General features: G+C 44.1%; 90 protein-coding genes and 2 pseudogenes (1 of these 92 cut by a window edge). 59 read left to right on the top strand and 33 right to left on the bottom strand.

Translation table 11 applies throughout. From position 1 onward, the window contains the following. Positions 1–270 precede the first annotated feature (270 nt). The 8 genes from QUB51_RS10130 (at position 271) to QUB51_RS10095 (ending at position 6,383) form a co-directional block, all read left to right on the top strand. A complete protein-coding gene (locus tag QUB51_RS10130) occupies positions 271–864 on the top strand; it encodes a hypothetical protein (protein WP_333261139.1) in 594 nt (197 codons plus the stop codon). Positions 865–1,100: 236 nt separating this feature from the next. Beyond that, complete coding sequence (locus QUB51_RS10125) at positions 1,101–1,304, top strand: hypothetical protein (RefSeq protein ID WP_333261136.1); 204 nt, start codon at positions 1,101–1,103, stop codon at positions 1,302–1,304. A gap of 55 nt (positions 1,305–1,359) precedes the next feature. Continuing rightward, positions 1,360–1,905: a tyrosine-type recombinase/integrase gene (locus tag QUB51_RS10120; RefSeq protein WP_015211723.1), complete on the top strand. Its 546-nt coding sequence runs from the start codon at positions 1,360–1,362 to the stop codon at positions 1,903–1,905. Between the two features lie 474 nt (positions 1,906–2,379). Further along, complete coding sequence (locus tag QUB51_RS10115; protein ID WP_333261131.1) at positions 2,380–2,997, top strand: hypothetical protein; 618 nt, start codon at positions 2,380–2,382, stop codon at positions 2,995–2,997. A 399-nt stretch (positions 2,998–3,396) separates the two neighbouring features. Then, positions 3,397–3,744 (top strand): hypothetical protein, encoded by a 348-nt coding sequence (locus tag QUB51_RS10110; RefSeq protein WP_333261128.1) that lies wholly within the window; start codon positions 3,397–3,399, stop codon positions 3,742–3,744. Further along, the gene (locus tag QUB51_RS10105) at positions 3,716–4,030 is read left to right on the top strand and encodes a helix-turn-helix domain-containing protein (protein ID WP_333261125.1); all 315 of its coding nucleotides are present in this window, start codon (positions 3,716–3,718) and stop codon (positions 4,028–4,030) included. Before QUB51_RS10110 ends, QUB51_RS10105 begins: the two co-directional genes overlap by 29 nt. 393 nt (positions 4,031–4,423) lie before the next feature. Continuing rightward, positions 4,424–4,618, top strand: coding sequence for a hypothetical protein (locus tag QUB51_RS10100; protein WP_333261122.1), 195 nt, complete (start codon positions 4,424–4,426; stop codon positions 4,616–4,618). Between the two features lie 367 nt (positions 4,619–4,985). After that, positions 4,986–6,383, top strand: coding sequence for an AAA family ATPase (locus tag QUB51_RS10095; protein ID WP_333261119.1), 1,398 nt, complete (start codon positions 4,986–4,988; stop codon positions 6,381–6,383). A gap of 210 nt (positions 6,384–6,593) precedes the next feature. On the opposite strand, the gene QUB51_RS10090 is transcribed toward QUB51_RS10095, so the two are convergent. Further along, complete coding sequence (locus QUB51_RS10090; RefSeq protein WP_333075337.1) at positions 6,594–7,196, bottom strand: Uma2 family endonuclease; 603 nt, start codon at positions 7,194–7,196, stop codon at positions 6,594–6,596. A 268-nt stretch (positions 7,197–7,464) separates the two neighbouring features. Here QUB51_RS10090 and dnaN point away from each other — a divergent pair, with 268 nt between their 5' ends. The 5 genes from dnaN to QUB51_RS10065 all read left to right on the top strand — a co-directional run bounded on the left by dnaN (position 7,465) and on the right by QUB51_RS10065 (position 14,436). Further along, positions 7,465–8,901 carry a DNA polymerase III subunit beta gene (gene dnaN / locus QUB51_RS10085; protein ID WP_333261115.1) on the top strand — a complete coding sequence of 479 codons (1,437 nt, stop codon included), beginning with the start codon at positions 7,465–7,467 and terminating at the stop codon, positions 8,899–8,901. Then, the gene (gene dnaX, locus QUB51_RS10080) at positions 8,898–10,442 is read left to right on the top strand and encodes a DNA polymerase III subunit gamma/tau (protein WP_333261110.1); all 1,545 of its coding nucleotides are present in this window, start codon (positions 8,898–8,900) and stop codon (positions 10,440–10,442) included. The genes dnaN and dnaX overlap by 4 nt, the downstream gene beginning before the upstream one ends. Further along, positions 10,439–11,425: a DNA polymerase III subunit delta gene (holA, locus tag QUB51_RS10075; RefSeq protein ID WP_333261106.1), complete on the top strand. Its 987-nt coding sequence runs from the start codon at positions 10,439–10,441 to the stop codon at positions 11,423–11,425. The genes dnaX and holA overlap by 4 nt, the downstream gene beginning before the upstream one ends. A 599-nt stretch (positions 11,426–12,024) precedes the next feature. Next, positions 12,025–13,323: a ParB N-terminal domain-containing protein gene (locus QUB51_RS10070; RefSeq protein ID WP_333261102.1), complete on the top strand. Its 1,299-nt coding sequence runs from the start codon at positions 12,025–12,027 to the stop codon at positions 13,321–13,323. A gap of 486 nt (positions 13,324–13,809) precedes the next feature. After that, entirely contained in the window at positions 13,810–14,436 is a 627-nt protein-coding gene (locus QUB51_RS10065; protein ID WP_333261099.1) for a hypothetical protein, read from the top strand. A gap of 109 nt (positions 14,437–14,545) precedes the next feature. On the opposite strand, the gene QUB51_RS10060 is transcribed toward QUB51_RS10065, so the two are convergent. Continuing rightward, on the bottom strand, positions 14,546–16,471 hold the full coding sequence (locus QUB51_RS10060; protein WP_333261095.1) for a type IV secretion system DNA-binding domain-containing protein: 1,926 nt from the start codon (positions 16,469–16,471) through the stop codon (positions 14,546–14,548). Between the two features lie 246 nt (positions 16,472–16,717). Between QUB51_RS10060 and QUB51_RS10055 the strand changes: the two genes are divergently transcribed. Together QUB51_RS10055 and QUB51_RS10050 are read left to right on the top strand one after the other, a co-directional pair. Next, on the top strand, positions 16,718–17,491 hold the full coding sequence (locus tag QUB51_RS10055) for a hypothetical protein (protein ID WP_333261092.1): 774 nt from the start codon (positions 16,718–16,720) through the stop codon (positions 17,489–17,491). 241 nt (positions 17,492–17,732) lie between these two features. Next, positions 17,733–18,773, top strand: coding sequence for a DUF5895 domain-containing protein (locus QUB51_RS10050; RefSeq protein ID WP_333261089.1), 1,041 nt, complete (start codon positions 17,733–17,735; stop codon positions 18,771–18,773). A 122-nt stretch (positions 18,774–18,895) separates the two neighbouring features. Here the strand turns inward: QUB51_RS10050 and QUB51_RS10045 are convergent, their stop codons facing one another. From QUB51_RS10045 to QUB51_RS10030, 4 genes are all read right to left on the bottom strand, one after another. Continuing rightward, a complete protein-coding gene (locus tag QUB51_RS10045; protein WP_333298198.1) occupies positions 18,896–19,399 on the bottom strand; it encodes a hypothetical protein in 504 nt (167 codons plus the stop codon). 483 nt (positions 19,400–19,882) lie between these two features. After that, positions 19,883–20,401, bottom strand: a complete 519-nt coding sequence (locus tag QUB51_RS10040) for a hypothetical protein (RefSeq protein WP_333176424.1) — start codon at positions 20,399–20,401, stop codon at positions 19,883–19,885. A gap of 50 nt (positions 20,402–20,451) precedes the next feature. After that, on the bottom strand, positions 20,452–22,731 hold the full coding sequence (locus QUB51_RS10035) for a M23 family metallopeptidase (protein WP_333393018.1): 2,280 nt from the start codon (positions 22,729–22,731) through the stop codon (positions 20,452–20,454). 366 nt (positions 22,732–23,097) lie between these two features. Next, a complete protein-coding gene (locus tag QUB51_RS10030) occupies positions 23,098–23,436 on the bottom strand; it encodes a hypothetical protein (protein ID WP_333261077.1) in 339 nt (112 codons plus the stop codon). A gap of 368 nt (positions 23,437–23,804) precedes the next feature. Between QUB51_RS10030 and QUB51_RS10025 the strand changes: the two genes are divergently transcribed. The 3 genes from QUB51_RS10025 (at position 23,805) to QUB51_RS10015 (ending at position 27,113) form a co-directional block, all read left to right on the top strand. Continuing rightward, positions 23,805–24,485 carry a hypothetical protein gene (locus tag QUB51_RS10025; protein WP_333261074.1) on the top strand — a complete coding sequence of 227 codons (681 nt, stop codon included), beginning with the start codon at positions 23,805–23,807 and terminating at the stop codon, positions 24,483–24,485. A 55-nt stretch (positions 24,486–24,540) separates the two neighbouring features. Then, positions 24,541–25,125, top strand: a complete 585-nt coding sequence (locus QUB51_RS10020; RefSeq protein WP_333261071.1) for a class I SAM-dependent methyltransferase — start codon at positions 24,541–24,543, stop codon at positions 25,123–25,125. 194 nt (positions 25,126–25,319) lie between these two features. Beyond that, a complete protein-coding gene (locus QUB51_RS10015) occupies positions 25,320–27,113 on the top strand; it encodes a bifunctional 3'-5' exonuclease/DNA polymerase (RefSeq protein ID WP_333261068.1) in 1,794 nt (597 codons plus the stop codon). Between the two features lie 83 nt (positions 27,114–27,196). Here QUB51_RS10015 and QUB51_RS10010 read toward each other — a convergent pair whose 3' ends face one another. The 3 genes from QUB51_RS10010 to QUB51_RS10000 all read right to left on the bottom strand — a co-directional run bounded on the left by QUB51_RS10010 (position 27,197) and on the right by QUB51_RS10000 (position 34,109). Further along, the gene (locus QUB51_RS10010) at positions 27,197–30,019 is read right to left on the bottom strand and encodes a hypothetical protein (RefSeq protein WP_333261065.1); all 2,823 of its coding nucleotides are present in this window, start codon (positions 30,017–30,019) and stop codon (positions 27,197–27,199) included. After that, on the bottom strand, positions 30,019–32,394 hold the full coding sequence (locus QUB51_RS10005; protein ID WP_333261061.1) for an ATP-binding protein: 2,376 nt from the start codon (positions 32,392–32,394) through the stop codon (positions 30,019–30,021). The genes QUB51_RS10010 and QUB51_RS10005 overlap by 1 nt, the downstream gene beginning before the upstream one ends. A 128-nt stretch (positions 32,395–32,522) precedes the next feature. Beyond that, on the bottom strand, positions 32,523–34,109 hold the full coding sequence (locus QUB51_RS10000) for an AAA family ATPase (protein WP_333261059.1): 1,587 nt from the start codon (positions 34,107–34,109) through the stop codon (positions 32,523–32,525). Between the two features lie 323 nt (positions 34,110–34,432). Here QUB51_RS10000 and QUB51_RS09995 point away from each other — a divergent pair, with 323 nt between their 5' ends. From QUB51_RS09995 to QUB51_RS09975, 5 genes are all read left to right on the top strand, one after another. Continuing rightward, complete coding sequence (locus tag QUB51_RS09995; protein ID WP_333261056.1) at positions 34,433–35,134, top strand: hypothetical protein; 702 nt, start codon at positions 34,433–34,435, stop codon at positions 35,132–35,134. A gap of 295 nt (positions 35,135–35,429) precedes the next feature. Beyond that, positions 35,430–35,864, top strand: coding sequence for an aminoacyl-histidine dipeptidase (locus QUB51_RS09990; protein ID WP_333261053.1), 435 nt, complete (start codon positions 35,430–35,432; stop codon positions 35,862–35,864). Between the two features lie 398 nt (positions 35,865–36,262). After that, complete coding sequence (locus QUB51_RS09985; protein WP_333298200.1) at positions 36,263–37,243, top strand: radical SAM protein; 981 nt, start codon at positions 36,263–36,265, stop codon at positions 37,241–37,243. Beyond that, positions 37,240–37,635: a DUF6375 family protein gene (locus QUB51_RS09980; protein WP_333176401.1), complete on the top strand. Its 396-nt coding sequence runs from the start codon at positions 37,240–37,242 to the stop codon at positions 37,633–37,635. Before QUB51_RS09985 ends, QUB51_RS09980 begins: the two co-directional genes overlap by 4 nt. A gap of 17 nt (positions 37,636–37,652) precedes the next feature. Next, positions 37,653–41,915, top strand: a complete 4,263-nt coding sequence (locus QUB51_RS09975) for a hypothetical protein (protein WP_333261046.1) — start codon at positions 37,653–37,655, stop codon at positions 41,913–41,915. Between the two features lie 309 nt (positions 41,916–42,224). Here QUB51_RS09975 and QUB51_RS09970 read toward each other — a convergent pair whose 3' ends face one another. After that, complete coding sequence (locus QUB51_RS09970; protein ID WP_333261043.1) at positions 42,225–43,805, bottom strand: hypothetical protein; 1,581 nt, start codon at positions 43,803–43,805, stop codon at positions 42,225–42,227. A gap of 390 nt (positions 43,806–44,195) precedes the next feature. Here QUB51_RS09970 and QUB51_RS09965 point away from each other — a divergent pair, with 390 nt between their 5' ends. From QUB51_RS09965 to QUB51_RS09930, 8 genes are all read left to right on the top strand, one after another. Continuing rightward, the gene (locus QUB51_RS09965; protein WP_333261040.1) at positions 44,196–44,825 is read left to right on the top strand and encodes a hypothetical protein; all 630 of its coding nucleotides are present in this window, start codon (positions 44,196–44,198) and stop codon (positions 44,823–44,825) included. Between the two features lie 326 nt (positions 44,826–45,151). Continuing rightward, complete coding sequence (locus tag QUB51_RS09960) at positions 45,152–45,913, top strand: ParA family protein (RefSeq protein WP_333261037.1); 762 nt, start codon at positions 45,152–45,154, stop codon at positions 45,911–45,913. Next, on the top strand, positions 45,903–46,829 hold the full coding sequence (locus QUB51_RS09955) for a ParB/RepB/Spo0J family partition protein (protein ID WP_333261034.1): 927 nt from the start codon (positions 45,903–45,905) through the stop codon (positions 46,827–46,829). The genes QUB51_RS09960 and QUB51_RS09955 overlap by 11 nt, the downstream gene beginning before the upstream one ends. Positions 46,830–47,458: 629 nt before the next feature. Continuing rightward, positions 47,459–48,019, top strand: coding sequence for a hypothetical protein (locus QUB51_RS09950; RefSeq protein ID WP_333261030.1), 561 nt, complete (start codon positions 47,459–47,461; stop codon positions 48,017–48,019). Beyond that, on the top strand, positions 48,019–49,098 hold the full coding sequence (locus QUB51_RS09945; RefSeq protein WP_333261026.1) for a hybrid sensor histidine kinase/response regulator: 1,080 nt from the start codon (positions 48,019–48,021) through the stop codon (positions 49,096–49,098). Before QUB51_RS09950 ends, QUB51_RS09945 begins: the two co-directional genes overlap by 1 nt. 93 nt (positions 49,099–49,191) lie before the next feature. Continuing rightward, positions 49,192–49,926 (top strand): response regulator transcription factor, encoded by a 735-nt coding sequence (locus QUB51_RS09940; RefSeq protein ID WP_333261023.1) that lies wholly within the window; start codon positions 49,192–49,194, stop codon positions 49,924–49,926. A 95-nt stretch (positions 49,927–50,021) separates the two neighbouring features. Next, entirely contained in the window at positions 50,022–50,216 is a 195-nt protein-coding gene (locus tag QUB51_RS09935; protein WP_333261020.1) for a hypothetical protein, read from the top strand. A 27-nt stretch (positions 50,217–50,243) separates the two neighbouring features. Further along, positions 50,244–50,378 carry a XamI family restriction endonuclease gene (locus QUB51_RS09930; RefSeq protein WP_333261142.1) on the top strand — a complete coding sequence of 45 codons (135 nt, stop codon included), beginning with the start codon at positions 50,244–50,246 and terminating at the stop codon, positions 50,376–50,378. 100 nt (positions 50,379–50,478) lie between these two features. Here QUB51_RS09930 and QUB51_RS09925 read toward each other — a convergent pair. Next, positions 50,479–51,207 (bottom strand): annotated as a pseudogene (locus tag QUB51_RS09925) (IS4 family transposase); the annotation flags it as partial. Positions 51,208–51,991: 784 nt separating this feature from the next. On the opposite strand from QUB51_RS09925, the gene QUB51_RS09920 reads away from it, so the two are divergent. The 10 genes from QUB51_RS09920 to QUB51_RS09875 all read left to right on the top strand — a co-directional run bounded on the left by QUB51_RS09920 (position 51,992) and on the right by QUB51_RS09875 (position 57,824). After that, complete coding sequence (locus tag QUB51_RS09920; RefSeq protein WP_333261017.1) at positions 51,992–52,267, top strand: thioredoxin family protein; 276 nt, start codon at positions 51,992–51,994, stop codon at positions 52,265–52,267. Positions 52,268–52,325: 58 nt separating this feature from the next. Beyond that, complete coding sequence (locus QUB51_RS09915; protein ID WP_333261013.1) at positions 52,326–52,814, top strand: MerR family transcriptional regulator; 489 nt, start codon at positions 52,326–52,328, stop codon at positions 52,812–52,814. Then, on the top strand, positions 52,789–53,022 hold the full coding sequence (locus QUB51_RS09910; protein ID WP_333261145.1) for a hypothetical protein: 234 nt from the start codon (positions 52,789–52,791) through the stop codon (positions 53,020–53,022). The genes QUB51_RS09915 and QUB51_RS09910 overlap by 26 nt, the downstream gene beginning before the upstream one ends. Before the next feature lie 424 nt (positions 53,023–53,446). Further along, positions 53,447–53,806 (top strand): metalloregulator ArsR/SmtB family transcription factor, encoded by a 360-nt coding sequence (locus tag QUB51_RS09905; RefSeq protein WP_333261010.1) that lies wholly within the window; start codon positions 53,447–53,449, stop codon positions 53,804–53,806. A 116-nt stretch (positions 53,807–53,922) separates the two neighbouring features. Next, the gene (locus tag QUB51_RS09900) at positions 53,923–54,951 is read left to right on the top strand and encodes a PstS family phosphate ABC transporter substrate-binding protein (RefSeq protein ID WP_333261007.1); all 1,029 of its coding nucleotides are present in this window, start codon (positions 53,923–53,925) and stop codon (positions 54,949–54,951) included. 101 nt (positions 54,952–55,052) lie between these two features. Continuing rightward, positions 55,053–55,775 (top strand): MIP/aquaporin family protein, encoded by a 723-nt coding sequence (locus QUB51_RS09895; protein ID WP_333261004.1) that lies wholly within the window; start codon positions 55,053–55,055, stop codon positions 55,773–55,775. Positions 55,776–55,836: 61 nt separating this feature from the next. Beyond that, complete coding sequence (locus QUB51_RS09890) at positions 55,837–56,310, top strand: phosphatase domain-containing putative toxin (protein ID WP_333261001.1); 474 nt, start codon at positions 55,837–55,839, stop codon at positions 56,308–56,310. Positions 56,311–56,340: 30 nt separating this feature from the next. Continuing rightward, the gene (gene arsH / locus QUB51_RS09885) at positions 56,341–57,000 is read left to right on the top strand and encodes an arsenical resistance protein ArsH (protein ID WP_333260997.1); all 660 of its coding nucleotides are present in this window, start codon (positions 56,341–56,343) and stop codon (positions 56,998–57,000) included. Positions 57,001–57,064: 64 nt separating this feature from the next. Then, a complete protein-coding gene (arsC, locus tag QUB51_RS09880; protein WP_333260994.1) occupies positions 57,065–57,460 on the top strand; it encodes an arsenate reductase, glutathione/glutaredoxin type in 396 nt (131 codons plus the stop codon). 148 nt (positions 57,461–57,608) lie between these two features. Next, positions 57,609–57,824, top strand: coding sequence for a hypothetical protein (locus QUB51_RS09875; protein ID WP_333260991.1), 216 nt, complete (start codon positions 57,609–57,611; stop codon positions 57,822–57,824). 537 nt (positions 57,825–58,361) lie between these two features. Here QUB51_RS09875 and rppB read toward each other — a convergent pair. The 7 genes from rppB to QUB51_RS09840 all read right to left on the bottom strand — a co-directional run bounded on the left by rppB (position 58,362) and on the right by QUB51_RS09840 (position 64,766). Then, positions 58,362–59,729, bottom strand: a complete 1,368-nt coding sequence (gene rppB, locus QUB51_RS09870; protein WP_333260988.1) for a two-component system sensor histidine kinase RppB — start codon at positions 59,727–59,729, stop codon at positions 58,362–58,364. 204 nt (positions 59,730–59,933) lie between these two features. Then, on the bottom strand, positions 59,934–60,623 hold the full coding sequence (gene rppA / locus QUB51_RS09865) for a two-component system response regulator RppA (protein ID WP_333176594.1): 690 nt from the start codon (positions 60,621–60,623) through the stop codon (positions 59,934–59,936). A 171-nt stretch (positions 60,624–60,794) separates the two neighbouring features. Further along, positions 60,795–61,265, bottom strand: coding sequence for a DUF2808 domain-containing protein (locus tag QUB51_RS09860; protein ID WP_333224270.1), 471 nt, complete (start codon positions 61,263–61,265; stop codon positions 60,795–60,797). 113 nt (positions 61,266–61,378) lie between these two features. Continuing rightward, positions 61,379–61,852 (bottom strand): hypothetical protein, encoded by a 474-nt coding sequence (locus QUB51_RS09855; protein WP_333224269.1) that lies wholly within the window; start codon positions 61,850–61,852, stop codon positions 61,379–61,381. A 92-nt stretch (positions 61,853–61,944) separates the two neighbouring features. Then, positions 61,945–62,421 carry a DUF2808 domain-containing protein gene (locus QUB51_RS09850; RefSeq protein ID WP_333224268.1) on the bottom strand — a complete coding sequence of 159 codons (477 nt, stop codon included), beginning with the start codon at positions 62,419–62,421 and terminating at the stop codon, positions 61,945–61,947. A 165-nt stretch (positions 62,422–62,586) separates the two neighbouring features. After that, complete coding sequence (locus QUB51_RS09845) at positions 62,587–63,621, bottom strand: C39 family peptidase (RefSeq protein ID WP_333176583.1); 1,035 nt, start codon at positions 63,619–63,621, stop codon at positions 62,587–62,589. Between the two features lie 89 nt (positions 63,622–63,710). After that, a complete protein-coding gene (locus QUB51_RS09840) occupies positions 63,711–64,766 on the bottom strand; it encodes an acyltransferase (RefSeq protein ID WP_333176580.1) in 1,056 nt (351 codons plus the stop codon). A gap of 310 nt (positions 64,767–65,076) precedes the next feature. Between QUB51_RS09840 and QUB51_RS09835 the strand changes: the two genes are divergently transcribed. Beyond that, on the top strand, positions 65,077–65,298 hold the full coding sequence (locus QUB51_RS09835; protein ID WP_333176577.1) for a hypothetical protein: 222 nt from the start codon (positions 65,077–65,079) through the stop codon (positions 65,296–65,298). Here QUB51_RS09835 and QUB51_RS09830 read toward each other — a convergent pair. Together QUB51_RS09830 and QUB51_RS09825 are read right to left on the bottom strand one after the other, a co-directional pair. Continuing rightward, entirely contained in the window at positions 65,288–65,755 is a 468-nt protein-coding gene (locus QUB51_RS09830) for a hypothetical protein (RefSeq protein WP_333176575.1), read from the bottom strand. The two genes, QUB51_RS09835 and QUB51_RS09830, sit on opposite strands and share 11 nt — an antisense overlap. 223 nt (positions 65,756–65,978) lie before the next feature. Then, positions 65,979–66,482, bottom strand: a complete 504-nt coding sequence (locus QUB51_RS09825; RefSeq protein WP_333176574.1) for a hypothetical protein — start codon at positions 66,480–66,482, stop codon at positions 65,979–65,981. Between the two features lie 225 nt (positions 66,483–66,707). Here QUB51_RS09825 and QUB51_RS09820 point away from each other — a divergent pair, with 225 nt between their 5' ends. After that, a complete protein-coding gene (locus QUB51_RS09820; protein WP_015211800.1) occupies positions 66,708–66,854 on the top strand; it encodes a hypothetical protein in 147 nt (48 codons plus the stop codon). A gap of 599 nt (positions 66,855–67,453) precedes the next feature. Here the strand turns inward: QUB51_RS09820 and QUB51_RS09815 are convergent. Both QUB51_RS09815 and QUB51_RS09810 read right to left on the bottom strand, forming a co-directional pair. Continuing rightward, the gene (locus tag QUB51_RS09815; RefSeq protein ID WP_333176572.1) at positions 67,454–68,761 is read right to left on the bottom strand and encodes a hypothetical protein; all 1,308 of its coding nucleotides are present in this window, start codon (positions 68,759–68,761) and stop codon (positions 67,454–67,456) included. 3 nt (positions 68,762–68,764) lie between these two features. Next, on the bottom strand, positions 68,765–69,841 hold the full coding sequence (locus QUB51_RS09810) for a cysteine synthase family protein (RefSeq protein WP_333260984.1): 1,077 nt from the start codon (positions 69,839–69,841) through the stop codon (positions 68,765–68,767). Positions 69,842–70,259: 418 nt separating this feature from the next. Here QUB51_RS09810 and QUB51_RS09805 point away from each other — a divergent pair, with 418 nt between their 5' ends. Further along, complete coding sequence (locus QUB51_RS09805) at positions 70,260–70,706, top strand: heavy metal-responsive transcriptional regulator (protein ID WP_333260981.1); 447 nt, start codon at positions 70,260–70,262, stop codon at positions 70,704–70,706. On the opposite strand, the pseudogene QUB51_RS09800 reads toward QUB51_RS09805, so the two are convergent. From QUB51_RS09800 to QUB51_RS09765, 8 genes and pseudogenes are all read right to left on the bottom strand, one after another. Then, positions 70,707–70,892, bottom strand: a pseudogene (locus QUB51_RS09800) (efflux RND transporter permease subunit); the annotation flags it as partial. Continuing rightward, positions 70,893–71,357, bottom strand: a complete 465-nt coding sequence (locus tag QUB51_RS09795; RefSeq protein ID WP_333176565.1) for a hypothetical protein — start codon at positions 71,355–71,357, stop codon at positions 70,893–70,895. Positions 71,358–71,603: 246 nt separating this feature from the next. Further along, complete coding sequence (locus tag QUB51_RS09790) at positions 71,604–72,485, bottom strand: cation diffusion facilitator family transporter (RefSeq protein ID WP_333260978.1); 882 nt, start codon at positions 72,483–72,485, stop codon at positions 71,604–71,606. A 96-nt stretch (positions 72,486–72,581) separates the two neighbouring features. Next, positions 72,582–73,076, bottom strand: a complete 495-nt coding sequence (locus QUB51_RS09785; RefSeq protein WP_333176559.1) for a hypothetical protein — start codon at positions 73,074–73,076, stop codon at positions 72,582–72,584. Positions 73,077–73,177: 101 nt separating this feature from the next. Then, a complete protein-coding gene (locus tag QUB51_RS09780) occupies positions 73,178–73,654 on the bottom strand; it encodes a DUF2808 domain-containing protein (RefSeq protein WP_333176556.1) in 477 nt (158 codons plus the stop codon). Positions 73,655–73,709: 55 nt separating this feature from the next. Beyond that, positions 73,710–76,835 carry an efflux RND transporter permease subunit gene (locus tag QUB51_RS09775; RefSeq protein WP_333176553.1) on the bottom strand — a complete coding sequence of 1,042 codons (3,126 nt, stop codon included), beginning with the start codon at positions 76,833–76,835 and terminating at the stop codon, positions 73,710–73,712. Between the two features lie 65 nt (positions 76,836–76,900). Continuing rightward, the gene (locus QUB51_RS09770; RefSeq protein ID WP_333260975.1) at positions 76,901–78,850 is read right to left on the bottom strand and encodes an efflux RND transporter periplasmic adaptor subunit; all 1,950 of its coding nucleotides are present in this window, start codon (positions 78,848–78,850) and stop codon (positions 76,901–76,903) included. 73 nt (positions 78,851–78,923) lie between these two features. After that, the gene (locus QUB51_RS09765) at positions 78,924–79,640 is read right to left on the bottom strand and encodes a DUF305 domain-containing protein (protein WP_333176548.1); all 717 of its coding nucleotides are present in this window, start codon (positions 79,638–79,640) and stop codon (positions 78,924–78,926) included. A gap of 344 nt (positions 79,641–79,984) precedes the next feature. Between QUB51_RS09765 and QUB51_RS09760 the strand changes: the two genes are divergently transcribed. The 12 genes from QUB51_RS09760 (at position 79,985) to QUB51_RS09710 (ending at position 91,966) form a co-directional block, all read left to right on the top strand. Then, positions 79,985–80,107 carry a hypothetical protein gene (locus QUB51_RS09760; RefSeq protein ID WP_333176545.1) on the top strand — a complete coding sequence of 41 codons (123 nt, stop codon included), beginning with the start codon at positions 79,985–79,987 and terminating at the stop codon, positions 80,105–80,107. Positions 80,108–80,371: 264 nt separating this feature from the next. Then, positions 80,372–80,716, top strand: coding sequence for a metalloregulator ArsR/SmtB family transcription factor (locus tag QUB51_RS09755; RefSeq protein WP_333260972.1), 345 nt, complete (start codon positions 80,372–80,374; stop codon positions 80,714–80,716). Between the two features lie 46 nt (positions 80,717–80,762). After that, positions 80,763–81,353: a cation transporter gene (locus tag QUB51_RS09750; RefSeq protein WP_333260969.1), complete on the top strand. Its 591-nt coding sequence runs from the start codon at positions 80,763–80,765 to the stop codon at positions 81,351–81,353. Between the two features lie 213 nt (positions 81,354–81,566). Continuing rightward, positions 81,567–81,668, top strand: a complete 102-nt coding sequence (locus QUB51_RS30390; protein ID WP_445242792.1) for a transposase — start codon at positions 81,567–81,569, stop codon at positions 81,666–81,668. A gap of 360 nt (positions 81,669–82,028) precedes the next feature. After that, entirely contained in the window at positions 82,029–84,011 is a 1,983-nt protein-coding gene (locus tag QUB51_RS09745; RefSeq protein ID WP_333176535.1) for a heavy metal translocating P-type ATPase, read from the top strand. A gap of 70 nt (positions 84,012–84,081) precedes the next feature. After that, positions 84,082–85,002 (top strand): vitamin K epoxide reductase family protein, encoded by a 921-nt coding sequence (locus QUB51_RS09740; RefSeq protein WP_333176533.1) that lies wholly within the window; start codon positions 84,082–84,084, stop codon positions 85,000–85,002. A gap of 649 nt (positions 85,003–85,651) precedes the next feature. Further along, positions 85,652–85,852, top strand: a complete 201-nt coding sequence (locus QUB51_RS09735) for a heavy-metal-associated domain-containing protein (RefSeq protein WP_333260966.1) — start codon at positions 85,652–85,654, stop codon at positions 85,850–85,852. Between the two features lie 45 nt (positions 85,853–85,897). After that, a complete protein-coding gene (locus QUB51_RS09730) occupies positions 85,898–88,156 on the top strand; it encodes a heavy metal translocating P-type ATPase (protein ID WP_333260963.1) in 2,259 nt (752 codons plus the stop codon). A gap of 259 nt (positions 88,157–88,415) precedes the next feature. Continuing rightward, positions 88,416–88,733 (top strand): hypothetical protein, encoded by a 318-nt coding sequence (locus QUB51_RS09725; protein WP_333260960.1) that lies wholly within the window; start codon positions 88,416–88,418, stop codon positions 88,731–88,733. Between the two features lie 178 nt (positions 88,734–88,911). Continuing rightward, complete coding sequence (locus QUB51_RS09720) at positions 88,912–89,325, top strand: heavy metal-responsive transcriptional regulator (protein ID WP_333260957.1); 414 nt, start codon at positions 88,912–88,914, stop codon at positions 89,323–89,325. Positions 89,326–90,271: 946 nt separating this feature from the next. Then, a complete protein-coding gene (locus tag QUB51_RS09715) occupies positions 90,272–91,246 on the top strand; it encodes a hypothetical protein (protein WP_333260954.1) in 975 nt (324 codons plus the stop codon). 135 nt (positions 91,247–91,381) lie between these two features. After that, a complete protein-coding gene (locus QUB51_RS09710; RefSeq protein WP_333260951.1) occupies positions 91,382–91,966 on the top strand; it encodes a hypothetical protein in 585 nt (194 codons plus the stop codon). Between the two features lie 37 nt (positions 91,967–92,003). Here QUB51_RS09710 and QUB51_RS09705 read toward each other — a convergent pair whose 3' ends face one another. Both QUB51_RS09705 and QUB51_RS30385 read right to left on the bottom strand, forming a co-directional pair. Then, complete coding sequence (locus QUB51_RS09705) at positions 92,004–92,348, bottom strand: hypothetical protein (RefSeq protein WP_333260948.1); 345 nt, start codon at positions 92,346–92,348, stop codon at positions 92,004–92,006. 69 nt (positions 92,349–92,417) lie between these two features. Further along, the gene (locus QUB51_RS30385; RefSeq protein WP_445299441.1) at positions 92,418–92,657 is read right to left on the bottom strand and encodes a transposase; all 240 of its coding nucleotides are present in this window, start codon (positions 92,655–92,657) and stop codon (positions 92,418–92,420) included. 1,317 nt (positions 92,658–93,974) lie between these two features. On the opposite strand from QUB51_RS30385, the gene QUB51_RS09700 reads away from it, so the two are divergent. The 3 genes from QUB51_RS09700 (at position 93,975) to QUB51_RS09690 (ending at position 100,029) form a co-directional block, all read left to right on the top strand. Then, complete coding sequence (locus tag QUB51_RS09700) at positions 93,975–95,249, top strand: GNAT family N-acetyltransferase (RefSeq protein WP_333260945.1); 1,275 nt, start codon at positions 93,975–93,977, stop codon at positions 95,247–95,249. After that, positions 95,246–96,079, top strand: a complete 834-nt coding sequence (locus tag QUB51_RS09695; protein WP_333260940.1) for a hypothetical protein — start codon at positions 95,246–95,248, stop codon at positions 96,077–96,079. The genes QUB51_RS09700 and QUB51_RS09695 overlap by 4 nt, the downstream gene beginning before the upstream one ends. Before the next feature lie 203 nt (positions 96,080–96,282). Then, a complete protein-coding gene (locus QUB51_RS09690; protein WP_333260937.1) occupies positions 96,283–100,029 on the top strand; it encodes a hypothetical protein in 3,747 nt (1,248 codons plus the stop codon). A 64-nt stretch (positions 100,030–100,093) separates the two neighbouring features. Here QUB51_RS09690 and QUB51_RS09685 read toward each other — a convergent pair whose 3' ends face one another. Continuing rightward, a protein-coding gene (locus tag QUB51_RS09685) for a DUF6575 domain-containing protein (RefSeq protein ID WP_015211775.1) crosses the window boundary here: on the bottom strand, positions 100,094–101,160 show its 3' portion. 148 nt of this gene lie beyond the right edge of the window; the window shows 1,067 of its 1,215 coding nt (coding positions 149–1,215); its start codon lies off the right edge, out of view; it ends in the stop codon at positions 100,094–100,096.

Raw genomic sequence — 101,160 nt, 5'->3', positions numbered from 1 at the left:
CGCCCGTCACGCGCGAGGCGATCGCAAAGAAAGAAAACACAACTTTTCGCTTTCCTGAAACCGCTTAGATCCTCGTATAGCAGGCCGGGACCGTTGAATAAATTATCAGATTAGGTGGATTTCTCCTCAGTTAATCATCCAAAAGGATGAAGTTAATTCTCCGTTTTTTCAGCCCGTGTAGCCATGCTGCACCATGTTGTCAACTGTTGCAATCTAAAAAAGGTTAGCAATGCTTACCGCGAAAATTTTGATTTGGAGTTTTTTGTTCAGATGACTATCGAAACTATTAACGATGTACTATTTCCGCCTTTCCTTTTTACCACCCTTTTTTGCTTAGCCTCAACATTCCTGCACGAGCCTGAAGCAGTCCAATCGGAAGAACTCACAAACAATCGAACTGAAGTAAATGTGGCAACAGCCGCAGCGCAATCTGACAGTGCCAACAGCGAGGTAAATGGAGCAACAATTGAAATTGAGAAACCAGCCAGCTCCCATCACACTCGCCATCAGACCACAGGCAAAAAAACACCAAACAAACCAGCAAAACCAATTGATTTTGCCGCACATTCAGGCGCAAGCACGACCTCACTTCCTGCCGTTAATACTTCGCTGATTTCACTTAGGCAAGCTCGCAAAATTGCTAGCGCCATCAAAGCTGCTGCGCCAGAACTGGGGTTCAAGCAAAAAGTTAACGGCTCTGATTCCTCTATTGAATGGTTGCAGGCTCAAATCAAAAATCGGCTGGAAAATTATCCCCTAATTGTGATGCCTATCATCCTCAAGCTTGCTCCCAAAGCGGTGATTGCAAATACCCTAGCATCTGCTACTTCCGAACTAGGTGAAAGTGCGCGTTCAGTGTCCTAGCAGCGAACGAAAAGTTTCTCAACCAACCAGCGTACTCGTTTACCCTCCGAAACTTATAACAATGCCCAAGCCTTCGTAAGGCTTGGGCAGTTCTTTTGACCAGAATAAGCGATTTTCCAATAAACTCCTAATTTTTTATTAAAGGGGAACAAAACTAGCAAAAAAACTTGCAAAGTGAATCAAAAAATAGTATAATCAAATTCTTACAAGCGCCACTTCTATTTGAGCGTACTGTTATGGCGGCAATTAAACCTGTTACCTTCCGAGACCTCATAGATGCGATCGCCACCTTGCCAATTATCAATTTGCCTGACAATTTAAGTCAGTTGAGTAGCAATAAAAGCCAATCTAACTGCAATAAGGGGCGCGGGCTCCGGCATCCTCGGCGCAGCGCCCCGCAAGTGGCCCATCAAGCGATAAAAGCTTTTCGGCAGACTTGACGAAAGTACACTTTCGTCCAATAATAAGGGAGCTTCCATTTTGGAGGGCTGCGCCGTGAAGGTTCAAGGCAACGGGCGTGCTAAGATTTTGACGCCCGCCGAAATATCTAGGCTGTTCGACCGGGGTTTTGTTACAGCAAGGGATAGGCTTTTGTTTGCTGTGACTTTTTATTGTGCCTGTCGTATTTCAGAGGCGTTAGCTTTAACAACTCAGGACATTGTTGGCGGTGTGGTAACGCTGCGGAAAGCGACAACTAAGGGCAAGTCAGCAACGCGAACGCTGCCGCTACATCCCATGTTGGCTAAGTTTTTATTGGCTTACAATCCAGATGCGGGTTTTTTGTTTCCTGGGCGAGAGGGTACGAAGCCTTTGACACGCTCTCAGGCCGACTTGATTTTTAAAGAAGCTTGCAAACGGGTAAGAATTAAGGGAGCTTCCACACATTCGATGAGGCGGACAGCACTGACGAACTTGAGCAATGCTGGGGTGCCACTGCGGGTAATTATGGAGATATCAGGTCACAAAAATTTGTCGAGCCTCCAGCGGTATTTAGAAGTGCAACCGGAACAGCTTGTCAAGGCGCTCGGGATTCTGAAATAAGGCGATCGCGACTTTGGTTCGCCAGATTGTTTCAACAGCAGCCCTGTCACGCGCGCGTGAAGAAGGGTCTCAAACACCTTCCATTTGGTTGTTGACGACGTTAGCGCAGCCGGAGAAGAGGAGCGCTCGCTCTGATTTTTTTTCAACCGCTCACAACAATAAATCTTGTTTCTAATCGATCGCGAACACCTAGGATGACGTAAATACGTCGTTAGCGCAGCTCTCGAAGAGGATCGCACGCTCCTATTGAGCTGGTCAAAGAGCGGCTATCGCCGCTATTGGGAGTGACCTGTTCATTTAAGTTTCATCCATTTTTAACAATAGCGAACGCATTCACCTAGGAAAGCCTTCATCACGGGCGATCGCCCTCAAAAAAGCCAGTTAGCTGTTAAGAATTAGGATTGACTTCTATTTCAGTTAACTGGCTCCCTTTCAATTAACCACACAAAATTCAAAGAGGGAGGCTATCTCGCCTTGAACGGAAACAACTTGAATTTACTGCCAGTACCACTACCGCCCATGCTGCCAGAAATGGTGGGTATCGTTGGTGATTCCCGATACTTCGCCATGTTTTATATGGGCAGCAAAGCTACTTGGACTGATGGTAGAGGGTTAGGGACCTTCAGTTATTATGCCGTGTACGAGCCACTTACTGAACATCCCGCTCTCGCCCTCGATCTGGAACCATACCACCTCGGTTCCGATGATGAATTTCCCACCCATGCAATTGTGTGCGATCGCTTGGAAGGAAAGATGTACGTCGGAAATTACCCAGAAGTAGAGAAATTTCTCAACATCCAGCACCCGCCGCTGCCCACTCTGTCACCAGAAGAAGTTGAACAGCAACGGCAAAGGATTGAGGAAGAACTGGCAAACTTTGACATTTCCACTTTCCAGAAGTTGGGGATGTTTGAGTTGTTGGCAGGGCACAATCAACAACAAAAGCAGGAGCTAGTGGAATTGGGGCATTGGCTTGACCAACAAGTAACTGAAGATTTGCTCCGGCGATATCTCGAAGCTGCTAATAAAGGTAATTGGACAGCGATTTCTGTACTGCCAAGATTTTTGCAACGCATCCATAAAAATTTTTGACAACAGAATCATTACCATTAAGCGAACGCAATCTTTCCTTGTAACTATGAGAGAGATTGGTATTAGTGCCAATTCCTAGCAACACTAATTAATGACAAAAAACTCTGCCTATTTCCGTAACAAAAATAAAACACAGAATCAAGTAGTAGCCATTGGAGAAAGAGCGCTTGTACAATGCGTTAAAAGCTGGTGTCCTCCCAGTTTTGAATCAAGATTTCTAGGGGGAATCATCCCTTTCTGGATTCCTAACAGGGCAATTATGCCGGAGAAAGGAATTTACACAGCTTGATTTCAGTTGATTGATTTAGGGGAATATCGCGCTGCAATTTCTTTATCAAGAAATTTGCCTGAAAACCTGTCAAAAAAAGTCAGGTGCAATCGATTCACAGCTATGAACTTATGTCAATCTTAAAAGGAAGTCGAGATTTGATTTCGGCGCTGTTGCTAAGAGATTTGAAGGGGATGCCACCTTCAATCGAATTGCCTGCTAATTTTGCAAAAATTCACACGCCGCGCTTTGAGTGCGGCGAGATGGTGCGCTGGAAGGGTGTTGGCGAAGAAGCTGATTGGGGGATAGTTATTGGCAAATTTTACAACTGCGAACCGCGCCGGTACTGTTGGATGTGGTGCTACATAATTTGGCTGGCTCCTAATTCCAAGAGCGCAGCTTGGTGTCAGTTTGATACGGCGCGGGAGGAAGATTTGGAGGGGTTTGAGGATGAAAAAGCCGCAGACTTTGACAGATAGAGAGCGCAATTTAATTGCAGCTTACAGCCAATGCCAATTGGGAATAACGCCGAAGCAGTTTTATGGCAAGTGGGCGGTGAGTTACGAGGAAATCGCTTTTATTTGTTCCCGTTCTAATTCTACAGTGCGGGGTTGGTTTAAAAAGGGAAAAAATCGAAGATTTCCTACTCCTGTCGATTTGCGTCATCTGGCAGTAATGGACTTTCTGCTGGAACATTTTGAGGAAATTCCAGAGACACTGGCAACCTTGCTATGTCGGCTTTCTGAAGATAATAGCGTGCATTAGTAGTGGCGCGTCTGCTTGAAATTAGTGCATTGAACAATTGCCCGCGTTTTCTCAAATTGATAAACTTCAAAGCGCTTCACGGAGGCCCAGCACCCGTTATGGATCAAAGAAACTCTTTCTCCCCCTCTCCCGTTCTCCCGTTCTCCCGTTCTCCCCTGCGAGTTTCTGAGGAGATTTCTAATGCCTCATTTCCAAATAGACGCGCCACTATTGTTTTTGATTTTATATACATCAAGCCTTTTCAGCATCAAAAAATAATTTTAGCTTGTTCTAGCACAAATATAGTCAATTGTCAATATCACCGTGACCTGTCTTTGACAATATTGTTTCAATTAAGGTAATGGCAGGTAATCAAACACAAACACAATTTGTTACTGTTATCAGGAGGTTAAAATGACCTATTTTGAGAAGTTGCACCCGTGGTGCTTAATTCGCTTACTTCCTAATTGCCAGCGTATTGTTGTGGCGCGATTTCGCAAGAGAAACGATGCAGATGAGCATCTGCGGGTTTTGCACCGGTTGGTTAAACATCGCACATTTGTGATTATTTTTGATAGTCAAGAACAGCCAGCTTTGCCTCAAGATTGATGGGCAAAACTTATTTTGAAGTCGAATTAGTCAAAGTACCTGCATTAGATTAATAACTCCGCTTCTCCACAATTTCTCCTAGTTATCAATCCAACTGATAACTGGGAGAGTTTTTGATTGGTGCATAAGTCCTAACTAGGTAAAATTTGGGTAGCAGTCAAATCAACAGAACAAACTATACAAGACTTACGCCCCAAGTGTTTAAATACACTATTGGTAGCGGTAAGGTGCTTATGGCTCACCCTACATATAGAGGTTATGCGTAATTCCTGTTAGAGTTATTATTATCGTCTCCATCAATTAATGATTGTGTAAATTTCAGCTAGCGCTGATTAGTGTTTGAAAGATAGCGGAAGAAACCAACCCTATGATTCAAACACTGGTAAAACCGAATTTTCAATTAACTTCTCAACAAAACAACGCCCTCCAACTCCTCGAACAATTTGTAGCAAGTTCTAAACGGGTATTCGGGCTATTTGGATATGCAGGTACGGGAAAATCAACCCTTGTCAACCTGGTAGCAGAACAATTAGTCAGCGCCGGAAAGAGAGTCGCTTTCACCGCTCCCACCAATAAAGCTGTAGGCGTATTGCGACGGATGGCTGCTGAAAAAGGACTGAGAGGAGTAGACTTTATGACCATCCACCAGCTATTGGGATTAGCTCCAGTCAAACAGGGGCAAAATAAAATCCTCAAACAAGTTTCTCCTTCTTTCCTTCACCTGTACGACACCATTTTTCTCGATGAGTGCAGTATGGTTACAGCAGAACTGTGGAATATTATTCAAGAAAGAATTGCTAGCGCTTTACTCATCGGCAGCAATCGGCAGCTTATTGTTATGGGCGACCCCGCACAATTGCCTCCTGTTAATAATGGCTTCATAGAAGAGAAAAAATCTCAATCCTTCAGCGTGCCTGAAAAAGCCGTTTTAACAGAGGTCGTCAGGCAAGGTGCGGGCAGCCCCCTGCTAGAATTCGTAACAGCTTGCCGCACGGCTGTCAAGAGCAAAGAGGCGTTCAAACCCTTCTCCAAATTCAGCCTTGATAAAAAAAACGGAGCCTTCTTAGTCAGAGAAAAAACGCTGCTGAAATACGCCTTAAAAAAGTTCTCTTCTACTTTCCCTCAAGACCCTGATTGCTTTCGCATCCTCTGCTACACTAACGAGCGCGTCGCCTACTGGAATAGCAAAATCAGAGCCAAAATCTACGGAAAAAATGCTCCCAGATTTATTATTGGAGAGAGGTTGATTGCTAAAGCTCCCGTTATTGCTCCCGACGGCAAAACCGTCATCCTGCCCACATCAGCAGAAGTGGAAATTGCCGAATTTCAAGAGGATAGGTACTCTGGCTATAAAGCCTGGAATCTCCAGGTTAAAACCGATGCAGGCGACCAACGCCAAGTTTACATCCTCCACGAAAGTGACGCTTGCCGATTCCAACAGGACAATGCTAGGTTGCTGCAAAATGCTAAAAGCAATCCGAGCTTATGGAAGGCATGGTACGACCATTGTGAAATCTTTGCAGATCTGAGAAATTGTTGGGCAATTACTGTACACAATTCTCAAGGCTCTACTTTCACGGAGGTGGGAATTGATAGCAGTGATATCGGCAGGAAAATCGCTAGTAAATTGCTGTATCTCGCTCAACTTTTCCCTAGTCAGAAAGCTCAATTTATCAAAGAATACCGCGACAGTATTCGAGCGCACAATCAGCTTATGTACGTGAGTTGTAGTCGTGCGAAACACCGGGTTTTTGTTACTAAGTGAACCCATTTTATATTTGGTGAATGGCACTTTTAGAGTTTAAGGGCGATGCCTGTGGCTGGCTACGCCTACTCGCTTGCGATCTGACAAGACGATCGCCCACCCCCGGCTGGGGGGTAGACTTGTACGGCGTTTTGGCGTAGAATTAAAACAGGTATTTAGGTATTGACCTGTAAATTTATCGCTTTTAATTGCTTTTAATTGCCATATTATTTACCAAATAGTTGATAATTGTAGCACAAATTCGGGTAAAATAGATTCGCCGCTGAGAGTAGCGGGGTTATCTAAACATTCTACTTCTGAGTTAGGACGATAAATGTAAACTTTACGGTTTTTCCGGTCAATTAACCAACCGAGAGAAACACCGTTATCGATATATTCTTGCAGTTTGTCTTTCAAGGGTTGCAGGTTGTCGCTGGGAGAACGCAACTCGATGATAAAATCAGGACAAATAGGAGCGAATTTTTGCTGCTGTTCGGGAGTGAGACTGTGCCATTTTTCCAGTTTTATCCAAGCAGCATCAGAGGATTTCATCGCGCCGTTGGGGAGGGTGAAACCCGCAGAAGAATCAAAACCGATTCCTGTTCCGTTTTGTCTTGTCCAGATTCCCAGTTGTACAATTAAATCAAAGTTGCGATTTCCTGTTTCGGAACCTGTGGGTGGCATAATGGTAATTTCTCCGGTGGCGTTGCGTTCAATTCGATAATCCCGGTTTTGCTGGCAGAAGGCAAAAAATTGCTCGTCTGTCATGTCTATGGCAGGTGACATTTGCAGCTTCAGGGGGATGTTTTCTGTGAGTGAGATGGTTTGAGTCATTTTTTTAGCGAGATTTTAGTCTAACTTGTAGGGTGCGTCAGATTGAACGGTAAGGGGTTGAAATTTCTGGTTGATTATCTGACTCACCCTATTTTTTTTACTATGGCGGGAGACATTTGCAATATTTAGAGATTGCATTTGAATTCAGATTTTATCTAAAAATCGTACTCAAATCTTATATCTAAAGTTGAGTGACAAGCTGCTAATGCAAGCTATTCTCCGGGCAGCTAGCGCTGCCCCCGCTTAGCAGCTATTTTAACGCACAAAGATGCAAACCAAATCCCACACCGCGACAGCTAAAAGCCGAAAAAAAGAAAGCGGATTTTCCAAAATCAAACCCAAGGCAAGTGTTCCCTTAGAACAAACCGAACCTTTGGTCGAAGATGAACCAAAACTTGAAGAAAAATCCGATCGCAATTCCTCCAATAGCGCAGGCGATTCTCCCCAGCTTTTGCCAGCAGCAATTAAGCTTGTCTGCACGCAAGACAATTTAGCCAACCATCTCGAACTTGTCAGCAAAGCTGTCCCAGCAAAACCCACCCACCCCGTGTTAGGAAATGTCCTCTTGGTCGCTTGCAAAAAAACGCAGCGAGTCCAACTCAGCGTTTTCGACATGAGCTTGGCCATTCAAACATCCTTTGATGCCAAAGTGATATCTCCCGGCGACATGACCATTCCTGTCGGGCTACTTAGCGATATTGTCGGGAAATTCTCGCCTGGAGATATCACTTTGGTCAGTCGCGAAGCCTTGAATCGCGAAGGTGAAGATAGCGAAGATAGCGGGAATAACATCACCTTGCCAGAGGCTGTTAGCAACAGTCCAGTTGCTACCCTAATTGCTGCTTGCGGTCGCTATCAAGTTCGAGGGATTTCGAGTGAAGAATTCCCTGCTATTCCTGAAGTAAAAACAGCGCAAACAATTTGCATCCCCGCTGAAACTTTGAAAGAAGGGCTGAAAGGGTCACTGTTTGCCACCGCTACCGATGAAGGCAAGCACATCCTGACAGGTGTTTACTTCAAAATCAGCCAAGATAGCCTCGAATTTGCTGCCACAGACGGCCACCGTTTGGTTGTCCTCAATACTTCAATTCAAGGTTTTTCTAAGAAGAAACAAGCGGAAATTGCACAGCCTCTAGAGCTTACAGTCCCAGCTAAATCGCTCGCCGAACTGGAGCGAATTTTATCGAGCAGGACATCCGCTGACCCAGTAGAGCTTTCTTACAGCACTGAGAGCGCTTTGATAGAATTCCGGTGGGGAGCGCAGCGCTTAGTAACGCGCTGTTTAGAAGGCGCATACCCAGCTTATCCCGATTTATTGCAGCAGGATTTCCAACATCAGGTAACGCTGGAAAAAGCACCTTTCATCAAAGCTATAGAGAGAATTGCTGTGCTGGCAGACAAGAAAGAAAAAACGCTCAGCATCCGTATTAATAGCGAAGCACAGCAAGTGTCACTGTCGCTTTTCAGAGAATTTGGAAACGGCTTGGAACAGATGGCGGCGCACGTTAACTCAGACGGCAATTTGTCCATTTCATTCAACATAAAATATTTGTTGGAAGGTGCAAAAGCGATCGCTAGTTCCCAACTCCAAATGCACCTCACTCAGCGCGACGGCCCCGCCATTTTAGTTCCTGCTGGCAACCGCTCCAAGCCCAACATCCTAATGGATGCCAAATACTTGTTAATGCCGATTTTCAAAGAATGATGTCTTTTGCAAAAAAGGCTCGCTTGACAGAAGTAAAAATATTGAGTTTTTTACTTCTCTCTTCTTCTGAGTGCAAACTCCGCAAATATGACTCTAATTCTCAGCAAACAATTACACCTAACCATTCAATCATGTACGCAGCATTGCCTCAAAAATACCGCCCTCGTAGCTTGTCTGAACTGGCCGGACAAGAGTACATCCAAAGGACACTTTCCAATGCGGTCAAAACTAATAAAATTGCTCCGGCTTACTTGTTCGCCGGCGAACGGGGAACGGGCAAAACTTCAACGGCTCGCATTTTAGCTAAATCTCTCAACTGCACCAGTGCAGACAAACCCACAGTAAAGCCGTGCGGCAAGTGCCAGTCCTGCCGCTCGATTGAAAAAGGCAGCAGCTTAGACGTTGCTGAAATTGATGCGGCTTCCCACAACGGTGTGGATGACGCTCGCGCCCTGATCGAGCGATCGCACTTCGCACCAGTTATCAGCCGCTACCGAGTGTTTATTTTAGATGAAGTTCACTGCCTGAGTTCCCAAGCTTTTAACGCTCTTCTAAAATGTTTGGAAGAACCTCCGCATCATGTAGTGTTCATCTTGTGTACAACAGAGCAACACAAAGTGCTGCCAACAATTAACAGCCGCTGCCAAACGTTTCTGTTTCGATCGCTGCCAATCCCAGCCATTGTCAAACAGCTAACAATAGTAGCCCAGAAAGAGTCAATTGCAATTGCCGAAGCAGCTAAAATTGCGATCGCCCGCGCCGCGAATGGCGGGATGAGGGACGCCTTGCAGTTGCTCGACCAGTTGAGCTTATTAGGAGAGGAAATTACCAGTTCTCACGTATTGGAGCTGTCGGGGCGGATACCGGAGTCGGATTTAATTGCAATTTTGAAATCGGCCCGCACCGGCAACGCGCTGAAGCTGCTGCAACTGTCCCGCGAACTCATTGACAGCGGGAAAAGCCCTAAAATGCTGCTGGCGTCGCTGCTAGCCTGCTACCGGGACTTGTTGCTTGCAACAAGCGTGCCGGACTGTTCGCTGATGCTAGTTAGCGGCATTTCGCACTCGGCCCTGATGGAAATTGCCTCTGCTTGGGACTGCAATGCGATCGCTGCTGGCCTCGAACAGTTGCAGGCTTCGGAATGGCAGCTCAGCAAGAGCGCTCACCCAACGCTGTGGCTGGAACTCTGCTTGCTGGGATTGGCAAAGGTGCCACAATTAAAACCCCACGTCGCTCTTGGCGCTCTTGCTAACCCCAGGCAGCCCGACCGCACCCAGAAGCTGCCCACCTCCTCCAAGTTGCGAGATCCTCGTTCCTTCGAGCGAGCCATTTGGGAAAAAGTGCTCTCAGCAACTTCTGAGAAGAACCGCGCTTTACTCTGTGCCGCTTCCCTGGTAGCACTGACGGAAAAGAAAGCGGTGCTGGCTGTGCCCGCCCAATACCTGGACAAGTTCAACCGAAATGCGGCTAAGGTGCAGAAAATATTTCTGGCTGCAACAGGTGTCCGCTATCAAGTGTCGTTCGAGGAGAAGAACGGATGATTAGTTTGCTGATAGGGGATGACTTCCACGCGATTCACAAAAAGCTTTCTGCCTTTAAAAAGAACCTCGATCCTGCTTGGATTGGCTTCAATTATCACCGCTTTGATGCTTCGGCATTGAATGAGGCGGTTGACTGCGCCTTAACTCCCGCCTTGGGAACGGAAAAAGCAAAGTTAGTGGTGGTAGAAGGGTGTAATTTCAAACAGTTTACTGAAGAGGCGCTGGAGGTTCTCCAGTTGCTCCCGCAGGTGCCGGAAAAGACGCACCTGGTTTTTGTAGCGCCTTCCATTGACAAACGCCTGAAGGTGGCAAAATTCTTGCTTTCTCAAGCTAAGCTGTTCGAGTTTGACCTTATTCCCCCCTGGCGAACGGATCTCATTGCCCGATCGATCCGAACTCAAGCTTTGGCAATAGGGCTGTCGCTGAACTCAAATGCTATTGATTACTTGGCGATTGCGATCGGCAACAATTCTGCTCGCGCCGAATCAGAACTGCACAAACTGGCGACCCTGAGCAGCGGCGCTTCCCTCACTTTAAACCAAGTGCGATCGCTGGTTCCTTCAACCACTCAAAATAGCCTTCATCTTGCCGAAGCGCTGAGGGAAAATAACTCTAAGAGAGCAGTCTATTTGCTGCTTGACCTTTTGGCAATAGAAACTTTCCCGCTGGCGATTTGTGCGACGCTGATTGCTCAATTTAGAACTTGGTTGTGGGTAAAAGCGGCGATAGTTGGAGGAGTTAAGCAAGACGCTGAAATTGCCCGGATTTGTCAAATTGCCAACCCGAAGCGAGTGTACTTTCTGAGAAAAGAAGTAGCTGCTGCTTCTCTAACATCCCTTTCGTCTGCGGTGTCCCTGCTGCTTGACTTAGAGGGTTCGCTGAAGCTTGGGCGTAAAGGGGATTCCATGTTGCCTGCAATTCTGGCGATCGCCCAACTGTTTCCTCCTAAGAAACCAAGCAAGCACGAAGTAGAAGCGATGTAGAAGTGATGTAGAAGTGATGTAGGGGCGATATAGGGGCGAGCGCGAGTGTTCATTTCCCTCGTTTAACTAATGCAAGAAGTTAAACGGGGATTTTTTTTTACCAAAACACATTATAAAACTTATTAATTAAACTAAAGTCACTGCAATGTTAATGTTTGCTACTCAAAAAATAAAACCCTCACAGAGATGCCCGAAATGTGGAAAATACGTAAGGAATGGGCTAAAGTCTCCCACATACATTATGTTTGTAGTAATTGTTAATTTGAAATACAACGTGATAAAAGCTCTGTTATAATTAATTTTAATTGTTTCTCCAGTTTTTATCAGAAACGCTCTCATAATAATCAATAATTATTTAAAAAAATTTTAAGCATAATAGTCTTTTCTTATACCATAATGTAGCGCATTGCTAGTTTAAGAAATATGCTATTCTAAGAATGTAAAAGCAGGGAACCTTTTGACAGTGAAGGCGACCTGCCGATACAGCCCGCGCCGCCCCGACAGAGAATAACCCCAACTTTCTGTTAGGAAACCTTATTGGGTTTAGCAGGCAAAGGTACAAAGCCCCAATCCCCAAATAAACAACCAGGGCTATCCAAATGAATAAAAATGAAACTGTGTCGCTCTCAGTCAGCGACGCGATTCAGCATATTGGTCTTGACCAACTCAAGCCTCACCCTCGCAATGAGGAAATTTACGGGTGCACTGAAAGTATTGCTGACCTGGTAGAGTTGATCCAACTCAAAGGCTACGTCCAACCGCTGACCATCAAAACAGATGGCACGATCGTTAGCGGTCATCGGCGGTGGAGGGCGCTATCCGCGCTGGGCTGGGAGTCGGTCCCAGTTATTGTCCGCCACTTCCAGACTGAAGATTACGAGCTCTTCGTCTTGGTGGCAGAAAACCGCCACCGCCACCAAAGTCCAGTACAGAGAATTCGGGAAGGAATTGTTGTGGAGCCTATAGCTAGAGAGCTGAGGAACAGACATGCTGCCAAGAAAGCTCGCCACGAAGCTGCTGACTCAGCAGAGCCGCCGTCGGACAACCAGCAACCGCTGATGGAAAATTTTCCATTGAACCCGATCGACTTAGGTCTGACTCCAAAGGAAATGGAACTGACGGAAAATATTGTGGCAGCTATAGTCGGCTTGGGGTGCGGCAGGAACTACAGGAAAGGGCGCATTGCCGTCAAAGCTGCCGACGAGCTCAAGAGAGACCGCCCCGAATTGGCTGCAAAGTGGTTGGACATTATTAATGACCACAGCATAGATGTGGGGTATCAACTTGCGAAGATGCAGGAGGACAAGCGAGTAGTGGCGTTGGCAGCGATCTCGTCGGGAGCAGCGAAAACCCCGAAACAAGCTAAAGCTCTGATTAAGGCTGCTTTGAGAAAATCTTCCGCCTCGAAGGAAACCGAGGGCAGCATTAGTAGCGAGCCGGTTCAAGAAAGCGATTGCGGTGGAGAATGTAAAACTTGCACTCCTTGCGAACCAATTACGGGTGAGGGAGTCAAAACGCGCTTTAGTCCAGACAGCGCGGGAGCATGGGTCATGGTCAAAATTCCTTTTATTCCTACTGAAAAAATAGCGGAAAGGAAGTGGAATGGATTTTGGGGCCGGATTGTGGAGGTTGGAGCGACTTTGAAAGTTGATATGGGTTCAGAGGTGGTGTCGCTCCTTCAATCGGATGTGGTGGCGATATTGAACCCAACGCCGAGTTTTTGCTCAATAGCTGAGCGAATTCTTAGGCTGCAAAGCTTCGGCACGGTGTACGAGTTTGGGAAGATAGTCTTGAACAGGATGCAGAGAAAAGTGGTTTGGGATGCAGCAGCGCTAGCTTATCTGGATGCTGTGGAACAGGTGGAATTGGCGCGGCGGGCGATCGAGCAGGCTTTGTAGTAAGGTTCCTTTTTACTGAAACTAACCGATGATCTGTTTGCCAATGAGTTTGAATGTGCGATCGCACAGCATTGAGTGCTGCTGCGTCGCAGTTTAACTCGTCGCTACCATAGCCAGTGCAACCTCTAACTGTTTGGCTCGTTTTTTCGCTTCCGGGTCTGACGCGGGTGACAACGCCTCTGAAACCTTGATAGGTCAATCGTTGAGGCTCCTTAACCTCGACAAGCATGATGACTGCTTGAGAGGGTTATTAACAATGTTCCTGGGCAGCAATGACGTAGTCGCAGGCATTGAGACATCACCCTTAAACTGAAGTTCCCTGTACTCGAAACCCTCTCAAGTGACGATCGCCCATGAGCATTTTTCTTGAAGTCGCTCAACTCTTATTTATAAATATTTGATAACCAAAATGTTCATTATCAATAAATAGCATCCAGGCGACTAGCGTCGCGCCCTCTGGGTAGGCTGTAACTGTCTTACCCACCTATGCAATTAATCACCCTCACTGATTTAAATTTTTTAGCCAATCCGACACAACTAACAGTTCCCATTGAATTGAAACAAGAGGAATTTCAACTAATAATGAAACAAACTTTCTTGAAACTCCCCACTGAACCCCTGCTACTTGCGAATCCCAAAGTGGATAAGTGGATTATGGAAGTTAGTTTGCTATTTCCAGAGGTATTTGAATGGGAACCTCCTACATTCTTAGTCGATACTCAGTTTAGCGCTAAGCTTAATAAAGATGTATGCGTGCAAATCAACGCCAATGCAGCTTTTCTTGAACGTCAATCCGTCCATTTAATTGAATGGGCAATCCGCCATCCTGCATTAAATTGGTCTGACCGAGTAAAATTGTGGACAGCAGCCGAATCTCTCTCGCTGTCGCCAGAAAATATCAAGCTGACCGTGTTAGCACTGCACCCCGCCCATCCGGGGACGAGGCATGAAATCAGTTGGGACAGCCGGCAACACGCGCAGGCGAAAGACTGGCTCGCGTCCGCGCTGGCAAGACAGGCGAGATGGCCTGTTGCTGCTCGAAGAACATCACCGCCTGCTTGCGCGCCCCTCACTCATTTCGACATTGAGGGAATTCCAGAGGTAGAGATTTAGACTATTATCGCAGCCGCTCAGAATCCGATCGCGGCTGTTGCTATCCGAATTGATCCCAACTTCCAGGTCAATGCCAATGGAAAATTTTCCATTGGCTGCCACACTCCCGCTAGCGCTTGCCAATGCTGCCAGTGGCAAAAACCCGCCTAGAACGCCCAGTTTTACTGACAACTGAGTCTAGCGGGTCAGAGCCAAATTTATTGCCTGAAGCTGGCGGCATCGGCGATTGGGATGGAACGTTACCTCCGGCGTCTGGCAGAGGCAGCATCCGTTCTGCTTCCTCAATGCGATCGTACAAAGCGGCTGTAAGCTGGTCAAGACTTGCAAGTTGCACCCGACTCTCCAGCCGGAACCTGACCTCTGTATCCCAGAGAGCCTCGCTCTCGCTTTGCCGCTGCAAGTCTGCTTTGGGAATGGGTATAGTCAGCGCGTAAGGAATTGACCCCTCGCCGCCGGAACTGTAGCCGGGGTTCGTAATTACACACCGTCCCTGGGGGAACCGCAAAATTTCGTCCACCGAAAACAACGGCATTTTTTGAAGCGACTCGTTCCAACTAATAGATTGATTGCTTTGAGATTGACCGCCCATTGAACGGCTGGTGGACTTGCTTTTCAGCAAAACTTCTTTTTCTCCGTAGCGATCGGAGTATTTTTTTGCAGTATCAGTGTTACCCGGATTGAATAAAATATGAGTGCTGCAAGCAGAGGCGATCGCCGCCCCCATTTTCTCTCCGTACCCTTCGTACAGTTGCTCCAAACTCTGAATTCCTAGAATGAAACAAGCTCCATTCGAGCGATATTCGTTAATCCACTGCGGCATCCGATCCAATCGAATGGAGGGAAATTCATCGAGTGAAATAACCAGTGGATCTTTCCGAGGGCGACTTAAGTTGGACACAACGAGGAGGTGAATCGCGGCTGCTAGCAGAGGCCCCACGACGGAGCGCCGCTCGTCATCTAATTTGAAAATAATCATCTGTCGGCCTTCTATTTTCGTTGGGATGTCCGACTTTCCCAAAAATGCTCGCAACAGGTCAGCTTGGATAAAACTGCTGAACGTTCCGGCCGCTGTCGTCAGAATTCCTGAAATAGTTTTTTCTGCTTCCTTAGCGCTCAAAAATTGGTTGAAGCTGGTAGCGACCCACTCATCGATTCGACGGGATTGAACCGCATAGTCAATCCGCTTTACCAAATTTGGCAACCTCAAAATTGCATAGAGCATTGCCATGTCTGGATACGTAGAACCTTTGACTAATTGAAGGAGTGCTTTAGCCAATAAGTCTCCAGCTTTAGAGAAAAACTCATCACTTTTTCCATTGCCTGCACTCGCATTTCTATTAATAACCTGACCGATTTCCCCAGCCATGACCGAATCTTGAGGGGACTTCATAAAGTCGAGGGGATTAATGATGCCTGAATAAGGTTCTCCCGGTGCAAATACCGACACTTGGTAGCCATACCGCGCTGCTAGAGGTGCGTGGAGTTTGAGCTGATCGCCTTTCTTATCGTAGAGAATAATCGGAAATCCTTGCACCATTGCACTTTCTAGCGCCCTATCAATTGTAGAAAAAGTTTTACCCGACCCAGGCGCTCCAATTACTAAAGTTGACCGTTCTGCATGAGGGAGCCAAACAGTGGGAGGAGAACCAAAAGCTGTCTGAATAGTGGTAACAAAACCTCTAAGTTTTTTCCCCTTCCACCAATAGCGAGGACTGCCACACCAGAGCGTGACTTTATTATGCTTGCGTTCCTTAATTTGTTTCAACGCAAGCTGAGTGGCTGCCATTTTTTCGGAAGTTCCGCACACCTTGCCAGTGGTAATTTTGCCCTTTCCATTTCCCAGAAACCGAGACAGTAAGAGGAGGAATATCAGCGCTCCTATTGTTAGATATCCATCCGGGTTATTGTATTGTTGGAAGAGACCGCCTAAGTCAATTGACGATAGGGGTGTGGGTTGCTGGGTTCTCCTCTGGGCTTGAGCGAGAACTGGAGTAGAGTTAGCCTGTGCTATCAAAAATTTAATCTCAAAATTCATAAGTATCTATCTGAATTCAATATTTTGTCTATCGCTCAATTAACTATGACCTCAGTTGTAGCTACAACTTAGTGTTGGCAGATAAGTAACCTTAAATCAAAATTACTCAGTGTTAGTTCAGTCTTGGGAACGAGCAATTACAGCCAACAGTTCTAACTTTCGGTAGAAAACAACCAGCACTTGATATTATCCCTGCTAACGCAGTCAACAGGATAGGAAGCAAAATTATTGAAAGATTTTTTTACCGTGAACAAGAAACAAAAAGAGTGGCTGTCAGAGCTTTTGAAGAGACACCCGGACTATGAAATTTTAAAACGCAGCACCATCAAACTAGGAAGAGGCGACATTTCGCTAACTTTAGAACGTACAGAATGGATTTACATGGGAGCCGTTGAACTAAAATATTCAGGAGCCTATCTACCTGGATTAAAGTGGCATTATCTTAACGCCAGACTATCCAGAACGGGCAAATTGCTTTCCGACTTAACCTACAACTCTAAAGTCGTGTCTTACCCTCACTGTCCGCTGGCACCTGACTGGTTGACAAAATCTAACTTAGAAGAGGTGAAAATTCAGGAAGGAGAACAGATGAATTTCCCCTTTCACGAAGCTGTACTGATGGTAAGCCAGCCCCCGTTACTGAAAGGGAGTTTTTACCGAGCGAAGCGGTGGCGTAGGCGCAAATCAGAACGATCGCCTGTAGCAAACAGTCGCCGCACTCCAAAAACTTTCCAGCGCGAACTGCCATTTTTGAAGCCAAAAGCCCTAGCTCCCGATACTAAATTTGTCCCCCTTGCTTGTATTGATGGCGGTTTCGTACAGGTTCCTGAATATCTAATAAAGTTGTTAGAAGAAGCCAATGCTAGTCTATCCGAACAAGCAGATGCAGCTTCTTTGTACGCGATCGCGGGTTTGAAAGGAGCCATCAACTTTGTTGAAGGGCTACCTCTACTGCGGACAATAGGAATAAACGCTTTACCGAGCGTCGATAGTGCACAATATTGGCAGCGAGAAAATTAAAAGCATTGTGAGTGCTTGATTCTGATAATAGCGCAACTTCAGAAATTGCTGAAGCTGCGCGATCGCTTTCACAATCGTTCTTTTTTTTGCACACTTAATTAGTCTTCCTCACGATTCGGTAGTTCTGTACTACCAGTTAATTTTTTTATGATTTTTAAATTGTTTTGACAAAATTACTAGGCTTAACTGTGCTACCTCTTACCCTTTTTAAAGGTAAGGCTACCGCCTTGCAGGAACTGCAATGTCACAAACTTTTAGAATGGTTAAAACCAATAGTAAAGCTAAAGCAAAAAGCTCAAATAACGCAGGGATGATTGAAGGCACAATCCCACATCAGTCAGAAGACCTTGATTTTGAAATTGACCCCGAACTCCTAGAACCCGGTCACAATCAAGTAAGGCGACCAATTCTGCCCTATGGCATCGTCATCAACGAACAAGTGGCAGGAATATTAATTCCAGAGGATCAGCTAGAAAAAGCCAATTGGTTTGTCATGCCAACAGAAGAGGAAATGACTACAATTGGACTAACAGAAGATGTTACAGGCCTGCTGTTCTCTAAATGCCGCTTATGCGTGCTGGGATTCGTCCCTGAATACATTCGTTACAAGAATGACGTTCCCGATCTAGGCGGTAGTGTTGTCGGGCTGTACGAAGAGTATAAAGCTCAACTCGATAAAAAGATAATGGATGTTGTTAGCGAACACGCCATTGTCTTCTTGGATGAAAACAATCGTCCCAGACACAGCACGCCTATTGTCGTCAGATTTAAAAATGTTGCGCTTTGGAGCTTTAAAGCAGCCAGAGACGAATTCTACCGTCTGTTGGAAAAAGCATTCGCCGATTATTTCCAAATTCCTTTCAGCGGGAAAACCGATAAATGGCGAAGCCTCGGTATCCTAGAGGTGGAATTCAAAGGAGTTAAAGAAGGTGAAGGCTCTAATAAGAGCTACTGTTGCAAAACTGTCAGCTATACTAAGCCAACTGCTGATAATTTCCCCTTTCTATATCTGGGACGCCCGCAGCATAAAAATGCGATTTGGGGGCTGCACGATATCATTGCCGGATTCACTGAAACTCCTGCATTACCAGGTACAGCCGAACCGCAAATTCAAGTGTTGCCACCCGCTGCTCGTAAAATAGAAAATGGAAAAAAGCAGACCGCCAATCATAAATCCCCTCGTAAAATTGCCGCTGAAGTAATAGAAGAAGAGGATGATTTCGACGATTTTGATGAAGAAGAGGAGTTCGACGATGATTTTGATGCGGAAGCAGATGACTAACAGCCTCGGTTAGTTACTTTTGAAGAAGTGCCTCATATCCAGTTAGGGAGCGAGGCATTTTTTTATTGGTGCGGAACAGGCGATCGCTAACGAAGAGCCAAGCTCAAATACTTTAAAGTCGCTTATTTCATTTTATTGGGAAGCTCAATCAAGGAACTGTTAGCTAACTGGTACTGGCGGCCGTTGAAGCAATAAAACAACTGCCGAATACCATTTTGTGACGGCTGCTGTACTTGCAAGCAAGGCAAATCAGAGGTTTCTGAGGGGTCACTTACTACTTGAAGTAGCGGTTTATTAGGTGGCAAGTTTTCGTTTAAATAAGTAGCAAATACACGACGATGAGGAGGAACATTCTTTCTGAATAAATACCCAGCATATAAGCAACCTCCCGCCCCACAAACTCCAGGGCTGTTAAAATTAAAAATAACTAACCTGCCTGTTTGTCCGTTTACAGCCCAAGCCAACACATTTGATGCTGAATTCTGGGGGTTCAGGTCAGAATTTTCGGCAACTATGCCTTGAACAGTTTCAACAGGGATGAGTCTAGTAGCAGGTGTCCAAGAAATCGTTGTAGCACTCGGGGTGCAACCAGCAGTTCCTAACAACACCGATAACAGCAAGAACAAGACCACTCCAAAGCGGAACCACCGCCCAATAAATAAAAACGATGATACTCTGGACCGAAAATTATTTAGGGAATTAGAAGCGGGGTTTGGGAGTTCCTTATGAGAAGGTTGAGAAAACAGTAATAATTTTTTATTTGCAGCTATGATTGGTGGCTCCCCTATGTGTTCTGAACCTGAAGTTAGTTGTTGATTTTTGCTAAACATTGCTTTAACCTCCGTAAATTATTTCTATGTAGATGTCATACCAAATCCGGTTAGGAAAGACACCCGGCAGATTTACTAAATCCAGTTAGGAAAGACACCCGGCAGATTTACTAAATCCGGTTATGGAAGACACCCGGCAGATTTACTAAATCCGGTTAGGAAAGACACCCGGCAGATTTACTAAATCCGGTTAGGAAAGACACCCGGCAGATTTACTAAATCCGCTTTAAGCAAAAGTTTAATTTTTGCTTGTATGAATCTTATCAAAGCGAACATATCTCACTTATTTTTGCTAGTTTTACTAAGTGAAGGAACAGTAATCCCAACCTGCTTAAATGCCCAAAGCTCTTCTTCCGAAAATTGCCAAGTGGGTTCTCCCAAATTCGGCTGCAAAGTAGAGCGGAACTTATCAATACTCCCTGCCTTGTTGATGGAGTAACGCAATTCTCCCAGAGCGATTTGCCTTGCTATCGGCAGCTTGACAGTGTGGCTGTAAGGATAAAAATCGTTCGTCGGGTTGGAATAAAGCAAGCTACACTGCTTCCCTTGGAGAGAAACCAATACAGAAAAAGGCACGGCATCTCCCTGCAAATAGGCATCGAACAAGCGATATTGAGTGCTGCCATCTGTTACTTCAGTTACAAACTCTGTCCTGAGAGTCCCCAGACCAACTGGAAGGCAAGCTGAAGGGACATCAGCGTTCCGAGTCGGCTGGCTAAAAGCTGGGGGATGGGTGAATAAACTGCTCAACAAATAAACCAAAAAAGCTGTTAGCAAGCCCCAGGTAAATTTCAACATAATTGTCCGTTTTTTCAAGGAAATCATGGTGCAGAACATCTCCGTTTAATTCAAATTCCTTCTTGAGATGGGTTAACAGCCGTTCCATTAATGCGGGTTTCAAAGTGCAAGCGAGGGTCTGCCGTTGTCCCAGTGCTGCCTAATCCGCCTATGACCTGACCTTGAGAAACACGATCGCCAACTTTGAGTTTCACTGAACCCTCGCGCAGATGAGCATACCGAGTTGTGCGACCGTTGCCGTGCTCAATTTCGATCCAGTTGCCGTAGCCACCGCCGCAGTTCTGTAACCCTTCCTGGCAGTTAGACACCGCTGTCTTGACAACGCCGTCGCCAACAGCTTTTACCGGGCTTCCCATTGAGCCGGCAATTCCAATGCCGTTATAGATTTTCCGCACGCCGGAAACCGGACGAGTCCGCATCCCAAAGCGGCTGGTTATTGGCCCATTCGCAGGCTTGATATACTGACTCGTGGATTGACCGCCGCCGGGGGCAGCACTCGCAGAATTAGAGGATTGCGCCGCACTGGAAGTCGGAACGCAAGCAGCAGCATTCGACTCCGCGATCGCCCTACCTCCCTCTCGATAGCGCCTCAAAACATCCTGTCCGTAACTTGAGAGAGTTAAACGACCGAATATATCGGTTGAAGAGCCGTCAACTTTGGAATAGTCGCCCCCGAAATGCTTTTGAGCTACTCGCTCAATCAGGCGATCGCCACTAAAAAAACTTCCAGTAGTAGGGTCTTTTTCTTGAGAAGTGGCATTCAGCTTAGAAGCGAGACTTTGAGCAAAAACAGCTTCTCGATCGGCAGGCGGAAAAAATTGAAAAAGTTCTGCTTGAGTGGGTTGGTAACCGTGTCGCAGTTTGGCTAAAAATTGCGTACCCCCTGGTTTAGATGAAATTGAACTAGCAGCGTACTCGTCGTAGTTTATAAACTGGTACTTGCCCAACGGAACCCCGCAATTATTTCCGCCATCAACGCAAGCATTAACGCCGGCATTCTCGTAAGAACCGCTGCTTTCAATACTGGCGATCGCTTCCGACAAAGTGGGAACATTGACTCCTTGAACATTGCCAACTGACACTGGCGCTGGTGCAGTGCTACCCGGAGGGCAAGGAACATTAATATTAGCTGCTGTAGCTACGCCTTTTGTAACAGGAGAAGATACTCCGCCGCGAACTGCCCCAGTTGGTACAGAGGAAGAGCCGCCAGAGGACGATTCCAGCGCCCCAACGAAAATGGGAGAATTAACCCGATAGGTGAAGAAAGGTACTGGGCCAATGAAATAAGGAGAGCAGCCGCAAGGCGAACAAAATCGGAAGAATAGAGCCGTATCAACGGTATCGGTTTGCTCGTCCGGTTCCATGACCACTACCTTAAAAGCACTGCCAAAAGGCAATCTTCCCGTAGGTTCCTTGCCGCCGTTGACACCTTTAAGACAGCCCGATCCGCCCTCCACTTCCTGGTACTTACCGCTAATCCATTGCTTGCCTTCGAGCGAACCGCGAGCGTTCCGACCCGAATTCTCCAGATCGTCTAGTTCGATGTAAGCGCAATCATTTTCTTGGCAGTTAACTGAGAATCCCTGAACGTCTGAGCCTGATATCGTCTTAGTTCGCCGTCGCTCGGCGGGACCATAAACCGCATCAATTCTCATTACTAAATTGCCGAATTCTGCTATTGGATTGGGAAAGCTAGACAGAGGTAAAGCATTCAACCCAGGTACGTCTTTAATTAAGGTCGTTTGCCAATCTGAAAACGCGCCAAGTTGAGCGCTGCTTAAGTTTGGAATAGAAGACATTGAATACTGAGACAGGTCAATTTCTCCCAGTTTCAACTGACCTAATTGTGGATGGGAACTGAGAACCCGATCTAGAGTGCGATCGGCTACATCAATGCCAGCAGCTTTTGTTGCTAGCAGTCCCGCCACCGGCGCAATCTCTGCGACTTTAAATTGACCGAGAATAGGGATAGCCTGAACTAAGTGATTTAACGACTGCTTGGCAACTAAAGTAAATGCGCTTAAAGCTACGCTATCTAAATTCAGACCAGCTTGCTGTGTGACAAAACCAAAGGATAACAATTCTGGTTGCAAAGCTTGGCTGATATCGCCCAACATGATGTACTGGTCAGGAGTTTGCCCTGCTGTCCAACTTCGGCTAAAATCATAGCCAACTGCCTGCTTGTACTCTCCCGCTGAAAGGCTTCCCGATTGACTGATGGGTGGCATTTGAGAAAAAGAAATTTGTGTCCAATCTGGCAAGAGGGCGTTAACTGAAGTAGGATTTCCTTGCCTGTCCATCCCTGGTATTTCTAAAATTTTGGTTGGCATTTCAGTTGTATCAGCAGGAATTCGTGCCGTAGCAAATATTGGTTGCTCAAACAAAATGGAAACTATTAAGGCGAGAGAGAATAACCATACTGATGATCGCCCGAATCTTGTTGATAATATTCTTCTCATGTTTGTGTAAAAAACTTTGGTTATTGGTTGAGGATACTGTAGAAAAGTTAAGCAATTAAGTGGCAAAAAGGAACCCACCGAACTTGATGAGGCTGCAATTGCGCTTCTTAAAATAAATAAAGCAGTCAACCGAGGCTTTACATGGAGCAGCCTCGGCGTAAAGCACTGCAGCTCTAAGTCATCGTCGCCGAAATGAGAAGTTTCATACAGGCGATTTATAGCCTGCAATCTGAAGCACTACAGCTCTAAGTCACCGCCGTAGAAATGAGAAGTAGCTGTTTGATTTTGATAGGGATTCGCGTCATTTACGCCTCCCTTAAAATAGGGGTTAGGGTTAGCAGCCGTCTCCGTCCACGGAGTATCTGCTAAATTTAAATCGCCTTCAAAAAGGTTTTCTCGATAGCCATCAGCAAAGTAGTCTGGAACCCCGTATCCCTCTGTTTGCTGACTGCTATAACTGTTGCTTCGATATCCGTTAAGGGAGGATTCGCACGGGTTACTTTCACGACCACTAACAGCATAACCATCAGCGCTATAACCTGGTTCATTGGCACAGATATTGTTTGGATCGTTCATAAATTATGTAGCTACAAAGTCGTAAGAATCAACAATTAAGCGTAGCTAGGGATAACGAGTAGGGGTTTCATCCGATAGTCGTAATTAAACTACCGCCTATCGGCGGATAGGCTACGGCGGCGATTGACGTAGCCTATCTGCAAACAACCAAGACCTACTGCTATTGCACGAAACAAAATATAGCGCTGGCATTGCTCTTAATTTCGCCCGCCTTCCATCCAGCAAGGTGGGTAAAAATTACTCAGAAATATAGAGGTGCGTATCTCTGCCGAATTGTTTGCCCAACAGACGGCGCAAATCCCTGTAACTGAATTCGCTACGCGATTTTTCTGATCTTCATTCGTCACACAATTATCCTTCAAAAAGATATGACTCAGCTAAATCTGTTAACGCCCGAATTACTTGAACAAATTACCACTCACCCTGTAAAACCTCAGTCCGGCATTTTGGAAAAGCTGAAGCTATTAGCCCAGATGGGTATGCACCGCGACTTAATAGCCGTGCTACTGGAATTTACCGGAATTCCCCTTCCCCTTTTACGTTACTATGCAGGCCCATTAGTTTTACACAAAACCCCCTGGTCAGAAAGCATACCTGACTGGTTGAAAACGGCTTGCTTATCCGATAGGCTCGATTTGATTCTAGAGGAGTACAGCAACAGAATTGTAGGGAATTACTGCACTTCCACAGAAGTCGTGGCTTATATGATGGGAGCCACATTTGAAGCTCCTCTGCACCACAGTTATTACAACGTCTATATGTGGGCAGCACAAGACACCTTGACAAGACATAATCGGCTACCAAATGGTTACAACTTGTCCGAATTAGCTGAATTTTCAGCGGTGAACTTTGACAGCATCCAAAATGATTATCACCATCTAGCTAGAGCAATTAGGAAAAGCGTTGTCCGTCATGCAGCATCCCAAGGCTGGGGCAAACGTAAATTGTCCCAAGATAAAAGCGCTGATGCAGATTTACCGACAGAAATGGTAACAGCTAAGTCACCAAAAGATAACTCAAAAGTTGAAGGGCAATTGACTTTATTTTAACACGTAAAAAAAGGCAATCTTCGCCAATTCTAGCCCGAATAGCAGCAAAAATAAAATGAAAGATACTTCATCGCTTGCAGAAATGCTATATGAGCGAATCCGAGAAGCTCCACCTTATTCCTGGTTTCCGTCTCCCCCAGAGCTAATTGAGCTTATGATTGAAGAAGCTCAAATTATTTCAGGAATCTACGCCTTAGAACCAACAGCAGGAGACGGCTTATTGGCGCAGGCTATGGTTAGAGCGGGTGCAATCGTTGATGTAATTGAAATAAACCCGCTGCTACAACAACTTCTGTTTCAAAAAGGGTTCAATCTAGTTGGAAGTGACTTTTTAACAACTGAACCGCAGAGGCGATATAGCAGAATTTTGGCAAATCCCCCATTTTCTACGCCCCACATCAAAGGAGTTGATTTAGATATCATACAACGTGCCTATAACCTTTTTTTAGGCAATTATGGACGCCTGGTAAGTGTTGTTAGCAATTCCATGAATGTCCGAGGCGATCCGCGATCGCAAGCATTTCGAGCCTTTCTTAAGCGCACGTCTGCCAAGTTAATCGAACTTCCCTTAGAAATCTTTTGGGGGAGCGATCGCCCGGTTACTGTTGAGAGCTACCTAGTCGTAATAGACAAAAAATAGACGATTGCTTCCCCACTATACCGTTTTATTAGTGGGGACTGCACAACTTACCTTTCAACAAATCACTATTGCTTCCTCTTGAAATAAATTTAAGAATGTAACTTAGCCTTCTCTACCGAATATCTGCCCCAATATCTCCGCTATTTCTATCATTTTTACGACTAAAACTATTACCTTAAAACCCCTCTATTCCCATGAATAATTCCCCACACTACGCCCAAAAATCTATTGTGGAATACGAGCTGATTACAAACTTTTCCCGACTAAATGATGTCCTCTCGCCTTTAATAAAAGCTCGTGTTATAGCCATAGACACAGAAACCACCGGGCTAGATCCACTTACGGAACGCATCCGACTTATCCAAATAGCTGTCCCCCACCGCCCAGTGATAATTGTCGATCTAGCTGCTTTTGCCGATCGCGAATTATCGCCTTTAAAAGCGCTTCTAAACAGCCGTGCGCTCAAAATATTTCAAAATGGTAAGTTCGACTGGCAGGTACTAGAAATAGCTGGACTTAGACCGTCTGGCCCATTTTTTGATGTCATGCTAGCGAGTCAGGTGTTGCGATCTGGACTCAAGAAAGACCACGATCTACAATCCCTCGCTCTTGAATTTTTAGGAATCAAACTTGACAAAAGCCTACAGTCGAGCAATTTCGGAGGTAAGTTATCAGCTTCTCAGTTAGAATACGCCGCTTTAGATGCTGCTGTCCTTCTGAAACTTAGAGCGCGACTCATCTCAAAACTTCAGAATGCTGGGTTACTAGAAACCGCCCAAATTGAATTTGAAGCGATGCCTGCTGTAGCCCAAATGGAACTAAATGGAATGTTACTGGATGCAAAACACTGGCATTTGGTGGCCGAGGAACTGAAAGCTCAAAAGCAGACTACGCTGGTGGAATTAGTGAAAGCCGGTCTCAAACCAGCCCCTAGCGCACAACTTTCCCTGTTTCCCGAGATGGTAGAAAGCATAAATCCCCGCTCGTCTGTACAAGTTTTAAGCGCTCTCCATGCCCTAAACATTCCAATTAAGTCAACAAGTAAGAGCGAACTTATTCCTCTAGCTCGTCAATACCCGATTATTCAGTTGCTACTGAATTATCGGAAATTAGCATCTTTGTGTTCCAACTTTGCTGAGGCATTGCCCAAACACATTCACCCGATAACGGGGAGAATTCACCCCAGCTATCGGCAATGCGGCGCTCGTTCTGGACGCTTTAGTTGCAAGAAGCCAAACTTGCAAAACGTTCCCAGGAATTGTACGGCAAAGGGGATGCGTGCGTGCTTCATTGCTGCTCCCGGATATCAAATTATTAAAGCAGATTACAGCCAAATCGAGCTAAGGATTGTCGCTGAAATATCTGGCGATGCAAAAATGTTAGATGCCTACGCTAAAGGTGAAGATTTGCATACTTTAACGGCTTCTTTGATTACAGGTAAGGCATTAGAGGAGGTAACGGCAGAGGATAGACGGATAGCTAAATCAGTTAATTTCGGATTAATTTACGGCATGGGTGCTGCCAAACTCCAAGCTTATGCTGAGGAAAAATATGATGTTCTTTTAACCTTGGACGAAGCTAAAGAGTTCAGAAGACGATTTTTCCAAGCTTATTCTGGAGTCAGAAGATGGCACGACAGCATCAGGAAAACGGTGTACGTCAAAGACATCAAGCAAATCCGTACAATTGGCGGACGCAGAAGACGGTGGGCAAAGAAACCCCGACTTTCTGAGTTGCTAAATCACCCTGTTCAAGGAACTTCGGCTGATATGTTGAAAGTGGCGATCGCTCGTTTGTTCAAACTCCTACCCAAGACTGGAGCGAAGTTGATTGGTGTAGTGCATGATGAGATTCTGTTAGAGTGTCCGCAAACAACTTTAAAAAGAACCACTTGCATTCTAAAAAAAGTGATGGTGGAAGCTGGAGAGCTATATTTGCAGCAAGTTCCGGTTGAACTTGAAGTAAAAATTGCTTCTTCTTGGGCTTGAATCCGAAGAAAATTTAGAAATTACCTAATGTAGCGATCATTAGGGGGCAAATTATGGCTTAGCTTTTCACACATATTGGAGGTTCAAGACACGTGTTCCCGCCCCTCTAGCTTGTGTTGAAGCACACTCGCAAGGGGAATACCAGCTTCCACCAATCGATACACCAGATTAGAATATCGTTGTAGGATTGCCTTATCACTACGAATCTGCTGCTCAAAGCTGTTCCAAATACGGTTTAATAATTCGGCTGTCTGTTTTCCATTCCCACGCTGTTCATTCCAAAGGTCATGGACAGCATTACTTGCACATCGATTCAACCATTCGAGTGTTGGTTCTGGTGCAAACTGCCAGCCAATACCATTGAGCATGGTGAGAAAATGGCTATAGGCGTAAGAATTATGCCCAGCTACGCTAACCCACTTGTCAAAAATCTCCATAAAAAGGTGGGCGTGCTGCCAATCATCCTTAATGCGAGAACTACCATGCTGGGTAAAGACGATTAGTTGTAAAACTTCTCCAGTGTCAATATCGAGGTAGTCATAACTGACTTTTGTGGCAATTTCTGAACTATCCAGTACCCACTTGCAAATTTCTTTCCAAATTTCTAAAGCTTGTGTAGTTGGTCCTTCGACGTAATCAATTTGATGACTGATATATCCATTCAGAAGATCGGCTGTCAGTTTTGGAACCTGAGACCAATTGTCTCGTAACGGTGTCAAAATGTGCTGGCGAGTTTCCTCAACACTTAGCGATTTTGCCAAATATGCTGCCCAAGTAAAGATAAATTTATTCCACATATAGGGCTTATGAGACTGGGAATATAGTTCATCTTCTATTGGCAAGTTATCTGCGAGTGTTCGAGCTACTAAATCATCACAAAGCTGGAGCAATTTGTTTTTGGTGGCTGATTCTCTACACAGTTCTGTAAGTGGCAAAGTATAAAGCCCATACTCAACTTTCCCTCGAATAAAAACAATCTTTCTTACTGTGGGGATTCTAGGAAGCTCTGGAATTTCGTCTTTTGCTAGATAGTCAAAGTGATTCTGAATAACATTGTCTTTCCAAGTTTCTAGCTTCTTAAAACTGGGTCTAAATCGTCCAACATGAGTTCCATAGTAGTAAATTTTCCCAGGAATTTTAGTTCCATAGTAAAGTTTTCCAGGAACTATAGATAGCGAGAGACAAAGACTCAAAACATTCCAGCATAATCCTGGATCGAGATTCCATCCATTTTGCAGACCAATAAATACTGCTTTTACCACTTCTCCATTATCGGAAAACTGTCTCACTGACTCACTTATTAACTGGAGAATCTGCTGGCGTATTTCAATATCTGCTACACCATGAGTAGCTAGTAAGGCTAAACCTCGCCCAGCATAAACTTTCACCCTAGACGATGACATAGCATACATGGATGTTTCAGCCATACAAGCAGCCGCAAGTAGAATAGCGCGGCACCATTCTAAATGGTTCTGTGTTCTTGCCCACTCAAAATCTGCAATGAGAATTGCTACAGCAACACCCGCTATTGCTTTAAGACGAGTAACATCAAGAATATTTTCGTTATCCGTTTCAGAAAAATCTTCGGATGCCTCTAATTCTTTGGCTGCTGCAACAGCTTCTTCTAAAGTCATCCGCTCTTGCGGTACACGATTTTGAATGGTTTCTTCTGCCCATAGATATACACTAAGCCAAGGTTGGTATTTAACGTTAGGTGCGAGAAGTTTTTGATTCCGTTCTCTCAGTTCTTTAGGAAATTCTACCCATATTTGTAATTGTTCACCCACTTGCTGTTGTCGATAATTTTCTCTCCTTCCAAATACTTGATAGTTTTCCATTTTTTCTTGGAGAGCAGCTACAAAGTTTGGATCTGATTTTTCTTCTTCATAACGAAAGGGAAGGTTTTCTGTAAATTTATCAACTGCCTGCTCGAATGGAACTCTTAAAGAGTCATCACTCGACAAAACGTAATAAATTGCTAAATTCTTTCTAATTTCTCGTGAACGCTGCGGTCTTTTATTTCGCCTTTCAAGGACTTCGTAAAGCCAGTCATTATGCCGATCAAATTCCAAAAGCTTAAGAAATGTTAATGAATTGGTTTGATCGTGAAAGAGACGCTCTCTGTCCATTTCCCAAATATCAGGACAGATTGCAATTGGTAGTGCTGCTTTTAAACACTTTTCAGGATAAGCAAGTGCTATATTTAAGCAAATACCTAGTACGGCGACTGAATTGCTCTCACTCAATACTTTTTCAAAAAGAGCTTCAACATTTCTACCTTCTTCAATCTGTCTCTCAATCCACTCTTCTAGTGCCATCAAGGCAGAAATCACAGCATATGAACCATTAGTTATTCCTCTAAACCAGCAATAAACTTGAGTATCACCCCAAAAATCACGAGAACCGGAGGGTAAATTAATAGTGACTGGTAGAGGAGTTAATTTAGGTCTGTCAAATTCTTCTCGCTGTTCATACTCACGCCATTTTTCAGATGCAGTATTGGCGAGATTGTGGACTAAACGCAGTCCTTCATCCTCATTCTTAAGCAAGAGATATAAAAACGGTCCTTGAACAGGTGCAGGGGGGGAAAAATTCAAGATATCGTTTATACCAAAATTTCTATCTTCTGACGAGCTAGTTATTCTTCTAGGAATACTAGGATAATTTTTTGGATTGATTGGCTTTTGGATAAGTACGCTGATTACAAAATCAACAAATTCTCTTGAGATTGAATCGACAAGAGGCGTAAAGTCTTGAATTTTAGAAATTACATCCTTTTTGGCGTCATAATTCCCAGAGTTAGCGAGTTCGCCGAGATAAGAGCCAACTTTCTCTGGCAAAACATCTGCTGAGTGCAGCACAATTCTGTGTAAGCGGTTTTCGTATTCATCATCATATCTCGACATTAGCAACCTCTCCTTGCTTCTTCTTCCTTAAGTAATGCGATCGCTATTTCACCGATTTCTTTTCGATAAATAAATCCTATTGGCGAGTTGACTTGCCACATCTCCATGAGCTTAACAACTTCTGGGCGAACGGTTGTGGGTAAATCATTGAGGCGTTTTAGCAACCAACCCATGAAAGGTTGCCACACTGACCATCTTGGAATTGGATCGCTCATTAAAAGCGACTTTACGCGATCGCTTGACCGTAACTCTTCTTCTGTAAAGAAAGACATTAGTGAAAAGTTCGGCATCACTTCCAAAGTTCGGATTGCAACCATTAACTCGATAAGTCGCCGTGCATTATCAGCTATGAGTAGCGGTTCAGCTTTATCAAGCAATTCGCTGGAACGTGGAGATACTAGAAGTGCAGTCAGTAATGCTTGCCGCCATCTAGGAGAAAGTTCCGAAGCTTGCTCAACTTGCTCTATTAACTGTATCCAAGAATCTGCCGTCTTAGAGTTTTCTAGCAAAGCTAACCCCAGCAATTGAACAGATCTATATAAACCGAACGGTTCATCTAGTTCTTGAAGATAAGCAGATAAGTCCTCACGACGCTGATTCAACACGCAATACATCACCCAGTCTTCAAACAAATCATGGCTAAAGCGATACACTTCCCGATCGGGGTCTTGTACAATGATTCGATCTGCAGCGAGAGAAATAATTGACTCTGGAGAAACAGTGTCTTCAACAGTAAAGTGCTTACCAGGAGATTTTACAACTTGTTTACCCAATTTCAAAAGAGAATTTTTTCTATCACGACCGGAGACGGAACCTTCATTACCAACCAGTCTGTCCCACCACACTTTACTGATTTCAATTTCTGTAGCAACAGGTGGTAAGTCTTCTAGATTTGGAAGCATACGTGGGTCTTCCAGAAGCCTCAACATCAATGGATTCTTAAGAATCGGCGAAAGCTGACTCAGAGATAACAGTGGTTTAAGTCGAGGACTGTGTTCGACAATACTTTGGAGTTCCTCTACGGTTAATTCCGGTACTTGCAACCTTATTGGTTTTCCTAGTGATTGCCAGTCCAACCATCTATAGACATTTTGAAGATTTTCTTCCCGTGCTGAGAATACAACTGTCCAATGCCGAGAACCATCTTCGCTAAGTGGAACCTCTGCTAACGTGCGAAGTAAATCATTCACAACAGCACGTTTACCTATGTCAACAATCCGATCGATCCCATCAATAAAAATAGTTGGTCTAGAACTTCCACTTAATGCTACGAGAAGTTTATTCAGTGGCTGTTTGAGTTGTAGAGTGCTTGCATAAATACTCCAACCTGTCCCGATGATACGCTCTCCTGAAATAACTAGAACTTGACCTTCCCCTCGTTGATACTCAACAAGAGTCTTCACTACGGCTGACTTACCAACTCCAGATGAGCCAACTATCTCAATTAGTGATGCTTCTGAAAGCTTTTCTAGAGCATCAACGATTAGAGCGGTTCGACTAAGAGTTAAACCTCCAATATCAACTCGGATATCCTTTAGTACAAAATCTGATTCTTGTCGTATCTTTTCAAGGTCAGAGCGACAATGAATGAGCGAGAGTAGAGAAAACTTAGCTTGCAATCTCTGCATTAAAATCTCTGCATTAAAGCTGCCAGCAGTTCCATTTGCCTGAGTAGCCACATCAACAAGTTCAGTGAAAAGTTGCGGTGCTTCAGTTTTTTTATCAGTATTTAGCAGATGACTCACCATCTCAACAGTATAGCTATAGTCACGCGAACCATCTCGCTGAAAATCAAAATGCAAAATAACCATTGAGCGCAGGAAGTCCCACAACTCATCATCGGTTACACTACTCCCTAAGTAAGTATCTAACTTGCCACGAATTAATTGGAGAAAGCTACGCTGAGTTTTATTTGCCAAACGTTGTTGATTAATTCTCTTGAGGAAATCGTTTGAATCTGTACTGGTACGCGCCCAAGTTAGAACACTTTGATAATGTTCATCAATATTTTTTGAATACAGCCCGATTCCAATCCCAAAGCGATCAATACCAATATGAAATTCCGAAGACTTGAAAGTTTCCCAACAAGCTTGGATTACTTCATCAAAGGTTTTATCTTTTTCACCGAAAGTTAAATCTCGTTTAATTTGGAGAGCAAGCTTAGCCTCACCAACTGGAAGCTCCGAAACAATAATGAGGTCATCTAGTGGCTGTCCCTCATAGAGACGCTGAAAACGTACTTCTCGCGTTACTCCTGCCTCTTGACCGCGAGGAACTGCTTGCAATAGCAATGCTGCTAGGTAGTAAGCACCAACTCGGTTTTCGTAATCAGGCCCAGCACCTCCGGTTGAAATAGGGCTTGCAACTTTTTTCATGCTGATATTCAAGAGCGCTAATCTAGTATTGCCTATTGCCAATTTGCCTTAAAGTCACCATCCTCCCTATCTTAAGATAATTATAGACTAAAACTGATGTTAATAAAGAATTGCATTCCCTATCTATGCTAACCAAACAATTCCTGTAACGGAATTGAAAATCGCGATCGATCCTCTCCACTAGCCGATCTAGCATAAGTGGCTTGATTGCGAATCGCTAGAATCTGCTCCTCATCCCGCAGCATCGACGGCGTAAACTGGTAACGCTGTTGCCGAAGGTCGTTCAAAGTCACCTTCAATTCATCCGGCTGTTTCCCTTGTACCCGAGCGCGATAATAAATTTCCTCAGCACATTTTCTCACAGCATTGCCGACTTCTGCGGGTGTACAAAGCCTGTAATCTCTCAACAGAATCCGCCACTCATCATCTGTCCAAGGCGACTCAGAAGCATTACGAAACTCAGGAAAATATTTTTTGAGATGAAGATTGAAAATTTCATACATCGCCCCTTCGTGAGGCAAATCCACAAAGAAAATATCATCAAAACGACGAATTAATTCCGGTGGTAACATCCCCAAACGGTTCACTGTCGCCACGATATAAATTGGGTATTGATGCTCTTGCATCCACGTTAAAAGCTTCCCCGATAAGCGCCTAGAAACGCCGCCATCTGCATTGGAATCCCACCCTGCAAAACCTTTATCAAAATCATCCCAATAGAGAATTGTAGGACTTAAAGCCTGAGTCAGTTCCAGCAATTCGCGCAAAGCTAAATCTGGTCTGGAAGAACCAACAATCGAACCCCAATCAGCCGCCAACAGCGGTACTCCCATCTTCTTAGCCGCAAGTTTAGCACTCAGACTTTTGCCCGTACCCGGCGGCCCCCAGAGAATCATTCCTTTGGGAAATTTGAGTCCGTATTTCTCTGCTTCTGGACTCAACAACGAAGCCACCTTTGAAAGGGACTCGTCTAGCAAGTCTAAACCACCTGCATCCGGCACATCAGCCTCGGCAATAAACTCTAAGCCTCGCCCCCGCAGCTTGTTAACCTTGTGGTCGAGCACCAACCGCGCTATTTCCTCCACACTCGAAGCAAAAGCTAGCGATCGCTCCAAAATCAACTCGATCTCACCTTGGGGCAACCCCTGGCAAGCTCGAACCAAAGCAGTTTGCAACACCTCGTCACCTTTATCGCCAAGCCAAGGATTGCGATCGCAAAACAACTCCACCATCTTTTGCGCTGCAACTCGGGACGGTAATGGAGTCGTCAGTACGGGAATCAAAGGCTGCAAGTTCATCGGCAGTTGTATGTAGTTTTCCAGCATCACCCAAAACTGAGGAACCGCAGACCAAGATGAGTGATAGTAAGCATTTGCCAGTTGAAACCCCAGACGCGAACTCACCTGACCGGATTCGTCAAAATCTAGCACTCCCTCAAGAATGTAAATTCCCTCTCTCTTACTCTCTAATAGAAACTCAAGCACGTCAGAATCTGGGTGCAAGTCAGTATTTTGCAAGATGCACTGACCGTCCCGACTCACAATTTCCTGCAAGCAACTGTACCCAGAGTTCCAAAAGAAAACAGGCAAATGCAGTTCCTGCCCCCAATTGTGAAACTGTGCTAACACTCTGATTCTGTCAGGCGTGTAATACTCCAGCCCGACAATCTTAATGCCTCTTTGGGCCAGAGCGAGCCAATCATTAATGGTACGCATAAATTCAACGGTAAGAAATATTCAAAGGTACTCTTCTCATTGATAAGCTGCGGTCGAGCGTTGCCATCAGCCAATAGTTCTACAGCAGCCAAACCTCCTTTTAATTCTTAGGAATTATTTACCCAATTTCCTCAATATACATAATTGGGTATTTTGCCTGCTCGAAGAAAAAACACCGAATTATTAGATTAATTTATTTCAAGGTAACAATTTTATAAATAATTATTAATAACAATAAAAAAAAACTAATTATAAATTTGATGAAATTTGAGAGCGCCTAACGGCGCTGTTAGCCGTGAAGTAGTTTAATTAAATCAAACTTTATGGCTACAACAACAGCTAAAAACCATAACTCTCGCCCATCCAATGGAGCGGTGACTTTGAATGGCAAAAGCAATGGTGCTGCTAAGTCAAAGAGCCCAGCGACAGCTACCCAATCGCAGGTCAGTCGCCGTTCGACACTCACTGTAGAAGAGCAAGCAGACGTACTTCTAGACCGCGTGCGAACTACCATCCTGAAAAAGTTTGGAGTCAAAATTCAACTGCGCGAAAAACGCCTCCAAACTAAGGTAGGTCACGCTACCAAGGAAAAACTAGGTTTGGATATTGCTGCACAGTTGAAAAAACGCGGCAAAACGATGAACTGGCAGCGTTGGAATAACGAAGTGTTTCCAGCTCTATTTGGTCAACCCGATGCACTGCGCCACGATATGGAAGTCATTGCGCTTGTGATGGCAAAACTATACGACGTTTTCGAGCTTGACCCGCAAGAAGCAATTAAAGGTCTTGTCAAATTCAATCAAGAATCGCTTGCTAAACGCAATAGCTATAACAAGCAGGATGAATCCGAAGATGAAGATGAAGATGATGATGTGGATGACTTAGAAGATGAACTTGATCCTGATGAAGATGAGGAAACAGATGAATCCGAAGAAGACTTGGATGAGGACAGCGAAGAAGACTTCGATACCGAGGACGAAGAAGATGAGGACGAAGATGAGGACGAAGATGAAGATTTAGAATAGTCTTTCACCCTCGCTCAAATTTTTCAGCTTCCTTCAGCGTCGCTCTTGTTGAATATGTAAAACTCTGCTCTACCTAAAAACGGTAGAGTAGAGTTTTTTATTTTATTCATCTTATTAGTATTTTAATAATTTTCAACTTTCATGGAAATATTTAAAGTATTAATTGCTTTAAATTTAATTAGTTTTAAACACAGTTATTAATAGTTTATGTGAAAGTTAAGCCCAATATTAAACTTAAAGAGGCAGCGATTGCTGCTGTGTATATGAACAAACTTGAATTCAGGAAAATTGAGAAATGAGAGTCACTGAAAAAGTTCAAAAGACTAATGCAACCCATACCGCTAAAGCTCATAAGACTCAGATAAAAGCCCTAGACAAGTGCATTAGTTACAACGATAAACTTCGCCTAATGGTACTAGAAGTTTTGAGAGAAGAATCAGGTCGAGAACTGGCAAGCGTTGCTCGCTTTAACGGCGGCCAATTTGATTGGGAGACACATAATGCCCAATTTCGCGCTGACTACAGCGAGACACCTTTAAAGGAATTGATGCGTGCTGGTCGCATCCTATACGGATTGACCGATATGGATGCAATCCGCGATCGCCGCGCCAAGCATCGGGGCATTCGCAATCAACGGCTCGCCCGTCAGAGCAGCCCAGTTGCTTCCAGCTCGCAAAGTGTGTACGAAGAAGTGGATGTTGCTGACGACGACATCGATGATTTGGATTAAGTCGCTTGAGCAACTAAGAATCTCAAAAATTGCCTGTTAAGGGCGGCTTCCCCACTCCTCATTTATTCTAGGAGTGGGGAAGCTTATTGCCACCCACCCACCCTTTTATTCAGAGCTATTTTACTTTGTAAAAACCGTATTTGACCTGGATGCGGATTTTAGAGAGCTAAAAAAGGAGGAAAAAAGAGGAGAAAACAGCACAGTTTTTACTCATTACACCTACAATTTCCTACTTTTACCGTTGCAATCAGTATAAATACCTATCACTTTTTGTAAAGAATTGTTGCTTTTGGCGTAATTTTTTGTATTTTAGACCCTCGTAAATCCTCCTCAATCCTCGTAATATGTAGGGTAGTCGCATAGCAAGCCATGTCAAATAGACGTTATAGAGGGTAAAAATGAGTAACGTGAGTTCAATGGAGTCTAATCGTTACCATCTGGTTGCAACTACGTCTAATGTCTCCTCCACCTTGAAGGTTCGTGTTGGAGCCGCAGGTTTACATCTGTTCAATCGAAACACTGGTATGAATCTGTTAGTAGATGAAGTTAGTCTACCTCCAAGCATATGGTCAACTGCCCCACGTCAAGTATCTATCGCGCTGACGAATGCTTGCGATCTTACTTGCCCCCATTGTTACGCACCAAAAAATCCTGCTGTGTTGGATTTTGAGCAGTTAACGGTCTGGCTTACTCATTTGGATGTCAATGGCTGCATTGGTGTGGGCTTGGGAGGCGGGGAACCGACTCTATATCCTCGGCTCGCAGAACTCTGCTCTTTCGTAGCTGAAAAAACGGGTTTGGCTGTTACCATGACCACTCATGCCCATCATCTCAGCGATCGCCTTCTTGAGGATCTATCAGGAAATGTACATTTCATCAGAGTGAGCATGGATGGGGTTGAAGCTACCTACGAATCTCTCAGAGGAAGACCTTTTGCTACCTTGATTCAACGTATCAAGGCACTTAGTAAACGTTTTCCCTTTGGCATCAACTTTGTGGTTAACTCGAAAACTATTGATGACCTTGATAAAGCTATTGATCTCGCGGAAGAATTCGGTTGCTCTGAATTCTTACTTTTGCCTCAAGAAGCCACCCTAAGAACTGGCGGGATTGATAGCGATACTTGTAGAATATTGCAAGAATGGGTGGCTAACTACCGTGGATGTATTCCCCTTGCAGTCAGCGAGAGTGGTGCTGATGGACTTCCGACCTGTAATCCCCTTATTGCGGAAACAGGGTTAGAGGCTTTTGCCCATATAGATGCTTCAGGAATTTTAAAACCAACCTCATACAGTACTGACGGTGTTCAGATTCTTGAGGATGGAGTGATGTTAGCACTTCATAAGCTAGCTAGAAGTAATCAGGAGATAAATTTATGAAAGTTTGGCGTGGCTACGGGTCTGAACACTCGATGAACTTAGTGATGATTGGGCAGTTTAAGAGCGTTGATGACGCGAGAAAAACCAAACAAACAATTGACCAGCTTACTGAAAAGCTTGCTGACAAAATAGAAGTTGGTAGAACTAGAAACCGATTCGGAGATGAAGTTTCTGCTCTTTTAAAGGATGCAAATATCTATACTCTTGGTCCTCTGGAACTTGAGCAGTTTTTGTATGACGTAAGCACTCGAATAGAAGAAGACAAATTGATTCTAACTACTGATGAATCAGAAGTTTCCGCTTTTATGAAGCTTATGATTGATAGAGGAGCAAAAATTGAAATTTTTTCGGCTCATGATTACCCAGACGCTGAGTATGGGCGAGGTAAATAGACTTTTAAGATACTGCAATGCCTTCTCTAGACTGGACAAAATTTGATTCACTTTCAGGTGAGAATACCCGCAACTTTGAAAATCTATGTCGCGGTCTTATGAGGCTGCAATATGGACGGTTTGGCGAATTCAAAGCACTAGCAAATCAGCCTGGTGTTGAATTTCATATAAAGCTGACTGAACAATGTCAGCTTGGTGATTCATCCCGTTGGTTCGGATGGCAATGTAAGCTTTTTCAGCGTAATCAAAATGGAACATTAAATGCAGCAAGCCGTAAGAATATTGAACACTCATTGGAAACTACTGAAAAGGTATTACCAAACCTCACAGATTGGGTTCTTTGGACTCCCTATACACTCAGTAAGGAAGATCAGGAATGGTATTACAGTCTTCCGACACAATACAAGTTGCACTTATGGGCTGAGGAAGAAGCTGATACTTATCTAAGTAGTGATGGCTTAATACTCAGAAGTACCTACTTTGGCGAACAGATTTTAACTCCGAATACTCTAGCAGAACGACACAGGATAGCAGTTCAGCCAATTCGAGAGCGCTGGCTAGAACCAGTCCACCAAGACGTTGATGCCGAGCGGATAATTCGGCGAATGCTGGGAGAGGTTGACTCATGGGGACAATTGATTGAAGTCGGGGAGCGTTTGAAGAATATATCTGATTTACTATCGTGTGAGTCAGACGGCGCTGTGCCCAGATTAAAACCCTACATAACCTCTTTTATTGATGCTTGCTCAGCGTTTGCTGATACTCTTATCAATTTTCATCAAATCCTTGCAGATGGAGACCTTGATGTTATCCAACAAAAACTAAAGGAACGAAAAACATTAATCAATATAGACGTTCGCGCGACCCCTAGACACTTACGGTCTGCAAATCATCCTGCTGCACTGTATGCTACTAATGCGCTAGACGATATGTACATAGCGCAAGAACTTCTCGACGAAGCTGAAGAATTTCTCGGAGTTGGTCTGGTTGGAGTTTTAGCCGATGCAGGTGGTGGTAAGACGCAGATGGCTGCCCAACTAACTGCTCCCCAGGAGAAGAGACCTGCTGGCATTTTTCTCCAGGGTCGTAATCTTCACAGGGGGCAGTCTCTCGATGATCTTGCAAAAACCCTCTCAATCAATGGCATTCCTATGCCGAGTATAGAGATGTTACTGGCAGCAGTGGATGCGGCTGGTAAACGCGCCTGCTGTCGATTACCAATCCTAATTGATGGACTTAACGAAGCTGAGAATCCAAAAGATTGGAAGCCTGAATTAGCTTCGCTCAGCGAGATTGTAAAGAAATACCCTAACGTTCTAGTAGTTTGCACATTGAGAACTGGAGAACGCAAAAAGGAAGATTGGCATCCGTATCGAGAGTCACAAACTGAGACTAGAGAATCATTCGCAGTTATGGCTCTTCCTGATGGCATAAAGGCAATAGAAAGTGAGGGGTTTGGAGGTGATGTTGATGAGGCAATCGAAAAGTATTTTAGCCACTTTAAAATAGACCCTGGCGATTCAGAGATTCCTACGGAGTTTTTACAGCACCCACTAACGCTGAGAATATTCTGCGAGGTCACCAACCCGAAAAAAGAATCTGAAGTCAAGATTGATTATTTTCCTACCTCGCTTGCACCACTATTTGACAAATATGTTGCTAATGCTGCTGAGCGAATTTCACAGATGATTAACCTCAACCATAGTTATACTGCAAATGAAGTGAAGAAGGCGATTTACACACTTGGAATCGAATTATGGAAGTGCGGAAAGCGGGAAATTAGCGAGTCAGGCTTTCGTGATGCAGTGTCTGATGCTTCTCGTGCGTGGGATAGCAGTATCGTTAATCTTCTGGCACAGGAAGGGATTCTCTTCAAGAACCCAGGACCAGGGTTTGAATTTGTAGTCACGCCAACTTATGACGCGCTCGGAGGGTATATTGTCGCTAATGCTCTTCTCATTAAGTACGCGCAGGATGTATCCTTTGCTTGGCTGAATACCCCTGAGACTATCGCACTATTCACTGGTGATACTAGCCACGAATTGGCGCTCGATATACTTCGATCTCTAGTTACACTGGCTCCGCGCCGAATGCAAGGGAGGCAAATTTGGCAGCATGTCTCGGAGCCGTTAAAGAAAAACGCTATTGCGTTGGCGGCTGAAATAGATACAGAGTATTTAGACCAAGAGACAGTAAGCGCCTTATTGAGCCTTTCACATGAATCCTCAAGATTTAGAAGCCGCTTGTTCTTTCGATTTCAAGTAGCCCGTGCAGTGGCACTTCACCCACTTAATGCTGCTTTTCTTGATGAGACACTTCGAGCAATGTCAGTTTCTGAACGAGATATTGTTTGGACTGAGTGGATTCGAGAAACACGCTCCGAGAGATTTAACGATCTACTGGCAATAGAGGGCAGGTGGAAACAACAACTGGACTTTTGGACTACTTCTGAACGACTGCGCGCGAAATGGGTTATGTGGCTTTTAACCTCTACAGATCGAGAACTTCGTGATGTGGCAACCCGTGCGTTGTACTGGTTTGGACGAGGAAACCCCGCAGCACTTTTTGAGGAGAGCTTAATAGCACTTGCGATCAACGATCTTTATGTCCCGGAGCGAATGCTTGCTGCAAGCTATGGAGTTGCAATGGCGCAGCATGCGGATTTAGGCGACCAAACCTTTGTGACCGAAACGTTACCGACCTATGCGCGGAGTATCTATGACTCAATGTTTGCAGAAAGCGCATCATTTAGCACTACACATTCCCTTATGAGAGAGTACGGAAGTCGGATTATAGAAATGGCTTCTCTACATCATTCTGAGCTTTTCACCTCTGAAGAAATTCAAAGAAGTAAACCTCCATTTAAAGAAGGGGGACTACGGGATTGGGGCGAAAGTGAAGCATCTAAAGAAAGGCGTTATGGTACAGATTCACCATTCCGGATGGATTTTGAAAACTACACTCTCGGACGTTTGGTGCCAAGACGCAGCAACTATGATTTCAATAATGAAGAGTATCAAAAGGTCAGAGCGCAAATTCTTTGGCGGATTGAGCAACTTGGATGGTCAAGTGAAAAATTCAAGGATATCGAAAGCTCAATAGAGAACCGAAATGACTGGAATACGACAGGAAGTGATACTCAGAAAATAGAGCGTTATGGTAAGAAATATTCATGGATTGCCTTCTATGAGATGACTGGTCTATTACATGATTTAGGAAAAATTGAGAGACGCAATGAGCGTGATTGGAACTGGGATCTTGATATTGACCCAAGTTTTCCAGAGCAATCACCAGAGGCTTGCCTTATACAGGCAGACTTACTTGGCGATCCTGGCATGGAGATGAAGGAATGGATCGTCAATGGATCACCACCTGATGTAAACCCTTATCTTCAAATGGCGGAGATTCAAAACGAAGTTGGTCCCTGGGTTATGTTAGATGGCTATATAGTCCAGGAAAACGAAACTCTTGGTCGAAACATTTTTTGCTTCATCCGAAGTTTTCTCGTCTTGTCCAGTGAGGCTGATTCTTTTTTCGAGCATCTATCCAATCAAAACTTAGGTGGAAGATGGTTGCCTGAAAAGCCATCAGTTGGCTATACGTTTGCAGGCGAGATTCCGTGGTGTGGAACGTTTCCTGAAAATAGCACTTGTGAATTCTCGTTCGTTGTGAAAGAGGAGACTGTTCAAGTTGAGCGGATGGAACCAAGATTCTTTTTAGATGGCAAGCAGCTAGATTTGAGTCATGTCGATATAGTTAAACTTCGCTTATTAGGTGTTAATGCATACAATGAGGGTGCTGAAAAACTTAGCGAAGAAGAACTTGGGCGTATTGAAATTCGTGAAATTCCAGTGGAAGTTGAGGAAGTACAGCAAGATATAATCACATATCATGCACTCATTCCGGTCTGTGACTTTCATTGGGAAAGTAGTCGTAGCCCTGCCAATCATGCTAGTCATGCCACTACGTTAGCAAAAGAGATTGCCTCTGATTTGGAGTTAATTGGTCAACCACAGACATTCGATCTGCTTACAAGGAAGGGAGTTAAAGCAACATATAACGTTTCTGATTGTAGCGATGATTTCAACAACAGTCAGTCACTGTTTTATATGCAAGAAGAATTATTGAGAGACTTTCTTAAGGAAAACGATCTCGCCCTTATTTGGGCTATTTGGGGCGAACGTCAATATTCATCGAATCAACTCAATAGATTATTTCATAGACCCAATCACCCAGACCCAGCTCATGCGGTGTACAGCCTTGTAAAACGTTACAAGTAAGTAGGTGGTTATAAATCAAGCAAGTAGGTGGTTATAAATCAAGTCAAAAACCCAAAAGCCAAGAGCCTCATACCAAAAGACTTCCAGCATCGAGTAGTGTTACTTTAATTTTGACCGCCTACTTACTTGTAGCCACGTTCATAAAGTTTTTCAAATAACTCTTGTTAGACATACTAGCCCGTACCTTGGAGTAAAGACTATCAGCATCGACTAAGATGTCACCTTCAGCCGTGCGACCATCAAAGAAAAGACCCGACTGCGCCAAAGCTACTATGATTTCTGTTACGGAAAAATTATATTTCCAACGTTTCAGCGCTGAAAACCACTTACACTGTCTTCTTCCGATCGCTCACAATCCCTACTCCTCGCCTCTATCCGATCTAGCTCATCTGCCACAACTCTCCAAAAGTCAATATCTTCAGGGGAAATACCCTGAGCTAAAACCAAATTTTCTCCGCGAACCTTGATTAACTCCCCTCGGACAGAAACAGTCAGAGAAGATACCGAAACCCCCTCCGACTCTCCCACGATCAGATCGTACAAATCTCCTACCCGAACGCGAGTGTACTCATCAGTCTCTTCCACGCGATCGGGAGCATGATTGAGTAAATACTCAAAAGCTCTTTGAGCTGTTGGCAGGATAGACTCAGCCAATTTTACCTGCTGAATATCCATTGTGGCTGCTGGCGGTACTGAATCAGCATTCAAATTATCTGCTGACACGTTTTCAATTATCGGCTCTAACCAGTTAGAGAATATAACCAAATCCTCTGAGTTTTCTTTAACAGTTGCATTCAATACCTCTGCATCGCCATAAGATAGAGCGCTTTGCACTTCACCCTCTAAAGTGATCCGCAGAACGATGTGGCTGTCTCGATCGGAAATCACCCTGATTGCTTCATCCTCCTCTAAAAATGCTGTCCAATCTTCTATAACTTTACGTTTTCCTAGCTTTAATAGTTGACAACCATCTAATAAAGTGCTGACTAGCAAATTCTCTAGCTCTAAGCGCTCCTCTTCTGGCAGCTTTACTATCTCTTCTTTAAACTGTTCTTGTACTTCCTCTTCACTTTCAGTCTGGTATTTCAAAAGAACCGGATTGCTTAAAGTAAGAGGTACGATTAGTTCGCTAGAATTAGAGCGATCGCTCTTCAAATCTTGCTCCTGTATTTCAGCTTCTAAAGTTCCTGTTTCTGTCGATCGCGAATCAGCTTCATCACCCTCTCCTTCACTGCCCAGCGTCCCAACTTGATTGTCGCCATCTATTTTGGACAGCTCGACAAGCAAATTTTGTTTTGGTTGCCAATCTTGCCTTTTTGAGGAAGATAAGCCTTTAAGCTCAAGAACTCGGCGTTCGCAATCTTTGTTTAATTCGATGAAATTGGCGGCATTAGTTTTTACCAGACTGATTTGAGCATAGGCATATTTCTCACCTGCTAAGGACAGAGCAAAATCAATAGCAGCAAGGCAGCCGTGATAGAAATCTTGAGTCTCGCCGATGCAGACACAATCTTCTATATCTGGTCCGCAATCGGTTTCTCTTCCAATTTGTCTAAGTTGAGAAATAGATCTAACAGGCAACCTAGAAATGGATAGCTTACAGTCACCTTCTACTGAACTTGAACTTAAACTTTGTTGGGATGAGTTATCTCCTTCATCATTGATAAAAGTTGCTATTTTAGCTTCTAAAAGGTTAAGCGTTTGTACTCCGCTTTCTTCGTCTATTAATTTAACTGCCCCATCCAATCCCGCCAGCAATCCCTGGTAAAAATCTTGAGTTTCTCCAGCTATTGCTCGGTCAGTTGCTATTTTCTCAAAAAAAGCCAGCCCTATTTGTTTTAGCCTCCAAATATAGTCAGGGGGAAATCTCTGTATGGTGTCTAAAAACATAAGTGTTCCGCCATCTAAAAGCGCGTCGATCTTTTAGCAACCAACCTATCATGCGCTCTTGTCGATCTCGGTACGCCTTCAGTTGTAACTAACTTTAGTTCTCAAGGCAGAGAACATTGAACCAGTAATTGTTTAATCAAAAAGTATTGTCTAGAAAAAACCCATTGAATAAATGCCTTTTGCCTATTGCTATAACTAACTGGAATTACAAGAAACAACAGCCACTCGGACGATAGTTTTGCCTCTCAATCGCGTTTTAATAGTCCGCAAGATTAATTTTGCCGATGACTTTTGAGGTGGGAAATTAGGAGGGACGGCGGATTGAGTTTACAGCCTTTAGCTTTTAGCTTTAAGCAATAACTTTACTGTTAATAGGAGAACGGCGTTCCCATGCATTTTGACTATCAATACAGCTCTCGACAGCCTGCACCCGTCGCCGATCCGCTGCGGCACAGCAGGAGGCACATACTAGCATCCGTCCTATTGCTACTGGACAGCGATCGCGCTTTTGCCGACTGGTCTCTCCCCCAAATGCCCCACGTATCAGGGTTTACCTACAAAGGAAATCGCTTTTTGGTAGCAACTCACAAAGAGGCTGAGCAGATAGTTTGGGGGTGGCTCAAGGATAATTTATGGGCAGTAACCAATACTGCTGAAGATATTGACTTGCTGCTCCAGCACTTGCAAATTTCACCATCTCTAATTGAAGCACTCAATGGACAAGCTACTCTGAATTACCTTCGGACAGTTCATCCCAGAAAATTCTGCAAGCTTCTGTCCCCTGCCATAGCCAATCCCACCCAGTTCGTGCAAGCTCTGTTTAAGAACCGCAGCAGACCGGGACTGGTTAAACGCGCCATTTGTGAATCAGCCCAGTTCTCGCCTCTGGCAACGACCGAAGTGGAACGGGCCGGATATCTCATTTACTGCATTATTAATCAACCAGAGGTACTTCCTGGCTCGCTCAAACTAACAATCAACTATCCTTATTCCTACAAGTCAATGAAAGAGCGAGCTTAGAAGTATTTAGCGTCACCTGCTAGCATTCATGAACGCGACCGCATTGCCGTTGTCTTTCACAGCAACGGCATGGTCACTGTTGCCAATTGCCTTTGGGAGTGGGAAAAAATAAAAAAATTCCTAATGCGCCTTCAGAGACATCACCTTGATATGAGAGTATAACTATAGTTTTTCTACAAAACGGTCTGGGAATAGTGAGGGTTCATGCCTAAAGTGCAGACATTCCCAAACTTCAACAAAAGTGCAAATATGCTTACAGTTTTAACCGCCACCTCCCTTTGCACTCCGTTTTGGAACTATGGTGGCACGCTACCGGAGGGCAATTCATGACAAAGATAATCTCGCTGTTCAACCAAGCGGGCGGTGTGGGGAAAACCACGATCGCGCTCAATCTCGGCTACCACCTCTCCTTACGAGGCCACAAGGTTCTTCTCATCGATATCGATCCTCAAGGTTCTCTAACGCTCTTCATGGGGGTTGACTCTCAGAATTTGGATAAAACTGTGTTTGATGCCATTGTCAATGAGGAACCTCTTTCCATCCACACGGGCATTCACGGTATGGATTTGGCTCCTACCAACATCAACCTCAGCGCGGCGGAAATTCAACTGGTTAACATGGATTTTCGGGAAGTTCGCCTCAAAGATACGATCGCCCCCATTCAAGACAATTACGATTTCATCCTCATAGATTGCCCTCCCAGTTTAGGGTTGCTCAGCTACATCAGCCTGGTAGCTGCTACTCACGTCTTAGTCCCCGTTGAGACTCACTACAAAGCCTTTGAGGGCACCAACCTGCTGTTGCAAACAGTAGCAAGAATCAGAAAGAAAGGAAACCGCTCTTTGCAGATAGCTGGTTTTGTTCCCTCCCGCTATGCTGCTACCAACTCTCAGGACAAGCGGACTCTCAAAGCCATAAACGAGCAGTTTACGACCTTTGGCCCCGTTTACACTCCCATCCCGCGCATAACTGCTTTCGCGGATGCTTCCGAGAAACAAGTCCCGCTTGCTGTTTACGAACCTAAAAATCCCGTCGTCAAAATATTAGACCAGCTATCCGCCTTGATGGAGAAACTCAATGTCAAGTAAGAATGACCAGCCCTATAAAGGTAAGGCAAATTTGAGCGTTTTGTTTGGAGATGAAGAAGTGGCAGAACCAACAGCAGAAAAACTGCTCTCGATTGAGTCGATAAAGCTTCCATCCTCTCAACCTCGCCGATACTTCGACTCCCAAGCTATGCAGGCTTTGGTTGAGTCAGTAAAAACTGATGGAATTCTCCAACCTCTATTAGTCCGTCCTTTGGGAAATGAAAAATACGAGCTAGTAGCTGGCGAAAGGCGGTATAGAGCTGCTAGAGAAGTGGGATTGACAGAAGTTCCTGTTATCGTTCGGGACTTGACCCAACAGCAAGCTCTGCGCGTCGCATTAGTTGAGAACCTCCAGCGGGAAGACCTCAACCCAGTCGAAGAAACCGAGGGGATATTGCAACTGCTCTCTCATCACCTTGAATACGATCTAGAAGAGGTGGTACGGCTGCTCTACCGGATGCAAAATGACGTACAGAGGATGAATGATAACGTTATCATTCATCATGAAACGCAAATAGTCGTCAAGGTTTTTAGCGAATTGGGGCGGATGTCATGGGAGTCTTTCGTCAGCAATAGACTGGGACTGCTGAAGCTGCCGTCAGACATCCAAGAAGCCCTCCGCCGAGGTCAGATCGAGTATACTAAGGCGCGAGCGATCGCCAAAGTAAAAGACGAGCAGGCAAGAAAGTCGCTTCTAGAAGCCGCGATCGCTGAATGTCTATCTCTAACTCAGATTAAAGAACGCATCGCGGATTTAAAGGCAGGTAATTCGGAAGAAGAACCGGAAGAAAATCTGAAAACAAAAATAAAGGGAGTTTTAGCAAAAGCGAACAAGTCCAAAGCTTGGAGCGATGCAAAGAAGCAGAAGCGCCTCCAAAAAATTCTAATAGAGCTAGAATCCCTCTTAGTAGATTAGAAAAAACAAGGGCAATGCCGCATTCTGCCTAATTCATGCAACCGGATTCTAGAGAAGAAGTTCCGGCATTGAAGGGATGGTCGTACCCATTCAAATACAGAAGCGCTCGGATACTTCTGAGGAATTAAATATGCGACTTCTAGCGGACGCCTTCATAAAGCAAACGGCAAGGCGGTTAGGAGTTTCCAAGTTCCTGAAACCATTGATTCTAGTTCGTTTTTTCCCTAGTCCCTAGTAAGATCTCCCCTAGTCCCTAGCTATACTTCGGGCGAGCGGCGCGATCGCGCGGAGTACAGGGCTTGATATTATTTCTGCCCTGGCTGTTGGGAGGCAAAGGTTAAGTTTTTGTCAAGGATGCTGTGTTAACCAAGAGAACATTATTTTTTGGTGCTCGGTCTGATACAGGCGATCGCGCACGGGACGGCACAACTATTTCTGTAAAAAGAAAAGTCGAGCTAACAATTCTAACCAAGAGTGACAGTGAAGGAGAAATTATTAGCTTTGCGACAGTGAATGAGAAATCAGCTTTTAGGTAGAATTCGATCGAGCTTGGCAGTTGATAGGTTAGAGACATAGAGATGAAACCGAAAAAAGCAAACTCAAACCCTGTTTGGCTTATGTTGACAGTTATGCCACAAAGTCACACTCTTTCAAACCACAGCCGACTTTCACCGCCGGCAAAGTATCAAACCCTGTTAGACTGTTTTTTGGCAGATTTTCAAAAGTCGCTAAATGCTTTAGCCCGCGCTTGGAACAAGTATCAGCCCAACGATTCGCTCTCAAACGACAGAAAACAAGACTTAGATTGGCTTGAAACGACGCTGCAAGAGTACAAAATTTCCATCCACACTTCAACTAGGAGGCAAGAGTTTTGGAAAGGTTGCAGGGATGGAAAAAAAAGCAGGAGAACAATTTCTGACGAAGGCTCGCCAAATGTCGCACAAACCTTACTCAACGCGACCGCGAATCCGAAAATCCCTCAAATCTACGATCTGGGGTTCCATGTTGGATGGCGGTACGCTCGTCTCAAAGACTACTTGTTGCGAATCAGAAAGCAGCGAAAGTTGGAAGAATCCAAGCAGCTTCAAGATTATCAACAGTTTTTAAGTTTTATCCGCCAAAAGGCTGACTCAGAAGATATGGACTCGTTCGTAAGCTTTGGATGGAGGCGGGAGGGAAATCCAGGGTAATGAGAGATAAACGCAGTAAAATCTTGGCGGTTGATGATACGACTGACAACTTATTTATTATGCAGGCTATCCTCTCCGAAGAAGGCTACTGCGTCAGTACAAGTTCTAGCGGACTTGATGCTTTAGCTTTAGTTGAGGAGTCGCCCCCAGATTTACTCCTGTTGGATGTAATGATGCCAGAAGTAGACGGTTACGAAGTGACTTACAGAATTCGCTCAAATCCTCAACTTCCCTTTATCCCCATCCTGTTAATTGCGGCTGACAACTCAACAACCATAGCAGATGGACTCGACTTGGGCGCTGACGATTTCGTTTGCAAGCCCATCCAAGTAAATGAGTTGCTGGCTCGCGTCCGTGGCCTCCTCCGGCTCAAACACAGCATAGATGCGATGCAGGAAGTAACAAAGGCGCGAGAGGATTTTGTGGCTCGTCTTACCCACGACTTGCGGATTCCCCTAGTCGGCGCTGATAGAATGCTGACCCTACTCCAACGAGGGAAATTTGGTGAACTGCCCGTTCAAGCGGTAGAGGCGATCGCAACCATCGGCAGCAGTAACCAAAATTTGCTTTCGTTAGTCAATACTTTACTGGAAGTTCACCGATTTGAATCTGGTTGCAAAACTCTGGCGCGCACCCCCTTTGACCTCAAAAAACTGGTCAAAGAAGTCGTTAAGGAACAGGAGGCTGTGGCTATTGATAAAGGACTTGTCCTAACTTTCGACGACTCTGACCCGCAACCACTACGAATTGAAGGCGATCGCCTCGAACTCCGCCGAGTCATCACCAACTTAGTGGGAAATGCGATTAAATTCACCGATTTTGGTTGTGTGAAAATCGTTGTTCGTCCAGATGCCAAGTGGGTAAATATTACCGTAGAAGACACCGGCCCCGGTATCAGAGCCTCAGAACAAGCTTCGCTGTTTGAACGATTCCGCCCCGGAAACCATGCTAGAGCAGGTTGCGGCCTGGGGCTGCACTTGTCTTGCCGGATTGTAGAAGCCCACTCTGGCAGCATTGACGTGATATCAACGGTGGGTCAAGGCAGCACATTTACTGTACGGCTTCCCATCTCGCTCTAAAAGTTTTGTTTGGATCCAAAAGAGCGCATACGTTCTACCTTGGACACACCCCTGTCCCTGAAGTACAATTGTCCCTTTTTAAACAAACCAACCATGAATAAAATTAGCGTTGCCTTAATTGAAGACCACCACCTGACAAGGGCTGGAATCAAAGCAGCTTTAGAAGACTGCGAAGAACTCGAATTTATCGGAGAAGCAGCTAACGGTCTGCAAGGGATAACTTTACTGGAGAAAACCCTGCCTGATGTAGCGATCGTTGATATCGGACTACCGGGGTTGGTAGATGGGATTGAATTGACAAAAAGATTCAAAGAATACGTGCAAACTTCCAAAGCCCCAAGCATAGATAACCAACCGAAAGTGTTGATTTTGACGATGCAGGATAACGAGGAATCAGTGCTGGCAGCTTTTGCAGCGGGAGCAGACTCTTACTGCATGAAAGATGTCAGTTTTGAAAAGTTAGTGGAAGCTGTTGTTGAGACAAATGCTGGCGAAAACTGGATCGATTCTTCAATTGCTAGAATCGTTTTGGCTCGCATGAATAACCCTTTCAAGGAAGCTGTTAACAAAGCCCCCATTTCCACTGTGTCAATCAATGGAGTTGAGCCAGAATACAGTCAGTTGTTAATGGCAAACCCTTTAACAGAACGAGAAAAAGAGGTTATAGAGTTGATTGTCGAAGGGTGCAGCAATGAGGAAATTTGCAAGCAGCTATACATTTCCCTCGGTACTGTGAAAACTCATGTGCGTAATATCCTTAATAAGCTGTCTTGCGACGATCGCACTCAAGCTGCTGTCAGAGCCCTTCGCGCGGGTTTAGTTGACTAAATCCGTTTCAAGAGCAACCGCTTGGTGGATAATACAACAGAGACGTTCCAGCAATCTAAGCTATTTAGGCGAGGGTCGCGATTAAAGGAGGTGCAGTGCCAGTTAATGCCGACAAACCACACTTGTGGAAACCCGATATTGCCCTGTCGGTAGACTTCTATAACAATTGGTTCATGCAGTTTGCTCCAAAAGCCTATCGCGACACTCGCATTGCTACAACTCAACAAGTTGAATCTGCTTCTTCTGAGACAGCCAATCTTACCAACATCACGTCCGCATTACTGCGATAGCATCCAGAGGTTTTGCCCATTTTACGCATGGCGGCAGCGCCGCCAATTGCGCGCGATAGCCGGATCGGTTTAGCAGGAGTGTCGCCAAACCTGGTCAAAAATATGGAAGAGAACAACGAATTCCGCCCCGGGCAGACATTGCAACTCTGGATGCTGAACTAACAAAAATCGGCGTTGCTGAAATGAGGTATGATCGAGGGGGCGAGTGAAAGAGCGAGAAAATAATGAACATTAAATCAGACTATCGGCTCAATAAGTAGGGCTACCGTGTACACAGAAGTTGATTCTGAGCTAGTTTCCATCCCAAAAAGATGGATTCAAACTGTCGGAGTCCATGAACAAGGGTAGGCATTCCGGGAGGTCTCTGAGAACTATAACCAGAGCAACCCCCAAGTCGAGCAATCAGCCAAGTAGCCCACGGTAAGGAGGCGGGAGGATAGGGATTTTGCAATTTTTTCGTGCGCCCTTGAAAAGATGGTTCAATCACAGACAAGCATTGCTGTTGAGAATCAGAGAAAGTCAGGGAAACTGGTAAGTCGGCACGATCGCGCCCTTCAACCATTTGTAGGGTTCGCACGGCAACGCCTAAAGCCAAGACAGTGAGTCGTTGAATGGCAGCTACGAACTCTAACTGTGTAGCTTCAAGATTTAATCCTGCTTGTTTCCATGTGGCAAAAAGTTGTTCAATGCGCCATCGCCATCGATACCATTCGATAACTTGTAGTGCTTGTTCTAAACAAACCACCCTGTGAGTTGTGAGTAATCGCCAATGAATCGCTTCTTGCCCTGCCGGAGGATTAACTTCTATTGCTTCGACTGCGTAAAGAGTGATACTGGGTGGATAATCTTGTGCCTTCAATTGATCTGGACGCCGAATCTTAACACTAACACAGCGAATAATAAGCAATGCTTCTCTCGCCGTCCGACCAATGCGTGGGTCTGCTGGTACATCAATTGTATAAGCCCCTTCACAGGGCTGTTCTGTTAAATACAGAATATTCCATGTATATCTGGTACACACAATCTTGTAGTAACTAAGGTGCGTCGCCATCATCAACAATCTGCAAGTTTCATTGAACCGGAGGCGGCAACGACGCGCCCTACATAAGACGTACCACACAATATAGCTGCTACTGTACTTCATGAACCTGGAATATGCTGTAAGAACTTTGAGGGCGAAATTCAAAACTTGGGTTATCCGAAGGCTGCTTTATTTTCTTTTTGTTTAGCTCTGGTTTCTTACAATATTTTAGCTGTAGTCCGAAGGGCTCTCGGCAGTGTACGCGGTGTGGGAAAAATTGAGTCAAGTCTTTGAGAATTCTACGAAAGTTGATGAAATTTAAGGAACTTATCGGGGGACGACTATAGCCTGTGAAGCTGATAATTGGAGGCATATTCAGGCTTGGTCATTGTCTCAACTGGCTGATTTTCTGTTAGATTTAGCTGCACGAGTGAATTTGAAGTCTTTTCTGAAGCAGCCACGTTCCCCCAGAAAGAAGAAACCACCGGGGAATTGTTGACTCACGTCACCGTCATCTTTCTACAGCAAGGCTGCTGGAGCAAGCTCAGCAGCCACCTTGACAGGGCTGGGTTTGGTCAGCCTACGATCTCCCTCCCTTCAAGCATATATTTTTATGCGGGTATGGGCATATAGAGCGTTTATAAACAATTCACTTTTTGCTAGCGCTGTAAAAAAAGTTTCCCATCCCCCTTGACATTGAAGTCAGGTTCAAGGTTTAAGCTACTCTTATAACTCTTCAAAAAAGGTTAAGAGAATGGCTAAACGTATAGTCGAAGTCTTCACTGCTGGGTGTCCCTTGTGTGATGAAACCGTTAAGTTAGTGAGGGAGTTAGCCTGCTCAAACTGTGAGGTGCAGGTTTACGATCTGCGTGAGGGTTGCGCCACCAATAAGTGCCGTGAGAAAGCAAACCAGTACGGCATTAACCGCGTCCCTGCTATTGTCGTCGATGGTAAACTTGCTGAGTGTTGCTCTCACCAACAGCCAGTGTCCCGCGAAGCGCTTATAGCTGCTGGTATTGGGCAAGGATAAATTACTGATGGGGAGGGGTAATCGCCCTCCCATTCTCAATTAAAGAGGTGGCAAAAAAGTGAAACAGGGATTGTTTATCAGCCAGTTAAGCCGTCAACTGGGTATACCCGTTCCGACAATTCGCTATTACGAACGCTTGGGACTACTCAAGCCACCTGAGCGAACACAGTCACAATATCGTATCTATTCAGAAGAAGCGCTAGAACGTCTGCGGTTTATTCAAAAAGCTAAGCACTTCGGACTTTCCCTAGATGAGATCAAAAAGCTCATTGACATCAGCGCCCAAGGTATTCCTCCCTGTGCAAGCCTTAAGGCAATGGTAAAGGAGCATCTAGATGAGTTGGAGTGCCGTATTGAGGAAATGGTTGAATTTCGCCAGGATTTGGCTAATCGGTATTCAAAGATTGAGGCTTTGGTTGAAGAAGAGTCAACCACACCGAACAATGTCATCTGTGGTAGCACAATCTGTCGGCTGATTGAGCAAGAAAACGATACCCCCCGAAACATTACCAGCGAAACAGTTGTTAAAGAGCGTTTTAAGCGTTGATATGCGATCGCACTCATGGATTTTGGGCATGGCAGAGGTGTTCAGGTTTTGGTTTGGGTTTAGTTTCCCAAAAATTGAGGTGTTGGTGGCGATCGCGAACGCTGTTTTGCTTAAGATACCGCAGCGTTGTCTTTGTCAAGGATACGCTGCGAAAACTGGACTAATTCAGCAAAGCAACCGGGGTTATTTTCAAGCAACCATTCCGTGAGCATTACTGAGTGTTTAGTTTTCCTAAACTCGACCCGCGCGTTAATATTTTCGTCAACGTATTGGGGATTTGATAACTCCTCTGAAGTAATCCTTTTAACTCAAATCCATCCAATCCGCTAGACCCCTTGGAGCAAGAAGTTGACGAGCAAGGCCAAGAATTGCCGAGACAGTACCACCCAGCTACTAAAAAAACTTTGCAAAAAGTCTTTATCATCCTGGTAGTTGTTGGGGCAATTCTTGGGGAATTTTATCTATAGGGGTGATTTCGCTGATGCAAAAGGTCGGACTCACTGATGTGCCGGCGCGGGTACAGAATCCGAAGTAATCAAGTCCGAAGAATCTGTCGATGCTGAATGCACTGATTTTCTGGGATGAAGCTTGAGAAACTATAATGTTTTGTATGGATGTTTTCTAAATAATTGATGCTTAAAAATTCTACGGCTGCGCCCGATCGCATTTCACAGCGACAGATTTCAGAAAAACTTGTCTCCTCCGGCTTTCACGCTCTTTCTGACCCCCTGCGAATTCAGATTTTGGAGTTGCTGCGAGAACAGGAGTTGTGCGTTTGCGAATTGTGCGATCGACTTTCTGTCCCTCAGCCTAAACTGTCTTTCCACCTCAAAACCTTGAAGGATGCAGCTTTAGTCCGCAGCCGCCAAGAAAGCCGCTGGATTTACTACAGCCTCAATTTAGCTCAGTTTGTCGCCCTCGAACAGTACCTCGCCGAATACCGCCGCTTCAGCCAGATCCTGCCGGCCCGCCCTTGTTCCGACGCAGATTAACCCATCAACATTTCTTAATATGTTTATTGCCTGTTTGTCTTCCCTCATACTTGACATATCAAATTTTATTGATATGATTCCAGTGTACCCCTTAGTTATGACATTGGGTGAGGTCAATGAACCCAGCAGAAAAGCCCAAGGTTTCCGTACTAAGTATAATTGCTTTGACCATAGGTGCGATCGGGCTGCTCAGCTCCTGCGGACAAGTCCAGTCGCCAGAATCGCAAAGCATTAAAATTGACGGTTCCAGCACCGTGTATCCAATTACGGATGCGATGGCAAAAGAATATCAAAATACGAATCCCCAGAAAGCATCAATTACTGTTGAATTCTCCGGTACAGGTGGAGGATTTAGAAAGTTTTGTGCTGGCGAAACTGACATCAGCAACGCCTCGCGACCCATCAGCCCAGGGGAAATGGAAGCCTGCAACAAAGCTGGCATCCGCTACTACGAATTACCTGTCGCTTTTGACGCGCTCACAGTAGTAGTCAATCCAAAAAACGACTGGATAAAAGACATTACTGTAGAGGAATTGAAAAAGATTTGGGAACCCGCCGCCCAAGGAAAAATTACCCGTTGGAATCAGATCCGACCCAATTGGCCGAATCGACCTCTAACCCTCTACGGGGCAGGCAAAGATTCCGGTACATTTGACTACTTCACAGAGGCAACAGTAGGTACTGCGAAAGCCAGCCGTACCGACTATACAGCTAGTGAAGACGATACAGTTTTAGTGCAAGGGGTTATTAAAGACGAAAATGCTTTGGGTTACTTTGGATTTTCCTATTACGAAGACAACCAAAGTCAATTGAAAGCTGTAGGTATTGACAGAGGCAAAGGAGCAGTGTTGCCCTCCCGCGAAACTGTAGAAAAAGCTCAATATAACCCCCTTGCACGACCTCTATTTATCTATGTCAACTACAACTCTGCTCAAAATAAAATAGAAGTACGCAATTTTGTAGAATTCTACATGAAGAAAGCTCCGACCTTAGTTAGTTCTGTGGGTTATATTCCTTTACCAAAAGAAGGCTATCAACTAATTTATAACCACTTCTACAATGGCAAGGTGGGGACAGTTTTTGGTGGCAAAGCTCAGCTTGACTTGACTATTGGCGAGTTATTGCGACAGCAGGCAAATTTTTAGGTATCAGTGCTCATCTGTCAACTGTTGTAGCTTCTTAGCTGTCAATCTAGATTGGTAACTAAACTATAACAACCGAGGTAAATTTCTCACGGATCTACTCAATGTTCAAGTCAGTTTCTAAAACAGTGAGAAGCTTGTTTTCACCGGAGTGTCGCAGAGAAGCGCTCGCCGAATTTCTGGGTACATTTATTCTAGTTTTTGCAGGCACGGGCGCGGTGATGGTTAACAAAATTAGCCAGGGTGCTATTACTCATTTAGGCATCAGTTTTGTCTTTGGAGCCGTTGTAGCCGCGATGATTTATGCTACTGGTCATCTTAGCAGCGCCCACCTAAATCCTGCTGTAACATTCGCTTTCTGGGCTAGCGGCTTTTTTGTAAGCAAACGTGTTTTGCCTTATATTCTAGCGCAGTGTGCGGGCGCGATAGCAGCTTCCACACTGCTGCTAATTACTTTAGGAAAAGTGGCAAATCTCGGTGCAACTGTTCCTCTGAATGGTAACTGGTTACAGTCTTTAATTCTAGAAACAGTATTGACTTTTATCCTGATGTTTGTTATTTTAGGTTCAGGATTAGATAGGCGCGCTCCGATCGGTTTTGCCGGGATAGCAATTGGGTTAACTGTAGGGTTAGAAGCTGCATTTATGGGGCCAATTACCGGAGCGAGTATGAATCCGGCGCGGTCATTTGGCCCAGCAATTGTAGGAGGAATTTGGCAGCACCAGTGGGTTTATTGGGTTGCACCAATTTTAGGAGCACAACTAGCTGTTTTGGTTTATCGGATAATATCCAACGGATTTCGCGATATAAGTAAGCGAGGAAAATAAATGGAAAGTGTGATATTTATTTGCCAGAAAAATTCTACCCCTGTCGGATGAGGCGGCTGCAATGGACGAACAACAAGCGCAACCAATTTCAGAGAATTTGTGGTGGGTGATTCCAGGCCAACTGGCAGGGGTGCGGAAGCCAACAGCAGAGGAACTCTCTACGCTTCAGTCAGTAGGTATTGGGGGGATCGTCTCTGTAATGGACGATGCTTCCAATCTGGATTTGTATGAGCAGGCAAACATTCCTCACCTTTGGTTGCCAACGAAAGGCGGTACTGCACCCAGCCAGGAACAGATTCAGCAATTGCAAACCTTTGTGGATAGCCAGAATCATTGTGGGCACGGGGTTGCAATTCACTGCACAAGTGGCAGACGACGCACCGGAACGATGCTGGCTTCCTACTTGATTCAGGCAGGTTCATCCTATGACGATGCGATACTCACTATTCTGGATGCCAATCCCAACGTTGAATTGAGAGAGGCGCAAACCGCTTTCCTGCAAGAGTTAGCAGGAAAACAAACTTATTCTCAATAGCCCCATTCTTATAACTAATTAACGCTACTCATGACTCGTTTTGACCATCCTCCTCGCATCCTGTTTTTGTATGGCTCTTTAAGAGAGCGTTCTTACAGTCGCTTGTTGGCAGAAGAATCTGCAAGAATTATTCAGGATTTCGGTGCTGAAGTTCGGTTTTTCAATCCTCTAGAATTGCCCATTTACGGTAGCGTTCCCGATACCCATCCCAAGGTTCAAGAATTGCGGGAATTGAGTTTGTGGTCGGAGGGTCAAGTGTGGTCTAGTCCAGAAATGCACGGCAATATTACGGGCATTATCAAAAATCAAATTGACTGGATTCCTTTAAGTATTGGGGCTGTCAGACCGACTCAAGGCCGAACTTTGGCGGTGATGCAAGTCAGTGGCGGTTCGCAGTCTTTTAATGCTGTCAATACTTTGAGAATTTTGGGCCGCTGGATGCGGATGTTTACGATTCCGAATCAGTCTTCTGTGGCGAAAGCTTATCAGGAGTTTAATGAAGATGGGACGATGAAGGATTCGCCTTATCGCGATCGCGCGATCGACGTGATGGAGGAACTGTACAAGTTTACCTTACTGTTGCGGGAGCAAACCGACTATTTGACCGATCGCTACAGCGAACGCAAAGAACAAGCGGCCAAAGAGGCGATCGCACTAGCAAATCGAGCCCTTGAATTACCGGGCGCTTAGAAACCGCCGGAACCCCGACAGCAACCCATAACCAACAACTAACAACTAACAACCAACAAAAACCATGAAAAAAGTAATGTTTGTTTGCAAAAGAAACTCCTGCCGATCGCAAATGGCAGAAGGATTCGCTAAAACCATCGGAGTCGGCAAGATTGGAGTCACCAGTTCCGGGTTAGAATCAAGCAGAGTACATCCGACAGCAATTCAAGTCATGTCAGAAATCGGCATTGACATCACCGATCAAACATCCAACCCATTAAACGAATTCAATGCAGAAGACTACGACGCCGTAATTTCTCTGTGTGGCTGCGGCGTGAATTTACCCGAAGCGTGGGTATTGCGAGAAGTGTTTGAAGATTGGCAACTCGACGACCCCGACGGACAACCCATCGAAACTTTTCACCGCGTTCGAGATGAAATTAAAGCACGAGTTGAAACATTAGTTGACACTCTCAAGTAAGAGTGATATAGCAATCCTAAATCATTTGTGAATTTCTTACTCCCGAGCGAGCGGGTTCGGAGAGGGTTGGGGTGGGGTAAAAAATTTACGACTCCTGCAAGGATTGCTATAGATTGCGAACTAAGCGTTTAAAACAGATAGGTGTAGTATGTGGCAGGTTACTAAAGGTTGGCTAAAAGTATCAGGCGCAGAGTTTTGGTTGCCATTGCCGTTTGTGGCGATCGCGTTTTGGTTTGGCTCCAGTTTTCTGACCGCTCAAGAATTGAGCCAATCCCGAACAACAGAGAACAAACTTCAGGCAGATACTCAACTTAAAGCAACCCGGTCTATCAACATATTGCTGATCAATGCGGTCATCAACTAGCAGCAAGGAACGACCATGATTGAGGGGAAAACAGCAGAACCAATTTTGAAGCGATTGAAATTAGAATTGTTGATTACTGATACAAATCCGATCGAGAAAGTGATCGCTAATGTTAAGCAAGCAGTTCAGAAAATAATAACGATATAATCAATGCAATTCTTCTAATTCAGGTAAGGGAATTGTAACGCTATTAGACTATTTCTCTGTCTGAAAATTTGCCCATCTACGACGCATAAAAAGTAATAATTGGGAAACTAAGACCATAATAGGGAGTTCGATAAGTGGTTCAATAGCCAAAACAAGGGTAATCAAAGGATGATTAGGAAAAACAGATGTAGCGATCGCAGATGGTAATGCACGGATTTTGATCTATTTCACCTGTTTTTATTGCACCATTACTACCTTTCTTCGTCCGAAAATCCATACAGTGTTTACTTGAACCACTTATTCAGCAAGCCCTAGTTAGTTAAGTATATTTGTTCATCATACCATAAATGTGCAACGCCCAACGCCCAAGTTCTAGGATGTGCCGATTCCTCAATGATTCATGGCATCATTCACCAACGTCGCATTTCTTTCTCGAAATCGCAGTGTGAAAATGCTACCCGTACCCAATTTGCTCTGCACAGTCAGGCTACCGCGATGTGCTAAGGCTATAGCTTGCGCTATCGCCAACCCCAATCCCGATCCGCCAGTAACGCGATCGCGTGAACTGTTAACTCGATAGAAACGGTCAAAAATTTGCCTTTGATCTTCTGCTGCAATCCCACACCCTGTATCTTGAACATGAATCACAACTAAATGGTCACTTTTCTCTAAAATAACATTTACTTTGCCACCAGGTGAAGTGTATTGAATGGCATTGACAATTAAATTAGAAACTAAGCGGTAAAGCTGGTTAGAATCACCGATAATAGTCAATGGCTGATGCACCCGCAATTCCGATGTTAGCGCTACCTCTCTTGCGAGCGCCATTGCTGCCAATTCCTCGACTAAATCGCTAACCAGGTCATTCAAACAACACAATTGAGGGCGATAGGGTATCGGTTGATTATCCATGCGAGCCAGCAGCAGCAAATCAGCCACTAACTGAGTTAGTCGTCGGTTTTGGCGATCGATCGTCCGCAAAGTTTCCCGCGCCTCTTTTTCATCCAATTGAGACGTCAACAGCGCTGATTCTACTGTCGCCTGCGAAGCAGCTAAAGGCGTTCGTAATTCGTGAGCGGCATCCGCTGTAAACTGTTGAATTTGTCGGTAGGAAGCATAAATCGGTTTCATTGCCAATCCTGCCAATAACCAACTAGAAAAGCCGACCAAAATCAATGCTGTAGGCAATCCTAATTTCAAAACCAATTTCACTGTATTGAGATAATCATTGAAGTCTTGCAGGCTCCGCCCCACTTGAATATATCCCCATTTTTGCTGTGTTTTGGTGTGTAACACTACAGAAATTTGGTGATAAACATTGCCTTTGGTGTCAGTTATTGTTTGCCAGTATTTGGAGTTAAATTGTGGTGATAATTCTTCTGGAGAAGCGCCTGCTGTAGCAATCAATTTCCCGGAATAATCAAATAAACGAATATAGTAATAGCCTTGGTTGATAGCGCTTAAAATATGGCGGCTTGGCAACTGTTCTTTAATGCCTTTAACTCCAGTTAGGCGGAGGTTGGGCAAAAATTCGTTTACTATAGGCTCCAAGCGTCCGGGCTGCTGCAATTTGAGTTCTAGGCTGTCGTGTAGCGTCCCAGCTACCAATTCTAATTCCCGGTCTATGGCTACCCAGTGAGCGTGGGCGATCGCCCTATATACGCCAAATCCCAACAAGCTTAAAATCAAACCCATTACTGCTGCATAGGAAATGGCTAATTTCCAGCGAGTCCGGTTAAATAGTTTATTTTGATTCATTTTTCATAACTTGGTAATTGGTAATTCTTAATAGGTAATTGGTCAGGACTTACGCATTTCAACGTAATTCTGTCATTCTGAGTGTACCGAAGAATCTCACAGAGGCTTCACTACACTGCGTTGCGTTTGACTCATGACAGACACAATAGCTGCGTCCAGGACTGTTGGTAAATAAAAGGGGTTCTGAACAATGCCCACCCTACTTTAATTTCTCATCCGGTATCCTACGCCGTGTACAGTTTCAATTAAATTCGCGCCGCCAACCGACTCAAGTTTGCGCCGCAGCAAGCGCACTTGAGCTGCTACGACATTGCTAAAGGTATCTGCACTAACCTCCCATAGCTGATTCCGAATTTGGTCGGTGGTGACAATTTGGTTCGGATGTTTCATAAAATATTCTAACAGTTGAAATTCTTTGTTGGTCAGCGAAATTATCTGGTTTTTACCGTTGCGTTCGAGATGACAAGCAGTGCGATTTCCGCAGTCGAGAACGAGATTTCCTACCTGTAGCTGTTGCGGTTGAATTTGGGGCGATCGCCTTTGCAAAGCCCGCAATCTTGCTAACAGTTCCGCCATCCCGAACGGCTTCACTAAATAATCATCAGCCCCCGCATCGAGTCCAGCCACTTTATCTTCCATTCGGTCTTTTGCTGTCAGCATCAAGACTGGCAATACGCTATTTTTTGCGCGCAATCTTCGCAGCAGTTCCAACCCTGAAAATCCTGGAAGCAACCAGTCAAAAATAGCCAAGTTATATTGAGTCCAATGACTTTCTAAGTATTCCCAAGCTTCACAGCCATCCTGGGCCCAGTCAACGATATATTTTTCTTGCTTCAAAGTGCGATCGATCGCTTTTCCTAAATCTGGCTCATCTTCAACTAGCAAAACTCTCATAACTATAATTTATAGCAGTAAATCCCTTTAAAACTTGATTAGCAAACAGATAGCAGCGCCTAAAGTTCCCCAATTTTCGCCTTTGAATGACAAATAGCAGATTTTAAATTGCAACTTTCTCTAATTTATTCAAGTTACTTGCAATTTAAAATCCTTAAAGACCAGCTACATTTAGTAGGTTTGAATTAAAACTGTACCGAGTGGTATGTCTGCGTTTATTCCCACCATTTTGCCAGCGATTGCGTACCTCCAATTGTGACTGTAACCTGGAGTGTGAATGCCCCGCATATCAATTGATATGGTGGTGTCAGAAGAAACAGGTTGGGAGAAAACCACTGTCGCTTTTCGGTTATTAACAGAAACTTGAGACTCGATTTTTTGACCAGATTGATTTGTTACGTCAATGCCGCTACGCATTTTCACATCTTCCGGCAAATCAATTGTGAGTGCTGAAAGAGCTCTTCCCTGAACGTGAACTTCAAAATGATGGGTAGCAGCCTGAAAGCGAGCGTTATTGGGATGGGCGCCGCTGTGTACGAGGTGAGAAACATTAGCATTTCGCATGGCTCCTCCTGCAAGAGTAGTCGGGGCATTAAATGCTAGCACAAAGGTGAATGCAGCAGCGTAAAGTAACTTTTTCATGGCGATGTTCCTCAAATAATTAACTCAATGGACTTGGCATTAATTGGTTTAAAAGCCCTGAAATAAATCCAGGTAAGATGTCAGTCGTTTAAAGACTCAACCTTCACAAGCATTTACCAACGCGGGAGAGTTTGAATATTAGCCGTACCAACTTTTATGTCTGAACTCTGACCCACTTTCTTGGCATAAACGCGGTAGATATAATTACTCGGGTAGATTGAAGCCTCAACCTCAAGCACAGAAATTGTCAGCACAGTTCCGGCAACTACAGGTTTGGAGAAAACTACGGTTGCTTTTCCACCTTTAACAGAAGTTGTTGCATCAATCTTTTCACCGGATTGACTGCTTACTTCAATACCCTTGATTCGCAGTGATGGCAACTGAATTGACAGTTCTGAAATGGCTTCTCCCTCAACGTGAACGTCAAAATCGTGGAAGGCTCTCCAAGTTGGGTAGTCAGGATAGGAACGGCCTCCGACAATGTGAGGAGATTGGGAATCTCCCGGTATTCCTGTTGCTTTTGCTGCGGAGATAGAAGAGGCAAGAATTAAGGCAAATACTGCACCAATGCTAATTATTTTTTTCATGACTGCACTCCTTGAAAACTAACTGCTTATTTCTTAGTTTGATAGGTATGAATGAAACCAGGATGAAATATCGGCCGTAACACCTGATTTTTTTATTGATAGCTGCGAACCCGCGCCATACCGAGGGGTATGTCTGCATCGTCGCCAACGGATTTAGCAGCAACCTGGTACATCCAAGCGCTAGAAACTCCTGAAGTTATTACTTTATTCAGGGCAATTTTGATTGTGGTTTCGGCAGATACAGGTTGGGAGAAGGTTAGTATAACTTGATTGCTGTTGACAGAAACCTTAGTGTCAATTTTTTGACCTGAATCGTCAGATATACTGATATCATCCCTGACAGTTAACCCGGCAGGAACGCTAATTTTTAATTGAGAAATAGCCCTACTTCCTTGAGGAATGTGCAGCCGGAAAGTATGCCTGACAATTCTTGCCTTAGTTTCTGGAAATTGTACTGAACTATCAATGTGAGGAAAATTCTCGGCACCTGTTCTGGTACTCGCATGGACAGCAGGAACTAAAACTGCGGCTGACAGAGCAAATACGCCACCGTAAATGAGTGTTCTCATAGTCTTGACTCTCCAGGGATTTAAGTACAGTATGCCAACCTACTTCAACATTCATATTTGAAGAGTCAGCTTCTTATTAACTAGATTGACAGCTAATAATGAAATCAAGATGAAATATGAACCAGTGAGAGGTGAATTTTAATCGCAAACAAGCGCTTTACTCTCTTACTTGGAAATGAAATGAACCCAGAAATTTCCATCTGCCATACAAACGCGACGAATTAAGTCATAGGAATAATGAAGATAGGCTCCAGTGGCGTTGTTGTCATACCCGCTAGCAAACCATTCTCCATAAGGATCGTGAACAATCAAGCCAGTTTCGTCATATCCAACTACGGGCAGAATATGACCGAAAGGAGTAAAATAGCCATGTATGACCGTTGGGTTTCCATCTACTAACCAATCTTTAACTTCCTCAAATGTCGCATTCTCTTTAAAGGTATCTTGAGCACCATACTCTCTGACAATTTTTGCTAAGTCGTAGGGGTTCCAGCGACTGTAACCTTTGTTGAGTGCATATTGGTAGAGTTCGTCCTCAAATTGACCGATCTTGTCCCGGCGCGGTTTGTTGAGGAACTGCAAGCACATTGCCATTGATGTGACATTGCAAGCACCAGTCGGATTATAGTAATTATCCAGTTGGTACTTGTAAGGAAAATTAGCAAGTTGAAAGCTCTTAGGCTTAGTTTTTGGATAAATTACCTTTCCTTCTTGTAAAATTTGGACGTGCGACCTATAGACATACCAGATTTGAGAATTTTTAAAGGAATCTTTTCGCAAAGCTACTCGGATGTGATCGCGAACCATTTCATAAGAGACAAGCTCCAATACTTTCCCCGTTTCAATTTTTTGTTTCTCTGCATCTGATAAATTTAACGCATAGATAGGTCTAGCCTTGAGAACTGTCTCATTAACTATCTTGAGGACAGGAGGTGGAAATTTGAGATCCGATGGCTTGGCTTCAATAAGTTTCTCGGCTGTTTTTGCTCCGATAAATCCTGGTTCATCAGTGCACTGAATCAGCTTGTGAAATCGATTGAGAGCCGCAGTAGAGACTGGACTAAAGATGCCGTTGGCTGGAGGGTCTAGCAAACCTAAGTCGATGAGACGAATTTGGATTTGGCGAGTTAGCTCTTTATCGGCAGCGATCGCCTTTACATCCACTTTCTTATTGGTTCCTACAATGTTTTGGAGTTTCATAATTAATTTATTGAATATTGGAACTAAATGTTAAACCCATTTCCCCATTTTCGATCGCCTCGCCCCCACGGATGTTGCGTAAATCCAGATTAAATTCCCAGAATGTACTGACTGTAATTCTTGGGTAAAAGTTTTTGCAACAGGTAAATAATCCCAAAACAAACTAGCAAATCTACCGTCACTAAAACTCCGAGCTTGAGCAGGGGATCGGGAGAATACATAAATTTATAAGACGCTAAATTAACATAGTTTACTACCATCACATCTAGCAGGTATATAGGAAAGGAGTAAGCCGCCAATATTTTGACTAATTTCGATAGGTTACTGGGAAGTCTGATGCTTTTAGAAAATGCCAATATCGACAGTACGAACAAAATTGCGTATCCTTGAGTAGATAGTTTAAAAAACGATCGGGCAAACCAGGCATCCGAATTCACTTCACTGAGTAGGTAAAATTCCCAAATACTTGCTAGATAGAACAAGATAGTTGCTGCTAAAATAAGCATTTTTTGGCGCTGAAGGTATCTTTGAATGTTGTCATAACAACTGCCAAGAACTAAACCAGTGGAAAACGGCAAAATCCAACTAAAAATCCAGCGCTCTATCAGCGGTATAGGTAGGGAAGGTAAGTATTTGAAAGCAGCTAAGTAAAAGACTATGGTAAAAACTATTTGAATGGTGAAACCCAAAGCCAAAACTTTTCGAGGCTCTAAGAATCTTAATTTAACTAGAATCCACCACCACAAATAGCATTGAACAATCACAACTATAAAGTAATAGGGGGGCATCACAGAACCTGTCAGCACATCTCTAACTAATCCAAGTAAATCAAATCGTTTGAGGTTGCCCAAATTATTTAAAATGTAGAAGGCTACCGACCAAAAAAGATAGGGCGGTATAATTCTTGACAGCCTTTTCTTTAATATCAGCGTCGGATTATTTTGATTGTCAAGCTTGTTGGTAAGAAAAAAACCGCTGATCAGTAAAAATGCAGGTACGCAGAAAAGCTGGAGTGTATCGATCGAAATAAATAGAATTCTGCGATCGGGTAATGACAAAAAACCAGCATGAATAATCACAACACTGACGATCGCCAAAGCTCTGATTAAATCGAATTCAGCAAACCTAGTAGATGCTTTTTGCATTGTAAAAACAGGGTAGTGATGGTAGCCACACTCGGCTGCAAACGATATCTGTCAAGGGTTTCAGTCTTAAGTTGACACCTGCGGGCAGTGACGTATCCCTACTGCTTGGCGGGTGCAACACCAGAAACGTTACATTCTGATTAGACAGCGTTTAACCGCGATCAACTTAAGGTTTACATTCCTAAATGAAATCAGGATGAAATTTTTAATATTGATGCGACTTATAGTCCAGGTAAATAGCTCATTCTCTAACAGCAATCCGGTATGCTATCATAAAATGGCAGAATTACCCTACTGTGAAAATGACAGAATGAAACTTATAAAAATGAGCCAGCAAAAATTAAAAAACCCAATTCTCCTATGGATGGGTATGGGGATAGCAATGCTGGCGTGTTGCCTTGTGCCTATGGCTGCTTTCTTCTTTTTAAACGGAAGTTGGCGGGCATTAGTTGGTCACGACAACAAACAGCCCGCCAGTAACCCGTCAACCAGTCAGCAGCAGCTTCAACCTACTAAAAAGTCTACCGAGTGAAGGTGAATCGACCGTCTACCTTTTGACCGTTAATATCAGCACTAATCTTCATCTGATACTGACCGACAACTTTTCCAGGCAGCAAAGCTGTATAGTGCTGGTCTTTCTGGTCATAAGTGAAGGTAACAGTCTTTTGAGTGCGATCGGGCATCTGAATTTGACCGGTTATCTTCGCATTAGGTATTGCCTGGTGGTTGTCGCCTTTTTGCAAATAGAAATCCAGGTGAGTTTGAGTGGCTTCTTTCCCGACAACTAACTCTAGATGATAGGGCCCTGATTCAACGACTTGACCGCCTTTGTTTTGAGCGGCGGCTATCTCTGTTCTTGCAATGGGTTTTGAAGACGAGACGGCAGAACTGTTGGCTGAAGTAGCAGCTTGGCTGTTGTTACTTCCAACTCCCCAAAATATTAGCCCCACAGTACCCAGAACAATTAAACCTGACTTTACTGTTTTCATGGTCTTTCTTCCTTAGATTAGGGATTTTGTACTCTTATAAATTTCCGAGCATTGACTTTCATTAATGCTAGGACATCCAACCAAATGATTATTCCTTCTATTCGTCGCTCAACCGGATAATCTTGGTAATTTAGACTATTCATTTTGCGAGAAAGCTATGGTGCTTCTCCTCTGTTTAAATCATTTTAGGGGATTTCCGATCAATTGTAATAAAACTTGCATTCTATTGACTGAAGGTAAAACGACCGTCAACTTTTTCTCCGTTAATATCCGCAGTCACCTTCACTGGATAATTTCCTGCATCTTTGCCTGGAAATACAACGGCGTAATGTTTGCCATCAGCATCGTATTTGAAGTCCAGCGTTTGCTGCTCTCCATTGGGAGACTGCACTTGTGCCGTCACTTTTGCATTAGGAATCGGTTCGTGGGTATCACCTTTTTGCAAATAAAGATCTAAGTGAGTTCCGGTATCCTCTTTCAGAGTTAAAAGTTCTAGGTGGTAAGGTCCAGACTCGACAACTTGACCTCCTTTAGATGGTTTGAGAGGTCCTGTTTTAGCGGATGCTGCAGGAGAAGCGGCCGGACTGGAAGTATTAGGTTGAGAGGCAACAGGAGCGGATGTTGGGCTGCTGTTTGGGCCGGTTCCTTGGTCGCTTTTGCTGCAAGCTCCCAAAAACAGCAATCCGACACTGCCTAGAATAACTAAGCTTGACTTGAGCGCTTTCATTCGATTTACTTTTTGGGTACAATGATTAGAATATGACACCCAAAAATGAAATCAGGATGAAATCTTCAGACTTTCATACAGGTATTCGGATTGTGACATCGGAAATTCAATATTTTTATCATTTTTAATCTTCCCCCCCCTTGACTCTATAGCCTACTTGAGGGTTTATGCTATATATAGTTTCCCAAAGAAACTTTTCGATCCTAGATTCCCAGGTAAAAATTCATGATTAAAGCAACTCAGACTAAACGCTTCACTCTTGCAGCTTTGACGGCAGTTCTCCTGACAGCAGGTACAGCCGCGGTTGTCTTTGCCGCCGGCCCCTGTACTACTCCTACTCCTGACTGCCCTCAAGCTAATTGCGATAAATAATCCTTATTTTTCCACTGCGTGTAGATTCCATCGCCAATTTTTCGCCGGATAAGCAAGAAAATATCCGACAGCAGCACGATCTCAATTTTGAGTGACTGCTGCTTTTTTCTCCAATATTATTCTTGACAATATAGAGTATATTATCGAAAAATTGGATGACTATAACCACTACACAAAACTGAAAGTGGCTATCACTATAATGATTGGGTTCAAACTTGCCTAAAACTGCTATGAAAAAATTTGGAACAGAATCCTTAGAACAGCAGCTACTAAAAAGTCGTTCAACAATTATACTTACTCACATCAAATCTGGTAGCTAGTTTTCTAATTGCTCTTTTACCCTGCTTCTCGAATAGTGCGATCTTGCTTGTGTGCACACTACATATAGTGTGCACACAAGTAAGTGCTGAGATAGTATAACACCCTGGCGGGGTGACAACCCCGCCAACTGTAATCGACAACTAAAGCGATGGCGATGGGGAAAATAATGATGATGCCAAGAAGTAAATACTGATTAGCGATCTCTCAAAATTTTGATGGTTTACTCCATGCGATCGAGGATGTCTTACGCCTTGCGTCCGGCACAGCCTTGGCGGTTGCTATAATTGTTTGCGTAAATTGAACGCGAGACAGGATACTTCTATTGTTAAAGAAATAATCATCGCGCTCGCAGCCGCAATTGCACCCGATGCCCCAAGCTGAACTGCACCGAACGCAACTAAAAGCAATATAGTCGTGCCAATCCAAGTTGCATAATTCAGACCTTTGGTTTGACCTGCCCCGACCAAAAAACCTTGAGTAGCATTTTGCACCGCCACCAGAAGGGGTACAAACGCGCACAACAGCAATACGGGACGGATACTCTCAACCAGGGCTTCATCGTTGCCGATAAAACTTTGCACAACCTGCAACCCAAATGGCGTTGTACTACCTAAAAACAACAGTAGCGAACAAAATCCACCCACACTGAGGGCAAATGCAATTAATTGGCGATCGCTCACTTGATCTCGATTTTTGATAATCACCTGCTGCACCATGCGAGTCGCATTGGCAATCACCAAAACCAATCCCCAAGCCGCAGGCCAAGCCGCCAATGCAATATTAGCGTCTTGGGCGCGGGCAATAATTCCCACCAGGACAGCACGTCCGCCCCAGACTACTAGCATTGAAGAGCCTAAAGGCCAGTAGAAATTCCACACACTTTTGAGATTGGTGGGTAGCTTTAACTCAGAATCAATTGGTCGAGGCAGACGAGTGGCTCCTAGCCGGTGCGCCGCAATGGTTACAACCAGCGCCTCTGAGAGAACCCCCGCGATTAAAGCAGTCCCCGCCAGCAGTGCGCCTGACATTTTCAACATAAATCCGCCCCATAACGTTAGGGCTACAATTAACAAACGAACCATGCTAGCTTTGGCAACCGCCTGAGAATGACCTGTGTGGATGAGCAATCCTTGAAAATAACGCCGCCACGCGATCGCCAAAGGCCACAGAAACATTAACGTCAACACACTCTGCACTGTCTGCCGCAATTGGGGTGGAATTCCTAACAGCGTCCCTCCCAGCGTGGCGAAAATAAACGGCAGCGTCAGCAGCAACAGTAACGCACTCAGTCCGCCGCCTGCTAAAAGCGTAAATCGCCACAAGGCGCGACGCGATCGCCCATTCGGTGCAAGCGCATTCGAGGCGTGCAGAATCATAATAATCGGACTTTCAAAAAAGACCGCAAGGGCTTTGGCAATGCCTACGGCTGCCAAATTCACCCGTGCATCGGGTAAATGAGCTAGGGCAGCCGTCATCATCGGATCGCCAAAAGCCATTGCCACATCGCTGAGGGAGAGGGGAATAAATTGCCGCCATAAATCTAGCAGACCGATTTTAGACGGACTTTGAGAAGCCTTTAAGGTCATTGTTTATGAAGGTTGTTGCTGTTGCACGAGGGTAAGAGGGACGCTTTGAAGGGCGTTAATTGTAGCGGTGAGGGCTTTTTGTTCTAAGATTTCAATCCCTTGCTCGGACAGCCATTCTGGATTGTAGACTGTTTCGAGATAGCGATCGCCCCGATCCGGGTTCAACAGTACCATGCGTTGAGGATGGGGATGCTGCTGGCTGTAAGCCAGGGCAGCGGCAACGATAGCGCCTGTGGATGCTCCTAACAACAAGCCTTCTCGACGTGCCAGGGCATGACAAACAGAAAAGGCAATGCGATCGTTCACAGAATACGCTGCATCCAGTACCATTGGATCAAAATTGGGCGGTACAAAAGATAACCCTAATCCTGTCATTTTATAGGGGTGAGACGGCGTGCCAAAAATAGCCGAACCTGCCACATCTACGCCGACAATTCGAGTTTGGGGATGGCGCTGTTTAAAATATCGGCTAATTCCTGCCAATTGTCCCGCCGTACTAATCCCAATAACAATAACATCTGGTGCGACGGGAAAAGCCTGTTCGATTTCGCGAGCAGTAAATTGCTCGTGGGCAGTTGGGTTTTCGGGATTGCGGTGCTGGCAAGGATACCAGGCACCAGGAATGGTTTCGGCGAGTTCTTTGGCTTTTTTCATCCTCGCAACTTGCATCGATCCATTGGCATCGGCCGCACTCAGGGGGACATCTACCAATTCTGCTCCATAGGCAGCCAGCATTCGCCGAATCGGGGGCGGTGTTTTAGCATCGATGACAATCATCACGCGATAGCCTCGCGCTGCACCAATCATTGCTAAACCAATGCCGAAATTACCCGAACTAGATTCAACAATTGTGCCGCCGGGGGCGAGTAATCTGGTACGTTCTGCGTGTTGAATCAGACATACAGCATTTTTCTCTTTAATGCTGCCACCGGGATTACAGGATTCTAATTTGAGATAAAATTCGTGATGCTGACAGAGTTCGCTCAAGCGATTGAGACGAACAATGGGAACCTGTCCAATTGCCTGGGTGATATCGCCAGCTAGGGATGATTTCAGCGCTGTTTGTAGAAGTTCAATCATTGATTTAGATCCTTCAAAATACACGGTAGTTAGTCATGGTCATCTATCTTCCTTGCCTGCGAGAAATTTCAGCATTTGAGCGCGAGATTATGCTCATCAATTAGCCAGAGGGCATCTTTGCCTAATTACAAGCTTGCAACGCCAGAATGAAATTGGGGTGAAATAAGTCAGGTTCATTAATTTAAAAATTTATAGGAAAGAGCGCAGGTATAAGTGGTTTTTATATTTGCAGGGATAAGCAAGAGAATATCCGACAGCAGCAGTAACTCAAAACAGAGTTACTGCTGCTTTTTGAGTCACTAAAATTTTTGACAAAATAAAATATTTTATCAGCCAAAATTGGGTGAGTATAACCAGCACAAAAAAGCGAAACTGGCTCCCGCTATAATGATAGGGTTCCAATTTACCTAGAACTACTATGACCAAATTTGAAACAGAATCCCTAGAACAGCAGCTACTAAAAATAGGAGAACTAGCCAAGCAAACTGGTGTTACTGTAGGCACCCTGCGATACTATGAAAGCCTAGGGTTACTGGAACCTGCCTTACGCAACAGTAGCGGTTATCGTTATTACACAGCCGATGCTGCCAGAAAAGTGCAATTTATCAAGAAAGCCCAAAGACTCAACTTTTCTCTTCAAGAAATTCAGCAAATTTTGGCCTCTCGCCGTCAAGGAATAACAGCTTGTCCGCTAGTGCAAGACTTATTAAGTCGCAAAATAGATTTCTTTGAGCAGGAAATTCAGCGCATGAGTGCGTTCAAAGCTGAGTTGGAAGCTTATAAAAAACTTTGGACAAATCGAACTTCAGACAATCCCGATAGCGAGGAACTTTGCACTTTGATTGAGGGAGTGAAGGAGGGTTGATCAGTTCGCTATTTCAGCTTTAACTACCTTGCCGTCTTGAATAAGTGGCTGAGGTTGTTGAGGTCGTAAAATTTTCCCAATTTTAGCATACAAAGCTGGCAAAACTAACAGAGTCAAGGCAGTAGAAGTAAACAATCCTCCTAAAACTACTACTGACAAAGGTTGCAAAATTTCCTTTCCCGCGCCTCAATAGACACGAAATTGAGCTACACCAATAGGAATTTCTCTATTAACGCCAACAAATTTAGTAGAAATTCGGTATAGCCAAACGTTAGAAACACCTCTTATTCTTACATCGTTTAAAACAAGTTTAAGCTTCGCTTCTGACGCAACTGGTTGAGAGATTTTCACTACAATTTGGTTGTCTAAAATAGAAAAATCAGCATTAATTTTTCCTTTCACATCGTCTGTTAAAGTGATATTGTTGCTGACTATTAACCCCTTTGGAACATCAATAATCAGATGAGAAAGAGGGCTACGGCCTTGAGGAATGTGCAACCTAATCGTATGCCGAACAATCCTCGACCGAGTTTGAGGAAATTGTACAGCTCCATCAATATGAGGACTAGATCCTATGCTGGCACCGGCATAGTCAGCAGCAATCGGAACTGTGAGAGCTAAAGCTACAGCCGAACAGATTAGCCTTTTCATTATTTTACTCCTGTATGACAACCGATTTCGTTAATCAAGCCTCAGAATCCTTAGTAAACGACTCTGTTATTATCTAAATTGACATATTGAGATGAAATCAGGATGAAATTTTTGACCGTTCAAGCACATTTATCCAGAAATCAGATTTTCAAAAGAAACTATTCATTCATGTTGTGGTAAGTTGCTACTGCCGAGGGTGCGATGCGACAGTATCGAGAATAGTGTATATCAAGATATTTTTTATACTCACAACACAACATTTTCTTGAGCAAGAGGACAAGGATAACTCGGATCGCCAGTTTCTACTTGGAGCGTAGTGTGTTCAATACCAAAAAGGTCGTGCAGCTCTCGATTTACCTGCACTAAAAAAGCATCGCCGGGATAAGCTGTAGGCATTACCAAGTGAGCTGTGAGGGCTGTCTCAGTTGTACTCATTGCCCAAATATGAAGGTCGTGAACACCAGCTACGCCAGGGAGTTCAGCTAAATAAGTGCGGACTGCAAGGGGTTCAATGCTTGCTGGTACGGCATCTGTTATTAAGTTGAGGGATTCTTGGAACAATTGCCAAGTCCCTAAAACAATAACAACAACAATAATCAAGCTCACAACAGGGTCAAACCAAAGCCAGCCCGTTGCCACAATAGCGATGCCAGCCAGCACCGCACCCAAAGATACCGCTGCATCAGCAATCAGGTGGAGGAATGCGCCTTTGATGTTCAAGTCATTATGACGATCGGCCATAAACATTAAGGCACTTCCCGTATTAATAGCGCTGCCTACGGCTGCAACGCCAATAATTGTACCGCCTGATACTGAGCTGGGTTCTGAAAAGCGTTGAATAGCTTCCCAAGCGATCGCCCCTGAAGCTACCAGCAGAAAAATAGCGTTCAACAGAGCCGCCAAAATGGAAGAACGACGCAGCCCATAGGTGCGGCGTGCTGTCGGTCGCCGACGGGCCAGGATCGTTGCTCCCCAAGCCAGTAGCAGACCTAAAACATCACTCAAATTGTGACCTGCATCGGCAAGTAGGGCAATGGGAATTGGCAAGAATGCCATAAACTGGCTCAATGATGACAAACCCCGTGTTGAGTGCGATGCTGATGGCAAAGGCACGGTTGTAATTACCACCTCCGTGGTCGTGTCCGTGTCCTCCGTGACTGTGATTGTGAGACACGATCGCTACCCTTGAAGCTTGTTTCTCTTGCCCTACCCAACAGGGAAAATTTACTGATTAAAACTAAAGCGACCGTCTACTTTTTTCCCGCCAATATCCGAAGTAATTTTCACCTGATACTGACCCGCTGCCTTTCCAGGAAGCAAAGCCGTGTAGCTTTTTTCTTGAGCTCCATAGGTCATGGGAAGTGTCTTTTGACTACCATCAGGTAGCTGAATTTGAGCCGTTACTTTAGCATTAGAGATTTCTTCGTTATTGTCTTCTTTTAGAAGATGGAAATCTAAACGAGTTCCATTATCTTCTTTCTCAGAGACAAACTCTAAGTGATAGGGATCTGACTCGACAACTTGAGCGCCTTTGTGAGACGCGCCGGCATGGGTAGAGGGTTCTTTTTTTGCTGCTCCATCGGACGACGCGGACTCGGCAGGCTGTGCACCAGTAGAACTAGCATCGGAATTGGCGGCTTGGTTGCTGTTCCCACAAGCTCCCAAGAAAAACAGACCCACACTTCCTAGAACAATCAAGCCTGATTTGAATAAATTCATGTGCTTTACTCGTTGCATTCAATGATTAGTAATTCTAACAAATTTTACATCATCTTTATCTTGCATACTCCCCTAAGAATTAATGGCAATCTTTAGATTAATTAATCTGTGCGAAACTCAGCTACACCTATGGGAATCTCTGTATCACTACCAATGACTTTAGCTGAAAATCGGTACACAGAAGTAGAATCGAGAATGGGTTGTTTAACTTTGTTGAAATTAATATCAATCCTGCTGCCAGGAGCGACGGGTTCCACGAAGTCTAATATAATGTTTCTGCCATTGACAGAAACATTGATGCTAATTTTCCCACCCTTGTGTTCCAGCACCTCAATATCATTACTCACACCGACAGTGGGTGGAATGGCAATAATTATCTGGGTAACAGGGTTGCTGTTTTCAGGAAAGTGTAATACGAAAGTTTGTTTGACAAGCCGCCAGCGAGTAGGGGAAGAGTACACGTCTCCGTCTACATTGGAAAGCCTACTCTCATCTGTCTCGAAACTTGCATAGCTAGGAGCCATTAAAACTGTACTAACCAGAGTCAATGCAACCGCATTAATTAGTATTTTCTTCACATTATTTTTTTGGAACCTAAACGAATAAGAAAATCGGAGCAATATACCGCGAAAATCACTTTTCAAAAACAGCTTGAACTACCTTTCCGTTGTCAGAAACTGGCGGTGTTTGTTTAGGCACTAAGAATCTACCAAACTTGGCGTACAACGCGGGTAACACCAGAAGCGTTAATGCTGTAGAAGTAAACAATCCGCCTAAAACTACTACTGACAACGGTTGCAGGATTTCTTTTCCCGCGCCGCCTTCTAATGCTAAAGGTGCTAAACCTAAAGCTGAAGTTGAAGCGGTCATCAAAATAGCATTGAGCCGTTCCATCGATCCTTTAATAATTGCTTCCTTAAAAGGCATTCCCTCGGCAAATTTAGTGTTGTAGTTGTCTACTAAAAGCAAGCCGTTGCGGGTGGCAACGCCAAATAATGTAACAAAGCCAACCAGGGAAGCTACAGAGATGATGCCACCAGTTAAAGCTACCGCGATTACTCCTCCCACTAATCCGAGGGGTAAATTAATCATAATCATCGCAGTTGAAGGAATTGACTTGACGGACAAGTACATCAATACTGTAATTACAAGAAAAGAGATCGCACTAAATATCATAATATTTTGCGAAGCTCTTTGCTCGGCTTCAAATTGACCGCCGTACTGGATAAAATAGCCAAAAGGCAACTCCACCTCTTGTTTGACTTTAGCTTGAATTTCATTCACAACCGATCGCAAATCCCTACCTTTAGCATTAGCGGCCGCCACAATCAAGCGAGAAACATTCTCGCGGTTAATCGTATTGGGGCCAGTACCGTATTTGACAGTAGCAACTTGGGCGAGGGGAATTTTATTACCGCTTGGAGTATCAACCAACAAATTCTGAATAGTTTCTAAGTTATTTCGGGCTTCAGGCTGCAACCAAACAACTAAATCAAAAGTTTGCTGAACTTCTAAAACTTGAGAAACAACTTTGCCGTTTAAAGCTGTCTCAATTATTTCAGAAAGCTCTCCGATTTTCAAACCGTATCTACCCGCTGCTTGGCGGTTAAACTTAATTTGAATTTGTTGCACGGGCACCTGCGGTTCGAGTTGCAAATCCACAATTCCCTCAACTGTTTTCATTTGCTCTTCAACTTTTGCCCCGAGGCTGCGAAGCTGATCCAAATCCGGGCCAAAGATTTTGACAGCAATCTGACTTCTGACACCAGATAAAACCTCATCCATCCGGTGAGAAATAAAACCGCCGATATTTGGTGCAACTCCCGGCAATTTAGCAAATTCCTGCCGCAGCGCCTCCAAAGTTTTCGGTCTATTTTTCATGCCCTCCTCGCTCAAACCGATATCAATGTGAGCTAAATTGACTCCCGCAGCATCCGCATCTCCCGGAGCTCTGCCCGATCGCACTTGCACGTATTCAAACCTGCTATCATTCTTAAGTGCATCTTCAATAGCAAAAGCTGCGCTATCTGTTGTCTCCAAAGACACCCCCGGATAAAGCTGAATAGTATTCACCAAAGTTTGCTCCTGAAACTCAGGCAAAAACACCCGTCCAAACGAAGGCAAAATAATTAATGCAGCCACCATGCTAGCAGCAGCAAAAGCTAAAATAATCCACGAATAGCGCATTGACAATTCTACAAAAAAAAGATAGGTGCGCTTGCAAAATCTCGGCAGCCAAGGTTCCTCGGATCTCATGCGTTTAGTAGGCAACAAGATAGCGCAGAGGGCCGGAGATATTAACAGCGATTCCAGACTAGAAATCACCACAACTATCAGATAAGTAATCCCCATAGGCGTAAAAACTCGACCTTCTATACCGGGTAAAGTAAAAATTGGCGAAAACACCACAATCCCAATAACAGTCGCTCCAATTAACGAATCGCGCACCTCCTGACTGCCATCAAAAATCACATCCATTACCGGGCGAGGATGAAGAGAAGCCTTATTTTCTCTCAAATTGCGGTAGGTATTTTCCGCATAGACGATCGCATCGTCGATCGCAGTGCCGATCGCCACCGACAAACCCCCCAAAGTCATCGTATTTAATCCCAGCCCCAGCCAATACATCGCCAGCAGCGCCAACAGCCAAGTCAGAAAGAAATCCAGCAAAACCACCGCCAGAGTGCGCCAATTCATCAAAAACGGGATAAGAATAAGGGTGACGATGATGCTGCCTTCAACTAAAGCCGATCGCACATTCTCCACCGAAGAATTAATATATTCTTCCTGTCGGAAAGTCACAGTAACTTTAATATCTTTTGGTAGAGCTTCCTGTACCTCAGCCATTGCTGCCTCAACCGCTTTCGTTACCGCTGGAGTATCAGCAACGGGCTGTCTGTTTACCATCACAATCACAGCTTTTTTGCCGTTAAAGCTGCCGTCGCCCCGCTTGATAGCAGCACCAACCTTGACATCAGCGACATCACCAATTCTGACGACTGTTCCTTGCCGAGATGCGATCGCAGATTGCTGCAAATCTTCCACAGACTCAATCCGCCCCACCCCCCGGATTAAAGTTTCTCGATCCGGCGTAATTAAATACCCCCCTGGCGCGTTAACATTCGCAGCCGCTGTCGCTTCGGCAACTTGCTGCAACGACACATTAAAAGCTTTTAACTTGGCAGGTTCTACTAATACTTGATATTGCTTCTGATCGCCGCCATAAGCCACGACTTGGGCAACGCCAGTCACGCCTAAAAGGCGGTTTGTGACTTGCCAGTCAACCAGACGGCGCACTTCCATCAAAGGAGTAGTTTCCGAGGTAAAAGCATAGGTAATCACCAGACCGACAGGTGAAGTTGTCGGAGAGATTTGCGGTGTTTCTACCCCAGCCGGGAGTTTGCTTTGCGCTAGCTGCAACCTTTCTGTTATCAACTGGCGCGCTTGATAAATGTCAGTTTGCCAATCAAAAATTACCTTAACGGCAGAAAGGCCCACAGCAGAAGCCGATCGCACTGCTGTTACCCCAGGAGTTCCGTTAATCGCACTTTCGATCGGCAGTGTTACCAAAGACTCGATTTCTTCCGGCGCGAGCCCCGGTGCTTCCGTCTGAATTTCTACCTGTGGCGGTGCGAAAGGCGGGAAGACATCGAGCGACATTTGGGGGATGATAGAAAATGTCCAAAGACTAACAATAATGGTGGCGACAACGACTAGCCACCGGCGGTTTATTACCCATCTAAGAATAGTGCTGAACATTTTATTAGCTTTGAGTTAATAGATACATACTTCTGGCCATTAAATTGCTATATCCACGCAATTGTTTACTTCAAACTCTTGACTTCTTCCTCTTGAGTTTTAACGTGATGGTTGTCATTGTGTAACACCAGTTCAGTGTCTAACGCCGATGCAGAGGCGGAAAAACCATTATTTGCGGCATGGTTTCCTGAATCCGCTGCTAATGCTGGCAATTTGCGCCGATTTCCCAACAACACGCCTGCTGTGAAAGTTAGGGATGCGATCGCAATTCCTCCCCCTATTCCCGCCCACCATAAAGACACGGGTAAATTATTAAAATTAACCTCTGTTGCCTTTGGAGTTGCCTCTTTCTTTTCCTCGTCTTCTGAGTGTTTATCGCTGCCGCCCCGTAAAGATTGGGCGTAAAGTTGAGGTGCTCGCTGCGTTACTATCAAATCTCCCTCGAATAAACCGGTTTTAACTTCAACTAAATCTCCAGCAGTTTGACCGGGTTCAATTTCAACAGCTTGATAAGCATTGCCATTTTGGACGTAAACGGTTTTTTTCCCGCTAACCTCCACTATTGCTGCACTCGGAATTGCTAAAATATTTGTGGCAGTTTTGTCGGTTAAAATCTCCAACTCAGCAAACAGTCCTGGCTTTAATTCGCCGTTAATATTATCTATTTCTGCTTTCACCGGCACAACCCGCGTTTCTCCTTCGACGGATGACCCAATGAAGGCGATTTTTCCATTGAAAATGCGATCGGGTAAATTAGCGACTTTTACCCTGACTACCTGACCCTGTTTTACTTTATTTAGGTCTTTTTCGTAGATATTGGCGGTGGCAAAAACGCGGCTGTCATTTAAGAGACTCATCAACGGTTTTTCAGCGTTTACTGACTCTCCTGGAGTGATTTCGCGATCGGCTACCGTCCCCGAAATCGGAGCAACTACGGTAACGAGTCCTCGATCGTTGGCAACCGTTCCTAATTGTTGGAGCCGCGCTTGATAGGGTGCGTCAGCCAAACGAATGCGCGACTGAGCAACTTGGACGGCAGTTTTGCCGCGTTTGAGTTGGTTCTCGGCTTCTAGGACTTCCCGGCGGCTCTGAGCTCTGGTAAGTTGAGCTTTTGCTTCTGCAACCATGCCTTGAGATTCCCGCAATTCCCGCATTGGGAGGTCTACTTCGGCTTGTTTAATTTCGGTTTGGGCTTGGATAACTTCAGGACGGCTTTTTGCCTTAGCAACAGTGGCTTGTGCTTCGGCGAAGTGCGCTTGCGATTCCAGCATTGTGCGTCGTGCGATCGCTCCTGATGCCACTAATTCTTTGTCGCGCTCGAACTGTTCTTTTGCCACAGTCAGTTCAGTTTCTGCCCGCGCTATTTCGGCTTGCGCTATTTCAACTTGGCGCTGATAGTTTTCTTGAGCGGCTTGCACAACTGAACGCTTGTTTACTAATTCTTGTTCTTGCTGGTACTGCTTAGTTACCGCCGTCAATTGGGTTTTGGCTTGGGCGATTTCTGCTGCGGATATTTGAAGTTGGCGATCGTAATTTTCTCGTGCTAGTTTTAGATCTCCTTGTGCTTGCTGCAAATCTGCCTCAGCTTCAGCACGTTTCGAGAGAGATTCAACCCGCAATTGTCCTAATTCTGAACTCGATAAAACCGCAACCGGTTGACCTTTTGATACTTTGTCCCCAGGCTTAACTAGCAACTCTACTACTTTCCCAGCAACAGGAGCCGTCACTTCTACTTTTTCGTTGGGTAAAGTTTCAATTTGTCCTGTGGTTTTGATGCCAATATCTAGTCGCTGGCGAGCGGCAGGGGAGACTTTAATACCTAATCGTTTTGCTGTTTCAGCATCGACAGAAATAGCAGTAGGAGTTTCAGTTGCTTCGTCGCTATGCTTAAATTCATCTCCGTGGCCAGCGTGGGCAAAAGCGGGGGTGGACTCGATGAATAACAAAAGAGTCAGGAGTATTCCCGAAAAGTGAACAATCGGTGCTGAGGAGCGGACACGGGGGTAGTATTGCATGATTGAGTAGGGGAGAATCTGAACTCAAAGATCAGTTTTGCAGATAAAAATGAAATCCGGGTGAAATATGGTGTTACTGTTTGTACCAAGCTTGCCGCCACTCTTTCATTTGCTCGATTTCTTGCTTTTGCGAAGTCACAATCTCTTGGGACAATTTGTTTATTTCCGGCCGCTTCGACTTCTTCAAAGCATCTTGGGCCATCACTAAAGCTCCTTCGTGGTGGGGAATCATCGCATTGATAAATCGCAAGTCAAATTGGTCGTCAGCGGCCCCTAAATCCATGCTCATCATCATGCTTTGCATTTGTTCGGGAGTCATTGCCATCGTGTGACTCATTGGAGCGTGATAAGCCATTGGCGTACTGCTGGCTTTGGCATACCAAGCTTTTCGCCACTCTTTCATTTGATTGATTTCGCGGTTCTGAGCGGCAATCATCTCATTTGCTATTTTTTTCATTTCCGGGCGTTTGGATTTATTTAGTACCTCTTTTGCCATGTTTACTGCACCTTGATGGTGCAGTGTCATGCCATCAATAAATCGCAAATCGTACTCGGCATCAGCCGGGCCTAAATCCATTGACATATTGTGATCCATGCCATGATTCATGCCACCCATGCCACCTTGTGCCGCGTCTGGCTTGTTGTTCACTTCGGTTGCAGCCGTAACGTTTGGGGCTTGAGTTTGGCTTGTAGGAGCTTTTGAACAAGCTGCGAGCACTCCGCTGGTTAGGGCGGCTGTGGCGATCAATGTCAGCCCTGCAAAGCCGGTTTTTAATGAAATTGGTTTCATACATTTTATATGCTTAAAACGACTATTTATCTTCAGCTTTCCACATATAAATGAAATTAGGATGAAATTTTCGACTGGGAATTGTAAAAAATTATTGCTGTGCTGTCGATCGAACTCAAATTTAAGATTTACAGGACTCACAACCTAATTATGTAGGGTGCACAGTGCGCGCCTTACCCCTATGGGTAGGGTGTCAAACCACTTTTTCCATAATTCCTGATTAATTTCGCAATCCCCCTTGACACTCCAGTGGACTAGAGAAGTCCAAGCAGTTGACTCAGCCGCCGTTGTTTAAGCCGATCTCAAGACGAAGTTGGTGACAATTCAAACTGTGAAACCGGAAAATGAAGTTAGGAAAGCGATCGCATCTGTTGGCAGTTGAAGACAGAAGGCAGAATATTACCCATTCCCAATTTCAGAGTGCATATATGGATCATCTGACAGTCAAACTCCAAGGCATGAGTTGAGTCGGTCGCCCTTCTGCTGGTATCCAGCGCGTTTTTGCTGAAGTTGGACTAGACCCAAAAGCAGCTCAAATCTAAACACTGCAAGCACCAGGGAAAATTGTAGCGATACTGGGAGATGGGATTAACGATGCTCCGGCTTGGGCAATAGCGGATGTGGGAATGGCGACGCTGCTCAGGTGAGGGTATAAATAAGCTTTCAGGTGTTTACATATCATTATTTGCTGATATGATGATACAAAAGAGCTTTGTATTGGAACTAAGCATATGATTGTCTCTGCTCAATCCCAGTCCACTCGCTTGAAAGCAAAACTCTTTCGTGGGTTTTCCGATCCATCCCGATTGGCGATTTTGGACGTGCTGCGATCGCGTGCAATGACTGTGAGTGAAATTGTTGAAGCAACCGGGCTATCGCAATCTAACACCTCAAACCACTTGGGCTGTCTCCGTGATTGCGGTCTGGTAAACACCCTGCAGCAAGGACGGTACACAAGCTATCAACTCGCCGATGCACGAGTTGCTGAGATTTTGGAAATGGTTGAAGAGTTACTGGCTGATGTAGCAAAAGGAGTTTATGAATGTACCCGCTACAACTGCTCAAAGGACGAATAACAACAAGCTAATTAGGAGGCGCACGATGTCAGACTGTGGATGTCACATGGAAGCCAAGAACGCAGCCGAGCGTAAAACGCTGCGAATTCTGTTACTTATCAATGGCACAATGTTTGTCGTCGGAATTGTGGCAGGAGTTTTAGCGGATTCAACTGCCTTAGTTGCAGACTCATTAGATATGTTTGCAGATGCTTCGGTTTACACGATGTCGCTGTATGCAGTTGGCAAATCGGCGCATCACAAGAATCGTGCAGCGAGTCTAAGTGGTATTTTTCAGATCACGTTAGCTGTGATGGTTGTCGTCGATGTGATTCGACGGTTTGTTTGGGGAAGTTCACCCGAATCAGGATGGATGATGGTAATGGCTTTTTTGGCCCTGATTGCTAACAGTTATGGTTTGTACCTTCTCTCAAAGCATCGTAAGGGTGAGGTACATATGCGGGCAAGTTGGATATTTACGCAGAATGATGTAATTGCAAATTTTAGTGTGATCTTCGCAGGTTTCCTAGTCACTCTATTTAATTCTCGCTTTCCTGATTTAATTGTTGGATTTGGAATCGCAAGCCTAGTCGTTTGGGGTGGAATCAGTATTATTCGGGATGCACAACGCGACAGAATGAAGCAACAACGGCTGTAGTAATATCGCTTAACAGGTTTTGCAGCAACGATTTGAACGTTTCTCGCTTCGTTTTAGTTTTTTCATCGCCGAGACATAGAAACAGTACCGAAGATAGCTATGAGTAAAATGTACTCCAGCAACTTAACCCTGGAACAATGGGAGTTGATTGAACCTTTTATTTCACCTGTAACATCTAGGGATCGTCATCCTAAGGTTGAGGTGTGAAATGTCCTGAATGCGATATTTTACCTGTTAACCCAAGGCTGTACTTGGCGTGACTTATTTGGAAATTCCCCACCTTGGCAGAGCGTGCATCGCTACTTCTGCACCTAGCGTAAAGACGGAATTTTGCTGAGGCTAAATGACCGACTTAGAGCCTAGGTTAGAGTTAGCCACAACCGAGTGGTGAGTCGGTCTGAAGCCATCGTGGATAGTCAAAGCATCAAAAACGCAGCAATGGTAAACCAAGCAATGGGATGTGACGCAGGCAAGCAAATAATATGAGTCAATAATTTTTACTTAACCTGAGCAAAACGATAATAATTCTTACTCTCGATCGCAACTTGTGACCGCTAACTAGAACTAACTAGCAGCCCAACTTTTAACTCAATAATTTCCCAAATTTTGAGCTTTGGAGATATAGTATGAATATGTGTTCATAAGTTAATTATTTCTTTCAACCTAGGAGACATCATGAACAAGCCAAAAGCATCGGATTCCGGCTGCTGTAGTTGCAGTCACGACGATCGCCCCGATCTCAGTCATGAGAATCATAACCATGACCACAGCCACAACCGCGGTCAAGGAGACTTCAACCTGAAGCAAGAATTGATTCCTGTGATATCGGTTGTTGTCCTATTTGTTGGCGGTTTAATTTTTGAAGAAAAACTGCACAACACGCCCTATTCTGTAGGTGAATATCTGGTTTTCATCCCAGCCTATCTTTTAAGCGGATGGAATGTTTTAACCAGTGCGGGTCACAACATTCTACGAGGTCGATTTTTTGATGAAAACTTCTTAATGACTATAGCAACACTCGGGGCTGTAGCTATTCACAAACTCCCTGAAGCAGTCGGGGTGATGTTGTTTTTCAAAATCGGAGAACTTTTTCAAGAATTTGCCGTTGGGCGATCGCGTCAATCGATCCGATCGCTTTTAGAAATTCGCCCAGACAGCGCCAACCTCAAGGAAAATGGCGACATCAAAAAAGTTTCGCCCGAAACCGTAGCCGTCGGCGATATCATCCTCGTCAAACCCGGAGAAAAAATCCCCTTAGACGGTGAAATTATAGACGGCAATTCTCAAATTGACACATCTGCACTAACTGGAGAATCAGTACCTCGAACCGTGAAAGCTGGAGAAACAGTTTTAGCAGGAACAATTAACCAGACAGGAGTTCTCACCGTCAAAGTGACCAAACTCTTTGGTGAATCTTCAATCTCCCGAATTCTGGAATTAGTAGAAAATGCCAGAAGCAAAAAAGCTGAAACTGAGAAATTCATCACCAAATTTGCCAGTTACTACACGCCGTTTGTAGTATTTGCATCGCTAGCAGTAGCTTTAATTCCGCCTTTGTTCATTTCAGGAGCAACTAATGCAGACAGATTTTTATGGGTTTACCGCGCCCTAGTCTTGTTAGTTATTTCCTGTCCTTGCGGATTGGTGATTAGCATTCCTCTGGGATACTTTGGGGGAATTGGCGGTGCAGCCAAGCGCGGTATTTTGGTTAAAGGCTCGACTTTTTTAGATACCCTGACAGCAGTCAAGACAGTTGTTTTGGACAAAACAGGAACTTTGACAAAAGGAGTTTTTAAAGTAGCACAAATTGTGCCTAGAAATGGTTTTGCCCAAACAGAGTTGATGACAATAGCGGCTAAAGTAGAATCTCAATCAAATCACCCAGTCGCGAAATCTATTATGGAAGCTTACGGCGGAAATATAGATTCATCGGATGTGAAAGATTACGAAGAAATAGCGGGACACGGCATTCGAGCCAAATTAAATAATCAAATTGTGCTGGCGGGAAATGACCGTTTGCTGCACCGAGAAAATATCCCTCACGATCTCTGCAATGCTGAAGGTACTGTCGTGCATTTAGCGGTAGACAACCGCTACGCTGGCTATATTTTGATTGCTGACGAGCTTAAGGAAGACGCAGTACAGGCTATTCGCGACCTCAAAAAATTAGGTGTTGAGCGAATCGTGATGCTCACAGGAGATAATCAAGCTGTAGCCGATAGTGTTGCGAGAAAGCTCGGTTTAGATTCCTATTTAGCCGAGTTATTACCCGAAGGAAAAGTCGAGGCGATCGAAAAACTGATCGATCAATCTAAAAAAGGCGATAAAATTGTCTTTGTGGGGGACGGAATTAATGATGCACCCGTTCTTGCGAGAGCTGATGTGGGCATAGCGATGGGGGGTTTGGGTTCGGATGCGGCGATCGAAACTGCCGATGTTGTGATTATGGCAGATGCACCGTCCAAAGTGGCTGAAGCTATTCAGATTGCCCGAAAGACTCACAATATTGTTTGGCAAAATATCATTTTTGCCATGTTAGTCAAAGGCATATTTATTGCTTTCGGTGCTTTTGGGTTAGCTACAATGTGGGAGGCAGTTTTTGCGGATGTTGGGGTGGCTTTAGCAGCTATTTTCAATGCGACTAGAGTTTTGAAATAGAGTGTTCGCAGGGTGGGCATTGCCCACCTTACGCCACAATTGAAACATACATTTTGAGGTCAAAAATACTATGCGTCGTCAACGTTCTCAGCCCTGGATTCACCGCTATTCTCGTCCCATCACGGCAGGAATTGCCTCGATAGGGGCTGCGATCACTGCTTATCTAACAGTGGTCAAGTTATCCAACGGCACGGCAGTTTGTCCGGTCGAAGGCTGCGATATCGTGCTTTCGAGTCCCTATGCCTATGTCTTTGGTTTGCCTCTTTCTTTGTTCGGTTTTTTGGGCTATTTGAGCATGATAGTTTTTGCCGTAGCTCCCCTACTTGTTAATCCCGTAGAACAGAAGAGTCTCCGCTCTAAGTTAGAGTCTTGGACGGGACTATTTCTGTTTGCTGGTAGCACAGCTATGACGATTTTCAGCGGCTATCTGATGTATGTACTGGCTGTTGATATCAAAGCAGCTTGTATTTACTGTATTGCCTCTGCTTTGTTTGCAACTAGCTTGTTTGTCTTAGCATTAATCGGTCGCGAATGGGATGATATTGGGCAACTATTTTTTATAGGAATTCTGGTGTCTATGTTAGTGCTGATTTCCTCTCTGGCTCTTTATGCCGATGTCAATAATCTCGGTACAGCTAAGGAGACTAGCATGAAGACTATAACATCTTCCGGTACTTCCGAAATTGCTTTAGCGCAACATTTAAAAATAGTGGGAGCTAAAATGTACGGCTCTTTTACCTGCGATCATTGTCAAGCGCAGAAAGAAAGTTTTGGCAAAGAAGCGGCTGGCATTATCAATTATATCGAGTGCAATCCTCAAGGAAAAAATGCTCGGCGCGATCTTTGCGAAGCTGCGAAGATTCAAGCGACTCCCACTTGGGAAATTAACGGTAAGTTTTACCAAGGGCAAAAATCGTTGCAGGAGTTAGCTGATTTATCTGGCTATCAAGGAACTCGCGAATTTAAAAATCTCTCAAATCAGGAACGTTGACAAGAGTGATTTTTGGCGATCGACCTAATCATAGTCGATCGCACGCATCTCGGTTTAAGGTATGAAAAATACACAATTTTATATTTATGGTAATCGTGCGGTTGTAGCTAATGGGCGATCGATTATAGTTTGTTACTTTCTCAGGAACAGAAAGTGTTGATTGTTTCTGTTCCTGAGAGAAACTAAAGTCGGATGAGACGAATACGATTTTCGGGCATTCGTTGGAGATTGGCAGCAACTTTGGGGCTTCTATCGTCGCAAACTGTCGATGTTGGCACAAAAGACGGGGCGCAAGAAAGTGAACCAGAGTGCGGATGCTGTTGGAGGATGGGTTAAAAGAAGAGGTATAGGGCTAAGGATTCTCTTGATATTGTGCGATCGCTGTAATCCGAGAGTGGCGATCGCTTTTTCATGCTAGCGGGACTTAAACAACAAGTTTTAAAACTAAACATCGTCGCCCCAATCTAGGATACACCGACTTTGAAAACACGCCCTAGGGATTCAAGAGACAGCGGAGCGTGGTGTCCAGGGTGTTGGTTTCTCCTTTTTAGAGGTTCTCAAAAATTTCTTCGCAATCCCCCTTGACACTCCAGTGGACTGGATACTGCAAGATAGGATTAACCCCTCAAAGGAAAGGAAAAATACAACCATGACACTACAGCTAAAAGTCCCTAACATGGCGTGTTCAGCTTGTGGCGAAACCATTACCAAAGCCATCAAGACAGTAGATGCCGCCGCAACTGTTCAGGCAGATCCCAAGACCAAACTGGTCAATATCCAAACTCAAGCATCTGAAGCCGCCATTACAGAGGCAATTACAGCGGCAGGTTATCCCGTTACCTGTCACTAAAGATTTCTCAGACCCATTTTAAGGATGAAAATAAGGAGGTTTTGTATGGAAAACGCCACTATGAAACTGCGAGGCATGAGTTGTGCCTCTTGTGCAAGTAACATCGAAGAGGCAATCCGCTCAGTTCCGGGAGTTGAGACGTGCAATGTTAACTTTGGAGCTGAACAAGCCAGCGTTACATATAATCCCAGCCAAACTGATGTAGCAGCGATTCAGGATGCCGTGGATGCGGCTGGATATTCTGCTCTGCCGATGCAAGATGATGTACTTGCTCCTGAAGATGATGCAGAACGGCGGGCGCGGCAAAGTGAAAATCAGGACTTGACCCGCAAGGTTTGGGTTAGCGGTATTATCAGCGCCGTTATCGTGATTGGCTCGCTGCCTGCGATGACGGGATTGCCTATTCCCTTCATTCCCATGTGGCTGCACCATCCCTGGCTACAACTTGTACTCACTACTCCAGTATTGTTTTGGGCGGGTAGGTCTTTCTACATCAATGCCTGGAAAGCCTTGAAGCGTCATACCGCGACAATGGATACGCTAGTAGCGATCGGGACAGGGGCAGCTTACCTCTATTCTCTATTTCCCACCTTCTCTCCCCAGTGGTTTATCAGTCAGGGTCTTAAACCAGATGTGTACTTTGAAGCGGCATCTGTAATTGTTGCATTGCTCTTGCTAGGACGACTGTTGGAAAACCGCGCTAAGGGACAAACCTCAGAAGCAATTCGTTCTCTTATGGGTTTGCAGGCAAAAACGGCGCGGGTAATTCGTAATGGACGAGAGGTGGACATTCCCATCGCTGAGGTAGTGTTGGAAGATGTCATTCTAGTTCGTCCGGGTGAAAAGATTCCCGTGGATGGCGAGATTATTGATGGCTCCTCAACGATTGATGAGGCAATGGTGACGGGTGAAAGTGTACCCGTGAAAAAGCAGCCTGGTGATGAAGTGATTGGAGCGACTATTAACAAGACTGGAAGCTTCAAATTCCGAGCCACACGAGTGGGTAAAGATACGTTTTTGGCGCAAATCGTTAAACTGGTGCAGCAAGCGCAAGGCTCCAAGGCACCGATTCAGCGATTAGCCGATCGCGTTACGGGATTGTTTGTCCCTGTTGTGATTGCCATTGCGATCGCTACCTTCGTCATCTGGTACAACATCATGGGCAACGTCACAATGGCATTGATTACCACCGTGGGCGTGCTGATTATTGCTTGTCCCTGTGCGCTTGGCTTAGCCACGCCAACCTCGATCATGGTGGGTACAGGTAAAGGGGCAGAAAACGGAATTTTGATTAAAGGTGCAGATAGTTTAGAACTGGCGCACAAACTGCAAACTGTTGTTTTAGACAAAACAGGCACGATTACCCAAGGTAAACCCACTGTAACGGAGTTTATAACGATTAATGGTACCGCCAATGGTAACGAGCTAAAACTTCTGCGCCTCGCTGCATCCGTCGAACGGAATTCAGAACATCCTCTGGCAGAAGCGGTGGTGCAATATGCCCAATCTCAAGGAGTGGAGTTGACGGATTCACGGGAGTTCGAGGCTCACGCAGGCAGTGGTGTGCAAGGGTATGTATCCAATGAATGGGTGCAAATTGGAACTCATCGTTGGATGAATGAATTGGGAATTGATACCAGTAGTTTGCAGCAACCGTGGGATCGATTGGAATATCTCGGTAAGACGGTTATCTGGATTGCCGTGAATGGCAAAGTAGAAGGAATTATGGGCATTGCCGATGCCGTGAAACCATCTTCTGTTGTCGCAATTCGCACTTTACAAAAGATGGGATTAGAAGTGGTAATGCTAACAGGTGATAACCGTCGCACGGCGGAAGTCATAGCGCAGGAAGTTGGCATCAAACGAGTTATTGCAGAAGTTCGTCCCGATCAAAAAGTCGCTCAAATCGAAAATCTTCAGGCAGAGGGAAAAATTGTCGCAATGGTGGGGGATGGAATCAATGATGCACCGGCACTTGCTCAAGCTGACGTAGGCATGGCAATTGGCACAGGAACAGATGTCGCGATCGCAGCTAGCGATATCACTCTAATTTCTGGTGACTTACAAGGCATTGTTACTGCCATCCAACTGTCTCGCGCTACGATCCAAAACATCAAACAAAATCTGTTTTTTGCCTTTGTCTACAATGTGGCAGGCATTCCGATCGCCGCCGGAATTCTTTTCCCGATTTTTGGATGGCTCCTCAATCCAATTATTGCCGGGGCAGCAATGGCATTTAGTTCTGTTTCTGTAGTAACAAATGCGTTGCGTCTCCGTAACTTTCGACCCAAAAATGTTGGCTAATTTGATTCGTGCTTAAGAGGAAATAATGATGGACAAGCAACTTGCCTTTCTAGGAACATTAGCAGGATTTGGATTTCTGCTTGGAGTAATTTCCGGTTCAATTTTTGGAGTGTTAGCGTAGCCTATTTTTTCACTCTGATGAATGAAACATCGAACGATAGCGCGGGTTTAGTCAATCACGAAGGAAATTTACTAAATACCTTTGTTCAAAACCCGCTCTTACTGCCATAATCTTGTTTATTTTTTAGGAGGTTTTCAAATGAGCGGCAAAACAACAATTATCGGTACTATTGCTAGTCTCGGGGTTGTACTAGGAATGTTATCTGGTGAAGGAATAGCGCAAAATACCCATGAAACGCACCCAACTCAAACACAGCAAAGAAGTCAGTTTCATCGCATTGAACAACCCTTAAGTAACAAGATTTTAGTTACTTTGGCTGGACTCGGATTAATTAGTTTAGAACTTTGGTGGTTTCTCCTTAGCAAACCCAAATCTCAGAAAGCAGTTACAGCAGAAGTGCAAGCCGCTAACGTCTCTGACCCAGATGAAATGGCTGCTCAGGCCTTAAATAACTGACCGTCAACCAAGTGCGATCGCTCGAATGGTTTGTCCAGACGCCTACTGCTACCCAAAGTTGCGACATTCAGGCGATCGCCACTCTGTCATTCAAAAAAATGTCTAGCCCCTCTTGACTCTCCATCCCACTGGATAGTTTATCATAAGCTTAGAGTTGGATTCAGTAGAGGAAATGAGTATGTTAGTTCAAGAAAAGCAAAAACTCATTGGTTTAGTTGCGAAGGAAAGCGGCGTACCGATCAAAACCATTCGCTACTATGAGGAACTCGGTTTAATCAAGGCATCAGGCAGAACCGAAGGGAAATATAGATTATTTAATTCTGATATTTTGACTCGGCTAAGGTTTATTAAACGCGCCCAAACTTTGGGATTAAGTTTAGCCGAGATTCAAGAATTATTGACGGTTCACGATGGGGGAGAGTTGCCTTGTGAACACATCAAAGTCCAGTTACAAGATAAACTGCTCGCTATCGATCTACAAATTCAGCAACTACTTATCCTCAAACTAGAGTTGGAAGGATTACTTTCAGGTGCGCCCACCTTACTAGAAAAGGTTGATTCCATCATTTGTCCTCTGATTCAAAAAAAGTAAATTCTTCTATAACTTAATTGTTTCGATCGGTGTGTCAACGGAGGTTATAGAAGTTGACACACTGGTTTCTTATTAAAAAATAATATCTCTCAACACAACAGCCCCATACACTGATTAAGGCAAATTTAACAGTTATGGTCAAAGTGGGAAAATCATGGTTTATATATCTTCTTGCTGCCTAAATATTAGAGTTGCAACACATTAAAAAAGATGAATTAGCAGGGCAAATATTTGACCATGAGCTAGAGCTTGCCTACGCCGTAATTCAGGGAGTAGAAGTTAGATAGAGGAGAAAGAAAAAACTACCGTACCCAACGTGTTAAATTTAAATCCAATCACCACACTTAATGTTTCGTTACATAAAGATAGTTTTTCCCGCCTACCTACTTATATGTCGATTTATTCTGGAAAAATTTGTCAATATTTTTTCGCTACCCCCTTGACTCTCCAGTCGAATAGAGAATTTAAGCTGTTATTAGGTTGAGTAAGTTCACGATTGATTTACTAAACAAAGTTCACCCATCAATCACCATCGATTAGAAATTGAAAACTATGGTACTGCAACTAACTGTTCCTAAACTAGCTTGTTTTGCTTGCGTGAATGCTATCACCAAAGTTATTCAAACGCTTGATTCTACTGCCTCGGTTTAAGCCAATCCAAAAACCAAACTTGTCAGCATAGAAACTCAAGCCTCCGAAACAGCAATCAAAGAAGCAATAGCTGCGGCTGGCTATCCATCCGTGTAAACCTTTTAGTTTTTTTTCCTGCCAGCGGTTAGCTTTTGGCTAGCCGCCAATCCTAAATATTCATCTTAACTCTGGAGTTTATCAGTAGTTTAGAGGATTCATTTACAAGAATGCCCTTAACTAAACACTCCAAACGAGAACAGCAAAGTCTGAACCCCTGATAAATCGACAACCTCAAGTTTACTAACTGGAGAAAACAATGAAGCCATTTTTAACTGCAATTGCTATCACTTCAACTCTCATCCTAGCTCAAGGTTGCTTCTCACCCTCAAGCACGAAATCTGGCGAAACCTCAACTTCTTCTGCCTCACAATTAGCAAATACAAGTTCTCACGAGGGTCATGTAATGGATAATGTCCAGACATCAGGAGCTAATAAAAATCTTCATGAGGGTCATAATATGGAGGATTCCAAAACCCATGACGCTGGAGAACAACATCATCATGGTGGTTATTCAGGGCATTCCGATGCCGAGCCTGCAAATGCTATCGCTAAGCTGACAGTTCCCTCCAATATCGCGCCCAAAACTCCCGTACCTTTGGTAATTGAAGTCCAAAACAAAGAGGGAAAGTCTATTGCTGATTTTGATAAATTCCAAGAACAATTAATGCACCTGATTGTCGTTAGCGATGATCTCCAATATTTCAATCATATTCACCCCACCTATAAAGGAAATGGACGCTTTGAAGTTCAAACTGATTTTCCCGACTCAGGTGGTTACACGCTGTTCAGCGATTACAAACCAGCAAAAAATGCAGAACAAGTTTCTGTCTTAAAAATGCAAGTTCCGGGTCAAGCTTTAGCTCGGTCAAAAGTTGACATGGCTACCACAAAAACTTTGGGAAATACTAAGGCTAACCTCGCGTTTTCTCAACCTCAAATAAAAGCAGGACAAGGAGTTAACTTAATTTTCAAGTTGCAAGATGCTAGTAGCAACCAACCGCTGAAGGATTTACAGCCCTATTTAGGCGAAAGAGGACACTTAGTCATCCTCAAGCAGTCATCACCGTTGACAAAAGCCGACTATATTCATGCTCATGCCTTGAAAGATACTCCAGCAGGAGAGGTTCACTTTATGACCAGTTTCCCCCAACCAGGAAAATATAAGCTTTGGGGGCAGTTCAATCGTAATGGTCAAATTGTCACGGCTGATTTTTGGGTAAACGTTGAATAGTTATACTCGCATTTTTCGTTTCTGAAGCAGAGAAACAGATTTTTGTCTCGAAGGCTTGATGTCTAAACATTTTGCTATCAGCTAACTACTGGTGGCTGATAGCAAAACTCCTTGGCGATAAATCATGAGTAAACTATGGAATCATCTGAATTACAACCTTCTTCAAACACCAATCTTCAAATCCATTCAGAGTCCGCTTCTCCACGGCGATCGTCCCCTTGGTTATTGCTCGTGTTGCTCCTTGTGGGCGGTGGAGGGATTGGACTGGGGCGCGTTTTTGCTCCGAGTAATCAATCACCTCCAGCAACAGTTCAGCAACCGCCGCCAACGCCTGTAAAAACATTGTCGGTGCGAACCAGCCCAATTACAGAAAGCTCCGAATTCATAGCTAGCCTGCAATCGCGTCGCTCTGTCATCCTGCGACCAAGAATTCAGGGTCAGGTTTCTGAAATATTTGTCCGAGCAGGAGATCGAGTTGAAACAGGTACCCCTGTGTTGAAGGTTGATGCAAACCAGCAGCAAGCTTCGGTTGAAAGTCGAATTGCAGGGGTTGAATCGTCTCAAGCCGATTTGGAAACTGCTAGAGCAGAAGCAGCAAGCGCCCAAGCTGACGCCAAAAATGTCAGAGCGGTACTCAAAGCATTACAGACTCGTCGAGTTTCTGAACTGTCTGACCTAAAACTCAATCAGCGAGAGTACGAACGGTTCAGCTACCTATAGAGCTCATTTGACATCTAAGAGACCAACCTCTTAATCATCAGCCTAATAAAACAAAGATTAACTTTGGCAGTTGCATTATCCAAAGTTCTCTCGAAGTCAAGAGTGAGGATTTTGCACCAATAATCCAAGCATTCGATCGTTCGATTCTCCATCTCGCTTTTACTGGAACAAATCCTGATTTACCTTGGGCTTCTTTTTGTTGTTTCGATGGTTTTTCCGAGAGTTCAAACTTAATTTTGGTCAGAATCTGTGGGTAAATCTTCTTTAACTCAGTAATCAAATGTTCGGGATGATACCCGTTGGTAGATTTGTAAAAACAATATCCTTTCGATGCAATACTGGCATTACAAGTATTTTTTACTGCTTGTGAGTCGATCATCATCAATGTAGTCCACTTCGGTTTTTTTTAACTTGCAATCTGACTTGAGAATGTCAGACCCTCATCAACTCTTCAAGCACACCTTGAGAGCGCCACTGTTTGTAATGCCAATATACGGTTGAGTAGGGAGGTAAATCTAATGGTCGCGTCTGCCCACTTGCCACCATTCTTGAGTTGATAGAAGATGCCATTTAAAATTTCTCTTTGAGGCCAGTTAGGGGGTCGAGTTTTCTTTTTAAGCGGCAATATTTGAGAGAGTAAGGGTGACAAAACTTCCCATTCAGCATCTGTGAAATTAGTAGAGTACGGCATCGCCCGAGAGAGTGTTTTGATGGTAATTTTACATCAACGAGCGTCAGCGGGGACAACCAATTTGAAAACTTTTCCAGGCTAAGCTTTAAACCCCAAAACCTTAACAAACAGCTCACAGCAGGCAATCGACTGCTATGAGCCTCACGCCCGCTATGAGTCGATCGTCAAAAGATGTCAAATGGGTTCTATAAGGGCGTGAGCATAATCCCCTTCTTAAAAACACGATCGCCCAAGAGGTTATGTGTCATTAATTCAACAAGTAGTAAGAACCCAAAGCGCTTCTCTAAACTGTGTAAGACTCAATGGCTGTACTTGAGAGCGATGCCTACGCCCCCTTCCGACGCATCTATCTAATCCGTTGACATCTGGGTTTTGGCTCACATCATCTTCCATCCCGATTGCCGAGCGTATTCAACTCAACATTACGCTCGCACTTTGGGTTTCATCTCGCACAAATCTTACAGCACAACCGTGACGTTGGGAATGGGAAACGCAAAATATTCCGTCAGTATGCCAATGCGGTAATTAAAAACTTTGTAGCGATATTTGAAGTATAGTTCGACATCTCCCTAGTCTTCCCAAATTAGTAAACAGCGGGTGAACGCCTAAAACTTCTAAGTGTTGCACGATAAGTTCGCCATTTTAGTAGCTCGCGCCCTCTTCCATAAATTATCCATCCAGTTTGGTGTTGGGGCTTTCTTAAAAATCCGGTTAAGTGCTGAGTGCTGCTGGTATTGTGATCCGTTAGCACTTGTGCTATATTCTGAAGTTTTTATCCTTCTAAAATGCTTAATTTTCGTGCAAGTACCGGGTGTGACAGTAATAGCCAGCACAACCCTTGCTGGTCATAGGATGTAGCAATGACATCCTACTGATAGGACTATGCAAGTAGCATACTCGAATCGGCTTGTAAGGTGTATCAGACTTTGATTAGGGATAAATTATCAGATTATCATAAGTTTCCTATCGGGTCCACCTTATTAATTGGGACACTTGCATAAGTCCTGGCTAAGTAAGTTATTCTATCAAACAGTTAACTAATCAAGATGGAATGTTTGAATCCAATAATTTAGTAATGCAAAGGTTTAATAAAGTAGTAAAAGTACAATATAATTAATTGTATAGATTTTACCGGAAGCAACAACTTTAAAATTAACAGGTGCGGACATCGGCTACACTTGTCTACGTTCGTTGGTTGGAAGAAGTGAGGTATGTGTGCAGACTAGGTGTTTAGAGTCAGAGGTGGTATTTGCTTCGAGCGAGGAGCTAGTTCAGATTAAGGTGCTTGCCGATGTGCATCGGCAAGAGATAGGCTTTGTGAATCGAACAGTCCTGGCAGAAGCGATCGCAAGCCGTGAAGTTCTTTACCACCCCTTCGGCTTTCTCCATTTTCATCACCGTCGAGACAAAATCTCTACTCTTTACCATCTTTGCGTTTCCCCCGACCACCGCAGGCTAGGCATGGGTCGTCAGCTTATTTGTGCATGGGAAAAACACAGTAGGAAGTGCGGTATTACAAAACTGCGCCTAAAATGCCCCCTGGACATAGAAGCTAACGGGTTTTACAACAAGATGGGATTCGATCGAGTACAAATTGAGCCTGGTAAACGTCGCTCTTTAGTTGTTTGGGAAAAGATATTATGCAATAATGCTCTCACAACTCCCCAGTTTGTGGCGGCTGTAAGTGCTGGCGGCCCTGAAATTGAACGCAGTAGACAGTTGTGGATTTCTGGCGGCGATCAGCGTAATCCTTTTGATCGCGTTCTTTACTCACCGATAACGTGCCCAGCTTCTACTACAGAATACTTTCATCAACAAAAAGATGTGGGCAACATTTCGGAAGTTTGGCTAGATTGCGGGGCATATCAGGTGCAACAGGGGAAATTTACTTACGATCGACTGCTGGAATTTTTAGATAATTTTTATCGCAATAATACTTGGGCAGATGGGTATGTATTGCCGGATATTGTACCCATCTCAACTGATTCAGATAAAATAGTGGAGTACAAAGTTCGCGAAACGCTTTACCATTGCGAAAAATTTTTCAGTAAAATGCCAATTTATGTACAAGAACGTGCGATCGCTCCTGTACATGGACGCAACATTAACCAAATCAATCGCTGCATTGAGACCTATGCAAAAATGGGTATTACCCGTATCGGTTTCGGTTCTTGGGGAACGTCAGGGCCTAACGGCAGCGTTAATATGATTTCTGAATCTAGTTTGGCATTGTTTAAGATTGTTTGCAGTATCGCCAGTGAAAAAAACATGAAAGTTCACTGCTTTGGCATTGGCGGCCCAAACAGCTTTTATCGCCTCCGCAATAACTCTCTTGTCCCTCATAGTTTGGATAGCTCAACTTGGTCGAAAGCTGGAGCTTTCGGTAGCATCTTTTTTCCGGGTACTTCTCAAATTCAAATAACCGTTAGACGCAGCTTTGAAACTACTAAAACAGGTTTAGAGGCCCTTAAAGAGTCTACACAGCATTCATGTTATTTTTGTCAAAATATTGATAAATTGAGAACCAGCAGAGAATATCGGATTATGCACAATTTAACAGCTTGGTTAGATACCTTACAACGCGCTTTATGAGCAACAAATTAACTTTACACATTCAGCAAAACACCACACTAGAAAGAGTAGCTGCAATTCTTGATTTCTTAAAAAACCAAGAAACAAATTTTGAAGAATTGGCAGCTACTTGTAATTTAGGAGTTTCCGTTATCCAAAAGGTAGTATTCCCATTTTTGCGAAACATTTCAATTATTTCAAAAAAAAATCCACCCTCACTGACACCTCTTGGTGGAATTGCAGCTATAATTCAACAGTCTAACCCCGAATTGTTAGGAGATTTTTTACATTTACTAATTTATAATTTGCACCACAAAGAATCTGAAAAAAGGTTTTCTTGGACTTATGCTACAGTTGTACAACAACTCTGGCTGCGAAAAGAAGTTGTTTTATCGCCTCCCGAAAAAAAATCTCTAGTGGGAGAAGTAATTGAAAAGGCTGCTGTCAAGTTTGAACTACCTACCAGTGAAATAGCATTTAGTGATACGAGTGTGGCTGGTGCCCTCAATTGGTTGCGATCACTATCACCCAGTGTTATAGAACCAGAAGGCAAATACGAACACTTCAGCCGTCGCTACTTCAGCGCCGCTCCTATTTTACTTCAGGCAGTAGACACAATCTACAAACAGCAACAACGAACCTATGGAGTCAAGATTTTCTTGCGAGAAGAAGTTCAAGAGGCTATTTGTCAAATGTTGTTGCTAGATCCGAGCGGATTAGATGGTAGCATAGATAATGCTAAATGCACCTATGATTATGATCGAGGTGGCTTCTTTGACTGTGGCTATGAAGGGGGATACGGACAATGGGTAATGCTGACTCAATCCCCTGAGTGGACTCAATTGCTTTAGCTAAGTATTGGCATTCTCCGAGACACACTTTATATTTACAATCCATGAAAAGATTATTAGAACAACTAGACTCAATCCAAGCAATTGTTGATACAGTCAATCCCTCCCAGATAGAAAATGAGCCTCAAGAAGTAGCCAGAGTTTATAATCTATATGCAAGCAGCTATAACCCAATTGAACCCGTAAAAACTCTAAAAGACCATTTGATTGAGGAAATTGGTAAGGGTAAACCTGTTACTGGCTACCTTAGTGCCGACTATGGGTATGGTAAGACAGCAACACTAATTTATTTATGGCAGCAGTGTCAGGATCATAAGATAATGGCGGTGCCACCTTTCAAGTTTAAAGAGCTGGGAGATTTGATGGTTGCCACTTATGGCTGGATAAAAACGTGCCTCAAACCAGAATTTCTTCCTCAGATTGAGGTACTGTATCGCAAATATGGCTTGAAGTCTCAGCAAAATATAGCAGCAGAAATAGCGCTCAAGTACAAGTTATCTGAAGAGAAAGCTTTAAAAATTATTCAACAATTAAATACTGACACCACAAATACTGATAATGTTTTGAATTTTTGGCAGGAGACAGTTTCTCTCCTTCGACAAGCAGGTTTTGCAGGTTTAGCAATATTTGCGGATGAAAGCCAAGAATTTTTGCGAACAGAAGAAGGTGCTAGCGTTCGTATCCAGATTTTGAGCGATTTAGTTAAAGGAATGCGAGCTTTGGGTTCTACGCCTGTTGCATTAATTCTAAGTATGCCGACTACTCCGACTGAATCAGCTATTGAAGAACAAGCTGGTGATATTATTCACCGTATGAAGGAACAGAAAGTATCTCTTAGATTAGCTGGTGCGTACAGCTCTGAGTTCCCAGGAAAACTGTGGAATTATTTGTGTACTAATTTTCTGGAAGACAAGGCGCAGCAGAATCACTTGGCACATCCAGCAACAATTGAAAGTTTAGGGCAATTATGCGATCGACAAAACTTCAGCAATGGCCCTCGCACCGTCATTGAAGTATTTAAACGCATAGTCCATTTTGCCCAAAATAATCAGCATCCCTATACTCCTTTAGATTTGATTCAGGATTATCTAGAAGGACAAGTACAGTTATATGGTACGGAACAACACAAAATTAGCAATACTATCAAAACCTTAGAGCCGTTGATCTCCTTTCCAAAACACCCAAAAGGACGAGAGGTAATCAGGCTACTCGCTGGTTTCCCTTCAGGCCTTTCTGAAAGTGTAGCTAAACAATTTCAGCTCTTAAAGGAGTTGAAAAAACTAGCAGAAGATGACAATTTTTACGGTCTGCACATTATACAGCCGACTGAGCGCACTTTTGCTTTAGTAGCCCTTCTTCAGACAAGCATTCCCACAGTTGTAGATAAAATTCTAAATCGATTTCGTCAGCAATGGTTTGGAGAGTGGAACGATACTCAAAAAGAAGAGATGGCTACAACGATTTTCAAGTCAGAAATTATTTCTTTACTCTTCCCACTTTCTAGAACGGGCCAGAAAGCCAATTGGTTTTGGCGTTATAAAGGGGACTGGAAGCAGGATAGATTTGGAGTTTTTAATTTATTAGATGGGGCTCCAGAAAAATATAATGCGGATTTTCCTAAGCGTTCTCTTGTTATCAGTGTCGGGAGTAAAGAATCTGGTTTAATGAGGTTTCAATCCCCAGAAGAAACTCACTTAGATTGGCGGTTTTACTTAAGCTATGAGCGAAAAGGAACCGTCGTTCCACAAGTTTTAACTGCGATTGCCGGAACTAATCAAGTAGACTTCCATCTTCAGTTAGGTCGAAGTTTTGAAGGCGAATATCCCACATCCTTCGGCTTACTCCGCAAAGTCATGGCTTCCGAACAATGTTCTGTTTGTACGCTGCTGAGTTTGTCTCATTATATTCAAGACTGGCTCTCAAAAAATCCTGAAGTCAGTAAAGCCGATCGCTCTAGATTAGAACACCATCGCCAAGAGTGTCACCAGTATGCCATGCGATTGCTGTTTCCGGCGATTTCGCCTCAAACTTGGGAAATTGTGGGCCTCAAGGGGGTAAATGGCTCAGACAGTAAACTTATCGAATCAGTGTTCTATCAAAAATGTAAAGCCTTATTTACCGATTATAAGTCTTTCTATAATAGTATGAACCCGACGTTACGTAAATATAAGTTGCTCTTGGAAAAGATACCTTTATCTGTTCGCAAAGGTCGTCAGTTATATCAAGTTTCCAAAGAAGAATTTGAAAAATTGTTTGAAATGGGGAGTTCTAGCCTACCCAGTGTTTTAGCAGTTTTCAAACAACATGGCTTGATGAGTGGGGAGAAAATTGCAAAACGGAAAGAAGGAAATTCCCAAGTTAAATTTACAGAACATCCTTTGGAATCGTTTATTAAAGAGAAACTGCAATCACAAGGCAGAACACAGACAGTTGAGACGACGTGGGGACACCAAGATGTTAAAGCATTAGAGTATTCAAAGTTATGGAAAGCAGTAAAACTGCTTGGCTATCTTGAAGACGAGTTTCAAGAAGCTCTTGAATGGTTGCAGCGACGACGCTACATAGAGTGGGCGCGTTCAACGGATGTTATCCGCGAAGCCAGTTTGGAATTAGAGCCAGATGAGTTAAATGCTCAATTAAAAGAACTCCGCGTTCGGGTTTCTTCGTTACTTGAAACTTTTGATGAGACGATTTTACATGAAATCAATGAAAAGATAAATGAGGAGGAAAAAATTATTGATGCTAACCATGAGTCTGAGGTAGCTCTCGATCAAGTTCATAGAAATATCCAAGCCGAACGGGAGCTTCTAGAAAATTTTTGCATTGAGAGGCGCTCAACCCTGCAAAAAGAACTGCGTGGAATTAAACTCAGGCTAGAAAAATTTACCCTAGACTTGAATGCTTCTAAAATTAGTCAAATTATTGAGAGTGATAGTGGCCTAGAATCTTGTCTCAATGACTACCGGATAATTTTGGAAAGGCAAGTAAATCAGCTAGATAAAGATTGCCAAAGCCTAGCTAGTTCGCTTAAAGTAAATGAAATTGATATACTTGCATTGCATCATCAGCTAAAGCATTGTCAGCAGTTTTTGCTAACTTACGAAACCACTAAATTAAGGCTTGAGGAGTTGGTAGATGGTTTAGAGAAGTGGCGGATTATTCTAAATCGAGCACAGATGTTACGAGAGAATTTGAATAAAGACCCAGTTCGCTTGATGCGTTATGATGATGACTTTGTTGACCGGGTTGTTAAGCATTTTAGCAACAATCAGCTTGAGAGTTTTAGACAGTACGATTTACTGCAACAACCTTTGGTTGAACTTGAAGAGGAAATTAATGGTGAACAGCGCTCGCGTCGAGAGGCTTTCGAGCAAATGCTTAGTCGTTACGAAGTCTTACTGGATCTAATTTCAATTAATGAATCTCCTTTGAAAAATAGATGCAAATTTGATGATGAAGACCGGGATGGATCTTACCAGATTATGAAAGGAGTTTTGTGGGAAATTTTGCAAAAATTCTGCGAAGGTTTGGTTTCAGAATGGGAGCAATTGGAGCGTGATTTTTCCTTTATTTCCCAAGAACGCGACCACGATATGACAGAGTTTTTGAGTCAACTCACTGATTTAAAAACACAGCTATCATTACAAAGAGAACAGTTGCGATCTGCGATCGACAACTTAACCAACCTTGAAGAACGAATAACCCAACTCAAATCTATTTTTGAATACGGTCAGGTTCTTCAGGATAAATTGAAAGAAATTCATTTTAAAAGAGATGAAAGCCTTCAGGAGGAAGAAAGACAGCTTTTAAATGCCATTAGCTCTGACAACAGTGCGATCGCCATTAGCCAACTTCGTCAAAATTTGCCACATAATCAGGAGGTATGGGAACTCTTAAAGACTTTGTACAAAAAGGGACATCTAGAGATTATCCTTCGCCGCCGCGATTAATTTTTAAATAGTATATACTTCGACTTCTAAACTACTTTTATTTACAGTCTGTTAGGCTCATATCTTAACTTCTGTGAGGATGTAGAGCCACAAGTTTATATTTCAGTTTTCCCTCTGGGATAGTAGGTGATATTTCCTTAACTTCCCGAATAGTTGAAAAGTAAATCTCACTTAGAGTTGCTGTTTTAACTCTAGGTATAGCTTCATCAATAATACGCCCTAAGTATTTCTTGTTAGTTTCATTAGCCAAAATTTCATAACTTTTAGTCCTGATATTCAATCCAATTAGTTTGCCAATAATTTCATACTCTCTTACTGTTTCATCTTCAGTTCTACTAATAACTTTTAAAGCTTTTTTTATAGATGAAAGGGGTAATTCAACAGAACCTCCTCGTTCATGATTAGGGGAACCCCAGTTAAAACGAAGATTAGTTTCAGATTTAGATAAATTCAATAGAAAATCTCTATATCCCGAAGCTACTCTACTTTTCAATGTCCAGAGTTTCTGACGTAAAATATCTGCGTTATCTTCAGGATTACCACTCATTTTAACCAATTCCAAAAATTCGTTAAGAGCAATTTCCACTAAATAATTAGCGTTGTCTTTTTCTATTCCTTCAGGTAAGGTTGCTAGTTCTATGCCAAAAGAACCCGGGAAAGTTCCTAGTACAGTTAACTGTGTTTTTTCAGTAATTGAACGAGGTATCATTCCTGTTGGAGTCGGTGTACCATCTATTGCTTGACCAAGAGCATTAAAGACACTTTGTACAGATTCTAAAATTCTTCCCAAAAATGCTACAGGGGCTTCAGTTGGATTCGGGGTAGGAAATTGAAAGGTCAGGTTAAGAGTTTCTCGTTGAATTTGTATTGCAGTGCGAGGTGCATCTTTTACTTCCCAAATGAGAGGTAATTCGTTGCCTACCTCAATAAATTCATTGGGCATAGGTAACCAATCGTCAATTAGATTTTCACACCAGATAATTTCAACTTTATCAGGGCTATCATCTGAGTTGATGATTACTTCATAAACAAAGCCATCTTCTGAATTTAAAAAAGCATTTCGTATATCAATCAAGCCAGCCCGGATATTTTCAAATCTACGTTTAGACATAGAGACATAAAGCCATTTTT

Origin of the sequence: Microcoleus sp. AT8-A3 (assembly GCF_036705675.1) — a bacterium.
GTDB lineage: Bacteria > Cyanobacteriota > Cyanobacteriia > Cyanobacteriales > Microcoleaceae > Microcoleus.
The sequence above is the reverse complement of the archived record's forward strand: the minus strand, read 5'-3'. Positions and strand labels throughout refer to the sequence as shown.

What these genes read in the sequence shown, in the direction of transcription:
- QUB51_RS09890 (WP_333261001.1), top strand. Translation starts at nt 55,837, where the DNA reads ATGGACGAACAACAAGCGCAACCAATTTCAGAGAATTTGTGGTGGGTG.
- QUB51_RS09895 (WP_333261004.1), top strand. Translation starts at nt 55,053, where the DNA reads ATGTTCAAGTCAGTTTCTAAAACAGTGAGAAGCTTGTTTTCACCGGAG.
- QUB51_RS09985 (WP_333298200.1), top strand. Translation starts at nt 36,263, where the DNA reads ATGAGTAACGTGAGTTCAATGGAGTCTAATCGTTACCATCTGGTTGCA.
- QUB51_RS09920 (WP_333261017.1), top strand. Translation starts at nt 51,992, where the DNA reads ATGGCTAAACGTATAGTCGAAGTCTTCACTGCTGGGTGTCCCTTGTGT.
- QUB51_RS09980 (WP_333176401.1), top strand. Translation starts at nt 37,240, where the DNA reads ATGAAAGTTTGGCGTGGCTACGGGTCTGAACACTCGATGAACTTAGTG.
- QUB51_RS09740 (WP_333176533.1), top strand. Translation starts at nt 84,082, where the DNA reads ATGCGTCGTCAACGTTCTCAGCCCTGGATTCACCGCTATTCTCGTCCC.
- QUB51_RS10070 (WP_333261102.1), top strand. Translation starts at nt 12,025, where the DNA reads ATGAATAAAAATGAAACTGTGTCGCTCTCAGTCAGCGACGCGATTCAG.
- QUB51_RS09970 (WP_333261043.1), bottom strand. Translation starts at nt 43,805, where the DNA reads ATGTTTTTAGACACCATACAGAGATTTCCCCCTGACTATATTTGGAGG.
- holA (WP_333261106.1), top strand. Translation starts at nt 10,439, where the DNA reads ATGATTAGTTTGCTGATAGGGGATGACTTCCACGCGATTCACAAAAAG.
- QUB51_RS10125 (WP_333261136.1), top strand. Translation starts at nt 1,101, where the DNA reads ATGGCGGCAATTAAACCTGTTACCTTCCGAGACCTCATAGATGCGATC.
- QUB51_RS09795 (WP_333176565.1), bottom strand. Translation starts at nt 71,357, where the DNA reads ATGAAAAGGCTAATCTGTTCGGCTGTAGCTTTAGCTCTCACAGTTCCG.
- QUB51_RS09875 (WP_333260991.1), top strand. Translation starts at nt 57,609, where the DNA reads ATGTGGCAGGTTACTAAAGGTTGGCTAAAAGTATCAGGCGCAGAGTTT.
- QUB51_RS09840 (WP_333176580.1), bottom strand. Translation starts at nt 64,766, where the DNA reads ATGCAAAAAGCATCTACTAGGTTTGCTGAATTCGATTTAATCAGAGCT.
- QUB51_RS09750 (WP_333260969.1), top strand. Translation starts at nt 80,763, where the DNA reads ATGGAAGCCAAGAACGCAGCCGAGCGTAAAACGCTGCGAATTCTGTTA.
- QUB51_RS10030 (WP_333261077.1), bottom strand. Translation starts at nt 23,436, where the DNA reads ATGAACGATCCAAACAATATCTGTGCCAATGAACCAGGTTATAGCGCT.
- QUB51_RS09990 (WP_333261053.1), top strand. Translation starts at nt 35,430, where the DNA reads ATGAGAGTCACTGAAAAAGTTCAAAAGACTAATGCAACCCATACCGCT.
- rppB (WP_333260988.1), bottom strand. Translation starts at nt 59,729, where the DNA reads ATGAATCAAAATAAACTATTTAACCGGACTCGCTGGAAATTAGCCATT.
- QUB51_RS10110 (WP_333261128.1), top strand. Translation starts at nt 3,397, where the DNA reads ATGTCAATCTTAAAAGGAAGTCGAGATTTGATTTCGGCGCTGTTGCTA.
- QUB51_RS10035 (WP_333393018.1), bottom strand. Translation starts at nt 22,731, where the DNA reads ATGCCAACCAAAATTTTAGAAATACCAGGGATGGACAGGCAAGGAAAT.
- QUB51_RS10065 (WP_333261099.1), top strand. Translation starts at nt 13,810, where the DNA reads ATGCAATTAATCACCCTCACTGATTTAAATTTTTTAGCCAATCCGACA.
- QUB51_RS09825 (WP_333176574.1), bottom strand. Translation starts at nt 66,482, where the DNA reads ATGAAAGCGCTCAAGTCAAGCTTAGTTATTCTAGGCAGTGTCGGATTG.
- QUB51_RS09695 (WP_333260940.1), top strand. Translation starts at nt 95,246, where the DNA reads ATGAGCAACAAATTAACTTTACACATTCAGCAAAACACCACACTAGAA.
- QUB51_RS09930 (WP_333261142.1), top strand. Translation starts at nt 50,244, where the DNA reads ATGGCGGCAGCGCCGCCAATTGCGCGCGATAGCCGGATCGGTTTAGCA.
- QUB51_RS09720 (WP_333260957.1), top strand. Translation starts at nt 88,912, where the DNA reads ATGTTAGTTCAAGAAAAGCAAAAACTCATTGGTTTAGTTGCGAAGGAA.
- QUB51_RS09945 (WP_333261026.1), top strand. Translation starts at nt 48,019, where the DNA reads ATGAGAGATAAACGCAGTAAAATCTTGGCGGTTGATGATACGACTGAC.
- QUB51_RS09860 (WP_333224270.1), bottom strand. Translation starts at nt 61,265, where the DNA reads ATGAAAAAGTTACTTTACGCTGCTGCATTCACCTTTGTGCTAGCATTT.
- QUB51_RS09835 (WP_333176577.1), top strand. Translation starts at nt 65,077, where the DNA reads ATGAAACTTATAAAAATGAGCCAGCAAAAATTAAAAAACCCAATTCTC.
- QUB51_RS09830 (WP_333176575.1), bottom strand. Translation starts at nt 65,755, where the DNA reads ATGAAAACAGTAAAGTCAGGTTTAATTGTTCTGGGTACTGTGGGGCTA.
- QUB51_RS09735 (WP_333260966.1), top strand. Translation starts at nt 85,652, where the DNA reads ATGACACTACAGCTAAAAGTCCCTAACATGGCGTGTTCAGCTTGTGGC.
- QUB51_RS09725 (WP_333260960.1), top strand. Translation starts at nt 88,416, where the DNA reads ATGAGCGGCAAAACAACAATTATCGGTACTATTGCTAGTCTCGGGGTT.
- QUB51_RS10090 (WP_333075337.1), bottom strand. Translation starts at nt 7,196, where the DNA reads ATGACTCAAACCATCTCACTCACAGAAAACATCCCCCTGAAGCTGCAA.
- QUB51_RS10025 (WP_333261074.1), top strand. Translation starts at nt 23,805, where the DNA reads ATGACTCAGCTAAATCTGTTAACGCCCGAATTACTTGAACAAATTACC.
- QUB51_RS09820 (WP_015211800.1), top strand. Translation starts at nt 66,708, where the DNA reads ATGATTAAAGCAACTCAGACTAAACGCTTCACTCTTGCAGCTTTGACG.
- QUB51_RS09705 (WP_333260948.1), bottom strand. Translation starts at nt 92,348, where the DNA reads ATGATGATCGACTCACAAGCAGTAAAAAATACTTGTAATGCCAGTATT.
- QUB51_RS09975 (WP_333261046.1), top strand. Translation starts at nt 37,653, where the DNA reads ATGCCTTCTCTAGACTGGACAAAATTTGATTCACTTTCAGGTGAGAAT.
- dnaX (WP_333261110.1), top strand. Translation starts at nt 8,898, where the DNA reads ATGATGTCTTTTGCAAAAAAGGCTCGCTTGACAGAAGTAAAAATATTG.
- QUB51_RS09745 (WP_333176535.1), top strand. Translation starts at nt 82,029, where the DNA reads ATGAACAAGCCAAAAGCATCGGATTCCGGCTGCTGTAGTTGCAGTCAC.
- QUB51_RS09710 (WP_333260951.1), top strand. Translation starts at nt 91,382, where the DNA reads ATGGAATCATCTGAATTACAACCTTCTTCAAACACCAATCTTCAAATC.
- QUB51_RS09900 (WP_333261007.1), top strand. Translation starts at nt 53,923, where the DNA reads ATGAACCCAGCAGAAAAGCCCAAGGTTTCCGTACTAAGTATAATTGCT.
- QUB51_RS10040 (WP_333176424.1), bottom strand. Translation starts at nt 20,401, where the DNA reads ATGTTGAAATTTACCTGGGGCTTGCTAACAGCTTTTTTGGTTTATTTG.
- rppA (WP_333176594.1), bottom strand. Translation starts at nt 60,623, where the DNA reads ATGAGAGTTTTGCTAGTTGAAGATGAGCCAGATTTAGGAAAAGCGATC.
- arsC (WP_333260994.1), top strand. Translation starts at nt 57,065, where the DNA reads ATGAAAAAAGTAATGTTTGTTTGCAAAAGAAACTCCTGCCGATCGCAA.
- QUB51_RS09765 (WP_333176548.1), bottom strand. Translation starts at nt 79,640, where the DNA reads ATGAAACCAATTTCATTAAAAACCGGCTTTGCAGGGCTGACATTGATC.
- QUB51_RS09760 (WP_333176545.1), top strand. Translation starts at nt 79,985, where the DNA reads ATGAAGTTAGGAAAGCGATCGCATCTGTTGGCAGTTGAAGACAGAAGG.
- QUB51_RS10015 (WP_333261068.1), top strand. Translation starts at nt 25,320, where the DNA reads ATGAATAATTCCCCACACTACGCCCAAAAATCTATTGTGGAATACGAG.
- QUB51_RS09730 (WP_333260963.1), top strand. Translation starts at nt 85,898, where the DNA reads ATGGAAAACGCCACTATGAAACTGCGAGGCATGAGTTGTGCCTCTTGT.
- QUB51_RS09960 (WP_333261037.1), top strand. Translation starts at nt 45,152, where the DNA reads ATGACAAAGATAATCTCGCTGTTCAACCAAGCGGGCGGTGTGGGGAAA.
- QUB51_RS09995 (WP_333261056.1), top strand. Translation starts at nt 34,433, where the DNA reads ATGGCTACAACAACAGCTAAAAACCATAACTCTCGCCCATCCAATGGA.
- QUB51_RS09770 (WP_333260975.1), bottom strand. Translation starts at nt 78,850, where the DNA reads ATGCAATACTACCCCCGTGTCCGCTCCTCAGCACCGATTGTTCACTTT.
- QUB51_RS09755 (WP_333260972.1), top strand. Translation starts at nt 80,372, where the DNA reads ATGATTGTCTCTGCTCAATCCCAGTCCACTCGCTTGAAAGCAAAACTC.
- dnaN (WP_333261115.1), top strand. Translation starts at nt 7,465, where the DNA reads ATGCAAACCAAATCCCACACCGCGACAGCTAAAAGCCGAAAAAAAGAA.
- QUB51_RS10005 (WP_333261061.1), bottom strand. Translation starts at nt 32,394, where the DNA reads ATGAAAAAAGTTGCAAGCCCTATTTCAACCGGAGGTGCTGGGCCTGAT.
- QUB51_RS10020 (WP_333261071.1), top strand. Translation starts at nt 24,541, where the DNA reads ATGAAAGATACTTCATCGCTTGCAGAAATGCTATATGAGCGAATCCGA.
- QUB51_RS10060 (WP_333261095.1), bottom strand. Translation starts at nt 16,471, where the DNA reads ATGAATTTTGAGATTAAATTTTTGATAGCACAGGCTAACTCTACTCCA.
- QUB51_RS09810 (WP_333260984.1), bottom strand. Translation starts at nt 69,841, where the DNA reads ATGATTGAACTTCTACAAACAGCGCTGAAATCATCCCTAGCTGGCGAT.
- QUB51_RS10105 (WP_333261125.1), top strand. Translation starts at nt 3,716, where the DNA reads ATGAAAAAGCCGCAGACTTTGACAGATAGAGAGCGCAATTTAATTGCA.
- QUB51_RS09950 (WP_333261030.1), top strand. Translation starts at nt 47,459, where the DNA reads ATGCCACAAAGTCACACTCTTTCAAACCACAGCCGACTTTCACCGCCG.
- QUB51_RS10130 (WP_333261139.1), top strand. Translation starts at nt 271, where the DNA reads ATGACTATCGAAACTATTAACGATGTACTATTTCCGCCTTTCCTTTTT.
- QUB51_RS30385 (WP_445299441.1), bottom strand. Translation starts at nt 92,657, where the DNA reads ATGCCGTACTCTACTAATTTCACAGATGCTGAATGGGAAGTTTTGTCA.
- QUB51_RS10100 (WP_333261122.1), top strand. Translation starts at nt 4,424, where the DNA reads ATGACCTATTTTGAGAAGTTGCACCCGTGGTGCTTAATTCGCTTACTT.
- QUB51_RS09965 (WP_333261040.1), top strand. Translation starts at nt 44,196, where the DNA reads ATGCATTTTGACTATCAATACAGCTCTCGACAGCCTGCACCCGTCGCC.
- QUB51_RS09955 (WP_333261034.1), top strand. Translation starts at nt 45,903, where the DNA reads ATGTCAAGTAAGAATGACCAGCCCTATAAAGGTAAGGCAAATTTGAGC.
- QUB51_RS09905 (WP_333261010.1), top strand. Translation starts at nt 53,447, where the DNA reads ATGCTTAAAAATTCTACGGCTGCGCCCGATCGCATTTCACAGCGACAG.
- QUB51_RS09855 (WP_333224269.1), bottom strand. Translation starts at nt 61,852, where the DNA reads ATGAAAAAAATAATTAGCATTGGTGCAGTATTTGCCTTAATTCTTGCC.
- QUB51_RS10095 (WP_333261119.1), top strand. Translation starts at nt 4,986, where the DNA reads ATGATTCAAACACTGGTAAAACCGAATTTTCAATTAACTTCTCAACAA.
- QUB51_RS09850 (WP_333224268.1), bottom strand. Translation starts at nt 62,421, where the DNA reads ATGAGAACACTCATTTACGGTGGCGTATTTGCTCTGTCAGCCGCAGTT.
- QUB51_RS09940 (WP_333261023.1), top strand. Translation starts at nt 49,192, where the DNA reads ATGAATAAAATTAGCGTTGCCTTAATTGAAGACCACCACCTGACAAGG.
- QUB51_RS09785 (WP_333176559.1), bottom strand. Translation starts at nt 73,076, where the DNA reads ATGAATTTATTCAAATCAGGCTTGATTGTTCTAGGAAGTGTGGGTCTG.
- QUB51_RS09845 (WP_333176583.1), bottom strand. Translation starts at nt 63,621, where the DNA reads ATGAAACTCCAAAACATTGTAGGAACCAATAAGAAAGTGGATGTAAAG.
- arsH (WP_333260997.1), top strand. Translation starts at nt 56,341, where the DNA reads ATGACTCGTTTTGACCATCCTCCTCGCATCCTGTTTTTGTATGGCTCT.
- QUB51_RS09715 (WP_333260954.1), top strand. Translation starts at nt 90,272, where the DNA reads ATGAAGCCATTTTTAACTGCAATTGCTATCACTTCAACTCTCATCCTA.
- QUB51_RS10010 (WP_333261065.1), bottom strand. Translation starts at nt 30,019, where the DNA reads ATGTCGAGATATGATGATGAATACGAAAACCGCTTACACAGAATTGTG.
- QUB51_RS10000 (WP_333261059.1), bottom strand. Translation starts at nt 34,109, where the DNA reads ATGCGTACCATTAATGATTGGCTCGCTCTGGCCCAAAGAGGCATTAAG.
- QUB51_RS09815 (WP_333176572.1), bottom strand. Translation starts at nt 68,761, where the DNA reads ATGACCTTAAAGGCTTCTCAAAGTCCGTCTAAAATCGGTCTGCTAGAT.
- QUB51_RS09775 (WP_333176553.1), bottom strand. Translation starts at nt 76,835, where the DNA reads ATGTTCAGCACTATTCTTAGATGGGTAATAAACCGCCGGTGGCTAGTC.
- QUB51_RS10050 (WP_333261089.1), top strand. Translation starts at nt 17,733, where the DNA reads ATGTCACAAACTTTTAGAATGGTTAAAACCAATAGTAAAGCTAAAGCA.
- QUB51_RS09805 (WP_333260981.1), top strand. Translation starts at nt 70,260, where the DNA reads ATGACCAAATTTGAAACAGAATCCCTAGAACAGCAGCTACTAAAAATA.